The following is a 112,673-nucleotide window of genomic DNA, read 5'->3' on the forward strand; positions in this document are numbered from 1 at the left end:
GACGCCCGCAACATCTCCACCTCGATCGTGCGCGACGGCGACGACTACGTCATCAACGGCCGCAAGTGGTGGATCACCGGCTCGGCCGACGAGCGCTGCCAGGTCTTCATCGTCATGGGCAAGACCGACCCCGACGGCCCGCCGCACCGGCAGCAGTCGATGATCCTGGTCCCCCGCGACACCCCCGGCCTGGAGATCGTCCGGCACCTGCCGGTCTTCGGCTACCAGGACCAGCACGGGCACTCCGAGCTGCGGTTCACCGACGTCCGGGTGCCGGCGCGCAACATGCTGGCCGGCGAGGGCGACGGGTTCATGATCGCCCAGGCCCGGCTCGGCCCCGGCCGCATCCACCACTGCATGCGCGCGATCGGCATGGCCGAGCGCGCGCTGGCGCTCATGGTGCGGCGCACCCAGGACCGGGTCGCCTTCGGCCGGCCGCTGGCCGAGCAGGGCACCGTGCGCGAGCAGATCGCGCTGTCCCGCATCGAGATCGACCAGGCCCGGCTGCTGGTGCTCAAGACCGCCGACCTGATCGACAAGTACGGCGCCAAGGGCGCGCGCACCGAGATCGCCGCGATCAAGGTCGCCGCGCCGAAGGTGTGCCTCGACGTCATCGACCGGGCCATCCAGGCGCACGGCGGCGCCGGGGTCAGCGACGACACCCCGCTGGCCGAATTCTGGGCGCACGCCCGCACGCTGCGGATCGTCGACGGCCCCGACGCCGTGCACATCCGCTCGGTCGCCAAGGAGGAACTGGTGCGTGATCGACCGTGGTCGGCATGAACACCGGAATCCGCGACCTGCTGGCACCGGATCGTCTGGGGCCGGCGTTGGCCGACGCCCTCGGCGATCCGGCGTGGACGACGTTCAACGCCCAGCTCATCACCGGTGGCAAGTCCAACTTGACCTTTCGGCTCACCAGCTCGGCGGGATCCGTCGTCCTCCGCAGACCGCCAACTGGAGCGCTCGTCGCCACTGCTCATGACATGTCGAGGGAGACACGGGTGCAGGTGGCACTCGCCGAGACGGCTGTGCCGGTGCCGGACATCCTCATCGCCGACGACGGCGACCTGATCGGTGTGCCGTGCTACGTGATGGGTGATGTGCGCGGCCATGTCGTCCGTGACAGGCTCCCGGTGGTTCTGGACGGGCCGGACACGCGGCGTCGGGTCGGGACCACGCTGATCGACACCCTGGCGGCGATCCACCGGGTGCCATTCGCCAAGGTCGGTCTGGCCGGTCACGGCAGACCCGAAGGGTTCTTGACCAGGCAGCTCCGTCGTTGGTCGGGGCAGCTGGGCGACGGCAGTGCCCATCCGGTCACGCTGCACAGGCTGGCTCTCGAGCTCGGAAAGCGGGTGCCGGCCGGGGGAGAGGCGGCGCTACTCCACGGTGACTACCGGCTGGACAACGTCGTCCTCGCTGACGACGGCACCGGTGCGGCGGTCCTGGACTGGGAGATGTCCACGCTGGGGGACCCGCTGACCGACCTCGCCCTCCTCCTCCTCTACTGGCGGGAACCGGGCGACCGGCCGCTGGGCCTGACCCCGGATGTCACGCACCTACCTGGCTTCCACACCCGGGCCGAGCTCGTCAGCCGCTACGCGGCCATCACCGGCACGGACGTCGGCGAACTCCGCTGGTACGAGGCCTTCGCGCACTTCAAGTTCGCCATGATCGCCGCAGGGATCGCCAACCGCGTCGCGGCCGGGGCCATGGCCGGGCAGGACTTCGGCGACCTCACCGCCGACATCGCCTACTTGGCCGAGGCCGGTCTGGAGCGGGTGTCGCCATGACGGCGGCCGTCATCCCCCCTGCGTCGGCCACAGAACGACCCGTCCGGCAGCTCTCCTTGGTCCAGCCCACGCCACCCGTCCCCGATCTCGCCGAGGCCCTGCGCAGTTGGCGGGAGCACCTAGGTCTCACCGTCCTGGCGGGGTCACGACGGCTCGGTGTCGCACCCACCACGTTGCGCGGTTGGGAGTCGGGAGTGCGGCCGCAGCCGCTCTCGTTCCCCACGCTCCGTCGGGCGCTCGGGATGGGAGAGGACGAACTCCGTGCCTCTGTCGGGCCCGACAGGGTGCGTACCTCGCGAACGTCCGGTGGCCGCGGTGCGTCGGAGCTGTGCCGCGCCAGGCTTCGACTAGGGCTCAGCCACACCCAGGTGGCGCGCAAGGTCGGTGTCGTCCCGGCCACCGTCTCCCGCTGGGAGAACGGGGCGCGGCTCCCCTCACCGCGCATCCGACCAGCCCTGGCGGCGGCGCTCCGGATCACGCCGACCGAACTGAACCAACTATTGGTGCCGATTCCGGGTGGGCGCTGGGATGGTCATGTCCTCCCGGGGTTGCGCACTTTGCGCACTGGCGCCGGCTTGACCCAGCGAGGCTGCGCCGATGCGCTGGGGGTGAGCGGAGCGACGGTCAACCGCTGGGAGCAGGGTGCCTGCCGGGTACCCCGGCGTCGTGTTGAAGACCTCGCGGCGGTCCTGGGGGTGTCCGTGACGCACCTGTTGTGCGAGGCCGGCCGCCCGGCCACGACGCCGCTCCGCCCTGAGTCCGCCCTGGCGTCCATGCGGCGCAAGACGGGCATGACGCAGCGCGAGGCCGCCGCACTGCTGGGCGTCAGCGTGGGGTGCCTGTCCCGCTACGAGGGCGGGCACCGGCCTCTACCGGTGGCCGTGGCCGTGCTCGCCGCCCGCATCTACCGCCGGCCCGTCGCCCACGTGTTCACGGCCGCAGGGCTCCGCCTGCCCCGGTACCCGGCACGTCCGTGGACGAGGTCGACCATGCCGGCGGCCCTACGCGCAGCCAGGCTGCACCGCGGCCTGTCGACGGCCGCGGCCTCGCGCCTCATCGGCGTCTCGCCGCAGACCCTGAGCCGCTGGGAAGCAGGAACCAGCGAGCTCCCGGCCGCCGCGCGGACACGCCTCGAAGCCGTCTACGCACTCCCGCCGCGATCACTGCAGACCGAACCCGCAGGAGGATGCGCCCGATGACCCACCACGGTGAGCCTCGACTCACAGAACGGTTCCGAAGCGTCATGGCCGGCGTCGCGACACCCGTCTCCGTCGTCACCGCACTCGACGGGGACCTACCCCACGGGACGACGGTCAGTGCGTTCGCGTCGCTCTCGATGTCTCCACCCATGGTCCTGGTGTCCCTCGACAGCGGTTCGGACCTCCTAGACCTCATCCGCCGGACTCGACGCTTCGGTGTCAACGTGCTCGGATCAGCCCAGTCCGCGCTGGCCCTGTCCTTCGCCCGGAAGGGCACGGACAAGTTCGTGGACGTGGCGTGGATCGCTGACCAGGGCCTTCCCCGTCTGCCCGGAGCGCCCGGGTGGCTCGCCTGCGAGGTAGCGGAGCTGGTGGCGGGCGGCGATCACATCATCGCGCTGGGAACGGTGATCGATGCCGACACCGTCGACGGTGCTCCGTTGACCTACCACGGACGGCTGTTCGGGACCCATGCACCGCTGCAGCCGGAGCCTGCGGCAACTGTGCACATCGAGACCCGTTCGGAGGGGCGAGCGTCGTGATCATGCGATGGGCAGCTGACGGTGGCGCCCGGATCGAGGAGGCCGACGTCCTCACACAGCTGAAGGTGGTGCTGGCTCGGCCAGCATCGGAGGACGCCACCGCCGGCAGCTCCGACGAGTTGATCGCCGGGATGAACCACGCGCACGCTTGGGTAGTCGTCGCCGAGCTGCGACGGCGCAGTGGCGCCGGTCAAGCCCCGGGGTGGGGGGAGGCATTCGACGCCATGATCAGCTACGCCCGCTCAGCGGGGTGGACCAGCGACGGCGGGCGTCTGGTGCGCGCGCACGTCGAGAGAGCTCCGTCCTGATGGTCGTCAGCACGCCGGGCCATAGCCCCTTCGAGGTCGAACCATGTCTGCGGCGTCCCGCGCTGCTTCCCAGGAGGGTTGTGCACCGGTGCCGGCGGCGAGGCTGACGTGCGGGGTCGTCCTCGAGTACGAGGCCCGTTCCCTCGTCCCTGCGCCAGGCGATGTCGTGCCCTGCCGACGCCATGGCTACTGCCCGGTTCACGACGTCGGTGCCTCGGGGACGAAGCAGCCGAGGTCACCGACCAGCGGGCGACGGGACGGTCGGGAGGAGCGGGCAGAGCTTCGCGCGTTCCTGTCGGAACGGCCCGTCACCACGGTGCACGCGCTGCGACGCAGGAGGTTCACGCTGCGCGTCCTCGTCGCGGCCGAAGCCGACGGGCTCCTGGATCTCGACCTCGTCACCGGGCGGGTCTTCAGTCGCGCAGGGCGAGCCAGTGCAGCCGGAATTTGAGGCGCGAAGCGAGGTCCAGATGCCGGACGCCAGCTGACCGAGGTACAGCAACCAATACAGCAACGCGGGCTGGACGACGTCGGACGGTGACGAACGTCCAGGGTCGCCATTTGCTGCTGACCTCCGGAAACCGGTCAGGGGCGGATGCTGGCGTACACCCCGCGTCACGCTGGGGGGATAAGAGGTCTGCGGCTCAGGCGCTCCGCAATCCAGAGCGAACATGGGGTGCCGTAGTACTGGCTGTTGTGACCGGGTCGTCGATGGGGACGCCGAGCGTCGCCAGGAACGGCAGTCGCGGGATCAGCAACCTGCGTCCGACGCGGAGAGCGGGGAGGTCGCCGTTCTGCATCGCTCGAGACACGGTGCGCACGTCCACCCCGAGAAGCCGTGCAGCATCCGCGATCGACACCACCGCAGCGCCACTTGCTCGGAGCTCGTCGAAGTCCACTTTCTGCCTCCCTGCTCAGCGGTCTTGCCCGAGCAGGTGCTCCTGATGTTCGGGGTGTGACAAGGCCGGAGCGGCGCCGCGGGGAGGACCCCGCTGACCGGTCGTGTGTCAAACGCCTGTCCACATGGCCCTGATCCCTGCACAGATCTCTCCGCTGCAGCCGTCGGCCGCTGCGGGCGGTGGTCGCCTGGATGGACGAGCGCCACCGGGAGGGACCCGGTCCTCTCGCGCCGGGAATGCCGGCCCGAGAGTGCCGTGCGCAGGCGAAGGAGCAACACCATGGGCACCCCCAAGAAGCGTCAGCGGGGCGAAGGAGCGATCAGCGAGTACCGCACGAAGGCGGGCCCGAGGTTCCTGATCAAGTTCTATGTGGACGGCCCGGACGGATCATCGAAGGCCGTTCTGAAGCGAGGCTTCCGCACGCGACGCGAGGCCGGCGCGGCCCTGCGGTCGGAGATCAACAAGGTCGACAGGGGCGAGTGGGTGCAGCCGTCCAAGCAGACGCTGACCGACTACCTGTCGGAGTGGCTGGACGGACAACGTCTGGCGCCGTCGACGATCTCCAGCTACAGGAAGAACGTGCGGTTGCACATCGACCGGCACCTCGGCCGAACGCCGCTCGACCGTCTCACTGCGCTGTCCATCGACGTCTGGATGCGCAAGCTGGAGGCGACCGGGCGAGCTGACGGCAAGGGCGGTCTATCGGCCCGCACTGTGAAGTACGTGTTCACGATCCTGCGGTCAGCGCTGGGCGACGCTGTGAAGCACGGGCATCTGGCGGTCAACCCCACCGATCGGTGCTCCCCGCCGACCAACTCCCAAGCGCGACCCCCGGAGATGCAGGCGTGGACCGCGGGCGAGCTCTCGCGATTCCTCCGCTGGGCCGAAGGCCGCGACCCGGACATGGCCCTGGCCTGGCGCTTGCTGGCCTACACCGGGATGCGACGCGGGGAGGCACTGGCTCTCCGGTGGCGCGACGTCGACCTCGATGCCGGTCGGCTCGCGGTCCGTCGGAGCGTCGGTGTCGTCAAGCGCAAGGGGGAGGGCGAGAAGCTCGTGGAGGGGACCACGAAGACCGGGCAGTCACGAGTCGTGGACCTCGACGCAGGGACTGTCGCCGCGCTCCGCGCCTACCGAGCAGCCCGCGGTGCCTTGAGCGCGGACCTCGTTCGCTCCACAGCGCTCGTGCTCGGTTCCCTGGATGGCGACCACCGACACCCCGAGCGGTTCTCCCGACGCTTCCTCGGACAGGTGAGGCGCGCACAGAAGGCAGTGGGGGAGGAGCAGGTGCCGACCATTCGCCTGCACGACCTGCGGCACACCCACGCGACCCTGCTGCTGGCCGCCGGTGAACCGGTCAAGGTGGTCTCCGAGCGCCTCGGCCACGCCAACGCGACGATCACGTTGACGGTCTACCAGCACGTCCACCCGGGGATGGGCAAGCAGGCAGCAGATCGCTTCGCCTCGCTGCTCGACGAGTCTCCCGAGGACGAGCCAGGACCCCTTTAGTATCAGTTTAGTATCACGAGCCCGTCAGAGCTTGATCGACAAAGCGCCCCGGGCTCCTGACCTGCAGGAACTCCGGGGCGATGTGGTGTCCGAGGGGGGACTTGAACCCCCACGCCCGATAAAGGGCACTAGCACCTCAAGCTAGCGCGTCTGCCATTCCGCCACCCGGACAGGTGGGCCGGCGCACTGCGGCGCGGCCGTCGAGAAGCATACGGGACCCCTGTCGCCGTCCGGGCACCCCCTCGGGCCCGGCGAGCCGCAGCCGGGCGGGGAACCGGTGCGGGTCGGCCGGGATGCCCTGCCGGTGGGAGGATCGGGCGCATGGCCGAGACGACCGCACCCGCCCCGCTCGCCCACGCCCAGGCCGAGGTCGCGGACCTGCTCAGCGAGCTCATCCGCATCGACACGACCAACACCGGCGACACGACCACCAGCGCGGGGGAGCGCAAGGCCGCCGAGTGGGTGGCCGGCAAGCTCGACGAGGTCGGCATCGAGTCGGTCATCCACGAGTCGGAGAAGGGCCGGGCCTCCCTGGTCGCCCGCATCCCCGGTGAGGACCGCGACCGCCCGGGCCTGCTGATCCACGGCCACCTCGACGTCGTCCCCGCCGACAAGCGCGAGTGGACCGTCGACCCGTTCTCCGGCGAGCAGCGCGACGGCTACGTCTGGGGCCGCGGTGCGGTGGACATGAAGGACATGGACGCGATGACCCTCGCGCTGGTCCGCGACTGGGCGCGCACCGGCACCAAGCCGCCGCGCGACGTCGTCCTCGCCTTCGTCGCCGACGAGGAGGCCGGCGGCACCTACGGCGCCCACTACATGGTCGACCACCACGCCGACCTGTTCGAGAACGTCTCCGAGGCCATCAGCGAGGTCGGCGGCTTCAGCCTCACCGTCCGCGACGACCTGCGGCTCTACCTCATCCAGACCGCCGAGAAGGGTCTGGCCTGGATGCGGCTCACCGCCGCGGGCCGACCCGGGCACGGCTCCTTCGTGCACGACGACAACGCCGTCACCCGGCTCTCGGCCGCCGTCGCCCGGATCGGCTCCACCCGGCTGCCCACCGTGCTCACCCCGCCGATGAAGCAGTTCATCGAGGAGGTCTCGGACGCCTACGGCATCGAGATCGACGTCGACCACCCCGACGAGGCCCTGTCCCGGCTGGGCTCGATCAGCCGGATGATCGGCGCGGCCCTGCGCAACACGGTCAACCCCACGATGCTCGACGCCGGCTACAAGACCAACGTCATCCCCGGCACCGCGTCGGCGACCATCGACGGCCGCTTCCTCTACGGCCAGGAGGAGGCCTTCGAGGCCCAGATCGACGAGCTGCTCGGCGAGGGCGTGACGCGGGAGTACATCCACCACGACCAGGCCGTGGAGACCACCTTCGACGGCCCGCTGGTCGAGCAGATGGTCGCCGCGCTCAAGGCCGAGGACGACGGCGCCCGGCCGGTCCCGTTCACCATGAGCGGCGGCACCGACGCCAAGAGCTTCGAGACGCTCGGCATGCGCTGCTTCGGGTTCTCCCCGCTGCGGCTGCCCGCCGACCTGGACTTCGCCGGCCTGTTCCACGGCATCGACGAGCGCGTGCCGGTCGAGAGCCTGCAGTTCGGCATCCGCGTCCTGGACAGGTTCCTCAAGGCCAGCTGATGGACGCGCTGGTCGCCTTCCTGGTCGGGCAGCTCACCCAGGACGGGTTCGCCCCGGTCACCGTGCTGCGGGTGACCCAGGGCCGGGTTCCCGCGCCGGGCAGCGCGCAGGCCCTCGGCATCGCCGGCGGCCGGCTGTGGCTGGCGCACGCGCAGCTGATCGGGCAGCCCACCCTGGCCGGGGTCGACCTGACCCGGGTCCGGGGCGTCGACGTCCGGTCGGTGCGGCGGCTGACCGGGCAGCGGCGGGAGCTGTCGGCCTGGGTGGACGGCAGCACCCTGCGGTTCACCGTGCTGGACGACGAGGCGGCGACGGCGGCGTTCGTGGCCGCCGCGCGGGGCGGTCAGACCGGCAGCGGCTGACCGGCCAGCACCGCCCGTGCCCGGCCCGCGTGCTTGCCCTCGTACAGCGCGGCGTCGGCCCGGGCGAGGGTGTCGGCGACGGTCTCCCCGCGGACCCACTGCGCCACCCCCACCGTCGCGGTCTGCCCGCCGGGCACCGCGGCGATGATCCGCTCGGCGACCTCGCGGGCCTCCGCGTCGGAGCAGTCGGGCAGGGCCACGGCGAACTCCTCGCCGCCCCAGCGGGCGATCAGGTCCCCGTCGCGCAGGCACCCCGCCGCGGCGCGGGCGAACTCCTGCAGCAGCACGTCGCCGGCCTGGTGGCCGCGGGTGTCGTTGAAGACCTTGAAGTGGTCGAGGTCCAGCAGCAGGAAGGTCAGCGGCAGCCGGTTGCGCTGCGCGCGGGACACCTCCACGGTCGACAGCTCGTCCCACCGGCGGCGGTTGGCCAGGCCGGTGAGCTGGTCGCGGTCGGCGGCGCGGGCCAGCTGCTCGAGCAGGTTCCCCCGCTCGATCGCGCGGGCGGCCTCGCCCCCCAGCACGGTGAGCACGCTGCGGGTGGTGTCGCAGAACTCCTCGACGCGGGTCCGCCAGAGCACGCCGATGAGGGCGACCGCCCGGTCGTCGGCCAGCAGCGCCGGCTGCCAGGCCGCCGACACCAGGCCCAGGTGCTCGACCAGCGCGGTCGACACCCCGGGCTCCTCGCCGACGTCGGTGGCGTAGTGCGGCACGCCCTTGAGGAACACCCGGGCGGTCACGGTGGCGGGCTCGTCGAGCCGGAAGGACAGCGGGGGGACGTCGAGGCCGGCCACCGCGGTGGACACCAGCCGTCCCTCGCCGTCGGGCTCGAGCAGGTAGACGCCGTCCGCGCCGACGGCCTCCCGCACCGCGGCGCACACCACCTGGCGGGGGTCGTCGGCCAGCAGCACGGCGCGGGTGGCCTCGGCCAGCACCCGGACCTGCCGGTGCCGCTCCTCGGAGTGGGCGGCCGCCTCGCGCAGCCGCCGCACCAGGACCAGCCGCTCGTCCCGGTTGACCGCCAGCGCCAGACCCAGCGCGGCACCGATGGCCACGTAGGCCTGCACGATGCCGGCCCGGGCCAGCACGTCGTCGACGGCGGCGAACGGGCCGTGCCCGTGCAGGGTGAACAGGACGGCGACCAGGCTGACCACGGTGGTCCGCAGCGCGGTGAGGCCGGTGTCGAAGCGCAGCGCGACCCACGCGGTGAGCGCGAACAGCGGGAAGGCGATCGGGTACCCCGGCATCCACAGGAACACGGCCACGTTGCCCAGCACCGAGGCCGCGACGGCCAGGCCGAGCTCGAGCACCCGCCAGCCCCGGGGCGGGGAGAAGGGCAGCAGCTGCGGGTGGGTGACCCCGCGGCGCTGGAGCAGCAGCTGGCGGACGCGCAGCCCGAGGGCCACGACCACGAGCACGGCGGCGCCGTTGCGGGCCTGCCAGACCAGCAGGCCCAGCGGTGAGCCACCGCCGCCGGCCAGGTGCAGCACGGCGGTACCGGCGACCGCGCCGGCCGTGCTGGCGAACCCGGCGGCCAGCAGCAGCGCGGTCAGGTCGCGCATGTCCAGCAGCAGCGGGCCCGGCCGGCCGGGGGTGCCCAGCCGCCGGTACAGCCACCCCACCAGGAGGGCCTGGCCCAGGTTGACCCCGGCCAGGCCCACCGCCACCACCGGTCCGGTGCCGGTCGCGAGGTCCACGGCGACGACCACCCCGACCAGCAGCAGGCAGTCCAGCCACGCGGTGCGGCGCCCGTGCTGCAGCAGCAGCCACAGCGCGCCGACCCCGGCGGCGGGCCACACCAGGTTGACCGCCGTGCCGTCGACGACGGTCAGCCGTCCGACGACGGCGGCGACGGCGAACAGCGACGCGAACGCTGCACTGCGCAGCAGGGCACCCGGACTGGTCACGTGCTCCCATCGGCCCGCCCGGCGACCGCGCACAGGGCACCCACCCGATCGGGTGACCCGCACCACGCCCGTGCCACGATGCCGGGCATGGACGACCAGACTCCCCGGCCCGGATCCGTCGCGCTGATCACCGGCGGGGCCGGCGGCTTCGGCCGCGCGCTGGCGACCCGGCTGCGGGACGCCGACGTCAGCGTGGTGCTCGCCGACCTGGACGGCGAGCGCAACCGCGGCGTCGCCGAGGAGCTGGGCGTGGGCTTCGCCGTCCTCGACGTCGCCGACCACGCGGCCAACGTCGCCGTCGTCGCCGCGGTCGAGGCCGAGCACGGCCGGCTGGACGCCGCGTTCCTCAACGCCGGCATCGCCGGGTCGGGCACCACCGACGCCCTGGACGTCGAGGAGTACCTGCGCGTGGTGGGCATCGACCTGCACGGCGTGGTGTTCGGCACCGACGCCGTCCGGCCGGCGCTGCGGCGGGCCGGCGGCGGGTCGATCGTCGTCACCGCCTCGCTGGCCGGCCTGTCGCCCATGCCGACCGACCAGGCCTACTCGGTGGCCAAGGCCGGCGCCGTGGCCTTCGTCCGGTCGGTCGCGCCGGTGCTGCACCCCGAGGGCATCACCATCTCGGCGATCTGCCCGGGGTTCGCCGACACCGCGATCATCGACCCGCTGCGTGACCACTTCGCCGCCGCGGACTTCCCGGTGCTCACCGCCGACGAGGTCGCCGCCGCGATGCAGGCCGCCTGGGCCGGCGCCGACCCGGGAGCGGCCTACGTGGTCCAGCCGGGCGTGGGCGCGGTGCCCTACCGGTTCAAGGGCGTGCCCGCGGCGAGGACCGCGTCGGGGGAGTCCGCGCGCATCCCCGGGGCCCTGCAGGGCCCGCTCTGATCGGGTCTGGCAGGGTCGCGGCCATGCGCGCATGGCGAGTGCACTCCCTCGGTGACCCGGTCGACGTCATGACCCTGGACGAGGTGCCCGAGCCCGAACCGGGCCCCGGCCAGCTCAAGGTCAAGGTGCGGGCCGCCGCGCTGAACTTCCCCGACATCCTCATGGCGCAGGGCACCTACCAGGAGAAGCCCCCGCTGCCGTTCACCCCCGGCCTCGAGCTGTGCGGGGAGCTCCCCGACGGCCGCCGGGTCCTCGGCTCGCCGTCCGGCGGGCCCGGCGCGCTGGCCGAGTACGCGCTGGTGGACGAGGCGTTCGCCTGGCCGGTGCCCGACGGCATGTCCGACGAGCAGGCCGCGGCGCTCTACATCACCTACCAGACCGGCTACGTCGGCCTGCACCGTCGCGCCGCCCTGCAGCCCGGCGAGTGGCTGCTCGTGCACGCCGGTGCCGGCGGCGTCGGGACGGCGGCCATCCAGCTGGGCAAGGCCGCCGGCGCCCGGGTGATCGCCACCGCGGGGGGCGCGGCCAAGACCCAGGTGTGCCGCGACCTCGGTGCCGACCACGTGATCGACTACTCCAGCGAGGACTTCGTCGCCCGGGTCAAGGAGATCACCGGCGGCCACGGCGCCGACGTCGTCTACGACCCGGTCGGCGGCGACGTGTTCGACGGGTCCACCAAGTGCATCGCCTTCGAGGGCCGGATCGTCGTCGTCGGGTTCACCTCCGGCCGCATCCCCGCCGCCAAGGCCAACCACCTGCTGGTCAAGAACTACTCGGTGCTGGGCCTGCACTGGGGCCTGTACCGCGCCAAGGACCCGGGTCGCATCGCCGAGGTGCACGACGCGCTGTGCGCGCTGTTCGCGGAGGGGAAGATCGACCCCGTCATCGGGCAGACCCTGCCCCTGGACCAGGCGCAGACCGCGCTGGTCGCCCTCGGCGACCGCGGCACCGTCGGCAAGGTCGTGCTGGTCCCGTAGGTCAGACCGCCGGGCGCGGCAGGTAGCTCAGGCGTGCCCGGCGGCGCATCATCACCCGGCGGGTGCCGTCGGCGAACAGCTGCAGCCGGTCGAGCTCCCAGCCGCCGACGTCGCTCTGCAGCGCCATCATCTGCGCCGCGGCCGACCGTCCGGTGCCGGACGGGATGCGCAGCGGGGCGTACTCCCACTCACTCGTGATCGACACCCGTCCGATGGTGCCAGCCGTTGGCCGGCCGGTCACCTGCTGGACGTGTCGTCCGGGTCTCCCCGGGACAGGACAGCAGGGTCCGCACCGTCGACGGAGGAGGACCCCGTGAGCGAACCCGTACCCGAGGCCGACCGGTTGGAGCAGCAGGTCGCCGTCACCGACGAGGTCGGGCCCGAGCCCACCCCGGGCACCGAGGTGGACCTGGCCGACTTCACCGAGCAGACCCTCGCCGTCCCCCACGACGAGGACGACGACCGCCGCTAGCCCCGGGCGTCGACGAGCTGGAGCTCCCCGGTCTCCCGGCTGCCCACGAACACCCGGCCGGTCGCGGGGTCGACCGCGACCGTGTTGGGCTGGCGGACGGTCGGGAACCGGGCCACCTCGGTGAGCGCGTCGCCCGCGGTGGACAGGCCGACGACCTCGTTGGTGGCGGTCAGCGTCACCCAGACGACCTGGTCGGTGCTGTCGTAGGCCAGCCCGTAGGGGTTGCCCTCCAGCGGGTAGGTCGACTCGAGCTCCAGCGGGTCGGACCCGTAGACCAGCATCGCGTCGCCCCGGGTGTCGGCGACCAGGAAGCGGCCGCGGCCGTCGGCCACCACGTGGGTGGGGCCGTCGCCGGCGTCGAGCACCGTCTGCAGCTCGCCGGCGGCGACGTCGTAGGTGGTGATGGTGAAGGCGCCGACGTCGACCACGCCCGCGACGTCGCCGACCGTGGCGACGCCGCCGGGCTGGGTCTGGCTGTCGAAGGTCTGGGTGACCTCGCCGTCGGTGACCACCGACAGCGTCCCGCCCATCTCGTCGCCGACCAGGATCTGGCCGCTGGCGACCTGCGCGGCGTCGTGCGGGTAGTCCCCGACCACCGTCTCGGTGACCTCGCCGCCGGGGAGCGCGACCTGGACCAGGGTGTTCGAGTCCTCGGCGGGCACCAGCACCGGCCCGCCGGGGGCGGCCAGCTGCAGGTGCCGGGCGTGCCCGGGCAGCATGACCTCCTGTTGGGTCACCCCGTCGGCGTCGGTGAGCACCAGCCGGTTGGGGTCCCGGACGGCGACGGCGAGCAGCCCGGTCACCGGGTCGAAGACCATCCCCTCCGCGTCGGGGTCCAGGTCGACCACGGTGCCGGCCGGCTGGGTGGTGAGCTCGGGGGAGTCGGCGGGTTCAGCGGCCTTCCTCGGCTCGTCGGCGGGGGCGCCACCGCCGCCGGACGAGCAGGCGGCGAGGACCAGGGCGAGGGGGAGCAGGGCGGCAGCGGTTCGTCGCACCCGACCACCGTGCGGGTTCCACCCGCCGCCCGCAGCGTCAGGCCGCGGGGAGCAGGTCGAGCATCCGGTCGACCGCGGCCGACCACGGGAAGTCCGCCGCCCGAGCCCGCGCCACCTGCCGCCGCAGCTCGACCGGCAGGGCCAGCACCTGCTGCACCCCGTCGGCGAAGGACGCGGCGTCGTCGGCGACCGCGGCCCCGTGCCGGCCGCCGGCGACCAGCTCGCGCAGCGCCGAGCTCGCGGAGGCGACCACCGGGGTGCCGCAGGCCAGCGCCTCCAGCCCCGCCAGGCCGAACGTCTCGTGCGGGCCGGGGGCCAGCGCCACGTCGGCGCTGGCCAGCAGGGTGGCGAGCTCGCCGCGGTCGGCGACGTGACCGAGCCAGCGCACCGGCATGCCCGCCGCGGCGGCGCGCAGCCGCGGGGCCAGCGGGCCGTCGCCCACCACCACCAGCGTGGCGCGGACCCCCCGCCGCCGGAGCTCGGCCAGCGCGTCCACCGACCGATGAGGGTGCTTCTCCTGCGACAGCCGGCCGCAGTGCACCAGCAGGACGTCGGAGCGGTCGAGCAGCTCCGCGCGCAGCCGGGCGTCGAACCGGTCGGGGGCGAAGGTGCGCAGGTCGACACCCAGCGGCACCTGGGCCACCGCGGTGCCCAGCCGGGCGAACTCCTCGGCGGCGAAGTCGGTGCTGCACACCACCAGGTCGTGGCCGCGTGCCGTGCGCCGGTTGGCCAGGTCGGCGACCTTCCGCGCCGCGGCGGGGGGCAGCAGGAACTGGGTGAGCAGCCGGTCCAGCCGCTCGTGCGCCAGCACCAGGGTGGGCACCCCGCGCTCGGCGGCCCACCGCCCCAGCCCGCGCAGCGTCGTCCGGTCGGACACCTCGATGCGGTCGGGGGCGAGCTGGTCGAGCAGCCGGCGCACCCGCCAGGGGTCCATCAGCCGGTAGCCGCCGGTGCCCGGCACCCGCGGGGCGGCCAGCGTCAGCCGGGTGACGGCGCCGTCGGCCAGCGCACCGGGGTCGCCGTCCGTCCGGGGGCCGGGGACGACGACGGCGACGGCGTGCCCGCGCTGGGCGTAGCCCGCCGCCAGCCGGTCGACCGCCGTCCGCAGCCCGCCGGAGGTGGGGTGGTGCAGGTTCGCCACGAGCACGATGCGCATCCCGCCAGGCTCGCGGCGGAACCTGTCCGGGCGGTGTCAGCCAGGTGTCACCTGCACGCCGTCTCGATGTTGATCATGGAGTTGGCGCACGGGGACACGCCGGGGCTCGGCGTGTCCCGGTTGCCGAACTGCATGATCAACAGGAGCCGGACGGCCGGACGAGCGATCATCCCGCTCATGGGCTGGGCGATCGGGGCCGTCGTGGTGCTGCTCCTCGGCATGCCGCTGGCCGCTGTCTGGTGGAGCCGTCGCACCTTCTGGTCCCGGCTGCGGCCCGGCAAGGAGCGGGACCCATTCGGCGACACGATGCGTCGACACGAGCTCGGGGCGGCCGCGATGGCCCGGGTGGAGGACGCCGTCCTGTGGGGCAGGCGACTGGAGGACCCCGCCGAGCGCGCCGCCGTCGTCGACCTGGTCCAGGCCGGTCTGCCGCGACCGTTCCTGGAGGGCCGCAGCACCTGGGTGGTCGTGGCCGTCGTCATCTGGGGCACGGCCGTCGCGGCCATGGTCGTCTTCGCGGTCGTGGACGGCCGGTGGGGCGACGTCAACTGGTTCACCCTGGTGTGGCTGGCCCCGGCCGTGTGGATGGCGGGCAACACGAGGCGTGCGATCCGCCGCAACTCCGACCCGCCGGCCACTGACGCACCGTGATCATCGGGTCGGTGCCGCCGACATGCCGGTGCGCGGCGTGTCCGCGGGCGACGACCCCATGATCGCGAACGGGAAGGCTTGCGGGGCTCAGCGGGAGTAGTGCTCCACGACCAGCTGCTCCTCGCACTGCACCGGGATCTCGGTGCGCTGGGGGCGGCGGGCGACGAAGCAGGTCAGCTCGGCCAGCCGGACGTCGAGGTACCCCGGCGCCTGCGCGTGGGCGCCCGAGGCCGCGACCTGGAAGGGCTGCTTGCTGCGGCTGCGCTCGGCGATGGCCACGACGTCGCCGGGCTCGACCCGGTAGCTGGGCCGGTCGACGCGGCGGCCGTTGACGGTGACGTGCTGGTGGGTGACCACCTGGCGGGCCTGGTAGATCGTGCGGGCGAACCCGGCACGCAGCACGGTGGCGTCCAGCCGCGACTCCAGGTCCAGCAGCAGCGCCTCGCCGGTCTTGGCGCCGGTGGTGCGCCCGATCTTCTTGGCCCGGTCGAAGGCCAGCCGCAGCTGCGTCTCGCTGACGTCGTACTGGGCGCGCAGCCGCTGCTTCTCCAGCAGCCGCGTCTTGTAGTCGCTGGTGTTCTTCCGCTTGCGGCCGTGCTCGCCCGGCGGGTAGGGCCGGCGCTCGAAGTACGCCACGCACTTCGGCGTGAGCGGGATGCCCAGCGCGCGGGAGAGACGGACCTTCGGACGAGGGGTGTTCACGGTGCCTCCTGGTTCGGTTAGGCTCACCTTACCCACACCGAGAGGCAGAGCCGCGATGACGTCCACCACGCCCGCCGTCCGTCCCACCGCCGCCGAGCGCGCCCGCACCGTGGCCTGCCGCCCGTCCGCCGCGGTGTGCGCCGCCGGCGTCTCGGGCACCCGGGTGCTCGCGCACGCCACCACCGGCGCCGGCCAGGTGTTCCTCGTCGTCCCCGCCGACGGCGAGCTCGCCGCGGCGGTCGGCGCCGCGCCCGAGGGCGACCTCCCCGCGCTGCTGATGGTCACCGACCACGCCCCGGTGCCGCTGCGCGACCCGGTGCGCGCGCAGCTGTGGCTGTCGGGCTGGCTCACCCCCGTCCGTGCCGAGGACGAGCGGGCGGTCACGCTCGCCTTCGCCGACGCGGTGCCGGCCGGCGCGCTGCTGGACGTGGGGACGACGGCGACGCTGCTGCGGCTGGACCTCGCCGAGGTGGTGCTCGGCGAGAACGGCGACACCGTCGAGGTCGACCCGGACGCCTACGCCGCCGCCGGCCCCGACCCGCTGGTGGCCGTGGAGGCGAACGCGCTGCAGCACCTGGACGCCGACCACCCCGCCGAGCTGGACCTGCTGCGCTCCCGCATCCCGGGGGACTGGCTGGCCGAGGGCGACGTCGTCCGGCCGCTGGGCCTGGACCGGGCCGGCTTCCGGCTGCGCATCGAGTCCACCCGCGGCCACCGCGACGTCCGGGTGCCCTTCGACGTCCCCGTGACCACCGAGGCCGACCTCGGCCCGGCGGTGCACCGGCTCATGTGCGCGGCGCGCCGCTGCTGCCGGCAGGGCTGAGCGCCACCCGGCGGTCCAGCCGCAGCTCGGCGAGGAACCGCTCGTCGTGGCTGACCACCACCAGCGCGCCCTCGTAGGCCCCGAGCGCGTCGACGAGGTGGCCGGTGCCGGCCAGGTCCAGGTTGTTCGTCGGCTCGTCGAGCAACAGGAGCTGCGGCGCGGGCTCGGCGAACAGCACGCAGGCCAGCACCGCGCGCAGCCGCTCGCCACCGGACAACGCCCCGACCGGCAGGTGTGCCCGTGCGCCGCGGAACAGGAACCGGGCCAGCAGGGTCAGCCGCTCCGCCTCCGGCCGGTCCGGCGCAGCGGCCGCCAGCGCGTCGGCCACCGTCGTCCCCGGGTCGAGCAGGTCCAGCCGCTGGGACAGGTAGGCCACCCGCCCCCCGGCCCGGGTCACCGTGCCGCGGTCGGGGGCGAGGGCGCCGGCCAGCACCCGCAGCACGCTGGTCTTGCCCGAGCCGTTCCCGCCGGTCAGGGCCACCCGCTCCGGGCCGCGCAGCGCCAGGTCGAACCCACCGGGGAACAGGCCGCGGACGTCGACCCCGACCGCGTCCACCACCGTCCGCCCGGCCGGGACCCGGGTGCCGGGCAGCTCCAGGGCGATCGAGGCGTCGTCGCGCAGCGCGGCCTCGGCGCTCCGCAGCCGGGCGTGCGCCTCGTCCACCCGGGCGCCGTGCGTGCCGTCCGCCCGGCCCGCCGACTCCTCGGCCCGCCGCTCCCGCGCACCCAGCAGGATCGTCGGGATGCCGGCGTCCGGTGCCCGGCGGGCCGCGGACGCGCCGCGCCGCTCGGCCCGCTCCCGGGCCTCCTGGCGCTCCCGCCTCTCCCGGCGCAGCGCCTGCTCGGCCCCGCGGACGTCGCGCTCGGCCGCGGCCTGCTCGGCGGTGACGACGGTCTCCCACGCGGTGAACCCGCCGGCGACGGTGCGCAGCGAGCCCCGGGTCAGCTCGGCCGTGCGGTCCATCCGGTCCAGCAGCTCCCGGTCGTGGCTGACCACCAGCAGCGTGCCGGCGAAGGAGTCGACGACGCCGACCAGCCGGTCGCGCTCGGTCCGGTCCAGGTTGTTGGTCGGCTCGTCGAGCAGCAGGACGTCGGGACGGCGCAGCAGCTGGCCGGCCAGCCCGACGGCGACCACCTGGCCGCCGCTGAGCGTGCCGAGCTCCCGGTCCAGGCCCACCCCGCCCAGGCCCAGCCGGTCCAGCTGCGCGGCGGCGCGCTCCTCGACGTCCCAGTCCTCGCCGATGACCTCGAAGTGCGCCGGGTCGGCGTCGCCGGACTCGACCGCCCGGACCGCGGCCAGCACCGGGGCCACGCCGAGCGCGTCGGCCACCGTGCCCGAGGCGGTCAGCGGCAGGTCCTGCCGCAGCCAGCCGAGGACGCCGTCGACGGCCACCGAGCCGCCGGTGGGGGACAGCTCGCCGGCGACCAGCCGCAGCAGGGTCGTCTTGCCGCCGCCGTTCGGCGCGACCAGGCCGGTGCGGCCGGGGCCGACGGTCGCGGTGACGCCGTCGAGCACCGGGGTGCCGTCGGGCCAGGAGAAGGACAGCGCGTGCAGCGTGATGGGCACGGGTGGACCTCGCGGGGGTGTCGCCGGGGGAGGGGACGGGGCGAGGTCGTCAGCGCACGGACCCGATGCTGCCGCAGCCTCGGCGGCCCCGCACCCCCTTTTCCGCGTCGCCCGCCGCTCCCACGCCCGCCCAGGACCGTCGATCGACGGTCACCGACCACTTCGCCGCTGGAATGAGCAGCCAGCGTCGATCGACGGTCGCCGGAGCGCGGCGTCCGGGGCGGACTAGGCCTCGAGGTGCTCCCGAAGCAGCGACGCCAACCTCGTCCGCCTCGGCTTGACGTCGACCTCCCGCACGGCCCGTGCCAGGGCGGCGCCGCTGGCGTGCACGATCGACAGGTGCCGCTGCGCGCGGGTGAGCGCGGTGTAGACCAGCGGCCGCGACAGCATCCCGCCCGCCTCAGGGGGCAGCACCACCACGACGCCGGGCCACTCCGAGCCCTGCGCGCGGTGCACGGTGATCGCCCAGCCGTGCTTGAGGTCCGACAGCGCCGAGGTGGGCACGGTGCACGGCCCGGAGCTGAAGTCGACCGACAGCGTGCCGTCGCCGGTGCCGGTGACCACGCCGACCTCGCCGTTGGCGAACCCGATGGGCTCGAGGTCCAGGTGGTTGGCGGTGGCCACCACGCGGTCGCCGACGTCGAAGCCCCACACCGTGCCGTCGCCCGGGTTCAGCTCGGCCTTGAGCGCCTTGTTCAGCTCGATCGTCCCCGCCGGGCCGCGGTGCACCGGGGTGACCACCTGGACGGCGGCCGGGTCGATGCCCAGCACCCGCGGGATCGAGTCGGTGACCAGCTGCACCACGCGGCGGGCGGCCTCGCCGCTGCCCTGCGCCGGCACGATGACCACCTCGCGGTCCCTGGACTCCACCTGCACCAGCTCGCCGCCCCGCACGCCGGTGGCCAGCGTGGCGATCGCGCCGCCGGCGGCCTGCCGGTGCAGCGTGGTCAGCTCGGTCACCGGGACCACACCGGAGTCGATGAGGTCGCCCAGCACGTGGCCCGGCCCGATCGAGGGCAGCTGCGCGGGGTCGCCGACCAGCAGCAGGTGGGTGCCCTCGGGGCAGGCCTCCAGCAGCGCCGCGGTGAGCTCGACGTCCAGCATCGACGCCTCGTCGACCACCACCACCTCGGCGTCCAGCGGCCACTCCTCGTTGCGGGAGAAGCCGCCGGTCATGCCCTGCGCGCCCAGCAGCCGGTGCACGGTGGTCGCCGGGTGGTCGGTCAGCTCCTCCAGCCGCTTGGCCGCGCGGCCGGTCGGGGCGGCGAGCGCGACCTCGACGTCCTTGCTCTGCAGCAGCTTGACCACGCTGGCGACCGTGCGGCTCTTGCCGGTGCCCGGGCCGCCGGTGAGCAGCGAGACCCCGGCCGAGAGCACCTGGACGACGGCCTGCTTCTGCGCCGGGTCCAGGCCCTGGGCGACGCTCTTCGCCGCGCCGGCCGGCGCCAGCGGCTCCGCGGTGGCGGCCAGGCGGGCGATGCCCTCGGCGACGGCGTCCTCGGCCATGCCGTAGCGGGCCAGGCTGAGCGTGCGCAGCGCCGGGTCCGGCTCCTCCTCGGACTCCGGGTCGAACGGCGGTTCGTGCTCCAGCACGTCCCCGGAGTCGACGGCGGCCAGCACCGCGGCGGCGACGTCCTCCACGCCCTCGGCGCGCAGCGCGGTGACCACCTGGTCCACCGGCAGCACGGTGTGGCCGTCGCGGCTGGCGGTGCGCAGGGTGAGCGCGACCAGCGCCCGGCCGCGGCGGCTGTCCTGCCGGTCGGCGCCGTTGAGCACCGCGATGGCCAGCCGGTCGGCGTCGGCGAGGGTCACCTGGTTCATCAGCAGCAGCCGCCAGGGGTCGTCCCGCAGCCGGCGGCCGGCGTCGGGCCCGAGGACGTCGCCCACGCCGGCGGCGAGCTTGGCCTGCAGGCCGGCGGCCACCAGCATCTCGACGACCTCGTAGGCCGGTGCCGCCGACAGGAAGGAGGAGAACAGCCGCTCGGCGCGCTGGCGGCCGACCCGGGGCAGCTTGACCAGGTTGTCGGCGGTCACCTGCTCCGGGCGCACGATGCCGGCGCCGGGCAGCTCGGCGGCGGCGCGCTTGCCCAGGCCGGGCCAGAGGCCGGCGGCGGTGAAGGCGGCGAAGACGGGGTCGGGTGCGGTCATCCGGGGCGGCGGTCGGGGTACGAGGTGTGCGGCGCGGACACCTCGTCCAGCGCGAAGCGGATCGCCGCGGGCAGGGTCACGTCCTCGGCGTCGAGGCTGACCTGCAGCTGGGCCGCCGTCCGGGCACCGACGACGGGGGCGACGACGCCGGGCCGGTCGCGCAGCCAGGCCAGCGCCACGGCCAGCGGCACGGTGTGCAGGCCCTGCGCGGCCGTGCAGACCGCCTCGACCACCCGGTCGGTGTCCTTCGAGCGCAGGCCGTCGACGAACGGCGACCACTGGGCCGACGCGCCGCGGCTGTCGCTGGGCGTGCTGTGCCGGTACTTGCCGGTCAGCAGCCCCCGGCCGAGGGGGGACCAGGGCAGCAGGCCGATCTCCAGCGCCTCGGCGGCCGGGACGACCTCGCGCTCGACGCCGCGCTGCAGCAGGGAGTACTCGACCTGGCTGCTCACGATCGGGGCCCGGCCGGGCCACGCGCGCTGCCAGGTGGCGGCCTGCGCGGTCTGCCAGCCGGTGAAGTTGCTCACCCCGACGTAGCGGGTGCGGCCGCTGCTGACCGCGGTGTCCAGCGCCGCCAGGGTCTCCTCGACCGGGGTGTGCTCGTCCCAGGAGTGCAGCTGCCACAGGTCGACGTGGTCCAGGCCGAGCCGTTCCAGGGAGGCGTCCAGCGCCGAGAGGAGGTGGCCCCGCGACGCGCCGCGGCCCATGGCGCCGGTGCGCGTCCGGCCGACGGCCTTGGTCGCCACCAGCACGTCGTCCCGGGGGACGACGTCGGCCAGCAGCCGGCCCAGCGTCCGCTCCGACTCGCCGTCGGCGTAGACGTCGGCGGTGTCGACCAGCGTGCCGCCGGCGTCGACGAAGGCGGTCAGCTGCATCGCGGCCTCGTCCTCGTCGGTGTCGCGGCCCCAGGTCATCGTGCCCAGCGCCAACCGGGAGACCACCAGGCCGCTGCGCCCCAACGCCCGCTGTTCCACGAGGGGTCAACCTACCGGGACCCCGGAGGTCCGGACCGTAGGCTGCCGCCCCGTGGGTTGGGTTGAAGCCGTCGTCCTCGGGCTCGTGCAGGGCCTCACCGAGTTCCTGCCGATCTCCTCCAGTGCGCACCTACGGGTGGTCGGCTCGGTGTTCGGCTGGGACGACCCGGGTGCGGCGTTCACCGCGATCACCCAGATCGGCACCGAGCTGGCCGTGCTCCTGTACTTCCGGCACGACATCTGGTCGATCATCCGCACCTGGGTGCTGTCGCTGCGGGACAAGGAGCTGCGCAGCGAGCCCGACGCCCGCATGGGCTGGCTGATCATCATCGGGTCGGTGCCGATCGTCGTCCTCGGCCTGCTGTTCCAGGACGCCATCGAGACCACCTTCCGCGACCTGCGGATCATCGCCATCGCGCTGGTCGTGTTCTCCCTGGTGCTCTACTTCGCCGACCGGATCGGCTCGAAGCAGCGCCAGCTCACCGACCTGACCGTGAAGCACGGCATCCTCTACGGCCTCGCGCAGGCCGCCGCGCTCGTCCCCGGGGTGTCCCGGTCGGGCGGCACGATCACGATGGGCCTGTTCCTCGGCTACTCCCGCGCCGCGGCCGCCCGCTACTCGTTCCTGCTGGCCATCCCCGCCGTCCTGGGCTCGGGGTTCTTCCAGGCCTACGAGTCCCTGGGGTCGGGCATCGAGTGGGGCCCGACCATCGTGGCCACCGTCATCGCCTTCGGCGTGGGGCTGGCGGTCATCGCCTGGCTGCTGCGCTACCTGGAGCGCGGCACCTTCACCCCGTTCGTGGTCTACCGGGTGGTGCTGGGCCTGGCGCTGCTCGCCGCCGTCGGCGCCGGGCTGCTCACGCCCTAACCTCCAGGGGTGACCACAGTCATCCTGCTCCGCCACGGCCGGACGACGGCGAACGCCGCCGGGGTGCTGGCCGGGTGGAGCCCCGGCGTCCGCCTGGACGAGAAGGGGCAGGAGCAGGTGGCCGCGGTCGGCGCCCGGCTGGCCGGCGTCCCGCTGGCCGCGGTGGTGTCCAGCCCGCTGGAGCGCTGCCAGCAGACCGCCGGGGCGGTCGTCGCCGGCCGGGAGCTGGAGCTGCAGACCGACGACCGGCTGGGGGAGTGCCGCTACGGCGACTGGACCGGCCGGCCGATCAAGGAGCTGCTCAAGGAGCCGATGTGGAAGGTGGTGCAGCAGCACCCCTCCGCCGCGGTCTTCCCCGGCCCCGAGGGCGAGCCGCTGGCGCACACGCAGGCCCGCGCCGTGGCCGCCGTCCGGGAGTGGAACGCGACGCTCGGGCCGGACGCCGTGTGGCTGGCCTGCACGCACGGCGACGTCATCAAGGCGGTCCTGGCCGACGCGTACGGCATGCACCTGGACTCCTTCCAGCGCATCGTCGCCGACCCCGCTTCCATCTCGGTGGTGAACTACACCGACACCCGGCCGTTCGTGCTGCGGGTCAACGACACCGGCGGTGACGTGAGCGGGCTGATCCCGCCGAAGAAGCGCGGCCGCCGCACCCGCAAGGCCTCCTCCGACGCCGTCGTGGGCGGGGGCGCGGGCCCGTCCGGCGCGTAACCTCGTCGCCGTGCCACGCCAGGTCTACCTCTTCGAACGCCCCGTCCGCTTCGTCGCGGGCACCGTCGGCCAGCCCGGGGACCGCACCTTCTACCTGCAGGCCTCCGACGAGGCCGGGCGGGTGATCAGCGTCGCGCTGGAGAAGTCGCAGGTCGAGGTGCTCGCCGAGCGGATGAGCGAGCTGCTCGACGAGATCGCCACCCGCGCCTCCACCGTCGTCCCCCCGGACGCCGACGTCGACGACCTCGACCCCCTCACCGCCCCCGTGGACGAGGAGTTCCGCGTGGCGGCCATGGGCCTGGCCTGGGACGGCGAGGCCCAGGCCGTCGTCGTGGAGGCCGTGGCCGCGGGCGAGGAGCCCATCGACGAGGACGCCATCCTGTCCGACTCCGACGAGGGCCCCGACGCGCTGCGGGTGGTCATCACCCCGGCCGCGGCCCGCGGGTTCGTCGCCCGCGCCCGCCGGGTGGTCTCGGCCGGCCGGCCCTCGTGCCCGCTGTGCTCGATGCCGCTGGACCCCACGGGGCACGTCTGCCCGCGGCAGAACGGGTACCGGCGCTGACCGGACCCGAGCCGCGGACGGGGGACGAGCTGGTGGACGCCTACCTCGACGGCGAGCTGGACGACCTGGCCGAGGACGACGACGAGCACGAGGACGAGGACGGCGAGGAGACCCGCGAGGTGGAGGGGCTGGCCTTCGACCACGGCGACCGGCGTTCCCCGGCGGGCGACGCCGAGGCCCGCACCCTGCTGCTGGACGGCGAGCTCGACCTGGAGGGCCGGCTGCTCGACGCCTCCAACGTCACCCTGATCGGGGCGATCCGCACCCCGGAGCTGGCGGGGGAGTGCGTCTACAAGCCCGTCCGCGGCGAGCGGCCGCTGTGGGACTTCCCGGACGGCACCCTCGCCGGCCGCGAGATCAGCGCCTACCTCGTCTCGGAGGCCACCGGCTGGCGGGTCGTGCCGCCCACCGTGCTGCGCGACGGTCCCTTCGGCCCCGGCATGGTGCAGCTCTGGCAGCACGCCGACCCCACGGTCGAGATGACCACCTTCGTCCGGCGCGACCACCCGGCGCTGCGCCGGATGGCGGTGTTCGACGCGGTGGTCAACAACGCCGACCGCAAGGGCGGCCACATGATCCCGATGGCCGACGGCCACGTGTACGGCGTCGACCACGGCATCTGCTTCTCGCCCGACCCCAAGCTGCGCACCCTGCTGTGGCGCTGGGCCGGCACGCCGCTGACCACCGAGGCGGTGGAGGTGCTGGAGCGGCTGCAGGACCAGCTGCGCGACGACCTGGGGGAGCAGCTGCACGAGCACCTGACCCGCACCGAGGTCCGGCGCACCCAGCAGCGGGTCGCGGACCTGCTGCGCACCGGCCGGCACCCCGAGCCCAGCGGCGACTGGCCCGCCCTGCCCTGGCCGCCGTTCTAGGCCTGCCCTTCCGGTCCCCGCCGTCGGACCCCCGCCGTAGGCTCGGGGCGTGCTGAGCTGGCCCGCCCCCCTCCTGCCCTCCCTGCCCGGGAACGGCCCCGCCCTGCGGTTGCACGACACCGCGCGCCGCGAGGTCGTGCAGACCGAGCCGGGTCCCACGGCGAGGATGTACGTCTGCGGCATCACGCCCTACGACGCCACCCACCTCGGCCACGCCGCCACCTACCTGGCCTTCGACCTGGTCAACCGGCTCTGGCGCGACCTGGGCCACGCGGTGCACTACGTGCAGAACGTCACCGACGTCGACGACCCGCTGTTCGAGCGGGCGAACCGCGACGGCGAGGACTGGATCGTGCTCGGCATGCGCGAGACCGCGCTGTTCCGGGAGGACATGACGGCGCTGCGGGTGCTCCCGCCCGAGGACTACGTGGGCGCCGTCGAGGCCATCCCGCAGATCGTCGCCCACGTCGAGGAGCTGCAGTCTGCGGGCCTGGCCTACACCCTCGACGACGGCACCGGCGACGTCTACCACGACATCGCGCAGGCACCCGGCTTCGGCGGGGAGAGCGGCTACGACGAGCCCACCATGCTGCGGTTCTCCGCCGAGCGGGGCGGCGACCCCGACCGGCCCGGCAAGCGCAACCGGCTGGACCCGCTGCTGTGGCGCGGCGCCCGTGAGGGCGAGCCGTCCTGGCCCGGCCCGCAGGGCGTCGCCGGCCGGCCCGGCTGGCACGTCGAGTGCGCCTCCATCGCGCTGGGCACCATCGGCATGGGCTTCGACGTGCAGGGTGGCGGCAGCGACCTGGTCTTCCCGCACCACGAGTTCTCCGCGGTGCACGCCGAGGCGCTCACCGGCACCAAGCCGTTCGCCCGGGCCTACGTGCACGCCGCGATGATCGGCCTGGACGGCGAGAAGATGAGCAAGAGCCGGGGCAACCTGGTGTTCGTCTCCCGGCTGCGCGGCGACGGCGTCGACCCGATGGCCATCCGGCTGGCGCTGCTGAGCGGCCACTACCGCACCGACCGGGCGTGGACCCCCGACCTGCTGGCCGACGCCGAGCGGCGGCTGGCCACGTGGCGCGAGGCGGTCACCCGCCGCTCGGGTGCCTGCGCCGCCGAGGTGCTGGTCGCCGTCCGGGAGCGGCTGGCCGACGACCTGGACTCGCCGGGGGCCATCGCCGTGCTGGACGCCTGGGCGACCGCGACGCTGTCCGGCGGCGACGCCGCGGAGCAGGACGAGGGCGCCCCCGACGTGGTGCGCGACGCCGTGGACGCCCTGCTCGGCATCGCCCTGTAGCCGGTGGCCACGTTCCGGCTCACCGACCGGGCCGCCCGCGAGCGGGCCGAGCAGCAGCTCGCGCCCGGGGCCGCCCGGTCCACCGCCGGGCGGGGCCGGGTCCGGCCGGAACCGGAGGACCCGCTGCGGACGGCGTACGAGCGCGATCGCGACCGCATCCTGCACGCCAAGGCCTTCCGCCGGCTCAAGCACAAGACGCAGGTCTTCCTGCACCCCGACGGCGACCACTTCGTCACCCGGCTGACCCACACCCTGCAGGTCACCCAGGTGGCCCGGTCGCTGGCTGCGGCGCTCGGGCTCAACGAGACGCTCGCCGAGGCCATCGCGCTGGGCCACGACGTCGGGCACTCGCCGTTCGGGCACATCGGCGAGGAGGCGCTGGACCCCTATGTCCCCGGCGGCTGGCACCACGCCGCGCAGGGCGTGCGGATCGTGGAGCGCCTGGAGGACCTCAACCTGACGTGGGAGGTCCGGGACGGGGTGCGGGCGCACAGCTGGAAGATCGACCCGCCGCCGACCACCCGCGAGGCCGAGTGCGTGCGCTACGCCGACCGGATCGGCTACCTGTCCCACGACGCGCTCGACGCCGTCCGGGCGGGGGTGCTGGCTCCCGGTGACCTGCCGGCGCGGGCGCGGGAGGTGTTCGGCGAGCCGGGCAGCCAGATGGTCGGCGCCATGATCGACGCCGTGGTGGCCGGCAGCCTGGCCGACGGCGGCCGCGTCGTGATGGCCCCGGAGCCGCTGGAGGCCATGCACGAGCTGCGGGCGTTCATGTTCGAGCGGGTGTACGGCTCGGAGGTCGCCGCCGGGCAGAAGCACGTGGCGGTCGACGTGATCCGGCGGCTGGTGGAGCACTACCTGGCCCACCCCGAGCAGATCCCCGACAGCTACCGGGACACCGAGGCCGACACGATGACCCAGGTCGTCGACCACGTCACCGGCATGACCGACCGCTACGCCCTCACCACCCACGACCGCCTCTTCGGCCAGGACGCCACCGCCCTCATGCGCCCGCTGTTGCCCTAGCGGTCCTCCGCGGCCGTGATCATGGGGTCGTGGCCACCGGGCACGTCGGCGCCGGCGCGTCGCACGGCGACGACCCCATGATCAACGGGCCGGAGCGCACTATCCGCGGTCGCGGCGCTTGAGGTAGCGCTCGAACTCGCGGGCGATCTGGTCGCCGTCGGCGTCGGCCAGGTCGGTCTCGGTGGCCTTCTCCTCGAGCGCGCGCACGTACTCCACGACCTCGTCGTCGTCGGCGGCCATCTCGTCGACGGTCTTGACCCACTGCGCGGCCTGCTCGGTCAGCCCGTCCATCGGGACGGTGACCTCAAGGACCTCCTCCACCCGGTGCAGCAGCGCGACGGTCGCCTGCGGCGAGGGCGGCTGGGAGACGTAGTGCGGGACGGCGGCCCAGAAGCTCACCGCCGGCAGCCCCGCCTGCACGCACGCGTCCTGGAACACGCCCAGGATCCCGGTCGGCCCGGAGTACTTCGAGGTCTCCAGGCCCCAGGTGCGGGCGGACTCGGCGTCGTAGGCGGACCCGGTGACCGGGGTCGGCCGGGTGTGCGGGGTGTCGGCCAGCAGCGCGCCCAGCGCGACCACGGTGGTGGCGTCGAGCTCGGTGAGGATGCCGATCAGCTCGGCGCAGAACCCGCGCCAGCGCATGTTGGGCTCGATGCCGCGGACCAGGACGACGTCGCGGTCGCTGCCGGCGGGCCGGCGGGCCACCGAGATGCGGGTGGTGGGCCACTCGATGCGGCGGCTGACGCCGTCGACGAGGCTGACGGTGGGGCGGTTGACCTGGAAGTCGTAGTAGTCCTCGGGGTCCAGCGCGGCCAGCGGCTCGGCGTCCCAGATGAGCTCCAGGTGCTCCAGCGCGCCGGTGGCGGCGTCCCCGGCGTCGTTCCAGCCCTCGAAGGCCACCACGACGACGGGATCGATGAGGCGGGGCAGGTCGGAGCCGGACATGGGGTCGATCACCCCTCCGAGCCTACGTCGCCCGCGCTGCTCCGCCGCCCGACCGGCCGGACGTGCGACCATGGTCGGCGACCGGTCGCACCGCGGAGCCCCGCAACGCTGCTGGCTCGCCCCCGCGCGAGCAGCTCCCGTTGACACCGCCCGTGAGGATCCCGTGCCCGACATCCCCGCTGCCGTCCGTCCCGACGCCACCGACCAGCTGCGTGCCCTGCTGGCGCAGCGGATCCTGGTCCTCGACGGCGCGATGGGCACCGCCATCCAGCGCGACCGGCCCGATGAGGCCGGCTACCGGGGCGAGCGGTTCGCCGACTGGCCCACCGAGGTGCAGGGCAACAACGACCTGCTCTCGATCACCCAGCCGCAGATCATCCGGGCCATCCACGACGAGTACCTGGCCGCCGGCGCGGACCTGCTGGAGACCAACACCTTCAACGCCACGGCCATCTCGCTGGCCGACTACGGCATGTCCGCCCTGGCCTACGAGCTCAACGTCGCCAGTGCCCGCCTCGCCCGCGAGGCCGCCGACGCCGTCGCCACCCCGGACCGGCCCCGGTTCGTCGTGGGCGCCATCGGGCCCACCAGCCGGACGGCGTCCATCAGCCCCGACGTCAACGACCCCGGCGCCCGCAACGTCACCTTCGACGAGCTGGTCGAGGCCTACCGGGAGCAGGCCGAGGGCCTGGTGGACGGCGGGTCCGACGTCCTGCTGGTGGAGACGATCTTCGACACGCTCAACGCGAAGGCGGCGATCTTCGCGCTGGAGTCGCTGTTCGAGGACCGGGGCCGCCGGTGGCCGGTGATGATCTCCGGGACCATCACGGACGCGTCCGGGCGCACCCTCTCGGGCCAGGTCACCGAGGCGTTCTGGAACTCGGTGCGGCACGTCCGGCCGCTGCTGGTCGGGCTCAACTGCGCGCTGGGTGCCGCCGAGATGCGGCCCTACATCGCCGAGCTCTCCCGCGTCGCCGACACCTTCGTGTCCTGCTACCCCAACGCCGGGCTGCCCAACGCGTTCGGCGAGTACGACGAGGCCCCGGACGAGACCGCCGCGGTGCTGCAGGAGTTCGCCGAGGCCGGGTTCGTGAACCTCGTCGGCGGCTGCTGCGGCACGACCCCCGCGCACATCGCGGCCATCGCGGGCGCGGTCGAGGGCTTGGCGCCGCGCACCCCGCCGGAGGTGGTGCCGGCGCTGCGGCTGTCGGGCCTGGAGCCGCTGGTCGTCGTCCCGGAGTCGCTGTTCGTCAACGTCGGCGAGCGGACCAACATCACCGGCTCGGCCCGCTTCCGGAACCTGATCAAGGCCGGCGACTACCCGGCCGCCCTGGCGGTGGCCCGCCAGCAGGTCGAGGCCGGCGCGCAGGTCATCGACGTCAACATGGACGAGGGCATGATCGACGGCGTCGCGGCGATGGACCGCTTCGTCAAGCTGATCGCCGCCGAGCCCGACATCAGCCGGGTGCCCACGATGGTCGACTCCTCCAAGTGGGAGGTCATCGAGGCCGGCCTGAAGTGCATCCAGGGCAAGGCCGTCGTCAACTCCATCTCGCTGAAGAACGGCGAGGAGGAGTTCGTCCGGCAGGCCCGGCTGTGCCGCAAGCACGGCGCGGCGGTCGTGGTCATGGCCTTCGACGAGCAGGGCCAGGCCGACACCCTTGAGCGGCGGCAGCGGATCTGCCGGCGCGCCTTTGACGTGCTGGTCGACCAGGTCGGCTTCCCGGCCGAGGACATCATCTTCGACCCGAACGTGTTCGCCGTGGCCACCGGCATCGAGGAGCACGCCCGCTACGGCCTGGACTTCATCGAGGCCACCGCCTGGATCAAGCAGAACCTGCCCGGTGCCCTGGTGTCCGGCGGGGTGTCCAACGTGTCGTTCAGCTTCCGCGGCAACAACACCGTCCGCGAGGCCATCCACGCGGTCTTCCTCTTCCACGCCATCCGCGCCGGCATGGACATGGGCATCGTCAACGCCGGGGCCCTCGAGGTCTACGACGAGGTGCCCGCGGAGCTGCGCGACCGCATCGAGGACGTCGTCCTGGCCCGCCGGCCGGACGCCACCGAGCGCCTGCTGGAGATCGCCGGTGACCACGCCGGCGACGGCAAGGCGCGGGAGGTGGCGACCGAGGAGTGGCGGTCGCTGCCGGTGGGGGAGCGGATCACCCACGCGCTGGTCAAGGGCATCGACGAGTTCGCCGAGAGCGACACCGAGGAGCTGCGGCTGGAGATCGCCGCCCGCGGCGGCCGGCCGATCGAGGTCATCGAGGGCCCGCTGATGGACGGCATGAACGTCGTCGGCGACCTGTTCGGCGCCGGCAAGATGTTCCTGCCGCAGGTGGTGAAGAGCGCCCGGGTGATGAAGAAGGCCGTGGCGCACCTCGTGCCGCACATCGAGGCGGAGAAGCAGCCGGGGGACGCCGGCCGCAGCAACGGCACCGTGGTCATGGCGACGGTGAAGGGCGACGTCCACGACATCGGCAAGAACATCGTCGGCGTCGTCCTGCAGTGCAACAACTACGACGTCGTCGACCTCGGCGTGATGGTCCCGGCGCAGAAGATCCTGGACGCCGCCAAGGAGCACGGCGCCGACGTCATCGGCCTGTCCGGGTTGATCACCCCGTCACTGGACGAGATGGTCGGGTTCGCTGCCGAGATGGAGCGGCAGGGCTTCGACATCCCGCTGATGCTCGGGGGCGCCACCACCTCCCGCGCGCACACCGCGGTCAAGGTGGACCAGCGCTACCACGGCCCGGTGATCTGGGTGAAGGACGCCTCGCGGTCGGTCCCGGTGGTGGCCGCGCTGCTGTCGGACGAGCAGCGGCCCAAGCTGCTGGAGAGCACCGAGGCCGACTACGACGCGCTGCGCGAGCGGCACGCCGCGCGGGAGGACACCCGGGCGCTGCTGCCGCTGGCCGCCGCGCGGGCAGCCGCCCCGGAGATCGACTGGTCCGATTACCGCCCGCCGCGGCCGCACCTGCTGGCCCGCCAGTCGCCCGAGGCGTGCACCGGGCCGGTGTGCGACCACCGCGGCGGCCACGTCACGCAGACCACGAAGGTGTTCACCGACTACCCGCTGGCCGAGCTGCGCGACTACATCGACTGGCAGCCGTTCTTCAACGCGTGGGAGATGCGCGGCCGCTTCCCCGACATCCTCAACAACCCCGCCACCGGCGAGGCCGCGCGGCGGCTCTACGAGGACGCCAACGCGATGCTCGACCGCGTCGTCGAGGAGAAGTGGCTGCGCGCCGCGGGCGTGGTCGGGCTGTTCCCGGCCGCCCGGGTCGACGGCGTCGAGGACATCACCGTCTACGCCGACGACGCCCGCACCGAGGTTGCCGCCACCTTCCACCACCTGCGCCAGCAGGGCGAGGGCCGGGACGGGTCGCCGCGCAAGTCGCTGGCCGACTTCGTCGCCCCCGCCTCCACCGGCCTGCGCGACCACGTCGGCGCGTTCGCCGTCACCGCGGGCCTGGGGTCGCAGGAGAAGGTCGCCGAGTTCAAGGCCGCCCTGGACGACTACTCGGCGATCATGCTGGAGGCACTGGCCGACCGGCTCGCCGAGGCCTTCGCCGAGCGGCTGCACGAGCGGGTGCGCACCGACCTGTGGGGCTACGCCCCCGACGAGGACCTGGACGGCGAGGCGTTGCTCGCGGAGAAGTACCGTGGCATCCGGCCAGCCCCCGGCTACCCGGCGTGCCCCGAGCACACCGAGAAGCAGACCATCTGGCGCCTCCTCGACGTCGAGGACGCCATCGGGGTGAAGCTGACCGAGTCGATGGCGATGTGGCCCGGCGCGTCGGTCAGCGGGCTGTACTTCTCCCACCCGCAGTCGCAGTACTTCGTGCTCGGCCGGCTGGGCCGCGACCAGGTCGCCGACTACGCCGCCCGCAAGGGCTGGACGGTGGCCGAGGCGGAGAAGTGGCTGGCGCCCAACCTGGGCTACCGGACCGAGGACGAGTGACCGGAAGGACCCCCGTGGCCCCGACGACCCTGCAGGCCGTGCTCTTCGACATGGACGGCACCCTGCTGGCGACCGAGCAGTACTGGGACGAGGCGCTGGCCGAGCTGGCCGCCGGCTGGGGCGGCGCGGTGTCGGCCGCCGCGCTCGCCTCGACGGCCGGGGTCGACCTGGACGGCGCGATGGCGATCGTGCGCCGGGACGTCGGGGTGACGCGCACGCCGGCCCAGGCGCAGGAGGACGCGGCGTGGGTGATCGCCCGCGTCACCGCCCTGATGGCCAGGTCGGTGACCTGGCAGCCCGGCGCCCGGGAGCTGCTCACCGCCTGCCTCGCGTCCGGGGTGCGGACCGCCCTGGTCACCACCACCTACCGGCCGCTGGTCGAGCTGGTCCTGGGGCACCTGCGCGCCGATCTCGGCACCGAGCCGTTCGAGATCACGGTCTGCGGCGACGAGGTGCCCGCGCTCAAGCCCGACCCGGCGCCCTACCTGCAGGCGCTCGACGCCCTGGGGCTCGGGGCCGGTGTCTGCGTGGTCGTGGAGGATTCGCACACCGGCAGCCAGGCCGGGCTGGCCGCGGGCTGCCGCGTCCTGGTCGTGCCGCACGGCCAGGTGCTGCCGAGCACGCCCGGGCTCACCGTCGGCGACACCCTGGTGGGCGTCGGCGTCGAGCACCTCGAGGCGTTGCCGCACCCCGCCGTCGTCTGAACCCTGCGCGTCCGACCCCGCCGCCGCTCGACCCCGCCGCCGCTCGACCCCGCCGCTGCCCGGTCCCGCCCGCCCCGTCAGCCGACCACCTCGACCGGCAGGGTGGTGCGCCAGCCGGCGGCCGCCGCGGCCTCGGCCGGGAACGGCGGGGGAGTGCCGCCGAAGGACGGGCAGAAGGCCTGGTGGTCGCACCAGCTGCACAGCCGGCTGCGGTTGGGCCGGAAGTCACCGGTCTCCACCGCCTTGCCGATCGCGGCCCAGATGGCCTGCAGCGTGCGCTCGAAGCGCAGCAGCTCGGCCTCGTCGGGGGCGTAGGTCAGGACGTCGCCGTCCTTGAGGTAGATCAGCTTCAGCTGGGCCGCCACCACGCCGCGGGTGCGCCACAGCACCAGCGCGTAGAACTTCATCTGGAACAGCGCCTTGGCCTCGAAGGCCTCGCGCGGCATGCCGCCGGTCTTGTAGTCGACCACCCGCAGCGCGCCGTTGCGCGCGACGTCGAGGCGGTCGACGTAGCCGCGCAGCAGCAGGCCGTCGGGCAGGGTGACCTCGACCAGCTCCTCGCGGCCGTGCGGCTGGATGCGGGTGGGGTCCTCGAGCCGGAAGTAGGTCTCGACGAGGGTGCCGGCCGAGGCCAGCCAGCTCTCCAGGCTCTCCGCCACCGGCTCGCCCTCGGCCGGCTCGAACAGCTCGGCGACGCCGGCCTCCTCGCGCAGCTCCGCCCAGGCCGGCTCCACCAGCTCGCGGGCCGCGGCGACCGTGCGCTCGGCCGGGGGCAGGTCGTACAGGCGCTCCAGGACCGCGTGCACCAGGGTGCCGCGGACAGCCGCGCGGGACTTGCGCTCGGGCAGCCGGTCGATGGTGCGGAACCGGTAGAGCAGCGGGCAGGTCTTGAAGTCGGCTGCGCGCGACGGGGACAGGGACGGGCGGCGCGGGGTGGTGTCGGCCGCCGTCGTCCGCTGGTCGGCCGGGTCGGCCGCGAGGTCGGTGACGTCCATCGCCAGCTCCGTCGTCGTCATGGCGGCCACGGTAGGTGCCGGGTACGACAGAACGGGCGCACCGACCCGCTCCGTAGTCTCGTCGGACGTGGAACCCCAGCCCGACCAGCCCGCCGTCCTCCCCGCCGCCGCCGACACCCCCGTGCGGGAGCCCGTCGACGGTGCCTTCGAGGTCGGCGACCGGGTGCAGCTGACCGACCCCAAGGGCAACATGCACACCGTCGTCCTGACGCCGGGCAAGCAGTTCCACACGCACAAGGGCGCCATCGAGCACGACCACCTCATCGGGGCACCCGAGGGCTCGGTGGTGCACTCGACCAACAACACCGGCTACCTTGCGTTCCGGCCGCTGCTGGCCGACTTCGTGCTGTCCATGCCTCGCGGGGCGCAGGTGATCTACCCCAAGGACGCCGCCCAGATCGTCGGCTTCGGCGACATCGGTCCCGGCATGCGGGTGCTCGAGGCCGGGGCCGGGTCGGGGGCGCTGTCGTGCTCCCTGCTGCGCGCGGTGGGCAGCAGTGGCCACCTGACCAGCTACGAGCGCCGGGAGGACTTCCTCGACGTCGCCCGCGGCAACGTGGAGACGTTCCTCAAGGAGGTCCCGGCGAACTGGTCGCTGCGGCTGGGCGACCTGGACCAGCACCCGGCGACGGAGACCGTCGACCGCGTGGTGCTGGACATGCTCGAGCCGTGGGCGGTGCTGCCCACGGTCGCGGCCGCGCTGCGCCCGGGCGGGGTGCTGATCGGCTACGTGGCCACCACCACCCAGCTGTCCAGCTACGTCGAGGCGCTGCGGGCACAGGCGTGCTGGACCGAGCCCTACGCCTGGGAGTCGATGAACCGGCCCTGGCACGCCGAGGGCCTGGCCGTCCGCCCGGAGCACCGGATGGTGGCGCACACGGCCTTCCTGGTCACCTGCCGGCGGCTGGCCGAGGGGGCCGTCGCCCCGCTGCGCGCGCGCAAGGTACGCCGCTTCTGAGACCCGCCGGGCGGGTGGGACGAGCCGTTGCGCGCCCGTCACGGAGCAGACCTGCGGCGCGGGCGTTCTGTCGTACGGCGTGGATACAGTGACGGCTCGGCAGCCCCTGACGTGTGCGGAGGTGCGTGATGGGTTCTCTCGGGCCTGATGAGTTCCGGGCGCGACGTGATCGAGACGTCGCCTCGCTGGTGAGCCAGATCAGCTACCTCGAGGAGGAGATCGGTCTCCTGCGCCGCAAGGTGTCCGACAGCCCCCGGCAGGTGCGTGCGCTCGAGGAGCGCGTGGCCGAGGCCGAGGGCCGGGCGGCGTTCCTTGCCGAGCGCAACGACAAGCTCAGCGAGACCCTGCGCGGCGCCCGCGACCAGCTGGTGCAGCTCAAGGAGGAGATCGAGCGGCTCGGGCAGCCGCCGTCGGGCTACGGCGTCTTCCTGGGCCGCTTCGACGACGGCACGGTCGACGTGTTCACCGGGGGCCGCAAGCTGCGGGTGTCGGTGTCCCCGGCGGTCGACGTCGAGGGCCTGCAGTACGGCCAGGAGCTGATGCTCAACGAGGCCATGAACGTGGTCGAGGCGCGCGGCTTCGAGCGCTCCGGCGACGTGGTCATGCTCAAGGAGCTGCTGGAGCCGGTCGAGGGCCAGTCCCGCCGCGCCCTGGTGGTCGGGCACACCGACGAGGAGCGGGTGGTCCAGCTCGCCGACTCCCTCACCGGGCAGAAGCTGCGGGCCGGCGACTCGCTGCTGCTGGAGTCCCGCTCGGGGTTCGTCTACGAGCGGATCCCCAAGAGCGAGGTCGAGGAGCTGATCCTCGAGGAGGTCCCCGACATCGACTACGGCGACATCGGTGGGCTGTCCCGGCAGATCGAGCAGATCCGCGACGCCGTCGAGATGCCGTTCCTGCACAAGGACCTGTTCAAGACCTACGAGCTGCGCCCGCCGAAGGGCATCCTGCTGTACGGCCCGCCCGGGTGCGGCAAGACGCTCATCGCCAAGGCGGTGGCCAACTCCCTCGCCAAGCAGATCGCGGTGGCCCACGGCGCCGAGGAGGCGACCCGCGCGCGGTCGTACTTCCTCAACATCAAGGGCCCCGAGTTGCTGAACAAGTACGTCGGCGAGACCGAGCGGCACATCCGGCTGGTCTTCCAGCGGGCGCGGGAGAAGGCCAGCGAGGGCGCGCCGGTCATCGTGTTCTTCGACGAGATGGACTCGATCTTCCGCACCCGCGGCACCGGGGTGAGCTCGGACGTGGAGTCCACGATCGTGCCCCAGCTGCTCAGCGAGATCGACGGCGTCGAGGGCCTGGAGAACGTCATCGTCATCGGCGCCTCCAACCGCGAGGACATGATCGACCCGGCGATCCTGCGGCCCGGCCGGCTCGACGTGAAGATCAAGATCGAGCGGCCGGACGCCGAGGCCGCGCGGGACATCTTCACCAAGTACCTGACGACGACGCTGCCCATCCACTCCGACGACCTGGCCGAGCACGGCGGCAGCCGCGAGGCCACCATCGCCGGGATGATCCAGTCGACCGTCGAGCGCATGTACACCGAGAGCGAGGAGAACCGCTTCCTCGAGGTGACCTACGCCAACGGCGACAAGGAGGTCCTGTACTTCAAGGACTTCAACTCCGGCGCCATGCTGCAGAACATCGTCGACCGGGCGAAGAAGATGGCCATCAAGGACCGCCTGGAGACCGGCGTCGACGGGCTGCGGGTGGGCCACCTGATGGCGGCGTGCGTGGACGAGTTCAAGGAGAACGAGGACCTCCCGAACACGACCAACCCCGACGACTGGGCGCGCATCTCGGGCAAGAAGGGCGAGCGGATCGTCTACATCCGCACGCTCATCAGCGGCAAGGGCAACGAGTCCGGGCGCGCGATCGACACGGCCACGAACACCGGCCAGTACCTGTAGTCCGTGCGGAGGGCGGTGCTGGCGGTCGGCGCCGCCCTCCTGCTGGCCGGGTGCACGTCGACCGTCGACGGCGTGGCCAGCCCGGCCCCGGTGACCGCCCCGACACCGGGCGACGACCCGATGCTCGAGGCCCCGGCGGTCGGCACGTGCCACGACGTCGAGTCGGCCTACGAGCCGCTGGACGTGCCCGACGTCGTCGACTGCGGCGACCGGCACACCGCCGAGACGGCCGCGGTGGTCGACACGGGGCTGGCGGTCGACGCCGCCTACCCCACGCAGGACGACCTGGACGAGGGGTACCTGGGCGACGCCTACGACGAGGTCTGCAGCTACGACACCGTGGACGACTACCTGCGGGCCGGCCCCGGCGACCTGCTCTACGCCGATTACACGCAGGTCCTCCCGACCCCGGAGCAGTGGGCCCGCGGTGCCCGGTGGGTGGCCTGCGACGTCACCTACGGGTACAGCAGCCCCGAGCCGGCACCGGGGCGGATGGCCGGCGTGATGGAGTCCGGCGACACCGCGGCCTACCGCGCTTGCCTGGTCGGCGACCCGGTCGACAACGACGTCGTCCCCTGCTCCGAGCCGCACTGGGCCGAGCGCATCAGTGGCTACCCCGACGTCCCCGAGGGCACCCCGTTCCCGGCCGACCAGGCCGCCCGGGCGGTGATCGCCGAGCAGTGCCGGCCCGACGCCGTCGACCACCTCGACGGGCCGCTGCCCCCCGAGGTCGCCCTCGACATCACCACCGACGACCCCGCCGACTGGGCGTCCTTCCCGTACCCCACCTGCGTGCTCGTCGCCGCGGGCGGCGGCAGCACGACGGGCTCGTTCACGGACTCATAGGGTGGCTCCATGAGCGTGCGGCGGGTCATGGGCACCGAGGTCGAGTACGGCATCTCGGTGCCGGGGCAGCCGGGGGCCAACCCGACGACGCTGTCCAGCCAGGTGGTCAACGCCTGGGCCCCGGCCGACGCGGCGCCGCGTCGTCGGCCCCGCTGGGACTTCGAGGAGGAGAACCCGCTGCGGGACGCGCGCGGGTTCGACCTGTCGCCGGCCCGCGCACTGGACCACGACGACCCCGACGAGGACCCGGGCATGGCCAACGTCGTGCTCACCAACGGCGCCCGGCTCTACGTCGACCACGCGCACCCGGAGTACTCGACGCCCGAGGTGACCAGCCCGCGGGACATCGTGCTGTGGGACAAGGCGGGGGAGCGGGTGATGGCCGAGGCGTCGCTGCGGGCCGCCCGGGTGCCCGGCACCGTGCCGATCCAGCTGTACAAGAACAACACCGACGGCAAGGGCCAGTCCTACGGCGCGCACGAGAACTACCTGATGGACCGGCGCACCCCGTTCCTGGACATCATCAAGGGCCTCATCCCGTTCTTCGTGACCCGGCAGGTGTTCGCCGGGGCCGGCCGGGTCGGCATCGGCACCGACGGCCGCACCCAGGGCTTCCAGCTGTCCCAGCGGGCCGACTTCTTCGAGGTCGAGGTGGGCCTGGAGACCACGCTGAAGCGGCCGATCATCAACACCCGCGACGAGCCGCACGCCAACCCCGACGAGTACCGCCGGCTGCACGTGATCATCGGCGACGCGAACCTGGCCGAGCTCTCCACCTACCTGAAGGTGGGGACGACGGCGCTGGTGCTCGCGATGATCGAGGCGCGGGCGCTGGGCCCGGACCTGTCGATCGAGGAACCGGTCACCGAGCTGCAGTCGGTCAGCCACGACCCGACGCTCACGCACGCCGTCCGGCTCAAGGACGGCCGCCGGATGACCGCGCTGCAGATCCAGCAGGAGTACCTCGCCCGGGCGCGGGCCTTCGTCGAGCGCACCGGCGACACCGACCCGCAGACCCTCGACGTGCTGGCCCGGTGGGGCGAGGTGCTCGAGGACCTGGCGATCGACCCGATGCGGTGCGCCGACCGGCTCGACTGGCCGGCCAAGCTGCGCCTGCTCAACGGGTACCGGCAGCGCGACGGGCTCAGCTGGGGCGATGCCAGGCTGGCCCTGGTCGACCTGCAGTACTCCGACATCCGCCCGGACAAGGGGCTCTACCAGCGGCTCGTCGCCCGCGGCGCCATGCAGCGGCTGGTCACCGAGGACGAGGTCACCGCGGCGATGGCGGCCCCGCCCGAGGACACCCGGGCCTACTTCCGCGGCGAGTGCCTCCGGCGCTACCCCGCCCAGGTGGCGGCGGCGTCCTGGGACTCGGTGGTGTTCGACCTGGGCCGGGAGACCCTGGTGCGGATCCCCACGATGGAGCCGCTGCGGGGTACCCGCGACCACGTCGGCGAGCTGTTCGGCCGGGTGGGCAGCGCCCAGGAGCTGGTCGACACCATCACCGGGGCGTGACCGTGCCTGCAGAGCCTGCCGCGCCCGAGCCCGCCGCGCCCGAGCCCGCCGCGCCCCGGCGTCCGCGCCGTCCCGCGGCCCGGTCGGTGCGGCCCGCGGACATCGCGGCCGTGGTGCGGGTGCTCTCCGCGCTGCAGGTGCACCTGCTGTCCGGCGACCTGCCGCCGCAGCTGACGTCCTCGCTGGGCCGCCACCTGGTCACCGCGGGCCTGCTGGAGGCCGGGGCCACGCCGGCGGACGTCCTGCTCGCCCTCGACGACCTCGCGGCCCGCCTGCGCAGCGGGGGCACCCCGCCGGAGGCCTCAGGGGAGACCCGCCACCTCGTCGGCTTCGCCAGCCGGGAGCAGGCCGACGCGTTCGCCGCCGGGGCCGCCCGCCGCGCCGGTGACGAGGTCGTCGGGCCGGTGCCGGCCGAGGAGGGCCGCTGGGTGGGGGAGGTGGCCTGGCAGGTCACCGTGCGGGTGACCGAGCCGCCCATGTCGCCCGCGTTCGACGCCCGCATCGACGGCCTGCACGCCCTCGCCGACTCCCTGCACGGCCACCTCGGCGGCTGGGAAGCCTGACCGCGGCTGTCGTACCCCCGGGGTAGCTTGCGCAGCAGGGCACCACACACTCGAGTGCGGAGGACACGATGGCCACCAGGGACACCGGCGGGCAGCAGAAGGCCACGCGATCGCGCGAGGAGACCGAGGAGGTCGAGGCCTCGGTCGACGCGGAGGGCACCGAGCGCCGCGAGAAGCTCGGTGAGGACGTCGACGACATCCTCGACGAGATCGACGGCGTGCTCGAGGCCAACGCCGAGGAGTTCGTGAAATCGTACGTACAGAAGGGCGGTCAGTGATCAACTGATCACTGAGCGCGCTGGCCGTGAAGGACTGCCCGGACTGCGGGCGCGGATTGCCTCCGGAGTCGTTCGGCCGGAACAAGACGCAGGCCGATGGCCTGTCGTTCTACTGCCGGGACTGCAACCGTGCCCGCAGCCGCCGCTGGTACCGGGAGTCGCGCCGGAAGCTGGGGCACGAGGTGCGCGACCTCTCCTGGGTGCCCGAGGGCAAGCGCTGGTGCCCCACGTGCCGGTCAGCGGTCGACGAAGCCGACTACAGCCGCAACTCGTCGGCGCCGTCGGGGTTCGGGGCCGAGTGCCGGCCGTGCCGGAGGACGTCGCAGAACGAGGCCTACTTCGTCCGTCGGTACGGGCTCACCCGGGCCGAGGTCCACGCCATGCGGGTCGCGCAGGCCGACCGCTGCGCGATCTGTGGAGATCAGGGCGCCGCGCACCTGGACCACGCGCACAGCACCGGGGCCGTGCGTGCACTGCTGTGCAGTCGCTGCAACATGGGCCTCGGGCTCTTCCTCGACGATCCCGATCGTCTGCGGGCGGCGGTGGCCTACCTGGAGAAGCACGGCGGGGGAGCGGTGCCCCCGGCGACGGGCTGCACCACGCCGCCACGACTAGGGTCGGATCGACGAGACCGACGGGGCACCCGCCCCGGTCGGCGCAGCACCGACCGGCCCGCCCACGGGTCGGCGGCACCACATCGGCCCACCACGAGCGGGCCGGCGGAGGAGGCGCACGGGTGAGCGAGCAGATCGCCGGACGGAGCGGGTTCACCCCCGCCTACCTGGACCGGGTGGGGTCCTCGTTCACCGACTTCCTCGGCGCCACCGCGCCCGACCTGCTCCCCGGGCGGCGCCCGGTGCCTGCGGTGTCCGCGGCCGACCTCGCCCCGCACGGCACCACGATCGTGGCGGCGACGTTCGACGGCGGCGTCCTCATGGGCGGCGACCGCCGGGCCACGATGGGCAACCTGATCTCCAGCCGCGACATCGAGAAGGTCTACGCGGCCGACTCCTGGTCGGTCATCGGCATCGCCGGCGCTGCGGGCATCGCCATCGAGATGGTCCGGCTCTACCAGGTCGAGCTCGAGCACTACGAGAAGATCGAGGGGATGACCCTCTCCCTCGACGGGAAGGCCAACCGGCTCGCCGCGATGATCCGCGGCAACCTCGGCGCCGCCCTGCAGGGCCTGGCCGTCGTCCCGCTGTTCGCCGGGTACGACCTCGACGCCGCCGAGGGCGCCCGCGCGGGGCGCATCTTCAGCTACGACGTCACTGGCGGGAACTACGAGGAGCGCGGCTACGCCAGCGTGGGCTCCGGGTCGCTGTTCGCCCGTGGCTCCCTCAAGAAGACCTGGCGGCCCGGTCTGTCCGCCGAGGCGGCCACCCGCAGCCTTGTCGAGGCCCTCTACGACGCCGCCGACGACGACTCCGCCACCGGTGGCCCGGACGCCGTCCGCCGGCTCTACCCGATCGTCTACCGGGTCGACGCCGAGGGCGCCGTCCGGCTGCCCGACACCGAGGTGGCCGAGGTCGCCGCGGCCATCACCGCCGACCGCTCCGCCGGCGCCGAGAGCCGGGAGGCCTGAGCCATGACCATGCCGTACTACGCCTCCGCCGAGCAGGTCATGCGCGACCGCTCGGAGTACGCCCGCAAGGGCATCTCCCGCGGCCGCTCCGTCGTCGTCCTCACCTACGACGGCGGGGTGCTGCTCATCGCGGAGAACCCCAGCTCCACGCTGCACAAGGTCGGCGAGATCTACGACCGCATCGGGTTCGCCGCCGTCGGCCGGTACTCCGAGTTCGAGAGCCTGCGGGTGGCCGGCGTCCGGCTGGCCGACGTCCGCGGCTACTCCTACAACCGTCGCGACGTCACCGGCCGCGTCGTGGCCAACGCCTACGCCCAGACCCTGGGCTCGATCTTCACCGAGCAGATGAAGCCCTTCGAGGTCGAGCTCTGCGTGGCCGAGGTCGGCGCCACCCCCGAGGCCGACCAGCTGTACCGGCTCACCTTCGACGGCTCCGTCGTCGACGAGCCCGACTTCGTGGTCATGGGCGGGCAGGCCGAGGCGGTCAGCGCGCACCTGCGCGAGCACTTCCGCGCCGGCCTGCCGCTGCGCGAGGCCCTCGAGGTCGGCGTCGCGGGGCTGTCGGCCGCCAGCGCCTCCACCCAGGCCAACGGCGGCGAGCACTCCACCCTGCCGGCCGAGCAGCTCGAGGTCGCCGTGCTGGACCGGGCCCGGCCCAAGCGCACCTTCCGCCGGATCACCGGCGCCGCGCTGCGCACCCTGCTCGGCGCCGACGCCCCCGCCGCCCCCGCGGCGGAGGAGACCCCGGCCCCGACCGTCCCGACGGAGCCCGCACCCGGCACCCCGCCGGGCCTCGGCGACCCGGGCGCGCCGGACACCGCCGGCGGAGTCGACCCCGATCCCGGTACACCGGCCTAGGCTCGGTCCCGTGGACCGCAGGATCTTCGGCATCGAGACCGAGTACGGCGTCACGTGCACCTTCGAGGGCCAGCGCCGGCTCTCACCCGACGAGGTCGCCCGCTACCTGTTCCGCCGGGTGGTGTCGTGGGGCCGCAGCTCGAACGTGTTCCTGCGCAACGGCGCCCGGCTCTACCTGGACGTCGGCAGCCACCCCGAGTACGCCACCGCCGAGTGCGACGACCTGACCGAGCTGGTCGTCCACGACAAGGCGGGGGAGCGGATCCTCGAGGGCCTGCTCGTCGACGCCGAGCAGCGGCTGGCCGACGAGGGCGTCACCGGCGACATCTACCTGTTCAAGAACAACACCGACTCCGCCGGCAACAGCTACGGCTGCCACGAGAACTACCTGGTGGGCCGGCACGGCGAGTTCTCCCGGCTCGCCGACGTGCTCATCCCCTTCCTGGTCACCCGGCAGATCGTGGTGGGCGCCGGCAAGGTGCTGCAGACCCCCCGCGGCGCGGTCTACTGCGTCAGCCAGCGGGCCGAGCACATCTGGGAGGGCGTCTCGTCGGCGACCACCCGCTCGCGGCCGATCATCAACACCCGCGACGAGCCGCACGCCGACGCCGAGCGCTACCGCCGGCTGCACGTCATCGTCGGCGACTCGAACATGAGCGAGACCACCACGCTGCTCAAGGTGGCCGCCACCGACCTGGTCCTGCGCATGATCGAGGACGGCGTCCCGGTGCGGGACATGACGCTGGAGAACCCGATCCGGGCGATCCGCGAGATCAGCCACGACCTCACCGGCCGGCGCAAGGTCCGGTTGTCCAACGGCCGCGAGATGTCGGCGCTGGAGATCCAGACCGAGTACCACGACCGCGCCGCCGAGTACGTCGACCGCGAGGGCCTGGGCCCGGTGCACCGCCAGATGCTCGAGCTGTGGGGCCGCACCCTCAAGGCCGTCGACACCGGCGACCACTCGCTCATCGACCGCGAGGTCGACTGGGCCATCAAGCAGTCGATCATCGAGCGGTACCGCGCCAAGCACGACCTGTCGCTGTCCTCGGCCCGGGTCGCCCAGCTGGACCTCGCCTACCACGACATCCGCCGCGGCCGGGGTCTGTACTACCTGCTCGAGCGGGCCGGCCAGGTCGAGCGCGTCACCCACGACCCGCGGGTCTTCGAGGCCAAGAACGTGCCGCCGCAGACCACCCGGGCGAAGCTGCGCGGGGAGTTCATCCGCAAGGCGCAGGACAAGCGCCGCGACTTCACCGTCGACTGGGTGCACCTCAAGCTGAACGACCAGGCGCAGCGCACCGTGCTGTGCAAGGACCCGTTCAAGTCCGTCGACGAGCGCGTCGAGAAGCTGATCAACTCGATGTGACGAGGTCGGCCGCGTACCGGCCGGCGCAGGCGGCGGCCAGGAAATAGGCGTGGTCGGCGTCCAGCCCGCGGCCCATCGTGGACAGCCCGACGGGCAGTGCGCGCAGCGCGTCGTCCAGACCCTCGACCTCGACCTCCACCACAGGGTTGCGGTCCGGCTGCCCGGCGAGGTCCTCGGCGACCTGCACCTCCAGCTCGTCGGACAGGCCCGAGGCGGGCACCGGCAGCGCCACCCCACCCAGGGCCACCCGGCCGAAGGCGGTCAACGAGTGGTGCGACACCCCGCGGTGCCGCGGCCGGGGATCGGCGTCGGAGATCCGCAGCGCCCCGACCGTCCGCCCGCCCAGCACGTGCGCGGCGTTGCACGCCTCGCCCGCGGCCACGCCGGAGAAGCCCCACGGCGTCCCGGTGCCGAGGTTCCCGGGCCCCTGGGCGACCACCGCGACGTCGGCCCGCAGCACGTGCCGGGCAGCCAGCAGCCCGGTGTGCACGGTGACGGCCTCCAGGTCGCCGCCGAACGCCTGCCCCACGGTGACGACGCCGGCCAGCGACCCGGCCAGCCCGTCCAGCGTCCGGGAGAAGGCGGCCGGGAGCGCACCGCCGTCGGTCATCACGTAGACCACCCGCAGGTCCGCGTCGGTGGCGTGCACACCGGCCAGCACCGCCGGCAGCGCCGAGTGCAGGTCGGCCACCACCACCGGCATGCCCCCGACGTCCTCGGCCTCGGCGATCACCGCGTGGTGCGGCGTGTCCTGCTCGTCCACGCCCTGCACGGTCACCTGCAGCCCGGTGTAGCGGCCCTTCACCAGGTGCCCGGGCCCGGTCGGGTCCGGGGGCAGCCGGTCGGGGACGGCGACCACCAGCGCGTAGCCGCCGGTGCCCAGCCGCTGCGCCCACGCGGTGGTGTTCAGCAGGACGGCGTCGCCCACCTCGGGCGTCCCCACGACCGAGGGGTGCGCCAGGGCCCGCAGCTCGCCGTCCCCGGGCACGTCGACCTGCAGCTCCAGCGAGTCCCGCCAGGTCCGGCCCAGGGCGGTCACCGTCCCGCGCCGCCAGCGGATCCGGGACACGGGGACCTGGGGACTGCTCACCCGGCCCAACCTAGGTCACGCACTAGCCTGGGCACCGTGTCGGCCAAGCGTGCGGAGAGACTGGTCAACCTGGTCTTCGCCCTCCTCGGCACCCGCCAGTACGTGACCGCGGAGCGCATCCGCAGCATCGTCCCCGGCTACGAACCCGCCGACGGCACCGACCGCGCCGACGAGGCGTTCAAGCGCATGTTCGAGCGCGACAAGGCCGACCTGCGCGAGCTCGGCGTCCCCCTGGAGACCGGCCGCACCAGCGTCTTCGACACCGAGGACGGCTACCGGATCGCCCGCTCGGAGTACGAGCTGCCCGAGATCACCCTGACCGGCGACGAGGCCGCCGCCGTCGGGCTGGCCCTGCGGCTGTGGCAGTCCGCGCAGCTGGGCTGGGCCGCGCAGGGCGCCCTGGTCAAGCTGCGGGCCGCCGGCGTCGACGTCGACGGCGCGGGCACCCTGCCCCTGCAGCCGCGGCTGGACGGCGGCGAGCCCGCCTTCGACGCCTGCTACACCGCCGCCCGCGACCGCCGGCTGCTCACCTTCACCTACGCCCGCCCCGACGAGGACACCGGCGTCAAGCGCCGCGTGCAGCCCTGGGGCGTGGTGTCCTGGCACGGCCGCTGGTACCTGGTCGGCCACGACCTCGACCGCGACGCACCCCGGGTGTTCCGGCTGTCCCGGATCAGCGGCACACCGCGGGCCAGCGGCCCGCCCGACGCCTTCACCCCGCCCGCCGACCTCGACCTGGCCGCCGTGGTGGCCCGCCAGGTCGGCCGGCCCGAGCAGGTCGTGGTGCTCACCGCCCGGCCGGGGACGGCGGTCGGGCTGCGCCGCCGGGCCACCGACCTGGGCCCGGACGATGCCGGGGACGACCGGCTGGAGCTGCGCACCACCGAGCCGTGGGCCCTGGCCGACGAGATCGCCGCGCACGGCCCCGACGTCCTGGTGGAGTCCCCGCCCGAGCTCCGGGCCGCGGTGCTCGAGCGGCTGACCCGGCTGGCCGCGTCGTGAGCGCCCCCACCGACCGGATGACCCGGCTGCTGGCCCTGGTGCCCTACCTGGAGGCCCGGCCCGGCGGCGTCCTGATGGCCGACGCCGCGCGCGACTTCGGGGTCGGTGAGGCCCAGCTGCGCCGCGACCTGGAGCTGCTGTGGGTGTGCGGGCTGCCCGGCCACGGCCCCGGCGACCTGGTCGACCTCTCCTTCGAGGGCGACCGGGTGCGGGTCACCGACACCGCCGGGCTGGTGCGGCCGCTGCGGCTGGCCACGGACGAGGCGGTCGCCCTGGTCGTCGCGCTGCGCGCCCTGCTGGAGCTGCCGGGGCTGGCCGAGACCGACGCGGTCAGCCGGGCGCTGCTCAAGGTGTCCGCCGCGGCGGGGGAGCCGGCCGACCTCGCCGGTGCGGTGACCGTCAGCATCGACGCCCGCGAGCAGACCCTCGCCGTCGTCCGGCAGGCGCTGCAGGCCCACCGGGCGCTGCACCTGCACTACTACGTGCCCAGCCGGGACGAGCGCACCGAGCGCACCGTCGACCCCATGCGGCTGCTGCTGGTGGACGGCCACTGGTACCTGGAGGCCTGGTGCCGCCGGGTGGAGGGCACCCGGCTGTTCCGGCTGGACCGCATCGACGACCTCACCGTCCTCGACGAGCCCTCCGCGCCGCCGGAGCAGGCCACGCCGCGCGACCTGGACGACGGCCTCTACCAGCCCGCCGAGGACCAGCCGCGGGTCCGGCTGCGGCTGGACCGCAGCGCCCGGTGGGTGGCCGACTACTTCCCGGTGGAGGACGTCGTCCCCGTCGACGACCCGCCGGGCGGCCTGTCGGTCGCCGTCCGCACCGGCGACCCCGGCTGGGCCCGCCGCCTGGTGGCCTCGCTCGGCGGCGCCGCCCGGGTCGAGGACCCGCTGGGGCTGGCCGACGAGGTGCGCGCCGCGGCCCGTGCCGCGCTGGCCCGGTACAGCGACTGAACCCAGGGTGCACAGTCACCGGACAGCCGCTGAACAGCCGTTGCGTCGGTGGCCCCGGCTATGGTCGGTGGCGTGCTGCTGCTGATCGTGCTGCTCGTGGTCGTCGTGCTCGCCGTGGTCGTGCTGGGCGCGCTGGCGTACGGCCTGGTGGGCGCACTGGGCCGGCTGACCCGCGAGATGGCCGCCCTGCAGCGCGACGTGGCACCGGTCGCCGCGCAGCTGCAGCAGTCGCTCGTGGCCGCCGCGGCCTCCCGCGAGCGCACGCCCGACGCGTAACCTCGACAGCGCGCCGGACCCACCGACCACGGAGAAGACGATGAACCTCGGACCGCTCGAGATCGGCCTGATCATCCTGGCCGTGCTGCTGCTGTTCGGCTACAAGAAGCTGCCCGACGCCTCCCGCTCCCTGGGGCGCTCCATGCGCATCTTCAAGGGCGAGATGAAGGGCATGAAGGACGACGACGTGCGCGGCAAGGAGGAGGCCACCACCGTGCGCGGGCAGCTGGCCCCGCCCGCCGCGGCCAGCCCCACCGCCGGTGCCCCCGACTACGAGGCCGAGGCGCTCGCGGCGGAGGCCCGGGCCGCGGAGGCCCGCGCCGCCGAGGCCCGTGCCCGGGCCGACGCTGCCCGGTCGGGCGTGACCCCGGCCGACGGCACCCGCTGACCCGCACCCGCCCGTGAGCACCGCCGAGGCCGACCGGCCGCGCACCGGGCGGCGCCGCCGTCCGCCGCGCGACGAGGCGGCGACGATGACGCTGATCGCGCACCTCAAGGAGCTGCGCAACCGCATCGCCTTCGCCCTGCTGTTCATCCTCCTCGGCACGGCGGTCGCCTTCTGGTGGTACGACCACGGGCTGGGCCAGTTCATCCGGGCGCCCTACTGCTCGATCCCGGCCGACAACCGCCTGTCGACCGGCATCTCCGGCGACGACTGCACCCTGCTGGTCACCGACGTGTTCGGCGGCGCCCTGATCCGGCTCAAGATCGCCTTCATCGCCGGCGTCGTGCTGTCCGCGCCGTTCTGGCTGTGGCAGATCTGGGCGTTCCTGACCCCCGGTCTGAAGACCAACGAGAAGCGCTACGGCGTCTCCTTCGTCGCCGCGGCCAGCGCGTTGTTCGGTCTGGGCGCGGCGCTGGCCTACATCTCGCTCAAGGCCGGCCTGACGCTGCTGCTGGGCCTGGCCGGCGAGAACGTCACGATCGCCCTCACCGCGCAGGACTACATCGGGTTCGTCATCTCGATCCTGCTGGCCTTCGGGGTCTCCTTCGAGGTCCCCCTGGTCGCGGTCGCACTGAACCTGGTGGGCGTGCTGTCCTACGCGGCGCTGGCCAAGGCCCGCCGGTGGATCTTCTTCCTCACCATCGTGTTCGCCGCGTTCATCACCCCGACGCAGGACCCGTTCACGATGCTGCTGATGGCGCTGCCGATGTGCGTGCTGTTCGAGGTCGCCATCCAGATCGCCCGGGTGGTCGACAAGCGCCGCGCCCGCCGCGACGGCACCGCGTTCTACGCCGGCCTCGACGACGACGAGGCCTCCCCGCTGGACGCCCGGCCCTCCGCGCTGGACACCCGGCCCACCCGCCTGGACGGGGACAGCTGACCCGGGTCGCCCTGCTGGTCGGCCCCTCGGCCGGCCGCGGCCGGGCCCGGGCCGCGGCGACCGCGGTCACCGACCGGCTCACCGCCGCCGGTCTGCAGGTGCAGGTCCTGCCCACCACCGACCGCAGCACCGCCGAGCGGTCCGTCCGCGAGGTCGCCCCGGACGTCGACGCGGTGGTCGCCCTGGGAGGGGACGGCGTCGCGCACGTCGCCGTGCAGGGCCTGGCGGGCGGCGGCACCCCGCTGGCGGTGCTGCCGGCCGGCACCGGCAACGACCTGGCCCTGGCGCTCGGCGTCCCGGCCGACCCGCTGGCCGCCGCCGACGCCGCCGCGGCCGACCTGCTCGCCGGCCGGGGCCGCCGGACGGACCTGGTGCGCAGCAGCTCCGACGGCGGGGAGCGCTGGTGGGCCACGGTGCTGTGCTGCGGCTTCGACTCCGCGGTCAGCGACCGCGTCGACCGGCTGCGCTGGCCCCGGGGGCGGCGCCGCTACGACCTGGCCATCGCCGTCGAGCTGGCCCGGCTGCGGCCCCGGCGGGTGCGGCTGACGCTGGACGGGCGGACGGACGAGCACGACGTCACCCTCGTCGCCGTCGGCAACACCGGCTGGTACGGCGGGGGCCTGCGGATCTGCCCGGACGCCGACCCGGCCGACGGGTGGCTGGACGTCACCGTCGTCGGCCCGGTCAGCCGCCGGGAGCTGGTCCGCACCCGCCCCCGGCTGGCGGCCGGCACGCACACCTCCCACCCGGCCGTGCGGGTGCTGCGTGCCCGCGAGGTGGAGCTGGACGCCGTCGGCCTGAGCACCTGGGCCGATGGCGAGCCGGTCGGGCCGCTGCCGCAGCGGTGCACCGTCGTCCCGGCGGCCCTCACCGTGCTCGGCGCAGGGCGCCGCTGACCCTTCTACGGTGGGGGCATGTCCGCCGAACTGAGCCCGTCCGAGCGGTACGCGGCCTCCCGGCGGCGGGGGCGGTTCCCCCTGCTGTCGGACTTAGTCCTGGGCCTGGGGTTCACCCTCGACCCCTTCCAGCAGGAGGCCTGCGAGGCCCTGGAGGAGGGCTCGGGCGTGCTGGTCTGCGCGCCGACCGGCGCCGGCAAGACCGTGGTCGGCGAGTTCGCGGTGCACAAGGCGCTCGCCGAGGGCCGCAAGGCGTTCTACACGACCCCGATCAAGGCGCTGTCGAACCAGAAGTTCGCCGACCTCGTCGACCGCTACGGCCCCGAGCGGGTCGGCCTGCTCACCGGTGACAACGCGGTCAACGGGGATGCACCGGTGGTGGTGATGACCACCGAGGTGCTGCGCAACATGCTCTACGCCGACTCCCCGGCACTGCGCGGTCTCGGCTACGTGGTCATGGACGAGGTGCACTACCTCGCCGACCGCTTCCGCGGCGCGGTGTGGGAGGAGGTGATCATCCACCTGCCCGACGACGTCGCCCTGGTCTCGCTGTCGGCGACGGTCAGCAACGCCGAGGAGTTCGCCGACTGGCTGGTCACCGTGCGCGGCGACACCCGCGTGGTGGTCAGCGAGGTGCGGCCCATCCCGCTGTGGCAGCACATGCTCGTCGGCGGGCGGGTGTTCGACCTGTTCGCGCTACGGCCCACCGCCCACCTGGCCGGCGTCGCCCAGCTGTCCACCCGCGAGCGCGGCGCCGCCGTCGTCGACCCGGAGCTGGTGCGCTACGTCAAGGAGCAGGAGCGCCGGCTGGACTCCTGGCACGGCGGGGCGAGCCGGCGCAGCAAGGACCGCTACGAGCACCGGCCGCGCTACACCCCGCCCGGCCGGGCCGAGGTCCTGACCCGGCTGGACGCCGCCGGCCTGCTGCCGGCCATCACCTTCGTGTTCAGCCGCAAGGGCTGCGACGCGGCCGTCGAGCAGTGCCTGCGCGCCGGCCTGCGGCTCACCGACGAGGCCGAGCGGGCCGCGATCGCCGAGGTCGTCGACCGGCACACCGGTTCCCTGCACGAGGCCGACCTGCAGGTGCTGGGTTTCTGGGAGTGGCGCGAGGGCCTGCTCGCCGGTCTCGCCGCCCACCACGCAGGTCTGGTGCCGGCGTTCAAGGAGGCCGTCGAGGAGGCCTTCGTCCGCGGCCTGGTCAAGGCCGTGTTCGCCACCGAGACCCTCGCGCTGGGCATCAACATGCCCGCCCGCACGGTCGTGCTGGAGAAGCTGACCAAGTGGAACGGCGAGGCCCACGTCGACGTGACGCCGGGGGAGTACACCCAGCTCACCGGCCGTGCCGGACGCCGGGGCATCGACGTCGAGGGGCACGCCGCGGTGGTGTGGAGCCCCGGCGTCGACCCGGTCGCCGTCGCCGGGCTGGCCAGCACGCGCACCTACCCGCTGCGGTCGTCGTTCCGGCCCAGCTACAACATGGCAGTCAACCTGGTCGGCTCCTACGGCCGGGAGCGTGCCCGCGAGCTGCTCGGGTCCTCCTTCGCCCAGTTCCAGGCCGACCGGTCGGTGGTGAACCTGGCCCGGCAGGCCGCGCGCAGCGAGGAGGAGGCCGCCCGGCTCGAGGCCGCCGTCCCCGCCGACAAGGGGGACGTCGCGGGCTACGCCCGGCTGCGGCAGGAGATCTCCGAGCGGGAGAAGGAGCTCTCCCGCGACACCGCCGCCCGCCGGCGCCACGAGGCGGCCGAGACGCTGATGGCGCTGCGGCCCGGCGACGTGATCCGGGTGCCCTCGGGACGCCGGCAGGGGCTGGCCGTCGTCCTCGACCCCGGCATCACCGAGCTGGCCGACCCCCGGCCGCTGGTGCTCACCGAGGACCGCTGGTCCGGCCGGCTGGGTCCGCTGGACTTCCCGACCCCGGTCGAGGCGCTGGCGCGGATCCGGGTGCCGAAGAACTTCAACCACCGCAGCCCGCACGCCCGCCGCGACCTGGCCTCGACCCTGCGCAACGCCCGGGTGGAGAACGACCTGGGGGCACGGCGCACCCGGCGCGGGGCCCCGGTCGACGACGACCCGGTGCTGGTCGACCTGCGGCACGCGCTGCGCCGGCACCCCGTGCACACGCTGCCCGACCGGGAGGAGCTCGTGCGCAGCGCCTACAGCTGGCTGCGCGCCCGCCGGGACGCCGACCGGGTGCACCGCGAGGTGGCCGAGCGCACCGGCTCCCTGATCCGCCAGTTCGACCGGACCTGCGACGTGCTGGAGGAGCTGGGCTACCTGCTGCCCGACGCGCCGTCGGCGGCCGAGGAGCACAGCCCGGGGCCGCACCCGGCCGCGGAGGCGCCGGTCGTGACGGCGGCCGGGCGGCAGCTCTCGCGGCTGTGGTCCGAGGCCGACCTGCTCACCGCCGAGTGCCTGCGGGCCGGCGTGCTCGACGGCCTGGACGCGCCCGGGCTGGCCGCCTGCGCGTCCGCGCTGGTCTTCGAGGCCCGCCGCGACGGCCCGGGACAGCCCCCGGTGCCCTCCGGCGCGGTGTCGGCGGCGCTGGTCCGGATGCGGCAGGTGCACGCCGAGCTGCACGCGGTGGAGACCGACCACGGCGTGCGGCCCAGCCGCGACCTGGACCTCGGGTTCGCGTGGGCGGCCTACCGCTGGGCCGACGGGCAGTCGCTGGACCGGGTGCTGGCGGGGGCGGAGCAGGCGGGCACCGAGCTGTCCGGCGGTGACTTCGTGCGCTGGGCGCGGCAACTGGTCGACCTGCTGGACCAGATCGCCAAGGTCAGCGAGGGCGCGCTGGCCCGCACCGCGCGGCAGGCCGTCGAGCGGACCCGGCGGGGCGTGGTGGCCGTGGCGGTCAGCGGCTGACCCGACGCGCCGAGTGGGGCGGGGACCCCGCGTGGGGGAGAATCGGCGCGGCCCGTGGCCGGTGACCTGCGAGGGTCGCGGCCCGCGACGACGAGGGAGCGACGATGACCAACCCGCCGCAGGGTGGCGACCAGCAGGACGACCCCCGCCCGGCCGACCAGGGCCCGGGTGAGGAGACCCCCCGCGGCGACGAGGGCCGACCCGGCGACGGCGGCACCCGGATGATCCCGCTGCGCGGCGACGGGCCGGCCGCCCCGGGCACGCCGACCGGGGGCTCCGGCTGGGGTGAGCAGGGCGGGGCCCAGGGTTCCTCGGCGTCCGGTGGGTCGTCGTCCACCCCGTCGTGGGCGCAGGGCTCGTCGGCTGCGGGTGGCTCGTCGGGCCCGTCGTGGGGCTCGTCCGGGCAGCAGGAGCAGTCGGGCCAGGGCCAGCCCGCGTGGGGCCAGGGCGGCCAGGGCGCGCCCGGGTACGGCCAGCAGAACCCGGCGCCCTCGGGCTGGGGCCAGGGCGGCCAGGAGCAGCCCGGGTACGGCCAGCAGAACTACGGCCAGCAGGGCCAGGGCAGCTACGGCCAGCAGGGCCAGGGCAGCTACGGCCAGCAGGGGTACGGGCAGGGCGGCTATGGCCAGCAGGGCTACGGCCAGGCCGGCTACGGCCAGCAGGGCCAGGGCAGCTACGGCCAGCAGGGGTACGGGCAGGGCGGCTATGGCCAGCAGGCGTACGGCCAGCAGGGCCAGGGTGGCTACGGGCAGCAGGGGCAGCAGGGGCAGCAGGGGCAGTACGGGCAGCCCGGCTACGGCCAGGGGTCGCAGTACGGCCAGCAGGGCCAGTACGGGCAGCCCGGCTACGGCCAGCAGCAGCCTGCGAAGCCCAAGCGCACCGGGCTGATCATCGGCCTCGTCGTCCTCGGCCTGGTGGTGGTCGCCGCCGCGATCGTGCTGCCGATGGTGCTGGGCTCCAAGACCCTCGACCCGCAGGCCGTCCAGCGCGACGTCGCCGCCCAGTTCGAGGAGCGCGAGAACATCGGCGTGCAGCTGTCCTGCGACGAGGACATGAAGGTCGACGTCGGCGCGACCTACACCTGCTCGGGCACGACCGCCGAGGACGAGGACGTGACCATCACCATCCGGATCACCGACGGTGACGGCGCCTACGAGTGGTCGGAGTAGGTCACCAGCCCAGCACCGAGGCCAGGCGGGCCACCGACGTCTGCAGGCCCCAGCGCTGGGCGAGGGCGTCGAGGGCCTCCGGGTCCGCGGGCGACCGCGGCAGGTGGCCCTCGACGGGCGGCAGGTCGATGTCGGTGACCACGTGGACGACGGCGGGCGCCACGTCCAGGTAAGCCGACGCCTCGTGCAGCTTCTTCAGCACCGAGGCGGTCAGCGGGGCCTTCGGGACGGCGGTGCGGGCCGCGGCCTCCCGGATGCCCTGCAGGCTGCCGAAGGCGGTGATCAGCGCGGCGGCGGTCTTCTCCCCGACGCCCTTGACCCCGGGCAGGCCGTCGCTGGGGTCACCGCGCAGCACGGCGAAGTCGGCGTAGGACCGGCCGGGGACGCCGTACTTCGCCGCGACCGCACCCTCGTCGACCACGTCCAGGTCGCCGATCCCGCCCCGGGCGGTGTAGAGCACCCGCACGCCCCGGGCGTCGTTCACCAGCTGGAACAGGTCGCGGTCGCCGGTGACGACGTCCACCGGGCCCTCGGCGCGGGTGGCCAGGGTGCCGATGACGTCGTCCGCCTCGTAGCCGGGCGCGCCCACGCGGGCGATGCCGGCGGCGGCCAGCACGTCGACGAGCACCGGTACCTGCGGGCCCAGCTCGTCGGGCACCTCCTCGCCGCCGTCCTCGGCCTGCCGGTGGGCCTTGTAGGAGGGCACCGCGTCGGTGCGGAAGGCCGGCCGCCAGTCGTCGTCCCAGCAGGCGACGAACCGCTCGGGGCCGTGCGCGGCGATGAGCCGGGCCGACATGTCCAGGAACCCGCGGACCGCGTTGACCGGTGTGCCGTCGGGGGCGGTGACGCTGGTGGGCACCCCGTAGAAGGCCCGGAAGTACAGGCTGGCCGCGTCCAGGAGCATCGTGGTCACACTGCGGGACGGTAACGGCTCGGCAACAACTCGTCCGGGATCGTCCGACGGTCTGGTTAGGGTGCCCGACGTGTCCACCGACCGCGCCCAGCCGGCGCCCAGCAACGGGCTGGTGAGCCCGGTGCGGCTCGACCGCGCGCGCGAGGTCACCGCCGAGCTGGGCCTGGACGCCGTCGTGGTCACCCCGGGCGCCGACCTGCGGTACCTGTGCGGCTACGCCGCGCACGCGCTGGAGCGGCTCACCGCGCTGGTGGTGCCCGCCGCGGGCGCACCGCTGCTGGTCGTGCCCCGGCTCGAGGCCCCGATGGTCACCGCGTCGCCGGCCGGTGCGCTGGGTCTGGAGCTGGTGGCCTGGGACGAGACCGACGACCCGTTCGCGCTGGTCGCCGGTGAGCTGCGCACCCGGCTCGGCCGCGACCCGCAGCGGCTGGCCGTCGGCGCCCGCACCTGGGCCGAGCACGCGCTCGGTCTGCAGCGCGCCGTCCCCGGGTCGCGCCTGGAGCTGGCCACCCCGGTGCTCGACCGGCTGCGCGTGGTCAAGTCCGGGGCCGAGGTCGCCGAGCTCGCGACCGCCGCCGCGGCCATCGACCGGGTGCACGCGCGGATGGGGGAGTGGCTGCGGGTCGGGCGCACCGAGGCCGAGGTCGGCGCCGACGTCGCCGCGGCGATCCTGGCCGAGGGACACGTCGCCGTCGACTTCGTCATCGTCGGCTCCGGCCCCAACGGCGCGAGCCCGCACCACGAGCTGTCCGACCGCGTCGTGCAGGCCGGCGACCTGGTGGTCGTCGACATCGGTGGCGAGCTGGCCAGCGGCTACCGCTCCGACTGCACCCGCACCTACGTCGTCGGCGGCGCACCCGACGCGGGCACCGCTGAGTGGTACGGGGTGCTGCAGGCCGCGCAGGACGCCGCCCGCGCCGCCGTCGCGCCCGGGGTGACCGCCGAGGAGGTCGACGCGGTGGCCCGCGACGCGATCACCGCGGCCGGCTGGGGGGAGCAGTTCCTGCACCGCACCGGGCACGGCATCGGCCTGGACACCCACGAGGCGCCCTACGTCGTCGCCGGCAACACCACCCCGCTGGAGCCGGGCATGGCCTTCTCGGTCGAGCCCGGCATCTACCTGGCCGGCCGGCACGGTGCCCGCATCGAGGACATCGTCGTCTGCACCCCCGACGGCGCCCGCACGCTGAACGAAGGACCCCGTGACCTCGTCGAACTGGCCGGGTGACCCGGTGGCCGCCGACCCCCTGGACAAGCTGGAGCCCCGCGCCGACGTCGACCGGGCGCTGCTGGCCGCCCTGGCCCGCGACGGCCGGGCCAGCTACACCGAGCTGGCCGCCCAGGTCGGGCTGTCGGTCTCGGCGGTGCACCAGCGGGTGCGCCGCCTCGAGCAGCGCGGCGTCATCACCGGCTACTCGGCGCGGGTCGACCCCAAGGCGGTCGGCCTGCCGATGGTCGCCTTCGTCTCCATCACCCCGATCGACGTCGCCCAGCCCGACGACGCACCGTCCCGGCTGGCGCACCTGACCGCCATCGAGGCCTGCCACTCCGTCGCCGGGCCCGACAGCTACATGCTCAAGGTGCGGGTGGCCTCGCCGGACGCGCTGGAGGGCCTGCTCGCCGAGATCCGCGCCGCGGCGAACGTCACCACCCGGACGACGGTCGTGCTGAGCACGTTCTACGAGGACCGCCCGCCGGTGTGACCACCTTCGACGCGGAGGAGTTCTACGCCGCCTGGTCCGCCGGCGACCTGGCGACGGTGGTGGGGCGCCTGCACCCCGACGTCGACTGGCCCGAACCCTGGACCGGCGGGCGGGTGCTCGGCCGGGCAGCCGTGGCCGACCACCTCGCCCGGCAGGCCCGCGACGTCCGGTTCGCGGTGGTCCCCGAGCGGGTGGTCCCGGTCGACGACGGCGTCGCGGTGACCGTGCACCAGGTCGTGCGGGACGCCGACGGCGACCTGCTCTCCGACACCCGGGTGCTGCACGGGCTCACCCTGGACGAGGGCCTGCTGCGCCGGTTGGACGTCGGCGAACCGCCACCGTAGATGTCCACAGCCCGGCCCGGCGCGTCGACAACGCACCGAACGTGTGTTCGACTGGGTGCATGCGATGGGATGCCCAGCGGTTGGACCTCGAGGAGCCCGGCACGCTCCCCGGGCTGCCCACCGTCGCAGGTCTGCTGCGCAGCCTGCAGGTGCCCGAGTTCCCCGGCCTGACCCTGCACGAGGTCCGCGCCAAGTCCGCCCTCAACAAGGTGCCCGAGAACTCCTCGATGCCGTTCGCCTACACGGTGAACACGTTCCGGGGCTGCAGCCATTCGTGCGTCTACTGCGTCGGGCCGGACACGGCGATCCTGCTGGCCGACGGCCGCACCCGGCGCATCGCCGACCTGCGCACCGGCGACCGGATCATCGGTACCGAGGTGGTCGGCGCCTACCGCCGGTACGTCGAGACCGAGGTGCTCGCGCACTGGAGCACCACGAAGGCCGCCTACCGCATCACCCTCGCCGACGGCACCGAGGTGGTGGCCAGCGGCGACCACAGGTTCCTCACCGGCCGGGGCTGGAAGCACGTCACGGGGGCGACGGCAGGTGCAGACCGACGCCCGCACCTGACCACGAACGACTCGATGCTCGGTTTCGGCCGCACGGTCGAGACGCCCAAGCCGACGACCGCCTACCGCCGCGGTTACCTGACCGGCATGGTGCGTGGCGATGCCCATCTCGGTCGTCACCCGTACTCAGCCGCCAGCGGTCGCACCGGCTTCCTGGACCGCTTCCGTCTCGCCCTGGCCGATCCGGAGGCCCTGGACCGGTCGGAGCGGATGCTCGCCGACGAGGGCATCAGCACGACGAGGTTCGACGTCACCCCGGCCACGGACGTGCGCCGGGCCGTGTCTGCCATCCGCACCCAGCGGCAGGCGGACTGCGACCGGATCACCGCTCTCGTGGCGTGGCCCGACCAGCCCGACGATGAGTGGCGCCGCGGATTCCTGGCGGGGATCTTCGACGCCGAGGGCTCCCGCAGCACCGGCATCCTGCGCATCAGCAACGGCGACGCCGACATGCTGGGGCAGACCCTCTCCTGCCTCACGTGGTTCGGGTTCGACGCCGTGCTGGAGGACCGCGGCCTGGAGAACGGTGTCTGCACCGTCCGGGTCCGCGGCGGCCTGCGCGAGCACATGCGGTTCATCCACCTGGTCGACCCGGCCATCCGACGGAAGTGCTCAGTGGCCGGCACGGCCATCGAGAGCGACGCCGACCTCCGTGTGGTCTCGGTGCAGCCGCTCGGCCTCGACATGCCGATGTACGACATCACCACCGGCACCGGGGACTTCATCGCCGAGGGCGTGGTCAGCCACAACTGCTTCGCCAGGAAGACCCATGAATGGCTGGAGCTGGACACCGGGTCGGACTTCGACTCGCAGATCGTGGTGAAGACCAACGTGGCCGAGGTGCTGCGCCGTGAGGTGTCCCGGGCGTCCTGGAAGCGCGAGCACGTGGCGCTGGGCACCAACACCGACCCCTACCAGCGCGCCGAGGGCCGGTACCGGCTCATGCCCGGGGTCATCGACGCCCTCGCCCGGTCGGGCACCCCGTTCTCCGTGCTGACCAAGGGCACGCTGCTCACCCGCGACCTGCCGCTGCTCGCCGCGGCCTCCCGCGACGTGCCGATCGGGTTGGGTGTCTCGCTGGCCATCTGGGACGACGACCTGCACCGCAGCCTGGAGCCCGGCGTCCCCACCCCGCGGGCGCGCCTGGAGCTGGTCCGCCGCATCGCCGACGCCGGCCTGCCCTGCGGGGTGTTCCTGGCCCCGGTGCTGCCGGGCCTCACCGACCAGAAGGAGCACCTGGAGCGGGCGATCGCGGCCGTCGCCGAGGCCGGTGCGACCGGGGTGACCGTGCTGCCGCTGCACCTGCGGCCCGGGGCCCGGGAGTGGTTCACCGCCTGGCTGTCCCGCGAGCACCCCAAGCTGGTGGGCCGGTACCGCACGCTCTACAGCCGCGGTGCCTACGTGCCGGCCGAGTACCGCAGCTGGCTGACCGCCCGGGTCGCACCGATCCTGGCCGCCCACGGGCTGGACCGGCACAGCGGGGGCGAGGCACGCGGGTTGCCGGGCGACGAGTCGGCGGCCTTCCCGCACGGGTCGCTGCCCGGCCCGGCCGCCCCGGCGGCGGCCCGCCCGGAGCCCGAGCAGCTCGCCCTCTGCTGAACGCGCCGGTCTCCGTCGCCGGAGATTAGGGTCCGCCCCATGCAGACGCCCAGCTGGCGCGACGTCGTCCGGCGCGACCTGTTCGGCCCCTCGCCCGACCCCTGTGACCGGCCCTACCGGCTGGTCATCCGCGCGTTCCTGGTCGTCCTCAAGCTCTTCGGTTTCCGCTTCGACGTGCGCGGGTCGCAGCACCTGCCCCGGGAGGGCGGGGCGGTGATCGCCAGCAACCACGTCAGCTACTTCGACTTCACCTACCTGGAGCTGGCGGCGCTGCCGCAGCGCCGGCTGGTGCGGTTCATGGCCAAGGCGTCGGTCTTCGACAACCGGTTCGCCGGCCCGCCGATGCGCGCGATGCAGCACATCCCGGTCGACCGCACCGCCGGCGTGGCCGCCTTCGACGAGGCGGTGCGGGCACTGAAGGACGGCAAGGTGGTCGGCGTCTTCCCCGAGGCCACCATCTCCAGCTCCTTCACCGTCCAGGACCTCAAGGCCGGCGCCGCCCGGATGGCCGTGCAGGCCGGCGTGCCGGTCGTGCCGGCCGCGCTGTGGGGCGGGCACCGCGTGGCCACCAAGAACCGGCGGGTGGTGCTGCGCCGCGGCGTCCCGGTCACCGTGCTCCTCGGCGCACCGGTCGTGCCCGAGCCGGGGGAGAAGGCCCAGTCGGTGCTCCGCCGCACCCGTGCGGCCATGGAGGCGCTGCTGGAGGAGGCCCAGCGCAGCTACCCCGACAGCCCGGCCGGTGACGACGACCGCTGGTGGCTGCCGGCCCACCTGGGCGGCACCGCGCCCACGCCCGAGCAGGCGCGCGCGATCGACCTCGACGACGTCCGCGGCACCGCGGTGACGGTGCAGCGCTCACCGCTGCAGAAGGTCCGCCACGTGTTCGGGTCGCTGGTCACTCGACGACGTCGGGGGCGCTGAGCCGGAAGGCCTCGCAGTCCACCCCGTACCACCGGGTGGTGCGCCCCAGCGGCTCCATGCCCAGCCGTCGGCACACCGCCATCGACGGCTCGTTCCCGGGGCGCACCACCGCGTAGACCTCGGGCAGGCCGTCCTCGAACGCCCGTTGCACCACCGCGGCGGCCGCCTCGGTGGCGTACCCGTGCCCCCAGCTGTCGGGGTGCAGGTGCCAGCCCACCTCGAACTCGCCCACCCCGTTGGGCAGCGGCTTGAACAGCAGCGTGCCGGCAACCGGCCCGCCCGCGACCGGCTGCACCGCCCAGCACCCGGCCCGCGGGTCGGCCGCGTGCACCTCCCGCCAGCGCCCGACCAGGGCGGCGACCCCGCCCGACGGCGGCCCGGACAGCCAGCGCAGCACCTCGGGGCGGGAGTACAGGTCCGCCAGCCGCGCCAGGTCGTCGTCCGACGTCGTCCAGGCGCGGACGAGCAGGCGGTCGGTGCGCAGCAGCTCCACCGCCCCTGCCTACCTCAGCTCACCCCAGCTGCGCGACCGACGCCTCGCGGGACGCGGCCGCAGCGGCCTCGGCGGCCACCGGGTCGACCGCGCGGTCGGCCCACCACCGCTGCCCGGACTCCGGCAGCGAGTGGATCGGGTCGTAGTAGGTGTAGCGGCGGTCCAGGGCGGCCTCGTCGGTGCGCTCGATGCCGGTGCGGTAGTTCTTCGTCCAGTAGCTGATGCCGCGCTCGCGGTCGTACTCGGCGACCTGGTGCACCCAGCGCTTCCCGACGTAGGGCACGTCGCAGACGATCCGCGGGGTGGCGAAGCCGGGCAGGTAGCCCATCAGGTCGTGCTGCAGGGTCTGCGCCTGCGACAGCGGCACCCGCCAGTGCTCGGCCGACGGGATCATGTCGCACATGTAGAAGTAGTAGGGCGTCACGCCGGCGCCGTCCAGCAGCGCGAAGCACAGGTCCAGCAGCTGGTCGGCGGTGTCGTTGACCCCGTGCAGCAGCACGCCCTGGTTGCGCACGTCGCGCACCCCGGCCGCCAGCATCGCCTGCGCGGCCTCGGCGACCAGGGGGGTGACCGACTGGGCGGCGTTGACGTGGGTGTGCACGGCCAGGGAGACGCCGCGCTCGCGGGCGGTGCCGGCCAACCGGGTCATGCCGGCCACCACGTCGTCCTGCAGCCAGTGCTGGGGCAGGCCCATCAGGGCCTTGGAGGCCAGCCGGACGTCGCGCACCGACTCGATCTCCAGCAGACCCGAGACGAAGGCCTCCAGGTTCTTGAACGGCAGGTTGGCGACGTCGCCGCCGGAGACCACCACGTCGCGCACGCCGGGGGTGCGGCGCAGGTAGTCCAGCATCTCGGCGTGCCGGTCCACCGGCTTGAGGTCGAACTTGAGCTTGGTGACCGCGGGGGTGGAGTTGCCGACCAGGTCCATCCGCGTGCAGTGGCCGCAGTACTGCGGGCAGGTGGGCAGCAGCTCGGCCAGCACCTTGGTGGGGTAGCGGTGGGTCAGGCCCTCGACGGCCCACATCTCGTGCTCGTGCAGCGAGTCGCGCGCCGCGTAGGGGTGGCTGGCCGCGGCGCCGGCGAGCCGGTCGGAGGCCACGGGCAGCATGTAGCGGCGCACCGGGTCGGCCAGCATCGCCGCGGTCGTGGGCACCGCGTCCGGCACCATCGTGTTGAGCATCTGCGGCGGCAGCAGCAGCGACATCGTCGCGCGCCCGGCCTGGTCGGCCTCGACGTCGGCGTAGAAGGACTCGTCGAGCAGGTCGCCGTAGACCCCGCGCAGCTGGCGCAGGTTCTTCACGCAGTTGACCCGCTGCCACTGGGCGCTGCGCCACTGCTCCTCGGTGACCTCGGCGAAACCGGGCAGCCGGCGCCAGTCGGGCTCCACCAGGGCCTTGGCCCGGTACTCGTAGGGCTGCTCCAGCACGACGACCTCCAACGACTTCTCAGTGCGACACCCGCACCATACGGGAGATTGTTCGGCAAAACGTGAGTTCTACGATAGTTTCTCAATCCTTCCGACGACGAGGAGCAGGACGTGACGACGGCAGCGGAGCGGTCGCTCGGGGTGCACCGGGTGCTGGAGCCGGTCGGGGTGCTGCCACAGGCCGCCCACCGGCTGGACCCCGACGCCCCCACGGGGCGCGACGAGGTCCGCATCGACGTCGAGCGGCTCAACCTCGACGCGGCGTCCTTCCGCCAGCTCACCGAGACCCACGGCGGGGACGGCGACGCGGTGCGCGCCGCCGTCCTGGGCATCGTGGCCGAGCGCGGGAAGATGCAGAACCCGGTCACCGGCTCCGGCGGCATGCTCATCGGCCGGGTCGCCGAGGTGGGGGAGGACTCCCCGCTCGGCCTCGTGGTCGGCCAGCGGGTGGCCACCCTGGTCTCGCTCACCCTCACCCCGCTGCGGATCACCGACGGCCTCGAGCGCTGGGACGGCCGCAGCGAGCAGGTCCCCGCCCGGGGCACCGCCGTCCTGTTCGCCCGCTCCATCGCCGCCGTCCTGCCCGACGACCTGCCCGAGCAGGTCGCCCTGGCGCTGCTCGACGTGTGCGGTGCGCCCGCGCTGGTCGAGCGGGTGGTCCGCCGCGGGTCCTCGGTCGCGGTCATCGGCGCTGCGGGCAAGTCCGGCTCCCTGTCGGTGGCCGCGGCGCGCGAGGCGCACGCCCGCCGGGTGGTCGGCGTCGTCCGCGACGAGCGGGAGGCGGCCGCGCTGCGGGACGCCGGCCTCGCGCACGAGGTGGTCGTCGCCGACGCCACCGACCCCCTGGCGGTCTCGGCCGCCCTCGGCGAGCCGGTCGACACCACCGTGGTCTGCGTCGACGTCCCCGGCGCGGAGCACGGCGCGGTGCTGGCGACGGCCGACGGCGGCACTGTGGTCTTCTTCGGGATGGCCACCTCCTTCCCGGCGGCGGCCCTGGGCGCGGAGGGGATGGCAGCGGACGTGCGGATGCTGATCGGGAACGGCTACACGCCGGGGCACGCCGCCCTGGCCCTGGACCTCTACCGGCGCACCGCCGGCGTGCGGGCGCTCATCGACCCGCGCGTGCACGCATGAGCCTGCTGCTCACCGGGGTCACCGTCGGCGACGCGGCCGACCGGGCGGTGCACGTCGTCGACGGCGCGGTCGCCTGGGTCGGCCCGGCCGCCGACGCACCGCGCGCCGACCGGACCTGGGACGGCGGGGGAGCGCTGCTCACCCCGGCCTTCGTCGACGCCCACGTGCACGCCACCGCCACCGGCCTGGCGCTGACCGGGCTGGCGCTGCACGGTGCCGACAGCCTGCGCTCGGCGCTGGCCGCGGTCGCCGCGCACGTCGCCGCGCACCCCACCGGCACGGTGCTCGGCACCGGCTGGGACGAGACCGTCTGGCCCGAGGGCCGGGCCATCACCCGGCACGACCTGGACGCCGTGGTCGGCGACCGGCCCGCGTACCTGGCCCGCGTCGACGTGCACTCCGCGACCGTCTCCACCGCCCTGCTGGACCGCATCCCCGGGATCACCGACCTGCCCGGCTACGGCGCGGACGGCCAGCTGCGGCTGGACGCCCACCACGCCGCCCGCCAGGTGGCCTACGGCTCGGTGGACCCGGTGCAGCGGGCCACCGCCCAGCGCGCCACCTTCGACGCGGCCGCCGACCTCGGCATCGGCTGCGTGCACGAGATGGCCGGACCGGAGGTGTCCAGCGCCGAGGACCTCGCCGGGCTGCTCCGGATCGCCGGCGAGGCCCCCGGCCCCCAGGTGCTGGGCTGGTGGGGCGAGCTGGCCGAGCGCGGCGGGCTGGACGTCGTCGCCGAGCTCGGCCTGGCCGGCGCCGGCGGCGACCTGTTCTGCGACGGCGCGTTCGGCTCGCACACCGCGGCGCTGTCCACGCCCTACGCCGACCGGCCCGACACCTCCGGCGCGCTGCGCTTCGACACCGGCCAGCTCGTCGAGCACGTGCGGGCCTGCACCGCCGCCGGCGTCCAGGCCGGCTTCCACGTCATCGGCGACGCCGCCGTCGACCAGGTGCTCGCCGCCGTGGCCGCGGTCGCCGAGCAGCTGGGCCGCGACGCCGTCCGGGCCTGCCGGCACCGGCTCGAGCACGTCGAGATGGTCTCGCCCGACGCCGTGGAGACCCTGCGCTCGCTGGGCATGGTCGCCAGCGTCCAGCCGGCCTTCGACGCCGCCTGGGGCGGGGACGCCGGCATGTACGCCGAGCGGCTGGGCGTCGAGCGGGCGCTGGGCTGCAACCCGCTGGCCGACCTCTCCGACGCCGGGGTCGCGATCGCCCTGGGCAGCGACGCCCCGGTCACCCCGCTGGACCCCTGGGGCGGGGTGCACGCCGCGGTCGACCACCGCACGCCCGGCGCCGGCATGCGGCCCTTCGACGCCTACGACGCGGCCACCCACGGCGGCTGGTACGCCGCCCGGGCCGAGCACGCGCAGGGGCCGCTGGCCGTCGGCGCCCCGGCGCACCTGGCCCTGTGGGCCACCGACCTGACCCTGTCCGGGGTGCTCGCGCAGCGCGCCCGGCCCACCTGCACCGGCCTGCTCGTGGCTGGCGACGTCGTCCGAGGAGCCCCGTGAGCGCCCGCCTGACCCTGGACCCGGGGCTGGTCGCCCGGGCCCGCGAGCTCGCCGAGCTGGCCGCGCAGCCGGTCATCGACCTGGCCACCCGGCACACCACCGTCTCCGTCGAGCGGGCCGTGCTGCGGCTGGCGGGCCTGGAGGGCACCGACCCGGTCACCGGCGAGGGCGAGATCCCGTGGGTGAACCGGGTGGTGGACGTCGTCCGCGAGCAGGTGGGCCTCGAGCACGGGGTCGCGCTGCCGGTCTGGCACGCCATCGCCTCGGGCGCGGCGAGCAGCCTGCAGGACGTCGCCGAGCAGGTGGGCGCCGGCACCGCCCGCTTGGCCGTCCCCACCGGGGGCGACGAGGAGCGCGCCCGTGAGGCCGCGCTGGCCGCCGTCGGGGCGGGCCTGGGCCGGGTGGACGCCGCCCGCCGCCGGCGGGAGGAGCTGGTGGCCACCCACGGCGACCCGCCCCGCCGTCCCTGGATCTACCTGATCGTGGCCACCGGCGACATCTACGAGGACATCCCGCAGGCCCAGGCCGCCGCCCGGGCGGGCGCCGACGTCATCGCCGTCATCCGCTCCACCGGGCAGTCGCTGCTGGACTACGTGCCCGAGGGCGCCACCCGCACCGGGTACGCCGGCACCTACGCCACCCAGGAGAACTTCCGGCTCATGCGGGCCGCCCTGGACGACGTCTGCGCCGAGCTCGGCCGCTACGTGCGGCTGACGAACTACGCCTCGGGCCTGTGCATGCCCGAGATCGCGGCGCTGGCCGGCCTGGAGCGGCTGGACATGATGCTCAACGACGCGATGTACGGGATCCTCTTCCGCGACATCAACCCGATCCGCACCTTCGTCGACCAGCGGTTCAGCCGGATGGTGCACGCCCGCGCCGGGATCATCATCAACACCGGCGAGGACAACTACCTGACCACCGCCGACGCCGTCGACGAGGCGCACACCGTCACCGTCAGCCAGCTGCTCAACGAGCGGTTCGCGCGGGAGGCCGGGCTCGAGGACTGGCAGCTGGGCCTGGGCCACGCGTTCGAGATCAACCCGGCCATCCACGACTCCTTCCGCCTGGAGCTGGCGCACGCCATGCTCGCCCGGGCGCTGTTCCCCCACGCGCCGCTGAAGTGGATGCCGCCCACCAAGCACATGACCGGGGACGTGTTCGGCGGCTACCTGCTCGACGGGTTCTTCAACCTGGCCGGGGCGCTCACCGACCAGGGCATCCTGCTGGTCGGGATGATGACCGAGGCCGTGGTCACCCCGTGGCTGTCCGACCGCGACCTCGCGCTGCGCAACGTGCGCTACGTGCTGGACGCCGCCGGCGGCCTGTCGGAGGACTTCGCCCCGCCGCCGGGCGGGTTCATCGACCGCCGGGCGCACACCGTGCTGGGCGAGGCCGTGGAGCTGCTGGAGAAGATCACCGCCGACGGCCTGCTGCCCGCCATCGCGCAGGGCACCTTCGGCATCACCAAGCGCCCGGCCGACCGCGGCAAGGGCCTGGACGGCGTCGTCGTCAAGGCGCCGGGCCACCTGGACCCCGCGACGGAGCTGATGGAGGGGCGGGCATGACCGTCATCCGGCCCTACGGCGACACCACCGGCGACGGCATGGTGCAGACGTCGTTCACCCTGCCCGTCCCGCCCGGGCCCCGCGCCGAGGGCGCCGCCCTGCAGCTGGCCGGCAAGATGGGCATCCACCCGGCGATGGTGGTGCACAGCCACGGCATCGGGGAGGGCTTCACCTTCTTCGTGGTCTACGGCTCGGTGACCCACCTGGTCGACACCGACGAGGTCGAGGTCGAGGAGCGGGACTACCCGCTGCTCAGCCCGGCCGAGGTCAACGGCGCGATCAAGGCCCGGCTGCACCGCAAGCTGGTGGTGATGGGCGCCTGCATCGGCACCGACGCGCACACCGTGGGGATCGACGCGATCCTCAACCTCAAGGGCTTCGCGGGGGAGAAGGGCCTGGAGTACTACCGGGAGATGGACGTCGCGAACCTCGGCGCGCAGGTCACCGTCCCGGAGCTGGTCACCCGCGCCCGGGCGGCGCGGGCCGATGCCGTGCTGGTCAGCCAGGTCGTCACCCAGAAGGACGCGCACCTGCGCAACACCCGCGAGCTGGCCGGCGCGTTCCGCGAGGCGATGGGGGAGGACCGCCCCCTGCTCGTGGTCGGCGGCCCGCGCTTCGACCCGGCCATGGCCCGCGACCTCGGCGTCGACAAGGTCTTCGGCCGCGGCACCACCCCCGGCGAGGTGGCCTCCTACCTCGTCTCCGCCCTGCTCCCCGAGGAGATCGCCGCGTGACCGCCGAGATCGGCCTGACCGTCACCCACCGCCGGTACGTGCCCCATTCCCACGCCCACTACGGCGGTGCGCTGGTCGACGGCGCCTACACCCTGGGCCTGTTCGGGGACGTCGCCACCGAGGTCGCGATCGTGGGGGACGGCGACGAGGGCCTGCTCGCCGGGTACGCCGACGTCGCGTTCCTGGCGCCGGTGCAGGCCGGCGACGTGCTGGAGGCCTCCTGCGAGGTCGTCCGGGTGGGCACCCGCTCGCGCACGCTGCGCTGCTGGGCCGACGTCGTCGCCCGGGCGGTCCCCGAACGCGGCGCCTCGGCGGCGGCGGTGCTGCCGGAACCGCTGCGGGTGGTGGAGGCGACCGCGACGCTGGTCGTCCCCCTGCCTCCCGCGACTGAGCGTGAGTGACACGTAACGATCCGATAACGGCCTGCCGCAGGTGCCCCGATGCCCTGTGCGCGGGGGTCCCGGCTCCCTAGGGTTCCGTTGTCGCACCACGCGGTCCCGGGCCACCACCGGTGATCGCCGGGCGGCACCCCGCGCCACCAGACAACGACGGCCCGAGGACACCCAGTCCCCGGACCGGCGGCCCGAAGGCCGGGGTGCCGCCGCGGGCGACCGCGTGCACCGGTCGCCGGCGCGCAGGTGGGATGCTCGCGGGGTGACCGTGACCGACCCGGTGGTGCGCCCGGCCGACGACGCACCCGCCCCGCGACGGCGCGGAGCGGGCCTGCTGGCCCGCACGCTGCTGGCCGCGGCCGGCGGCGTCGCGATGTACTTCGCGTTCCCCGGCTGGGACCTCGCCGCCCTCGCCGTGCTCGGCCCGGCGTCCCTGTCGCTGGCCACCCGCGGCGTGCGGTTCCGCACCGGACTGTGGCTGGGCCTGGTCCAGGGCCTGTGCTTCTTCCTTCCCCTGCTGTCCTGGACCGGCATCTACGTCGGGTCCTTCCCCTGGTACGCCCTGTCGGTCGCGGAGTCCCTCTACGTCGCGGTGCTCGGCGGGGCGCTGGCCGTCACCGCCCGGCTGCGCGGCTGGTGGCTGTGGGCCGCGGCGCTGTGGGTCGGCCAGGAGGCCCTGCGCGGGCGCTGGCCCCTGGGCGGGTTCCCCTGGGGCCGGCTGGGGTTCAGCCAGGCCGAGGGCCCGTTCACCGCGCTGGCCGCCTACGGCGGGGTGCCCCTGGTCAGCTTCGGGGTGGCGCTCACCGGCACGCTGCTGGCCGCGGCCGTCCTGGCGTCGGCCCGGGCCTGGCGGGACAGCGACGACGCCGCCCGCCGCGCCGGGTCGCTGCGCGCGGCCGCCGTCCTCGTCGTGGGCACCCTCGCCGTCCCCGTGGTGGGCACCGTGGCCCGGTGGCCGCTGGCCGGCGGGTCGCTGACCGAGGGCGGGCCGACCCGCACCGTCGCGGTCGTCCAGGGCAACGTGCCGCGCGCCGGGCTGGACTTCAACGAGCAGCGCCGGGCCGTGCTGGACAACCACGTGCGCGAGACCCAGGACCTGGCCGCGCAGGTCGCCCGGGGCGAGGTCGCCCAGCCCGACCTGGTCATCTGGCCGGAGAACAGCTCCGACATCGACCCCTACCTCAACGACGACGCCGCCGCGGCCATCGACCGGGCCGCGCGGGCCATCGGCGCGCCGATCCTGGTGGGCGCCGTGGTCAGCGGGCCGGGCCGCTTCCTGTCCAACACCGCCATCGTGTGGGACCCCGAGACCGGCCCGGGGGAGACCTACGTCAAGCGGCACCCGGTCCCGCTGGCCGAGTACGTGCCGGCACGGTCGTTCTTCCGGTTCTTCAGCGACAAGGTCGACCTGGTGCGGGCGGACTTCCGCGCCGGCAGCGACGTCGGCACGCTGGACATGGCCGGGACGACGGTCGGCGACGTCATCTGCTTCGAGGTCGCCTACGACGGCCTGGTGCACGACACCGTCGTCGGCGGGGCGACCATGCTCGTCGTCCAGACCAACAACGCCACCTTCGGGTTCTCCGACGAGAGCCCCCAGCAGCTGGCCATGGGTCGGCTGCGCGCGGTCGAGGCCGGCCGCAGCGTCGTGATGGCCTCCACCAGCGGCATCAGCGCGATCATCGCACCCGACGGGTCGCTGGTGCGCAGCTCGGGGCTGTTCACCCCTGCCACGTTCGTCGAGGACATCGCCCAGCGCGACGGGACGACGCTGGCCACCCGGCTGGGCGCCTGGCCGGAGGCCGCGCTCACCGCCCTGGGACTGGGTGCGACCCTGCTCGTCGTCGGCTCCGGGCTGCGCCGTCGGCGGGCCGGGAGCGTCAGCGGCTCCTCGGACGTTGGGGGTGCAGGAGACACGAGGAGAGGACGAGCATGACGAGCCGACTGCGCACCGTGCTGGGCCTGGGCGCACTGGCCGAGCTGGTGGTGTTCATCGCCGTGGCGGCCTGGATCGGGCTGGGCTGGGCGATCCTGGCGTCGCTGGCCACCAGCGCGCTGGGCTGGGTGCTGCTGGCCAAGCAGGGCACCAAGACGCTGACCGAGCTACGGCTGCGGGCCCAGGAGCACCGCGCGCCGGGCACCGCGCTGGGCGACGCCGGGCTGGTGGCCGCGGGCGGGTTCCTGATGATCCTGCCCGGGTTCATCGGCGACGTGCTGGGCCTGCTGTGCCTGCTGCCGGGCACCCGGAAGCTGCCCCGCGCCCTCATCGCGCGGGCGGTGCTGAACCGGTTGCCCGACCGCGCCCGCGGCCCGGTGCGGGTGCAGAGCACCCGGCCGGCGCAGGTCGACCCCGAGCCCGGGGTGGCGCACGTGACCAGCACCCGGGTCATCGAGGGCACGGTCGTCGACAAGCCCTGACGAACGCGAGAAGGGCCCCTCCGGAGCGATCCGGAGGGGCCCTTCTGCGTCAGCGGGTCAGCTGACCTTGGTGCGGCGGCTCTTCAGCACGTCGAGGCGCTCGGCCAGGACCTCCTCGAGGTCGTCGACGGAGCGACGCTCGAGCAGCATGTCCCAGTGGGTCCGCGGCGGCTTGACCTTCTTGGGGGCCGGCTCGGCGCCGCCCACCAGCTTGGCGTTGGAGCCGTCGTACTTGCACTCCCAGGTGTCGGGGATCTCCGCGTCGTCGGCGAAGGGCACGGTCACCACGTGGCCCTGCTCGCAGCGGTACTCGGCGTACTGCCGCTCGATCGGCGCGGTGTTGCGCTCGGTCTCGTAGCTGACGCTGCCCAGTCGGCTGCCGCGAAGGGAACGCTCGCCCATGGCACACCGTCCTCTCGTGCTCGTGTGTCGGTCCGTGCGTCATGCCCCATCGGCACGTCGGTGACGCCTCCGCAGCCGGAGCAGCGGTGCGTCACCCGGAGGGGGCCGGTGGGTCCAACGAAGGAAGTCGCGCGGAGATTCCGTCGCGTCAGTCGGTCATCATCGCACGGCCACCTGCTCGTCGGCCAGGGGCTGCCCGGAGAGGGTCAGCTGGCCGGGTCCGGTGGGGGTGGGCCCGAGCTGTCCGCCGACGTGGTGCCGGCGGCAGAGCACCTGGTACCGCACCTCGTCCGGCGCGGTGCCGAGGTCGGTCTCCGGGGCGGTGTCGGCGACGACGACGGTCTCGCCATCGCGCACCATCGCGCCACCCACCACCCGGGCGTTGAGCAGGCCGGGCGCGCCGCACCAGCACAGCACCTCGACCTGGATCCGCTGCACCACGTCGGCCAGCTCGAACAGCCGCTGCGTGCCGGGGAACAGCTGGGCGCGGAAGTCGGTGGTCAGCCCGAAGGCGTAGACGTCCACGTGCGACTGGTCGACCAGCTCGGCGAGGTGCTCCACCTGGGCGCCGGTGAGGAACTGGGCCTCGTCGACGACCACGTAGTCCACCCGGTGCCCGGCCGCCCAGCGGTCCCGGACCAGCAGCCGGACGTCGGTGCCGGCGTCGACCTCCACGGCGTCCCGCGACAGCCCGACGCGGCTGCTGATCCGCGCCGAGCGGGACCGGTCGCCCTGGGTCAGCCGCAGGCCGTGCCGGCCCTGCCGGCTCTGGTTGTGGTCGACCTGCAGCGCCAGGGTGGACTTGCCGCAGTCCATCGGGCCGTGGAAGAAGGTCAGGTGGGCGGGTGCGGCGTGCCGGCGACGGTCACCGGCCGCGGGGACGGCGTTCACAGCTTCTCCGGCGGGGTGTTGCCCGCCTCGACGACGGCGCGGCGCATCGGCAGCCGGGCCAGCAGCGCGAAGCCGGCCACGAAGAACACCACCAGGCTGATGATGGCCAGCCGGTAGGAACCGGTGAGCTGGTACGTCAGGCCGAACGCCAGCGGGCCGAGCCAGCTGGTGCCGCGGTCGCTGATCTCGTAGAAGCCGTAGTACTCGGCCTCCTTGCCGGCGGGGATGAGGTGGCTGAACAGCGAGCGGGACAGCGCCTGGGTGCCGCCCTGCACCAGGCCGATGACCGCGGCCAGGGCGTAGAACTGCGCGACGGCGCCCTCCTGCAGGAAGAACGCGGCGACCAGCACCGCCGTCCAGGCCACCAGGCAGCCGAGCACGGTGCGGGTGGCGCCGTAGCGGGCGGCCACCCGGCCCAGGCCCAGCGCCCCGGCGATGGCGACCACCTGCACCATGAGGATCGCGCCGGTGAGCACGGACTGGTCCAGGCCGAGCTCCTCCGTGGCGTAGACCGCCGACAGCGAGATGACGGTCTGCACACCGTCGTTGAACAGCAGGTAGGCGCCCAGGAACCACAGGGTCAGCGGGAAGGCCCGCATCTCCCTCAGCGTCCGGGCCAGCTGCCCGAACCCGCTGCCGGTGCGGCCCCCGGTGACCGCGACGGGGCGGTTGCGCAGCCGGGACACGGTGAAGACGGTGAACGCGCCCCACCACAGGCCCGCCGTGGCCAGGCAGATGCGCACCGCCTCGCCGCTGGTCAGCCCCAGGGACTCCGCGGACAGGAACAGACCCAGGTGGACGGCGAGCAGCAGGGCGCCGCCGACGTACCCGACCGCCCAGCCGCGGCTGGAGACCTTGTCCCGCTCGTCGGGGGCCGCCAGGTCGGGCAGCCAGGAGTAGTAGACGACGGTGGCCGCGCCGAAGCTGATGTTGGCGACGACGAACAGCAGCGCGCCCAGCAGGTACCGCCCGTCGGCCACGAAGAACAAGCCGGTGCAGGCCGCGGCGCCCAGCAGGGCGAACCCGGCCAGCAGCTCGCGGCGGCGTCCGGTGCGGTCGGCGACGGCGCCGGTGATCGGCAGCACCAGCACCTGGGCCAGCACGGAGAACGACAGCACGAAGGAGAACCAGCTGCCCGGGTCGATGCCCAGGAACCCCAGCCTGCCGTCCGGCCCGGCCGCCTCCCGGGCCACCGACGTCAGGTACGGGCCGAGGAAGACCGTGGTGACGCTGGTGTTGAACACCGACATCGCCCAGTCGTAGGAGTACCAGCCGACGCGCTCGCGGCGCAGGGCGCGGTCGGGCGTGCGGGTGGTGTCGGCGGCGCTCACCGGCGCAGCGTGTCAGCCGCGGGCCGGGGTGGTCCAGCACCGGGCACGTCGTCGGGGACGCGTCCTCCCGGGAACATGGCCGCGGCCCTCACCGGCCGGGTGGGGTCGGAGAAGGCGATGCGGTCGGTGGGTTCCCCGGCGCGCAGCGGCACCAGGCCGCGGGTGATGGCGGCCATGATCCGGGTGCGGGCGCGGTGGGCGTCACCGACCCGGCCGGCGTCCAGGTCGTCGAGGGGGACCGGCGGGCCGACGTGCACCCGCAGGGCGGGCTGGCGCCAGGCCGCGGACAGCGCGGTGCGCAGCTTGCCCCAGTCGTTGGCGTACTGGAGCACCTCGTGCGCGCCCCACTGGCTGACCGGCAGCACCGGCACCCGGGTCTGCAGGGCCAGGCGGGCCAGGCCGGTGCGGCCGCGCTCGGGCCAGCCGTCGGCGGTCAGCCCGACCCGGCCCTCGGGGTAGACCAGCACCTGGCCGCCGTGCTCGAGGGCGACCAGCACCACCCGCATGGCGTGCGCGGCGACGTCGGTGCCGCGGTCGACCCGGATGCCGCCGGCCCGTTCCAGCATCGGCCCGGCGACCGGGGCCCGCATGATGCCGCCGGTGGCCAGGAACCGGGGGACGACGCCGAGCCGGTGCAGCGCGGCGGCCACGGTGAAGGTGTCGTAGTCGCCGATGTGGTTGGCGGCCAGGATGAGCGGCCCGTCGCGCAGCTCCGCGGGCACCCCGCCGGTGACCTGCACCCGCCCGAACAGCGACACCGCCGGGGACACCGTGGTCAGCAGGAAGCGCCACACCCACCACGGCGGGTGCGCGGCGATGGCCAGCTCGCGGGCGAACCAGTCGGGGTCCTCGTCGCTGACCGAGCCCTCGAGCTCCTCGGGCAGCGGCGGGGGGACCGGCCGCCAGTACCGCAGGCTCACGCCGGGCTCCAGACCCCGCGCTCGGCGTAGACGTCGCGCAGCATGGCCGGGCGGTCGGTGAGGATGCCGTCGACGCCGAGGTCGAGCAGCCGGTGCACCTCGGCGGGGTCGTCGACGGTCCACACGTGCACCTGCAGGCTGCGCTCGTGGGCGGCGGCCAGGAACCGCTCGTCGACCACCGGCCGCCCGCCGAGCTCCAGCGGCACCTGGGCGCAGCCCGCCTGGATCCGGACCAGCCCCGCGGCGCGGGGGGAGTAGGAGGACAGCCGCAGGGCCGCGACGCCCTTGGGCCCCAGCGAGGTGCACAGGTCCGGCCCCAGCAGCCGCCGCGCCGCGGCGACCCGGGCGTCGGAGAACGACGCGAGGCAGACCCGGTCCAGCGTGCCGGTGCGCCGGATCAGGGCGGCCAGGGGCGCGAGGACACCGGCGGTCTTGACGTCGATGTTGACCCGGACGTCGGGCCAGGCGGTGAGCAGGTCCTCCAGCGCCAGCACCGGCTCCCGGCCACCGATGAGGGCGTGCTTGACCTCGCTCCAGGGCAGCGCGTCGATGCGGCCGGTGCGGTCGGTGACCCGGTCCAGGACGGCGTCGTGGAAGGCGACCAGCACCCCGTCGGCGGTGGCCCGGACATCGGTCTCCAGGTACCGGTAGCCCATCGCGACGCAGGCCTCGAAGGCCGGGGCGGTGTTCTCCACGTGCTCGATCGCGCCGCCGCGGTGCGCCATCGCCAACGGCGTCGGCCCCTCGAGGAACGGGAAACGCGCGGGCGGCACGGGCCCACGCTAGGGGCGCGCGGGACGGACGGCGCGGGCGGGGTCACGGCTGGGTCGACGGCGGGCGTGTCCGGCTCCCTGGCAGCCCGCTGAGCAGTACCTTCTCGGGCGTGGTGGCAGAGCAGGTCCCGGTGCACGACATCCCTGCGGTCGACGTCCCCGCGCCGGGTGCACCGACCCGGCGGTCCCGCCGGCGTGCCCCCGACGCCGAGGAGCGCCGCTGCGGCTGGTGCCGCAACGTGCTCCCGGCGCAGGAGTCGGTGGGCCGGCCGCGGCTGTACTGCGGGCAGGCGTGCCGGCAGCGGGCCTACGAGCAGCGGTCGGCGACGGCGAAGGCCGGGTTGTCCCCGGACGTCGTGCTGGTCACCCGCACCGAGCTCGACGGGCTGCAGGACCGGCTGTTCCAGCTGCGCTGCGCCCTCGAGGACGTGCAGACCCTGCTGGCGGAGAAGCCCACCAAGGTGGAGATGGAGCGCGCCCTGGCCGAGCTGGTGCGCTCGACTGGGCGGCTGGACAAGCTCTGGCTGTCCGGGCGCAACGCCGGCTGAGCCGGCGCCGCGCCCTCCCGTCGGGTCAGCCGACCGGGCCGCCCTCGGCGTTCTCGGCGCCGCTGCCGGGCCGCTCGTTCCCGTGGTTGTAGACGCTGCCCTGCTCGACGCTCGTCGGGTCGTCCCCGGAGAAGTTCTCCGTGGAGTCCTTCGACGTGCCGGTGCGCTGCTCCAGGCCGTTCACGTCGCTGCAGCCGGTCAGGGCCGCGGTGCCCCCGAACAGGGCGAGGGCGGCGAGGACGGACACGACCGGACGACGGATCTGCATGTGCGGAGCCTAAGGGACCGAGCCCCCCGGTGAGCACTCGACACCGGGGGCCGCGACACGGCTCGGGAGCGTCCGGATCTGGCACGATCCGCGCGTGCCCGACACCTACGCCGTCACCCGCCAGGTCACGATCGCCGCACCGGCCGCCGCGGTGCACGCCCTGCTGGCCGACTTCCGCCGCTGGCGGGCCTGGTCGCCGTTCGAGGACCTGGACCCGGACATGTCCCGCGAGTACGACGGCACCGGCGCCGGCAGCGCCTACCGGTGGGCCGGTTCCTTCAAGGCCGGCAGCGGCTCGATGCGCATGACCGACGTCGCGTCCGCCCGGGTGGTCGTCGAGCAGCAGAACACCAAGCCGATCCGGTCGTCGAGCACGTCGACGTTCACCCTCGCCGAGGCCGACGGCGCGACCACGGTGACCTGGTCCGGCTCCGGCCGGCAGGGCCGGCTGATGCGGCTGCTGCCGATGGAGAAGTTCCTGGGCCCGACGTTCGACAAGGGCCTGGCGCAGCTGAAGGCCGCCGCCGAGCAGGGCTGACCATCCGTCGTTCCGTCAGCGTGACGCAATGACGGATGGGTGGCCGCACCGTCCAGGGGAGGCGGCACAGGCCGGTGGGGCGGCCGAGTTGCGTCAGGCTGACGGAATGCGGCAGATCCGGGGTCGGGCGAGGGAGTGGCCGCCGAGCGGTGGCCAGGCAGGACGCCGGGACGGGCGGGTCGGCACGGCGTGGTCCCGCGGGGCGGCGCGGCGCGGGCGGACCGACCCGTCGCGCACCGACGACGGGCTCGGACGGATGGACCGCGGATGACCCCGGACGACGCGGACCGGGTTCGACGAACCTGCGCGGCGACCGTCCCGAGCACCTGCATCCCGTGCGCCGATAATCGACATTATGTCAACTCGTCAGGCCAGGGCCTCGGTCCCCGTGCGCCCGTAGGCCTCGACCGCCTTCTCCGCGCCGGCCACCAGCTCACCTAGGGGGTCAGGACCCGGCGAAGTCGTGCTGGCGCCATGCTTCGTACGCCGCCACGGCCGCGGTGTTCGACAGGTTCAGCGAGCGCCGGCCGGCCAGCATCGGCAGCCGCACCCGGTCGGTGACCCGCGGGTGGGTCAGCACCTCCGGGTCCAGCCCGGTCGGCTCGGGTCCGAACAGCAGCAGATCCCCCGGCACGTAGGCGACGTCGGTGTACCGGGTCGTCCCGCTGGCGGTGAAGGCGAACACGCGTGCACCGGGCAGCGCAGCCAGGAGCTCCTCGAGCCCCGGGTGGACCGTCACCGACGCCAGGTCGTGGTAGTCCAGGCCCGCCCGCCGGAGCTTGGCGTCGGACAGGTCGAAGCCCAGCGGCTCGACCAGGTGCAGGTGGGCCCCGGTCGCTGCCACCATCCGGATCGCGTTGCCGGTGTTGGGCGGGATCCGCGGCTCGTGGAACGCGATGTGGAACACCGCGTCAGTCTGCCCCGGACGGGTCGGCCGGCACCCGGTGCCGGTCGGTCACATGTCGGCGGCGAGGCCGCGGTAGGTGCCCCACCAGGGGTCGAGGTCCCGGCTGCTGTCCACGCCGTCGGACCGCTCCCCCGCCTCCGGCAGCAGCCCGGCCGCGACCAGCCCGGCGCGCAGGGCGTCGACCTCGGCGTCGTCGAGCTCGGCCAGCGGCTGGCGCACGCGCCGGTTGTCCAGCACACCCAGCAGCTGCAGCGCGGCCTTCGCCGTCGTCGCGCCGTAGTTGGGGACGCCCATGATCGCGTCGAAGGCGGGCAGGAGCCGGGTGTGCGCGGCCAGCGCGGCGGCGTGCTCCCCCGCCAGGAACGCCTCGATCATCGTCCGCAGCGGCCGGCCGGCGGCGTGCGCGACCACGCTGACCAGACCGACGGCACCGTAGGCCAGGTAGCCCAGGGTCAGCGCGTCGTCGCCGCAGTAGACCTCGTAGCCCAGGTCGACCAGCCGTGCGGCGTGCGCCGGGTTGCCGGTGGCGTCCTTGACCGCGACCACGGTCTCGATCTCGCGGGCCGCCCGGTAGGTGTCCAGGCCGATCGAGGAGCCGGTGCGGCCGGGCACGTCGTAGAGCATCACCGGGATGTCGCTGATCGAGGCGACGGTGCGGAAGTGCGCGAGGATGCCGTTCTGGCTGGGCTTGTTGTAGTACGGGGTGACCAGCAGCAGGCCGTCGGCGCCGACCCGGGCCGCCTGCTCGGCGATCTCCACCGAGTGCGCGGTGCTGTTGGTGCCGACCCCCGCCACCACCACCGCGCGGTCGCCGATGGCCTCGCGGACGGCGGCCAGCACCTCGCCGTCCTCGGGCACCGTGGTGGTCGGGGCCTCCCCCGTCGTCCCGGACACCACGACGCCGTCGCTGCCGGTGTCGACCACGTGCCGGGCGATCGCCACGGTGGCGTCGAGGTCGACCCGCTCCTGCGCGTCGAAGGCGGTGGCGACGGCGGTGAGGAGGCGGCCGAACCGCGGCGTGGAGCTCACCGCGGCACTGTAGGCCAGCCCCCTCGGCCGCCGTGACGGACGACCGTGCTCAGCCGGCGAACTCGACCTCGGCGGCCGGGACCACCGCGGCGGTGCGGCCGGGGGCGCCCTGGAAACCCCAGTAGAGGTTCGTGTGGGAGATGACGTCGGCCGGCGACGGCGCCCCGTAGGCCGACAGGTCCTCGGTGGTGTGCGCGTCGCCGACCAGGGTGACGTCGTACCCGCGGGTGAAGCCGCCGTGGATGGTCGACCGGATGCAGGCGTCGGTCTGCGCGCCGGTGACCACCAGCCGACCCACCCCGGCGTCGGCCAGCACCTGCTCCAGGTCGGTGCCCTCGAAGAAGTCGCCGTACTGCTTGTGCACCAGCGCCTCGCCCTCGGCGCGCTGCAGCTGCGGGACGTACTGCCACTGCTCGCTGCCCTGCGGCAACTCCTCGGAGCTGTGCTGCACCCACACCACGGGGACGTCGGCCGCCCGCGCCCGCTCGACCAGGTCGCCGATGCGGCCGACCACGGCGTCGGCGTCGTGCGAGGCGGCCATCACCCCGTTCTGCACGTCGATCACCAGCAGTGCGGTGGCCGTCCGGTCGGTCAGGGTGCTCATGGCGTCCTCCTCGTCGAGTGCGGTTGGTGGCTGCACCCTAGGACCGGGGTCGGACAGAACGGCCCCCGCCGGTGCTACCCGCGGTCGCCCTCGGCCTTCTTCTCCGCGGCGTGCTCCGCGGCCAGCCGGCGGAGCTTCGCCGCGGTCTTGGCCCGACCCGGGATGACCGGCGGCGCGCTGGCCCGCACCTCGGTCATCACCCGGTTGGTCAGGGCGACCGCGGACTCGCCCTCGCGCGGGGTGACCGGCGGCAGGAACTCGACCAGCACCCGGGGCCGCACCGGGAAGCGCACGATGTCGTCCTGCCCCGTGATCCGCAGGCCCAGCACGGTGGTGCCGGGGACGGCGAGCGCCAGCCGCCCCGCGCCGGACAGGAACCGCATCGTGCGCCCGCGGGAGACGGTGCCCTCGGGGAAGACACCGATGCAGCCGCCCTCGCGCAGCACGTCGATGGCGGCCTGCAGCGCGTTCGCGTCACCCCGCCCGCGGGCGATGGGGATCTGGCCCATGCCGTCGAGCCACGTGCCGACCACGGGGTTCTTCCAGAGCGAGTCCTTGGCCAGCGCGCGCAGGTGGCGCCGGCGCAGGGCCGCGATGCCGGCCACCACCGGGTCCCACTGGCTGTCGTGGTTGGCCATCACCACGGTGGGCCCCGACGCCGGCAGGTTCTCCAGGCCGCGCACCTCCATGCGGCCCCACCACTTCGCGGCGGGGGTTCCCACGGCCATGACGACGCGGTAGACGAACGGCGGGGCGGTCACGCAGGCCTCCTCGGGGTCCGCCCGGACGCCGGGCAGCCGGATCAGTCTGCCCGACGCCCGCCCCCCGTGCCGGACGGGGTCACTCCCCCTCCACGTGCACGTCCGCCCCCCGCCGGACGGCGCGGCGGACCCGCAGCGGCAGCACCCGGCCGAGCAGCCGGACCAACCCCGAGCAGCCCGGTACGGGCCCGTGGAGGGCGAGGGAGCCGCGCGGGCCGTCCACCATCTCCCCGCTGCGCACGTCGTGGCGGGACCGGTGCCACGGGCAGACCAGGCAGCCGTCGGCGTCGACGGAACCGGCCGACAGGTCGGCCAGCTGGTGGCGGCAGCGCACGGACACCGCGACGGGTCCCCCGGCGCGTTCGGCCCGGTCGGCGGCCCGGGTGTGGTCGGGTGGACGGCGATGAGCGAGATCTGGGACCGCGTGGCCGCCGCCTCTCCCCCGCTGCCGCTGCCCTGGCTGGTGGGCACGGCCCTGGTGGCCCTGGTGCTGGTCGGCCAGCGCGACCTCTGGCGGGTCACCCGCAACGCGGTGACGATCGCCCACGAGGGCGCGCACGGGGTGGCCGCGCTGGTCACCGGGCGGCGGCTGGCCGGCATCCGGCTGCACTCGGACACCTCCGGCGTCACGGTGTCCGCGGGGCGGCCCACCGGCCCCGGCATGGTGGCCACCGCGTTCGCCGGCTACCCGGGGCCGGCGCTGCTCGGCCTCGGCGCCGCGGCCCTGCTGGCCGCCGGGCACGCGGTCGGGGTGCTCTGGGCGCTGCTGGCGCTGCTGGCGCTCCTGCTGCTGCAGATCCGCAACTTCTACGGCCTGTGGTCGGTGCTGGTCACCGGGACGTTGGTGTTCGCCGCGACCTGGTGGCTGCCGGGCTTGTGGCAGGCCGCGTTCGCCCACGTCGTCGTCTGGTTCCTGCTGCTGGCCGCACCGCGGGCGGTGTGGGAGCTGCAGGCGCAGCGGCGTCGCCGTCCCACCCCCGACAGCGACGCCGACCAGCTGGCCCGGCTGACCGGCGTCCCCGGGCTGCTCTGGGTCGGGGTGTTCCTCGCCCTGTGCCTGGGGTCGCTGGCCCTCGCCGTCCGCTGGCTGGTCTGACCGCTAGCGCCCCCGCCGGCGCGGCGCGCAGTGGGTGGGCTGGCGGACCGGCTCGACCTGCGGTGCGGGCGGCACGTCGCGCACGACCTCGGCCGTGCCGACGGTGAGCGGCTCGCCGTGGTGGGTGATCTCCAGGTCCTCGCCCGACACCAGCTGGTAGGTCGCCTGCTCCTGGGTGATCCGCACCCGCAGGCACCGACCGCGGTAGACCACCCGGAACGCCAGCCCGGTCAGCCGGGGCGGCAGCCGCGGGGCGAAGGACAGCCGGCCGTCGTGGTCGCGCATGCCGCCGAACCCGGCGACGGCGACGGTCCAGCCCCCGGCCAGCGAGGCGATGTGCAGGCCGTGGCCGGAGTTGCCGTGCAGGTTCTGCAGGTCGGTGAGCGCGGCCTCGCCCCAGTAGTCGTAGGCCAGGTCCAGGTGCCCGACCTCGGCGGCGACCACGGCCTGCTGCGCGGCCGACAGCGACGAGTCCCGCACCGTGCGGGCCTCGTAGTAGGCGAAGTCGGCCACCTTCTGCTCGGGCGTGAACGCGTCGCCCCGCAGGTGCAGCGCCATGACCAGGTCGGCCTGCTTGACGACCTGCTTGCGGTAGATCTCGAAGTAGGGGAAGTGCAGCAGCAGCGGGTACTTGTCCGGCGGGGTGCCGTCGAAGTCCCACTCCTGGTGGCGGGTGAAGCCCTCGCTGGTCATGTGCACGCCGAGCTCGTCGTCGTAGGGGATGCGCATGCGGTCGGCGGCCTCGCGCCAGGCCGCGACCTCGTCGTCGCCCACCTGCAGCCGGGCCGCGACCTCGGGACGGCGGCCGACCGCGGCGGCGGCCTCGCGCAGGTTCCGCTGCGCCATGAGGTTGGTGTAGACGTTGTTGTCGACCACCGCGGTGTACTCGTCGGGGCCGGTGACGCCGTCGATGCGGAAGCCGCGGCCGTCGTCCATGTGACCGAGCGAGGCCCACAGGCGCGCGGTCTCGACCAGCATCTCGGTGCCGTGGTCGACGTCGAAGGACTCGTCGTGGGTGGCGTGCCAGTACCGGGCGACGGCGTCGGCGATGTCGGCGTTGACGTGGAAGGCGGCGGTGCCGGCCGGCCAGTAGCCGCTGGTCTCCTCGCCGCGGATGGTCCGCCACGGGAAGGCCGCGCCGTGCTGGCCGAGCACCCGGGCCCGCTCGCGGGCCAGGTCCAGGGTCGACCACCGCCAGATCAGCGCGTCGCGGACGGCCTCGGGTGCGGTGTAGGTCAGCACCGGCAGCACGTAGGTCTCGGTGTCCCAGAAGGCGTGCCCGTCGTAGCCCGGGCCGGTGAGGCCCTTGGCCGGGATCGGCTGCCGCTCGGCGCGCAGCCCGGCCTGCAGGACGTGGAACATGCCGACCCGCACGGCCTGCTGCAGCTCGTCGTCGCCCTCGATGGTGACGTCGGCCTGCGCCCAGTGCCCGTCCAGCAGCTCCCGCTGCTCGCTGACCAGCCGCTCCCAGCCGGCCAGCTTGGCGATGCCCAGGACGCCCTCCACCTGGTCGCGGACGGCGGCCGCGGACCGGCGGGAGGACCAGCCGTAGGCCAGGTACTTGGTCAGCCGGAGCTTCTCCCCCGCCGGCAGCCGCGCGGCCAGGGTGTAACGGGCCAGGTCCGCCGACACCTCCAGCTCCTCGTTGGCGCTGTCGGGGGTGAGCACGTCGTGGTCCATGCCGGCGGCCATCCGCAGCCCGCTGGTCTTCGTGCGGTGCACCAGGACGGCGTGCCGGCCCTTGCCGGTGTGGTGCTCGGAGACCAGCGGCTTGCGCAGCGCCGCGGCGGCGCGCGGGTCGTCGGAGCCGGAGTTCTCGACCACCTCGTTGGCCAGCAGGTCCGACTGCAGCGCCACGTAGAGGTCACCGCCGTCGTCGGTGCAGCGCACCTCGTAGCGGATCGCGGCGATGGAGCGGCGGGTCAGCGAGACCAGCCGGGTGCTCTTCACCTCGACGGTGCGCCCGTTGGGCGAACGCCACTCGGTGCACCGCTCCAGCACACCCGCGCGCAGGTCCAGGGTGCGGCGGTGGGCCACGACGTGGCCGTAGTCCAGGTCCAGCGGGGAGTCACCGACCAGCAGCCGGATCAGCTTGCCGTCGGTGACGTTGACGACGGTCTGGCCCATCTCGGGGAACCCGTAGCCGGCCTCGGCGTAGGGCAGCGGCCGCTCCTCGAAGTAGCCGTTGAGGTAGGTGCCGGGGACGACGGAGGGCTCCCCCTCCTCCAGCGTGCCGCGCATGCCGATGTGCCCGTTGGCCAGGGCGAACACCGACTCGTTGACCGCCAGGCTGGCGTGGTCGATGGAGGTCTCGGTCAGCGCCCAGGGCTCGATCGGGAAGTGCGCGCGCCCCTCGGTCACGACGGGTCCCCCAGCAGCTCGGCGAGGTCGGTGACGACGACGTCGGCGCCGTGGGCGCGCAGCTGGTCGGCCTGGCCCACCCGGTCCACGCCGACGACGAAGCCGAACTCCCCGGCCCGGCCGGCCTGCACCCCGGACTGGGCGTCCTCGAACACGGCGGCCTCGGCGGCCTCCAGGCCCAGCGCGCGGGCGCCGGCGAGGAAGGTGTCCGGGGCGGGCTTGCCGCGGTAGCCCTCGCGGGCCCGGACGACGCCGTCGATGCGGGCGTCGACCAGGTCGGCGAACCCGCCGGCGGCCACGACCTTCTCGCCGTTGGCCGAGGCGGTCACGACCGCGACCGGCAGGCCGGCGTCCTTCACCGCGCGCAGGTAGCGCATCGAGCCCTCGTAGACGTCCACGCCGTGCTCGTCGAGCTCGGCCTGCACGAGGTCGTTCTTGCGGGTGGCCACCCCGCGGACGGTCTGCGCGTCCGGGCCGTCGTCGTCGCCGCCCTCGGGCAGCTCGATGTCCCGGGAGGCCAGGAAGTCGCGGACGCCGTCCTCCCGGGGCTTGCCGTCGACGTAGCGCTGGTAGTCGGAGTCGGTGAACTCCGGGACGTGCGGGTCGCGGGCACGCAGGAACTCGTCGAACGTGCGCTTCCAGGCGGCCTGGTGCACCGCCGCCGTCTGCGTCAGAACGCCGTCGAGGTCGAACAGGCAGCCGCGGATGGTCTCCGGTAGTCCCAGCACGAGGGGGACGGTACGGGCGGATGACCACGCTTTCCCGTCGAGCGGGCCCGGCGTCCCCCTCCTAGGTTGGGTGCGACCGATCCGTCGACGTCCGAGGAGGACCAGCGATGTCCCGACCCACCCCGCCGAACCCCTACGACTTCCTGCCGGAGGTCCCCGAGTTCACCGTGACCAGCGGCGACGTCCGCGACGGCGAGGTGCTGGGCCGCGAGCAGGTCAGCGGGAAGATGGGCCTGGACGGCGAGGACCGCTCCCCGCACCTGTCGTGGTCGGAGTTCCCGGAGGCCACGAAGGGCTTCGCCGTCACCGTCTACGACCCCGACGCGCCCACCACCAGCGGGTTCTGGCACTGGGCCGTCACCGGCATCCCGGCCTCGGTGACCGAGCTCCCCTCGGGTGCCGCCGACGGCGGGCTGCCCGAGGGCGCGGTCCAGCTGCGCAACGACGCCGGGTTCGCCGGGTTCGTCGGCGCCGCTCCCCCGGCCGGCCACGGCCCGCACCGCTACTACGTCGTCGTGCACGCCCTCGACACCGACGACCTCGGCGTCCCGGCCGAGGCCACCCCGGCGTTCCTCGGGTTCAACCTGTTCAGCCACACCCTGGCCCGGGCGACCATCGTGCCGACCTACGAGGTGTCCTGACCCGTAACCTCCGCTCCACGCAGGCCGCAGGTTGATGCGGGGCACCCGCGGGTAGTTCAGGGTTCATGCGACGGTGGGGCGGGCGGACGGCGGCGGTGACCGCCGTCCTGGTGGCGGGTCTGCTGGTCGAGGCGGGCCCGGCCACCGCCGCACCCGCCGCCCCCCTCCCCCGCCCGGCCGCGGTCGCCCCGGCCGACCGGTTCGCCGCCGACCTGACCGCCGCCGGGCCGTCCGCGGCCGAGGCGGCCCGGGCCTCGTTCGGTCCGGTCGGGTCGCTGGTGGTCGTGGTGGCCCCCGACCAGCCCCCGCGGCCACCGGGCACCAGCGCGGACGCGGCCGCCCGGACGACGGAGGGCACGTCGGTGGCCGGGGACGCCGACCTACCCGTGCCGACCGCGTCGCTGGTGAAGCTGTACCTGGCCGAGGGCATCCTGACCGGGGCCCGCACCGCCGGGCAGACGGTGCCCCCCGAGGACCTGGCCCGGGTCGAGGCCATGCTCACCAGCTCCGACGACCCGTCGGCGTCCGAGCTCTGGGTGGCCTACGACGGCCCGGCGGTGCTCGCCGACGTCGTGGCCCGGTACGGGCTCACGGCCACCACCCCGCCCACCCCCGACCCCGGCGCCTGGGGGTCCGCCCAGTCCTCCGCGTCGGACCTGGTGCGGTTCCTGACCGCGCTGCCGGAGGTGGCGCACCCCGACGACGCCGCGCTCGTGCTCGGCGCGCTGGGCCGCAGCACGCCGGCGGGCGCGGACGGGTTCGACCAGACCTTCGGCCTGCTGTCCCCCGCCGTCGGCGGTGTGCAGGCCGCCAAGCAGGGCTGGATGTGCTGCGTGGACGGCGTGCGCCACCTGCACTCGGTCGGCCTGGTCGGTGACCGGGTCGTGGTGCTGCTGGCCGCCTTCCCGCCCGAGGTGGGGTGGGGGACGGCCCGGGCCGCGCTGGACGCGGCCGCGGTCGCGGCGGTCAGCCGCTGACCCGCTCCCCCACCAGCGTCGTGCCAATGCGGGCGAAGCCGACCCGCTCGTAGACCCGCGCGACGTCGTCGTCCCCGGCGGCCAGGAACACCGTCTCGACGCTCTCGCGGGCGTGCTCGACCAGCACCGACGCGAGCCCGGCACCCAGCCCGCGGCCGCGGTACCGGGGCAGCGTCGCGACGCCGACGATCTCGCTCATGCCGTGGCCGTCGACGTCCTGGGGCTGGTGGGAGCCCACCGCGACCGGTGCGCCGTCCTCGACGGCGATCATCATCACCGTGCGGCCCGCGGCGATGCGCTCGCGCAGCACGCTGGTGGGCTGCGGCGGGTCGACCAGCCGGTCGGGGGCCGCCCCGGGGGCCGAGGACACCGGGCCGTCGACCGCCCCGACCGGCACCGCGAAGGCCAGCTGCGCCAGCCGCTGGTAGGTGGCCAGCTGGGGGTCGTCGGCACCGACCAGGTAGAACCGCACGCCCTCCGGCAGGGTCACCTCGACGTCGTCCACCGACACCAGCAGCGGCAGCTCGTCCACGCCGAGGCCCGCGGCGCGCACCGCGTGGCCCAGGCCGGGGTTGCGCTGGGCGAACCACTCGACCGCCTCGGGCAGGTCGGCGGCGCGCTGGATGGCCAGCGCCGCCTCGACGTCCTCCTGGTCGACCGGGCCGCCGCCGGGGACCGGCCGGGCCGGGTAGGGCCACTCGGGGGTGCCGACCGGCACGGCCAGGCCACCCACCGTGCGCACGGGGGTGTCGGGCAGGGGCGACTGCGCGAAGTACCGCTCGATGCGGTCCAGCAGGCCCGGTCGGGTCGGCACACCCGAACCCTAGACGCGCGGCGCCCGCCCCACCCCGTGGCGGGGCCGGAGCCCACCCGGGGGAGGTGGACGGCCCGGCGATGGGCACCATGGTCGCCGTGACGGACGCCGCACGCAGCCACCCCTCGCCCTACGCGGCGTTCGACCGGGCGCAGTGGCGGGCGTTGGCCGACGGCCAGGAGCTGCCGCTGGACGCCGACCAGCTGGCGCGGCTGGCCTCCCTCGGGGACCGGATCGACCTGGACGAGGTGCGCACCGTCTACCTGCCCCTGGCCCGGCTGCTGGCGCTGCACGTGGCGGCCAGCCGGCGGCTGTGGACCGCGCAGTCGGCCTTCCTCGGCGCCCGCACGGCCAAGGTGCCCTACGTCATCGCGGTGGCCGGGAGCGTGGCCGTGGGCAAGAGCACCACGGCACGCCTGCTGCAGGTGCTGCTGGCTGCCCAGCCGGACACCCCCCGCGTCGACCTGGTCACCACCGACGGGTTCCTGCACCCCAACGCGGTGCTCGAGGCCCGCGGGCAGCTGGGCCGCAAGGGCTTCCCGGAGACCTACGACCGGCGCGCGCTGCTGCGCTTCCTGGCCGACGTGAAGAGCGGCCGGGGCACGGTGAGCGCACCGCTGTACTCCCACCAGAGCTACGACGTGCTGCCCGACGAGCGCCAGGTCGTGGACGCCCCGGACGTGCTGGTCCTCGAGGGGCTGAACGTCCTGCAGGCCGGCAACCGGGCCGACGGCCGGGTGCCCGAGGTGTTCCTGTCGGACTTCTTCGACTTCTCCGTCTACGTCGACGCCCCGGAGGCCGACGTGGAGCGCTGGTACGTCGAGCGGTTCCTGGCCCTGCGCCGGACGGCGTTCCAGGACGAGCAGGCCTACTTCCACCGGTTCGCCGACCTCACCGACGCCGAGGCCACCGAGACCGCGCGGGGCATCTGGGCGGCGGTGAACGGCCCGAACCTGCGCACCAACATCGCGCCGACCCGGTCGCGGGCGCGGCTGGTGCTGCAGAAGACCACCGACCACACGGTGCGCAAGGTGCTGCTGCGCAAGCTCTGAGGGTCAGTCGGGCAGCTGCGCCCGGCCGGCGTCGTCCAGCGGCCAGGCCGGGTTGTGCGCGATCTCCCAGCGGTGACCGTCGGGGTCGGCGAACACCCCGTTGTAGCCGCCCCAGGAGGTGGGCGCGCCCGCCCGCAGCACCGTGCCGCCGGCGGCCGCGGCCTCGGCCAGCACGCCGTCGACCTCGGCGGGTGACCCCACGTTGTGCGCCAGGGTGGTGCCGCCCCAGCCGCCGTGGTCGTCGGTGACCTCGGAGTCGGCGGCGAGCTCGGTGCGCGACCACAGGCCGAGGTGGGTGCCGGCGCCCTGCAGGAAGGCGACCTCGTCGGTCGACTGGCTGGACTCCCGCCACCCGAGCGCCTCGTAGAAGGCACGGGCGCGCGGCAGGTCGGTGGTCCCGAGGGTGACGAGGCTGATGACCGGTCTCATGCACCGACCGTGGCACGTCCCACCGACAGAACCGGTCGGGCATGCTCGCCGCCGTGGACTGGGATCAGCAGGTGGCGCAGCTGTGGGCCGGGGACGTCGAGGGCCCGGGGTTCGTGGAGCGGGCCGAGGCGGTGGCGTCGGCGTGCCCGTACGGGGACGGGTCGGGCCTGTTCGAGCTCGCCGGGGCGCACGACTCCACCGGCGCGCCCGCCGAGGCCGTGCCGCGCTACCGGGAGGCACTGGCCCGAGGGCTGACCGGCGTGCGCCGGCGGCGGGCGACCATCCAGCTGGCGAGCTCGCTGCGCAACCTGGGCGACCCGGCGGCCGGGGTGGCCCTGCTGGAGCCCGAGCTGGCCGTCGACGACGAGCTGTCGGCCGCCGTCCGCGGATTCCTGGCGCTGTGCCTGGCCGACACCGGTCGCGAGCGCGAGGCGCTGGGGCTGGCCCTCGGCGCGCTGGCCTCGACGCTGCCGCGGTACCAGCGGTCAATGGCCGCCTACGCCGGCGAGCTGACCCGGCCGTCGCCCCGCCCGCACTGACGCCGGAACCGTCGGACCCCGGGTGCAGGGTGGCGCCATGGTGACCCCCGTGATCCGGCAGGTGGTGCTCGACGGCACCGACATCCGCACCCTGGCCGAGTTCCACCGGCAGCTGTTCGGCTACGCCTACCGCCCCGGCGACGAGCCGCCGGTCGACGGGCCCGACGACCTGCAGTGGCTCGTGCTGCGCGGGCCCGAGGGCACGGTCCAGCTGGCGTTCCAGCAGGTCGACGAGCTCACCCCGACCACCTGGCCCGACGACGCGGTGCCCATGCAGCTGCACCTGGACTGCACGGTCCCCGACGTGGAGAGCCTGCAGGCGGTGCTGCAGCGGGCACTGGACCTCGGGGGCACCCTGCGCCTGGACCGCAGCGACGACCCGGACGAGCCGCTGTACGTCGTCGCCGACCCGGCCGGGCACCCCGTCTGCCTGTTCGTCGGGTGACCGCGGGCCACCGGGACGGCACGGGGAGACTGCACGCCATGAGCGCAGCCGACCCCACCCGCCGGGCCCCGCACGACCAGGCCTTCGGTCCCTGGGTGCAGACCACGCTGGCCGACGGGTGGGACCCCGAGCCCGAGGCGCCGCACCCCGCCGTCCCCGGCGCCGCGCAGGCCGCCGCCGCGCACCGCGCGCGGCTGCTGGCCGCCCTGCCCGGCCGCGCCGTCGTCGTCCCGTCCGGTTCCGCGCCGGTGCGGTCCAACGACACCGTCTTCGGCTTCCGGCCGGCCAGCGCCTACACCTGGCTGACCGGCGACCAGGCCGAGGGAGCGGTGCTGCTGCTGCGGCCCGACGGCGCCGCCACGGTCTACCTCCCGCCGTCGGCCGGCCCGGGCACGCTGACCTACGTCACCGACCGCCGCGAGGGGGCGCTGTGGGTCGGCGGCGTCCCCTCGGCCGCCACCACGGCGGCGCAGCTGCAGGTCGAGGTGCGGCCGCGCACCGAGCTCGCCGCCGACCTCGCCGCGGTCGAGCAGCCCCGGGTGCTGGGCGGCGTGGACCCCGACCTGGGCCCGGGTGACCCCGAGCTGGCCCGCACCGTCGACCGGCTGCGCGCGGTCAAGGACGACTGGGAGCTCGACCGCCTGGCCGAGGCGTGCGCGGCCACCGCCCGCGGGTTCGCCGACGTCGCCCGCGAACTGCCCGGCCTGCTGGCCACCGGCGGGCGGCGCGGCGAGCGCTGGCTGGAGGGCACCTTCTGGCGCCGCGCCCGGCTGGAGGGCAACGACGTCGGCTACTCCTCCATCGTCGCGGCCGGCGCGCACGGCACCTCGCTGCACTGGGCACCGGTGGACGGCGACATCCGCACCGGGGAGCTGCTGCTGGCCGACATGGGAGTGGAGACCACTTCGCTCTACACCGCCGACGTCACCCGCACCTTCCCCGTCGACGGCACCTGGACGCCACCGCAGCGGCAGGTGCACGGCGCCGTCCACGAGGCCCACCACGCCGGCATCGCCGAGGTCCGGGCCGGCAACGCCTTCCTCGCCGCGCACCGGGCCGCGCAGTGGGTGCTCGCCGACCACCTGCACCGCTGGGGCCTGATCCAGCACACCGCCGACGACGCCCTGCACCCCGACCTCGACCGGCCCGGCGCCGGCGCGCACCGCAGGTACACGCTGCACTCGACCAGCCACCTGCTGGGCCTGGACGTGCACGACTGCGCGAAGCTCGACGGTGCGGAGTACCTGGACACCGTGCTGGAGCCCGGCCACTGCCTCACCGTCGAGCCCGGCCTGTACTTCCAGGTCAACGACCGCACGGTGCCCGCCGAGCTGCGCGGGCTCGCCGTCCGGCTCGAGGACGACCTGGTGGTCACCGACGGCGCGGCCCGGGTGCTGTCCGACGCGCTGCCCACCGACGCCGACGGGCTGTCGGCCTGGCTGGCCGACGCGCAGGCTCAGCCCTTCGGCGCATAGCGCTGCTCGGGCCGGCCGGTGGTGCCGTAGCGCAGCTGCAGGTCCAGCCGGCCGTCGGCGTCCAGCGCGGCCAGGTGCCGTTGCGCGGTCGCCCGGGACACCCCGGTGGCGGCGGCCAGCTCGGCGGCGGACCGGGGCTCGCCAGCCTCCCGCAGCGCCTGCAGCAGCAGGTCCCGGGTGGCCGAGGACGCCGTCCGGGCGGCGGGGCCGCCCTCGCCGCGCAGCGCGTGCAGGGCGGCGTCGGCGAGCTCCTGGTCGACCTCGAGGGCGTCGTCGAGCACCCGGCGGAACCGGGCGTAGGCCCGCAGCCGGGCCTGCAGCACCCGCTCCGGGAACGGCTTGACCAGGTAGCCCAGGGCGCCGGCCCGCAGCGCGGCCCGGAAGGTGGGCAGCTCGGTGGCCGCGGACAGCACGAACGCGTCGCAGTCCAGCTCGGGCAGCAACCCGATGCCCGACCCGTCGGGCAGGTAGACGTCGACCAGCGCCAGGTCGAACGGTGGCGCGCCCGAGCTGCGGCGGGCCGCGACCGCCGTGCGCGCCGCGGCCCGCGTGCCCGCCCGCGCCGCCACCGTGAACCCGGGGACGGCGGCCACCGCCCGGGCGTGCAGCTCGGCCACCCGGAAGTCGTCGTCCACCACCAGCACCGCGAAGTCCGTCATCACGCCCCGCCCTCCTCCAGCACCCCGGGCAGCTCCACCACGAAGACCGCCCCACCCAGCTCGCCGTCCCCGCCGGCCGAGGCCAGCCGGGCCTCCCCGCCGCGGGCGCGGGCGACCTGCCGCACCAGCCCCAGCCCGATGCCGCCCTCGCCCGATGCCCGGGTGGTCACGCCCGGCTCGAACACCCGGTCGCCGAGGTCCGCGGGGACACCGGGCCCGTTGTCGGCCACCGCGACCACCAGCGTGCCGCCGTCGGCGACCAGGTCCAGCTCGACCACGCCGTCCGGGCGACCGGCCAGCGCGGTCACCGCGTTGTCGACCAGGTTGCCCAGCACGGTGGTCACGTCGACCGGGTCGGCCAACCGGCTGCGCACCGACACCCCGCCCAGCCGCAGCTGCACCCCGCCCTCGCGGGCGTGCGCGGCCTTGGCCGCGACGAAGGCCTGCAGGTAGGGGTCGGCGACGGCGTCCAGGCCCTCGACGGCGGTGCCCAGCGGTCCGGTGCCGAGCAGGGTGTGCACGTACTCCCCCGCCTCGTCGGCCGCACCGGAGTCCAGCAGCCCGGACACCAGGTGCAGCCGATTGGCGAACTCGTGCCGTTGGGCGCGCAGCACGGTGCCGGCCTCGGCCACCGCGTCCAGCTGCCGGGTCAGCAGCTCGACGTCCGTGCGGTCGCGCAGGGTCAGCACCACGCCCAGGGCGCGGCCCTCCCGCTCGACGCGGCGGGAGGAGCACAGCAGCGCGCGGTCGCCCAGCACGGTCAACCGCGGCACCGGGTCGGGCTCGGCAGCCAGCGCCCGCAGCGCGAACGGCCAGTCCGCGGTGGCGTCCCCGGGCTGCACCGGCCGGCCCAGCAGCCGCGCCGCCTCCTCGTTGGCCAGCACCACCCGGCCGTCGGGGCCGACCGCCACCACGCCGTCGCCGATGCCGTGCAGCACCGCCTCGTGGCCCTGCAGCAGGCCGCCCAGCTCCTCGGGCTCGACGCCGTGGGTCAGCCGGCGCAGCCGCCGGGTCAGCAGCACGGCACCGGCCACCCCGCCCAGCAGCGCGAGCGCCGCGGTGCCGCCGGCCAGCAGGGTCGCCTCCCGGGCCAGCCGGTCGACCTCGGAGACCGCCACCCCGACCGACACCTCGCCCACCACCCGGTCGGAGCCCGGGGCCCGCACCGGCACCTTCGCGCGGGCGGCGGGGCCGAGGGTGCCGGTGTCCTCCTCGACCACCTCTCCCCCGGCCAGCGGCACCGACGGGTCGCTGCTGACCTCCTCGCCCAGCCGGTCGGGGACAGGGTGCGCGATGCGCAGCCCGCGGTCGTCGGTCACCACGACGAACAGCGCGCCGGTGCGCAACCGGGCGTCCTCTGCGGCGAGCTGCACCGGGCCGTCGGCCAGCTGCGACCCGGGCACGGGGTCGGCGTCGCTGGCGGCCTCCGCGCCGGCCCGGACGACGTCGTCCTCGGCGACGCTACGGGCGATGGCCAGCGCGAGCCGTCCGGCGTCCTGCTCGACCTGGCGCTGCAGCACCCACGCGGAGCCGCCGAAGGCGACCACCAGCACCACGGCGACCAGCAGCACGAGCACGGCCAGCGTCTGGGTGGTGAACGACCAGCGCCGGGGGTGCACGGGCGCAGGCTACGCCGGGTCGCTGCGCAGAACGCGCAGAACCGGTTCATCGCGGAGAACGGATCACTTCGCGCGCAAGCGCTGTGGCGCACGCCACCGCTCCTAGCGTCGGCGGCACCCCGGCCCGTGGGGGCCGTCACACATCCAAGGAGCACCGATGCTCGTCCTGCTCGGATTCGGCATGGTCGCCGTGTTCATGGCGCTGATCCTGACCAAGCGGCTCTCGCCGGTGGTGGCGCTCGTGCTGGTGCCGGTCACCTTCGCGATCATCGCCGGGGCCGGCCTCGACCTCGGCGACGCGGTCAAGGAGCAGATCAGCGGCTTCGCCACCACGGCGGCGCTGCTGTTCTTCGCGATCATCTTCTTCGGCCTGATGATCGACGTGGGCCTGTTCGACCCGCTGATCAAGGGCATCCTCAAGCTCTGCGGCGACGACCCGGTCCGGGTGGTCATCGGCACCGCCCTGCTGGCCGGGGTCGTCTCCCTGGACGGCGACGGCTCGACCACCTTCATCATCACCGTCTCGGCCATGCTGCCGATCTACCTGCGGCTGGGCATGTCGCCGGTGACGCTGACGGTCGCGGCGAACCTGGCCAACGGCGTGTTCAACATCCTGCCGTGGGGCGGGCCCACGATCCGGGCCGCGACGGCGCTGGACGTCTCCCCCACCGAGCTGTTCAACCCGATGGTGCCGAGCATGGTCGCCGGGTTCGCCATGGTGCTGGTCCTGTCGGTCCTCATGGGCCTGGGTGAGCGGCGCCGGCTGGCGAAGAAGGGCATCTCGCTGACCGAGGTGCGCGAGCAGGAGCTGGCCGGCGTGGGCGCCTTCGTCTCCGGCGGCACCGGCGGCGGTCGCCGTCCGGCCGCCCGGCCCACCGGCGGCGCCGGCGACGGCACGGACGCCGAGACCCCCGACGAGCAGCCCGCGATCACCGGCCTGGACCCGAACCGGTCCACGCTGCGGCCCAAGCTGCTCTGGTTCAACGCCGCGCTCACCGTCGCCCTGCTGGTGCTGCTGGGCATGGACGTCGTCCCGCTGTTCTTCGTCTTCATGGTCTTCGCCGCGATTGCCCTGGTGGTGAACTTCCCCAGCCCCGCCGAGCAGAGCGAGCGGATCAAGGAGCACGCCTCGAGCATCGTCGCGGTCGTGTCCATGGTGTTCGCCGCGGCCGTGCTGGTCGCCGTCCTGTCGGCCACCGGCATGGACACCGCGATGGCCAGCTGGATCGTCGACGTCGTCCCCGACAGCTGGGGCCCGTACTTCGCCACCATCACCGCGGTGCTGTCGATGCCGCTGACGTTCTTCCTGACCAACGACGCCTTCTACTTCGGCGTGCTGCCGATCCTGTCCGAGGCCGCGGCGAACTACGGCATCACGCCGGTGGAGATGGCCCGGGCCTCGATCATCGGCCAGCCGGTGCACATGACCAGCCCGCTGGTGCCGGCCATGCTGCTGCTGGTCTCCCTGGCCAAGGTCGACCTGGCCGACCACCACAAGCGGGTCATCTGGCGCGCCGCGCTGTGCTCGCTGGCCATGCTCGCCGTCGCGCTGCTGCTCGGCGTCGTCCCCTTCCACGCCTGAGGAGCCCGACCGTGACCGCACCCGTCGTCATCGCCGTCAACGACCGCCCCGAGGGCGTCGCCGCCCTGCACTGGGGCCTCAAGCGGGCCCGCCGCCTGCAGACCTCCGCCGTGCTCGTCGCCACCACCGGCGACACCCCGAGCGCGCCGGTGCACCTGTCCACCGCCACCCGCGAGCTGATCGCGACCGCCGCCGAGGGGGTCGACCACGTGCTGCACGAGCAGCCCGAGGACGTCGCCCAGACGCTGATCACCCTGTCCGAGGACGCCGACATGGTGGTGCTGCCCGTGCGGCGGCGGTCGGTGACCATGAAGTTCCTGCTCGGCAGCAACGCGATGCGGGTGATCGCGGAGGCGCACTGCCCCGTGGTGACGGTGAAGTCCCCCGCCTGACCCGCGCCGCCGCACCAGGCAGGGGAAGCCCTGCACCCGCCCCCGGGCCCCGGAGGTGGGTGCAGGGCTTCCCCTGCCTCGGGCGGGTGGGGCCGCGCGGGGATCAGGCCTGGGCGACGGGCTCGCGGTCGACGCCGGCGGTCTCGGTCTCGCCCACGCCCTCGGGGTCGGCGTCGCCGCTCACCGGCGCCGGGTCGACCTCGGCGAACGCCTCCGGCGAGGGGCAGGAGCAGATCAGGTTGCGGTCGCCGTAGGCGCCGTCGATCCGCCGCACCGGCGCCAGGTAGGCCCGGCCGACCAGCGACGGCAGCGGGTGGACGGCGACCTCCCGGCTGTAGGGCCGGTCCCAGTCGCGGGCGAGCATCGAGAGGGTGTGCGGGGCGTTGCGCAGCGGGTTGTCCGCGACGTCCCACTCCCCCGACTCCACCCGGGCGATCTCGCCGCGGATGGCCACCATGGCGTCGACGAACCGGTCGAGCTCGCCGAGGTCCTCGCTCTCGGTCGGCTCCACCATCAGCGTGCCGTTCACCGGGAAGCTCATGGTCGGGGCGTGGAAGCCGTAGTCGACCAGCCGCTTGGCGATGTCGTCGTTGGTGACGCCGGTGGCCTTGGTGATCGGCCGGATGTCGAGGATGCACTCGTGGGCGACCAGGCCCTCGGCACCGGTGTAGAGCACCGGGTAGTGCTCGCGCAGCCGGGCGGCGACGTAGTTGGCCGCGAGGATGGCGTGCTCGGTGGCCGAGCGCAGACCGTCGGGGCCCATCAGCCGCAGGTAGGCCCAGGAGATGGGCAGGATGCCCGCCGACCCGAACGGTGCACCGGCCACCGCGGGGCCCTCGCCGCCGGTCGGGACCAGCGGGTGGCCGGGCAGGAAGGGCACCAGGTGCTCGGCCACGCCGATCGGGCCCACCCCGGGACCGCCGCCGCCGTGCGGGATGCAGAAGGTCTTGTGCAGGTTGAGGTGGCTGACGTCGGAGCCGAAGCGGCCCGGGCGGGCCAGGCCGACCAGCGCGTTGAGGTTGGCGCCGTCGACGTAGACCTGGCCGCCGGCGTCGTGCACCGCGGCGCAGATGTCGGAGACGGCGGTCTCGAAGACCCCGTGGGTGGACGGGTAGGTGATCATCAGCGCGGCCAGCCGGTCGGCGTGCTGGTCGACCTTGGCGCGCAGGTCCGCGACGTCGACGTTGCCCTGGTCGTCGCAGGCCACCACGACCACCCGCATGCCGGCCATCACGGCGGAGGCGGCGTTGGTGCCGTGCGCCGAGGACGGGATGAGGCAGACGTCGCGCTGGTCGTCCCCGCGCGAGCGGTGGTAGCCGCGGATGGCCATCAGCCCCGCGAACTCGCCCTGCGAGCCGGCGTTGGGCTGCACGCTCACCGCGGCGTAGCCGGTGATCTCGGCCAGCCCGGTGCACAGCTCGTCGATCATCCGGGCGTAGCCGCGGGCCTGCTCGACGGGGGCGAACGGGTGCAGCCCGGCGAACTCCGGCCAGGTGATGGCGGCCATCTCGGTCGCCGCGTTCAGCTTCATCGTGCACGAGCCCAGCGGGATCATGGTGCGGTCCAGCGCCAGGTCCTTGTCGCTCAGCGAGCGCAGGTAGCGCAGCAGCGCGGTCTCGCTGCGGTGCGCGGAGAAGACCGGGTGGGTCAGGTAGGCCGAGCGGCGGCGCAGGTCGGCGGGCAGCGCGTCGGCGGTGTCATCCACCCCGCCGGCCTCCACGCCGAACGCGGCGGCGACGTCGCGCAGGGTGTCCACCGTCGTCGTCTCGTCGCAGGCCACCGCGACGGTGTCGCCGTCGACCAGCCGCAGGTTGATCCGGCGGGCCGCCGCGGCGGCCAGCACCTCGGCGGCCCGGCCGGGCACCCGGGCCAGCACGGTGTCGAAGAAGTGCTCGTGCACGACCTCGACGCCGCCGGCGCGCAGCCAGCCGGCCAGCGTGGTGGCGCAGCGGTGGGTGCGCGCGGCGATCGCGGCCAGTCCCTCGGGGCCGTGGTGCACGGCGTAGGCGCCGGCGATGACGGCGAGCAGCACCTGCGCCGTGCAGATGTTGCTGGTGGCCTTCTCGCGGCGGATGTGCTGCTCGCGGGTCTGCAGGGCCAGCCGGTAGGCGACGTCGCCGTCGGCGTCCACGGAGACCCCGACCAGCCGGCCGGGCAGCTGCCGGGCCAGGCCCTCGCGCACCGACAGGTAGCCGGCGTGCGGGCCGCCGTAGGCCATGGGGACGCCGAAGCGCTGGGTGGTGCCGCAGGCGACGTCGGCGCCCCACTCCCCCGGTGCCTCGACCAGGGTCAGCGCGAGCAGGTCCGCGGCCACGACGACGGCGGCGCCGGCCTCGTGCGCGGCAGCGGCCAGCGCACGGTGGTCGCGCACCGCACCGGAGGCGCCCGGGTAGGCCAGCAGCACCCCGAAGGCACCGGCGGCGGGCAGGTCGGCGGGCCAGCCCGCCGAGAGGTCGGCCACGTGCAGCGTGATGCCCAGCGGCTCGGCCCGGGTGCGCAGCACCGCCAGGGTCTGCGGCAGCGTGTCCTCGTCCACGACGAACACGGCATCGGGCTTGGCCCGGCCGGCGCGGCGGACCAGCGTCATGGCCTCGGCGGCCGCGGTCGCCTCGTCGAGCATGGAGGCGCCGGCCACCGGCAGGCCGGTCAGGTCGGCCACGGTCGTCTGGAAGTTGATCAGCGCCTCGAGCCGGCCCTGGCTGATCTCGGGCTGGTAGGGCGTGTAGGCGGTGTACCAGGCCGGGTTCTCCAGGATGCAGCGCTGGATGACCGCCGGGGTGGTCGTGCCGCTGTAGCCCAGCCCGATCATCGACGTGAAGACCTCGTTGTCGGCGGCGCGCTCGCGCAGCGCGGCGAGCACCTCGGCCTCGCCCGAGGCCGCGGGCAGGTCCAGCGCGGTGCGGTCGCGCACCACCTCGGGCACGGCGGTGTCGACCAGCGCGTCCAGCGAGGGCTGGCCGACGGCGGCGAGCATGCGTGCGACGTCGTCGGGGCGCGGCCCGATGTGCCGGGCGGCGAAGGCCCCGGTCGGCTGCAGTGCGTCCAGTGCGGGGAGCGGGAAGTCGACCACGCCCCGAACGTACCCGGCGGCGTTACGCCGAGGCGCGGCGCCGGCGACGGGCGGACAGCTCGTCGTCGGCCTGCACGGGAGCACCGTCGACGCGCTCGGCGGGCAGCTCGGCCAGCTCGCCGGAGAGCTCGCGCAGCGCGCCGGAGACGGCGATGCCGAAGACGCCCTGACCGCCGGCCAGCAGGTCGACGACCTCCTCGGCGGAGGTGCACTCGTACACGGTGGCGCCGTCGGACAGGAGCGTGATGTTGGACAGCTCCTTCACCCCGCGGGTGCGCAGGTGGTCCACGGCCTTGCGGATGTTCTGCAGCGAGACCCCGGTGTCCAGCAGCCGCTTGACGACCTTGAGCACCAGGATGTCGCGGAAGCTGTAGAGGCGCTGCGTGCCCGAGCCGGTGGCGGTGCGGACCGACGGGGCGACCAGACCTGTTCTCGCCCAGTAGTCCAACTGCCGATAGGTGATACCAGCGGCGGCGCAGGCCGTCGGTCCGCGGTAGCCGAAGGCGTCGCTGTCGGCGTCGTCGTAGGAGGGAGCACCCACGGCTGCGTCGGGGAAGAGCTGGCCCTGGTTGCCGTCGCCCACGTCCGCGTCCTCCTGATCGAGCGGCCGAACCGGACACCCGGGTCGGGACCCCGCGCAGCTCCGAGGAGTTGCACCGGGGTGATTCGTCGAACGTAGGCGTGCCCGCTGGGGTGGTCAACCGAGGCGGGCGGCGTGTCGACGACCTCACCCCCCAGGGTGACCGGACCGTGACCTGCGACGACCCGGCTGTCACCGGGCCCTCACCGAGCGTCAGGTGTTGGGGCCGGATCCCGAGGGGCCGAAGAAGTCGTCCGGGGTGACCTGGTCGAGGAACTCGCGGAACTTCTCGACCTCGTCCTCCTGCTCGTCCGGGATCTCGATCCCGACCTCGTCCAGCAGGGCCTCCGCGCCGTAGATCGGGGCACCCGTGCGCACCGCGAGGGCGACGGCGTCGGAGGGACGGGCGCTGACCGTGCGCTGCTCGCCGAAGACGAGCTCGGCGAGGTAGATGCCGTCCTTCATCTCGGTGATGTGCACCGCCTGCAGCGTGGCGCCCAGGGCGGTGACGACCTCGCGCAGGAGGTCGTGGGTCATCGGGCGGGCCGGCCGCACACCCTGCTGCTCGAACGCGATCGCGGCGGCCTCGACGGCGCCGATCCAGATCGGCAGGTACCGCTCGCCCTGCGTCTCCTTGAGCAGCAGGATCGGCTGGTTGCCGGGCAGCTCGACCCGGACACCGACCACTCTGAGCTCCTGCACGGTCGTCCTCCTCCGGTCGGTGCTGGTGGACCCAACGTACCCCGGGCCTCAGGCCCCGGCGTCGGGCCCGAGGACCTCGCGCAGGCGCAGCTCCAGCAGCGCGGTGTGCAGCTGCGCGGACAGCGCACCCAGCTCGTGCAGCTGCTCGGCCGCGCGCGTCCGGGCGTCCTCGGCCCGGGAGGCCAGCGCCGGGGCGACGACCTGCTCGAGCAGTGCCGCCTCGCGCTCGGCGCCGGTGCGGTGCACCCGCAGGTGCCGGGGCTCGATGCCGTGCCGGGCCAGCCCGGCCACGGCCTGGGCCACCGGCAGCGCACCGGCCGGGAAGGAGCCGTCGGCGCCGGGGACGAGCAGGCCGTGCTGCACGCAGTCGGCCAGCTGGGCGTCGTCCAGCCCGACGGCGGCCGCGAAGGCCGCGGCCGGCAGCGGCGCGCCCTCCTCCGGCCGGGGGGCCGGGACGGCGGGTGCGGCCGGCGCCGCGGGGGCGGCCGCCGGCGGCTCGGGCCGGGTCGGCTGCTCCCCGCGGTCCAGGGCGTCCAGCTGCTCCTTGATCACCCGCAGCGGCAGGTAGTGGTCGCGCTGCGCGGAGAGCACGAAGCGCAGCCGCTCGACGTCGGCGGTGGAGAACTTCCGGTAGCCCGACGGCGTCCGCTGCGGGTGGACGAGGTCCTCGCCCTCCAGGTAGCGGATCTTGGAGATGGTCACGTCGGGGAACTCCTCGCGCAGCGCGGCGAGCACCTCCCCGATGGTGAACCGCGGGCGGGCGTCGGGCCCGCCGGCGTCCACCGGGTCGTCCGAGCGCACCGCCGAGGTCACGACGTGGCGGGCTCGCCGGTGCGCGGACCGGTCAGGTAGACCAACCGGAACTTGCCGATCTGCACCTCGTCGCCGCCGGCCAGGGAGGCCACGTCGACCGGCTCGCGGTTGACGTAGGTGCCGTTCAGGCTGCCGACGTCGTGCACGGTGAAGCCGCCGCCCTCGCGGTGGAACTCCACGTGCCGGCGGCTGACGGTCACGTCGTCGAGGAAGATGTCGCTGTCGGGGTGCCGACCGGCGGTGGTGACCTCCTGGTCCAGGAGGAACCGGCTGCCGGCGTTGGGGCCGCGCTTGACCACCAGCAGGGCCGACCCGGCGGGCAGGGACTCCACGGCGCCGGCGTGGGCGTCCAGCGGGGTCTCACCGGTCTGCGGGGCCTCGCCGGAGTCCTCGCCGCCGACCTTGGGGATGACGCTGGTGGACTCCCCGGCACGCTCCGGGGACAGGGCCGAGCCGCACTGCGCGCAGAAGCGACTGCCCTCGGGGTTCTGGTGTCCACATCGAGTGCAGTGCACGGTGTCTCCTCCGGTGTGCAGGCGGCAACGTCGCGGACCCAGGGCTCGGGTCGCGGTGGTGCCAGGGGGTCGTTCGATCGTCCGGGCGAGCATAGTGATCGCCGGGCCCGGGGCACCCGGGGGTGCCCCGGTCGGCGCGTCAGCCCTGGTCGACCAGGGCCTGGTAGGCGGCGGCGTCCAGCAGGCCGTCGGTGGGGTCCTCGGTGTCGCCGGTGACCTCGATCTCCAGCAGCCAGCCCTCGCCGTAGGGGTCGGAGTTGACCGTCTCCGGCGTCTCGGCCAGCGCGGTGTTCACCGCCGAGACGGTGCCGGCCAGCGGGGCGTACACGTCGGAGACGCTCTTGGTGGACTCCACCTCGCCCACCGGGTTGCCGGTGGTGAGCTCCTCGCCGACCTCGGGCAGCTGGACGTAGACGATGTCGCCCAGGGCGTCCTGGGCGTGGTCGGTGATGCCGATGCGGACCACCGTCGCCGCACCCGAGGTGCCCTGGACCTGGGCCCACTCGTGCTGGTCGGTGTAGCGGCGGTCGTCGGGGGTGGCCATGCGGGAGGGTCTCCTCTAGTCGGTGGGCTGAGCGTATTGAGGCTGGTCGAGGGGTCGCAACGCGTCCACCACGACCTGGTCGGACTGCACGATCGTGACGTCGCCGCCCTCGCGGCGCACGGCCGCGCTCACCCCGCCGGGGATGTCCATGGCGGTGGCGAGCACCTGCGGGTCGCCGATGACGAGCACGACGTAGGGCGCGTCGACGTCCTGGCCGTCGATCTGCAGCGCGCCGCCCGAGCCGGTGATCGCGCTGCTCACCCCGATCCGCACGTCGTCGACCTGCATGGTCTCCGCACCGGCGCCGCGCAGCTCCTGGACGGCGTTGAGCAGGACCGCGGGGGTGATGTCGTCACCGGGGTCGCTGATGGTCATCCGCAGACCCGGGCCCTGGGCGGCCAGGCTGCCGTTGAGGATGCCGAGCTCGGTGGCCCGCTGCTGGGCCTCCGCCAGCGCCGCGGCCGCCTGGCTGTCGGTGTCGGTGAGCTGCTCGAGGGCGGCCCGCTGCTCGCTGATCTGCTGCCGGAGCCGGTCCTCGCGCGCGTTGACCTGGTCGAGGATGCTCACCAGGTCCTCCTCGCGCGCACCGGTGTAGGCGGTGTCGGTGTCGGTGCTGCGCACCTGCACGGCGAAGGCGAAGCCCAGCAGCAGGGTGAGCACGCCGATCAGCGCGGCGGCGAGCCGGTCGCGGCGGCGGTGCCGCAACCGGTGCCACAGCGAGGGCCGGGCGGCGTCGTCCTGCGGGGTCGCCCCCGGCCCGTCGTCCGGGGTGCTCTCCCGGGAGGTGTCCTCGTCGGCCACGGCGGTGCTCCCCTCAGGCCCGGAACAGGTGGCGTCGGATGGCGGCGGCGTTGCCGAAGATGCGGATGCCCAGGACGACGACCACCGCGGTCGACAGCTGCGCCCCCACGCCGAGCTGGTCGCCGAGGAAGACGATGAGCGCGGCCACGACGACGTTGGACACGAAGGACACCACGAACACCTTGGCGTCGAAGATCCCGTCGAAGCGGGCCCGGATGCCGCCGAAGACCGCGTCCAGGGCGGCGACGACGGCGATCGGCAGGTAGGGCTGCAGCCAGACCGGGACGCTGGGGTCCAGGAGCAGGCCGAGCACCACGCCCACCGCGAGGCCGAGGATGGGGATCACCGGGTCAGTCTCCGTCGTCCCCGGCCGGTGCCGTGCCCGGGGGGCCGGACGGCGCGCCGGTGTCGGGGGTCAGCGGCCGGGCCGACCGCAGCTCGGGGCTGCTGGCACCGGGCAGCTCCAGGTCGTCGGACCGGTTGAACTCGAAGACCCAGTCGTAGGTCCGGGACAGCTGGGCGAGGTAGGTGGCCTCGGGAGCGGCCAGGAACCCGTTCTGCAGGGCGGTGGGGTCGCCGACGGCCAGCACCTCGTAGGGGCTGCTGACCGGCCGCAGGTCGACCAGGATCGCCCCGCCGGCCTGGCGGATGGTGGTGGTGGGGCCCAGCCGCTGGCCGTCGACGCTGATCGCCTCGGCCCCGGCGGACCACAGGGCGTTGACCAGCAGCTGCAGGTCGCGGTCGAGCACCTGCGCGACCTCGCCGTCGGAGGGGGCGGCGGTGGCGACCGGGTCGTCGTCGGCCGAGGGCAGCGCGTTGCCCAGCGTCACGGTCAGCCCGGGCCCGTGCACCGGCTCGGTGGCCGCGCCGGCCTCCTGCCGGGCCAGCTGGTCCAGCGCGAGCTGGCCGCCGGTGGACGCCGACAGCGCCTGGTCGCGGGCGGCGCCGACCTCCCCCTGCACCTGTGCGAGGGAGGCGACGAGGTCGTCGGTGACGCCGGACTCCCGGTCGATGTCGGCGATGAGGGCGGCCCGGATCTCCTGCCGGCCCTCGGTGCCGGCGGAGGCCTGGCCGTAGGTCAGGGCGGCGAGCAGGCCGGCCAGCACCATGGTCACCGCGACCAGCGCCTGCCCCCGCGAGCGCGCGCCGCGGGTGGGCGCCGGCCGGGCGGCGCGGGCCGCGGCGGCCTGCGCGTAGGCCGGGTCGACGGTCTCGGCGAGGACCTGGTCGAGCAGGGACGCCCCCAGTGACCGGGTGCGGGAGGGCTGCTGGGTCGTCGTCACGCCGGGACCCGCTCGGCCCGGGCCTGCCGGACCAGGCCGACGGCCTGCACCACGTACAGGACGGCGGACAGCAGGTACAGCGCACCACCCCAGATGGTCAGCGCGTAGGCGACCGGGGCGACCACCGCGGCGAGCGTGCCGGTGCCGGCGGCCAGCAGCAGCAACGGGAACGCGTACAGGAACAGGAACGTCGCGGCCTTGCCGAGGTAGTGCACCTGCAGCGGCGGCCAGCCGTACCGCCGCAGCACCAGCAGCACGACGGCCAGCACCAGCTCGCGGGCGACGATGGCGGCGACGAACCACAGCGGGACGACGTCGCGGATCACGAAGGCGACCAGCGTGGCCACGATGTAGAGGCGGTCGGCGGCCGGGTCGAGCATCGCCCCCAGCCGGCTGGACTGGCCCAGCGCCCGGGCGAGCTTGCCGTCGGCCCAGTCGGTGACCCCGGAGACCATGAGGACGGCGACCGCCCAGCCGTCGGCCTGCGGGCCCAGCAGCAGCCAGAGGAACAGCGGGACGCCGAGCAGCCGCAGCACCGACAGCGCGTTGGGCACCGTCCAGACCGCGTCGCCCAGCTCGTCGCGCGACGGCGCCGGGGCCGCGCTGCCGGTCCTGCCCTGGGCGCGCGTCACGCGGACAGGTTAGTGCCCGGGTCGGTCACGGAGGGGTGAACCGGCGCCGGACGGGGCAGGTGAGGTGCACGACCCGGGGAGGGCGGCATGGGCACGGTGCACACGGCGGGGACCACGCCCGAGGGCGGTGGGCTGGCGCGGCGGCTGCCGCTGCTGCCGGTGACCGAGCAGACGGTGCAGTCCGTGGCGCTGCTGGTTGCCCGGCACGTCGAGGCGGTGCTGCCGGCGGCGGCGTCGGCCTCCCTCACCCTGCTGCGCGGCCGGCGGGCCCGCACCGTGGCCGCCACCGGGCTGCTGGCCCACGAGCTCGACGAGGCGCAGTACACCGAGGGCACCGGTCCGTGCCTGGACACCGCGCGCAGCGGGGAGCCGCACCTGCTGGCCGACGCCCGGGTCGACGAGCGCTGGCCCGCCCACGCGGCGGAGGCCCGCCGCCGGGGCACGCTGAGCTGCCTGTCGGTGCCGGTGCCCCGCGAGCACGGCATCCGGGCGGCGGTCAACGTCTACGCCGAGCCCGCGGGCGCCTTCGTCCCCGACGACGTGCCCGCGGTCGCCGCCGAGCTGGTCGGCGTCGCGGTGGTGCTGGCCAACGTGCTGGACCACCAGGACCTGGTCGCGGCGGCCGACGGGGTGCGGCAGGCCGAGGAGAGCCGCGCGGTGATCGAGCAGGCCAAGGGGCTGCTCATGCAGGAGCACGGCTGGGACGCCGACCAGGCCTTCGCCGAGCTGCTGCGGCGCTCCAACGACACCAACACCCGCGTGCGGGACCTCGCCGCGGGGTTGGTGTCCGCGGCGGGTCGGCCCACGGTCAGCTGACCGGCAGCCCCGCGAGACCGGCGACCAGCCCCAGCGCGGCGCACACGCCGAGGACGGCGAGGACCGACAGCTTCGCGCGGAACAGCAGCACCGCGGCGAGGACGGCGAGCACCACGGCCAGCGGCCGCAGCGTGCCCGGGTCGGGCACCAGCAGCGACACCGGCCCCCACCGCACCTCGCCGGTCCCGCGGAACAGGGTGTGCACGGCGAAGTAGAGGCCCAGGTTCGCGATCACGCCCACCACGGCGGCGGTGATGCCGGTCAGCGCGGCGGACAGGCTCCGGTTGCCGCGCAGCCGCTCCATCCAGGGCGCCCCGAGCAGCACGAACAGGAAGCTCGGCACGAAGGTCACCCAGGTGACCAGCAGGGAGGCCAGCACCGCGGCGACCCACGGGTCCAGGTCACCCGGAGCCCGGTAGGCGCCGAGGAAGGCCACGAACTGCACGACCATGACCAGCGGTCCGGGCGTGGACTCGGCCAGCGCGAGGCCGCGGACCATCTCCCCCGGCGCCAGCCAGCCGTACCCGCCGACGGCCTGCTGGGCGACGTAGGCCAGCACGGCGTAGGCGCCGCCGAAGGTCACCACCGCGGTGCCGGAGAAGAACAGCCCCTGCTCGGTGAGCGTGCTGCCGGCCCCGGTGAGCAGGGCGACCGCCACCAGGGGCACGCCCCAGGCGACGAGGCCCACGAGCAGCACCCGCACCGACCGGCGCCAGGAGGGGGCCGCGGTGTGCAGCACGTCGTCGGGCACGACCGGGGGCGGGCCGTCGTCGGGCACGGCGGCGGCCGCCCGCTCCCGCAGCAGGGCCGGCCGCCAGCGGCCCAGCGCGAACCCGGCCGCACCGGCCAGGACCACGACCACCGGGAACGGCACCCCGAACAGCGTCAGCGCGAGGAAGGCCGCGACGGCGATGCCCACGAGCGCCGGGCTGGTCAGCGCGCGCCGTCCCACCCGGGTCACGGCCTGCACCACGACGGCGAGCACCGCCGGGGCGAGGCCGGCGAAGAGGGCGAGGACCGCCGTCGTCGTCCCGAAGGCGACGTAGACCGCCGAGAGCACGAGCAGCGCGACCACGCCCGGCAGCACGAACAGCCCGCCGGCCACCAGGCCACCGCGGGTGCCGTGCAGCAGCCAGCCGACGTAGGTGGCCAGCTGCTGGGCCTCCGGTCCGGGCAGCAGCATGCAGTAGTTCAGCGCGTGCAGGAACCGGCGCTGGCCGATCCAGCGCTTCTCCTCGACCAGCGAGCGCTGCATGACCGCGATCTGGCCGGCCGGGCCGCCGAAGGTCTGCAGGGAGATGGCGAACCACGCGCGGACCGCGGCGCGGAACGGGACGACGGTCGGGCCGGTGTCCTCGACGGCGGGCACGCGCGCATGCAACCACAGCCGGTGGGCCGCGCAGTACCCAGGCAGGGCAGTGCCCAGGCGGTGCGGAGGTCAGGCGGGGCGGACGTCGAACAGCCGGTCGAGCCCGGTCAGCCGCAGCGGCCGCAGCGCTGCGCGGCTGCCCCACAGGGGCACCCCGGCCCCGCGGTCGTGGGCCACCTGGGCGAGCAAGCCCACCCCGGGGCTGCCGAGGAAGGTGACCTGCCGGGCATCCAGGCACTGCACGCCGTCCAGCGTCGGCGCGGTGGCCCGGAACGCCAGGCACAGGTCGGTGCCGACGTCGCCGGCCAGGACCAGGGTGCCGGCGACCAGCGTGATCGACCCGTGGACGGTCGACGTGCCGACGACCGGGACGCCGTCGGGTCGCGCCAGCGACTCGTGGTCGGTGAGCGAGTCCAGCTCGGGTCGGTGGTCCGCCGGGTGCTCGACGGCTTCGTGCATGGGGTGCTCCTCGTCGGGGCCGGGACCGGCCCTCGACCCAGTGGACGCCGCATTGCGGAACGGATCCAGACCCCTCACCCGGACGGGTGCCGCCCGGCCCGGCGCGGGCCGGGCCGGGCGACGCCGGTCAGGGCAGCTCGACCTTCTCGTTCTCCCCGACGTCGGCGCGCTCGCCCTTCGCCTTCGCCTTCACGAAGCTCAGCGCGGTGGCCACCGCGCCCGGGGTGTCCCAGTACTCCGCGCTGTCGCCGTCGACCTTGATGAGCACGACCGAGGGGTCCTCGGGGCCCTGCGGCAGCCACGCCTCGGCGCCGGAGTTCCACAGCTCCTTCTTCTTGGCCACGTCGGTGACGACGCTGCCGCGACCGGAGATCGAGACCCACGCCGACCTCGACCCCGTGGTCACGTTGACCGTCGGGTTGGCCTGGATGCTCTGGGCCGGCCCGCCACCGGCCTCGGCGAAGAACCACAGGTCGCCGTCGAACTCGACCTCCTGGAGCGACATCGGCCGGCTCTGCAGCGAGCCGTCGGCGCCGACCGTCGTCAGCATCGCCATCTTCTCGTCCGCCACCAGCTCGCGGACCTTCTCCACACCGTGCTCGGCCACGGGTCCTCCCCCTCTGTTGGATGCCCGCACCCTCTTCCCCGCCGCTCCCGGGTCGAACCCCCGTGGTGGGTGCGCAGGACGCTAGGGTCGGTGCGCCATGGACGACGACCTCCCCGACCTGGACGCCATCACCTCCGGTTCCATCACCGTCGACGGCAGCACCCTCGTGCTCGCCGGCGACGTGGACTTCGCCCTCGTCAACGCCTGGGAACGCTCCGAGCAGGCGACCGACGACGTCGCGCGCATCGACGCCCAGCGCGTCACCTTCATGGGCAGCGCCGGCATCACGCTGGTCATCAAGATCGCGCGTGCCGCCGAGCCGCGCACCGTCGAGCTGCTGCACCCCAGCCGGCCGGCCCTGCGGCCGCTGCAGGCGATGGGCGTGGACAAGCTGCTGCGCATCACGACCTGACGCGGGCTGCGCCGGCCTGCGGCGTCGCCCGGCTTACGCCGTAGAGAACGTGTTTCTCCAGAAGATCGTGGGGCACTGATCGGCTGCACCCGGGGCGTCCCGGGGCCCATCCCGGACCCCGGCATGGTCGAGCCAGACCTTGGAGACCCCGCATGAACGACGTCGGCCAGTCCACGCGCAACGCGCTGGACACCGTCCTGCAGTTCCTCCCCCGCCTCGTGCTGTTCCTCGTCATCCTCGCCGTCGGCTACTTCATCGCGAAGGCCCTCGAGAAGGTGCTGGTCCGGGTCCTCGACCGGGTCGGCTTCGAGCGGGCCGTCGAGCGCGGCGGCATCAAGCGCGTGCTGGCGAACTCGCAGTACGACGCGGGCCAGATCCTGGGCCGCATCGTCTTCTACGCCGTGATGCTCTTCGTGCTCTCCACCGCCTTCGGCGTCTTCGGCCAGAACCCGATCAGCGACTACCTGTCCGCGGTGATCGGCTACCTGCCGCGGGTGTTCGTGGCGATCCTCATCCTGGTCATCGCCGCCGCGGTCGCCGCCGGCGCGAAGCTGCTGGTGCAGAACGCGCTGGGCTCGCTGTCCTACGCCCGGGTGCTGGCCAACGCCACCTCGACGCTGATCCTGGCGCTGGGCGTCATCGCCGCGCTGGACCAGCTGCAGATCGCCCAGAACGTGGTCAACGCCGTCCTGTACGCCTCCCTCGCCGCCCTGGTGGGCGTCGTCGTGGTGGCCGTCGGTGGTGGCGGCATCGTCCCGATGCGCCAGCGCTGGGAGAAGGTGCTGGACAAGGTGGAGTCCGAGGCGCCCTCGGCCCGCCGCGAGGTGCAGTCGACCGGCAACCCGGTGGACGCCGTCCGCGACGAGGCGCAGCGCTACACGAACTGAGGTAGGTCGTCGACCGGCCCGGACCCCGTCGGGGGTCCGGGCCGGTCCGCTGTCCGGGGCCCGAGGAGCGCGGCGGCGAACCGGACGACGGCCTCGGCGCAGCCCCACGACAGGGTCAGCCCGGCGCCGCCGTGGCCGTAGCAGGCCACGACCGGGACGGCGCCGCCCGGGACCGGACCCAGCCGCAGGGTGGCCCGCGCGGGGCGCAGGCCGTAGGCGGCCCCCAGCACATCCTGCCCGGCCAGCGCGGGCACCGCCGCGACCACCCGCCGAAGGATCTGCTCCTGCACGCCGGGGTCGACCGCCGTCGTGGCGGGCCACGGGTCGGCGGTGCCGCCGCACACCACGTCCTCGCCCCGCGGGATGACGTAGGTCAGGCCCGCCGGGTCCTCCTCGTCGAGCAGCCACTCGACCAGGCCCGGGTTGCGCAGCCGCACCACCTGGCCGCCCACGGGGTGGCCGGGGTCGGGGTCGGCCACCAGCTCCCCCGACCGGCCGCCGGCGGCCAGCACGACCAGGTCGGCCGCGGTGGCCGCGGCGGTGGCGTCCAGGTCGTGCACCTGCGCGCGCTGCTCCACGACGCCGAGGTGGCCGCAGCGGTCGCGCAGCCAGCGCAGGTAGTGCGGGGTGTCGGCCACCGGGAGCGACGCCCGCACCCCGGAGGCGGCGCCGGCGGGCAGCTCGTCGGCACGCGCCTCGCGTGGGCCGATCGCCGCGGCCGTCCACGACCGGTCCGGTGCCGCGGTCCGCTCGACCACCGTGCCCGCGCGGACGGTGACCGCCGTCCCCGGCCGGTCGGCGAGCTCCTCGAAGCGGGCCCGGGACCGCAGCAGGACGTCGTCGGCCCCGGGCGGGGTCGTCACCCGGTAGGGGAACCACAGGCCCCCGGCGACCCCGGACACGCCCTCGTGGGCGGCGCGGTCGCCCACGACCAGCACGGTCGCGCCCGCGGCGGCCAGGTCGTGCGCGGCCGACAGCCCCACCACCCCGGCGCCGACCACCGTGACCCGCGCACCCTCGAGACCCACCGACGCGTCCTCCTCACCGACGGGGCCAGTCTGCACCCGCCCGCTCGACGCACCAGGACGGCCGACCGCACGTGCAGGTGGACCAGCGGGGGCCGCTCGTCCCCCTCCCCCGGCTGACCGGCGAAGATGCTGCCGTGGCCGCCCCTCACCCCGCGCCGTCCGGGGAACCGCTGCGCATCGGCGCCAAGCTGCGCGCGACCCGCCGGGCGCAGGGGCTGACGATCGACCAGCTGGCGGAGGCGACGGCGCTGACCAAGGGCTTCATCAGCCGGGTGGAGCGGGACGAGACCTCCCCGAGCGTCGCCAGCCTGGTGACCCTGTGCCAGGTGCTCTCCCTGCCGGTCGGCGCCCTGTTCGACGACCCCGTGCAGCGGGTGGTCCCGCTCGCCGACGCCCCGTTGATCAACATGGGCGGCTCCGGCGCGGTCGAGCGGCTGCTCACGCCCCGCGCGGAGTCCCGGGTGCAGCTGCTGCGCTCGACCCTGCAGCCCGGTGCGAGCGGCGGCTCGCAGCTCTACACGATCAACTGCGAGGTGGAGTCGGTGCACGTGCTGCGGGGGCGGGTCACCCTGCGGTTCGCCAGCGAGTCCGTGGAGCTGGCCGAGGGCGACACCCTCACCTTCTCCGGCCGGGACCCGCACACCTGGTCCAACCCCGCCGACGTCGAGTCCGAGATCATGTGGACCATCGTCCCGGCGGCCTGGAGCGGCTCGGCCTGACCGGAGCGCTCACGCACCGTGAGGGCGGGGGTGGGAGCGGTGCCGACGTCCCCTGTCGGCGCACCTGGACGGGTGACGCCGACCGGCGGGACGGTCCGGGACGGGAGACCCTGTGCCGGTGCCCGAGCTCCCCGTCCTCGCCGACCGGTACGAGCTGCGGTCGCTGATCGCCACCGGCGGCATGGGCCAGGTGTGGCGGGCGCACGACCGCCGGCTGTCTCGGCCGGTCGCGGTGAAGGTGCTGCGCGACGAGTACGCGGGTGACCCGGAGTTCCTGGCCCGGTTCCGCGCCGAGGCCCGGCACGCCGCGCTGCTGGGCCACCGCAACGTCACCGCGGTGTACGACTACGGCGAGACCGGGGTCGACGGGGGCGAGCACCTGGCCTGGCTGGTCATGGAGCTGGTGCCCGGGGAGTCCCTGGCCGCCGTCCGCCGGCGGGTGGGGGCGCTGCCGGCCGAGCAGGTGCTCGACGTGGTCGCGCAGGCCGGTGCCGGGCTGGCGGCGGCGCACGAGGCCGGGATCGTGCACCGGGATGTCAAGCCCGGGAACCTGCTGCTGCGGCCCGACGGGTCGGTCGCCGTCACCGACTTCGGCATCGCCTGGTCGGCCGGGAGCACGGCGCTGACCAGTGCCGGGCAGGTGGTCGGCACGGCGCACTACCTGTCCCCGGAGCAGGCGCGGGGGCAGGTGGCCACCCCCGCCGGCGACGTGTACGCCCTGGGCATGGTGGCCTACGAGCTGCTGGCCGGCCGGCGCGCCTTCGACGGCGACAACTCGGTGGCCGTGGCGATGCGGCAGCTGCACGACGAGCCCGACCCGCTGCCCGACACCGTCCCCGCCCCCGTGCGGGAGCTCGTCGCGGCGATGCTGGTCAAGGACGCCGCGGGCCGGCTGGCCGACGGCGACGCGGTGGTGGCCGCCGCCGAGGGCGCCCGCCGTCGGCTGGGCGCCACGGACGAACCCACCCGCCCGCTCGCCGTGGTCCCCCCCACCGCCCGGGCCCTGCTGCGCACCCCCGGTCCGGACCGGGGGCCGGCGCGCCCCCGCTGGACCCGCCGGCGGGTGCTGGCCTCGGCCGCGCTGACCGGGTTCCTCGTCGTGGGCGGCGGCGCGGTCGCGGTGGTCGGTCTCGGCGGCACCACGGCGCCGGCGGTGGCCGAGCCCGCGACGACCTCGAGCACCCCGGCCGCCGTGACCCTGGACGCCGCCGACTGGACCGGGCGTCCCGTGCAGGAGGTGGTCGCCGCGCTCACCGCTCTGGGCTTGTCGGTCACCAGCACCGAGGTGGCCGGCGACGGGTCCACCGCGGGCCTGGTCACCGGGGTCGACCCGACCGGCACGCCGCTGCCGCCCGGCGCCGCGGTCACCGTCTCCTACGGGTCGGCCGCCCCGGCGGCGGATCCGACCACCGACCCCTCCCCCGCGACCGTCGACGTCCCGGCCGCACCCACGCTGACCGTCGTCTCCGACACCGGCGCCGCGGACACCGGCGCCGCCCCCGCGGCGGAGCAGGTCCCCGCGACCCAGGCCGCGGCGACCCGGGCGGCCGCGGAGGAGCCGGCCGGCACGGCTCCGGGGGCCGGGAGCACCCCGGGCCCCGATCGCGCACCCGGGAACGGACCGGGGACCGGCACCGGCTCGGGCGCGGGGAACGGCCCGGGGAACGCCGCCCAACCGGGCAACGGCAACGGCAACGGCAACGGCCGGGGGAACGGCAACGGCCCGGGCGGCGGCCACCGGGACGACGACCAGGGACCCGGACGCGGGCACGGCGCCCCCTGACCGTCCGGGGACCCGCGGCCGGGGGTGCGACGATCGGCGGCACCACCGGCGAGGAGGACCACCCCGTGACGATCTCCACCCTGGCGTGGGTCACCACCCACCCGGCCCGCGGCCGCGACGACGACGAGCCCCTCGCGCTGGCGGCCCTCCTGCGCACCGGGGTCGCCGTCGAGGTCGTCGACCGGGACGACGCCGGGGTCGACTGGGCCGCCTTCGACCGGGCGGTGCTGCGCTCGACCTGGGACTACGCCGACCGGCTCCCCGCCTTCCTGGACTGGCTCGCCCGGGTGGACGGGGTCACCGACCTGGTCAACCCGCTCCCCGCCGTCCGGTGGAGCCTGGACAAGCACTACCTGCGCGAGCTGGCCGACGCGGGCGTGCCGGTCACCCCGACGGAGTTCGTGCCGCCCGGCACCGCGCCGGCCTTCCCGGCCGGCCGCTTCGTCGTCAAGTCGGCCGTGGGTGCCGGCAGCCGGGGGACGTCGACGTACCGCCCGGGCCAGGAGGACGCCGCCGCCGACCACGTCGGCGGCCTGCACCGCAGCGGCCAGGTGCCGCTGGTGCAGCCCTTCGTCCCGTCCGTGGCGACCGACGGCGAGTGGCCGCTGGTCTTCCTCGGCGGTGCGTTCAGCCACGCGGCGAGCAAGCGCGTCGCGGTCCCCGAGGCCGCGCTGGTGCAGGACCTGTTCGCGCAGGAGGAGAACGCCGCGCACACCGCCACCGCCGAGCAGGTGCAGGTGGCCGGGACGGCGCTGGACGTGGTCACCCGCAGGTTCGGCCCCCTGCGCTACGCGCGGGTGGACCTGGTGCGCGCCGAGGACGGCACCTCCCAGGTGCTGGAGGTCGAGCTGGTCGAGCCCTCGCTGTTCCTCACCTGCGCCGACCCCGCGGCCCCGGACCGGCTGGCCGCCGCGCTCACCGGCTGAGGCGTCAGCCGGCGTGCACCGCCGCCTCGGCGGGCAGGTCCTCCCGGCTGGCCTTGATCAGCACCGCGGAGACGACCGCGGCGACCAGCAGGAAGCCCGCCCCCCACGCGAAGGCGGTCGTGTAGCCCTCGACCTGGGCGACGAGCGGGGCGGTGGGGTCGGCAGGCGTCGGCGGCCGCTCGGCCAGCGCCTCGGTGATCGCGGTGACCGAGAAGGTGGCCAGCAGCGCCGTGCCCACGGAGGCGCCGACCTGCTGCACGGCCTGCAGCACCGCGCTGGCCGCGCCGGCGTCGTGCTCCCCGACCCCGACGAGGGCCAGATTCGACAGCGGCACGAAGGTGAAGCCGAGACCCAGGCCCAGCAGCACCTGCCCGGGTAGGGCGACCTGCCAGAACGGGGTGGACAGGCCCAGGAAGGACAGCAGGAACAGCCCGGCTGCGGCGAACAGACCGCCGGCGACCATCAGCGGCTTGGGCCCGACCCGCGGGACGAGCTGGCTGGCGCTGCCGGCCGCGACCAGCACGCCGGCGGTCACCGGCAACGAGGCGAAGCCGGCGGCGACCGGGGTGTAGCCGAGCACCTGCTGGAAGTAGAGGCTGAGGAAGAAGAAGGACCCGATGAGCCCGGCCCCGACGAGCGTGGCGGTCAGGTACGCCCCGCCGCGGTTGCGGTCGAGCACCAGCCGCATCGGCAGCAGCGGGTTGCGCACCCGCAGCTCCACGACGACGAACGCGGCGACCAGGACCAGGCCGACACCGATGAAGGCCAGGGCCGGGCCGTTGGCCCACGGGCTGCCGCCGTCCCCGGACTGCGCCGCCTCGGCCACCTTGGTGAAGCCGTAGACCAGGGAGGCCAGCCCGACGGTCACCAGCACGGCACCGGGGACGTCGTAGGTGGTCTCCCCCGGCGCCCGCGACTCCGGCACGATCCGCCAGGCGGCGACGACGGCGAGGACCGCGATCGGCACGTTCACCCAGAAGCACCAGCGCCAGTCGGCGTACTCGGTGAGCACACCGCCCAGCAGCAGGCCGACCGCCGAGCCGCCGCCGGCGATGGCGCCGTAGACGGCGAAGGCCTTGGCCCGCTCGGCCGCGTCGGTGAACAGCACGGTGATCAGCGCCAGGGAGGCCGGGCCGAGCAGCGCACCGAAGGTGCCCTGCAGGGCGCGGGCGGCGAACAGCATCGCCTCGTTGGTCGCCAGCCCACCCAGCGCCGAGGCGAGGGCGAAGCCGACCGCGCCGACCAGGTAGGTCCGCTTGCGGCCCCAGAAGTCCGCGACCCGCCCGCCCAGCAGCAGGAACCCGCCGAAGGTCAGCGTGTAGGCGGTGACGATCCACTGCTGGTTCGCCTCGGTGATGTCCAGGTCGGCCGAGACGGCCGGCAGCGCGATGTTCACGATGGTCGCGTCGAGCACGATCATCAGGACCGTCACGGCGATGACGGCCAGGGCCAGCCAGCGCTGCGGGTAGGGGTGGGCGTCGGGCTCGGTCACAGCTGTCCCTCGGTGCGGGTGGGTGGGTTCGGGTGCGGACGCCGTCGGCCGACACCTGGACGGTAGCTGTGTGCAACCAGTTCGGCGCGTCAGTGCTCGTCGGTGGCCCGGGAGTCGGTGAGCGACAGGGCGCCGTAGGTGGCGACCAGGCCGACGACGCCGGCCAGCACCAGGTAGGTGATCCGCTCCCCGCCGAAGAAGGACGTCACCAGGTCCGACGTCCAGACCCCGGCGGGCAGCGTCGCGGTCACCAGCGCGGCGATCATGGTGCCGACGACGGCGGTGCCGAGGCTGGTGCCGATCTCCTGGGCGGTGTCGTTGAGCGCGGCCCCCATGGTGGTGCGGTTGGCCGGCATCGCCTCCACCAGCGCGACCGCGCAGATGGTCATGATGGTGCGCAGCCCGACGGTCAGCACGACCATCGCGACCGCGATCGCCGGGTAGCCGTGCTCGACCCCCCAGGCCATGCCGAGCATCGCCACCACGAGCAGGACCGCGCCGACCAGGCAGGCCGTGCGGTGGCCGAACCGGGCCGCCAGCCACTCCGACAGCGGGGTGGCGGCGATCATCGTGACGATCAGCGGCAGGTTGGCCAGGCCCGCCCGGACCGGGCTCCAGCCGTACGCGTACTGGAAGTGCAGGACCAGCCCGAACATGACGCTGGCCATGGTGATCGAGGCGGCCATCTGAGTGATGGCCGCGCCGCGGGCCGGCCCGGCCGCGAACAGCCGGAGGTCGACCATCGGGTGCTCGGCGGCCAGCTCGTGCCGGACGAAGAGGG

115 protein-coding genes and 1 tRNA gene (1 of these 116 running past the window's edge) are annotated in these 112,673 nt (G+C 74.5%); 67 read left to right on the plus strand and 49 right to left on the minus strand.

Features of this window, described 5'->3' with window-relative positions:
* The 4 genes from BLT39_RS19760 to BLT39_RS19775 all read left to right on the plus strand — a co-directional run.
* On the plus strand, nucleotides 1-783 hold a 783-nt coding region (locus BLT39_RS19760; RefSeq protein ID WP_207508209.1), incomplete at its 5' end, for an acyl-CoA dehydrogenase family protein.
* The gene (locus BLT39_RS19765) at nucleotides 780-1,796 is read left to right on the plus strand and encodes a phosphotransferase family protein (protein WP_091068524.1); all 1,017 of its coding nucleotides are present in this window, start codon (nucleotides 780-782) and stop codon (nucleotides 1,794-1,796) included. The genes BLT39_RS19760 and BLT39_RS19765, both read left to right, overlap by 4 nt.
* Nucleotides 1,793-2,995, plus strand: a complete 1,203-nt coding sequence (locus BLT39_RS19770; RefSeq protein ID WP_091068189.1) for a helix-turn-helix domain-containing protein — start codon at nucleotides 1,793-1,795, stop codon at nucleotides 2,993-2,995. Before BLT39_RS19765 ends, BLT39_RS19770 begins: the two co-directional genes overlap by 4 nt.
* Complete coding sequence (locus BLT39_RS19775) at nucleotides 2,992-3,537, plus strand: flavin reductase family protein (protein ID WP_091068191.1); 546 nt, start codon at nucleotides 2,992-2,994, stop codon at nucleotides 3,535-3,537. The genes BLT39_RS19770 and BLT39_RS19775 overlap by 4 nt, the downstream gene beginning before the upstream one ends.
* Before the next feature lie 952 nt (nucleotides 3,538-4,489).
* Here BLT39_RS19775 and BLT39_RS19790 read toward each other — a convergent pair.
* On the minus strand, nucleotides 4,490-4,744 hold the full coding sequence (locus tag BLT39_RS19790) for a helix-turn-helix domain-containing protein (protein ID WP_091068201.1): 255 nt from the start codon (nucleotides 4,742-4,744) through the stop codon (nucleotides 4,490-4,492).
* Between the two features lie 279 nt (nucleotides 4,745-5,023).
* On the opposite strand from BLT39_RS19790, the gene BLT39_RS19795 reads away from it, so the two are divergent.
* Nucleotides 5,024-6,253 carry a tyrosine-type recombinase/integrase gene (locus BLT39_RS19795; protein WP_109502198.1) on the plus strand — a complete coding sequence of 410 codons (1,230 nt, stop codon included), beginning with the start codon at nucleotides 5,024-5,026 and terminating at the stop codon, nucleotides 6,251-6,253.
* An 83-nt stretch (nucleotides 6,254-6,336) separates the two neighbouring features.
* On the opposite strand, the gene BLT39_RS19800 is transcribed toward BLT39_RS19795, so the two are convergent.
* Nucleotides 6,337-6,424 (minus strand) — tRNA-Leu (locus BLT39_RS19800).
* Nucleotides 6,425-6,574: 150 nt separating this feature from the next.
* Here BLT39_RS19800 and BLT39_RS19805 point away from each other — a divergent pair.
* Nucleotides 6,575-7,906 carry a M20/M25/M40 family metallo-hydrolase gene (locus BLT39_RS19805; protein WP_091068204.1) on the plus strand — a complete coding sequence of 444 codons (1,332 nt, stop codon included), beginning with the start codon at nucleotides 6,575-6,577 and terminating at the stop codon, nucleotides 7,904-7,906.
* Nucleotides 7,906-8,268: a hypothetical protein gene (locus BLT39_RS19810; RefSeq protein WP_091068206.1), complete on the plus strand. Its 363-nt coding sequence runs from the start codon at nucleotides 7,906-7,908 to the stop codon at nucleotides 8,266-8,268. The genes BLT39_RS19805 and BLT39_RS19810 overlap by 1 nt, the downstream gene beginning before the upstream one ends.
* On the opposite strand, the gene BLT39_RS19815 is transcribed toward BLT39_RS19810, so the two are convergent.
* The gene (locus BLT39_RS19815) at nucleotides 8,250-10,172 is read right to left on the minus strand and encodes a bifunctional diguanylate cyclase/phosphodiesterase (protein ID WP_091068209.1); all 1,923 of its coding nucleotides are present in this window, start codon (nucleotides 10,170-10,172) and stop codon (nucleotides 8,250-8,252) included. The two genes, BLT39_RS19810 and BLT39_RS19815, sit on opposite strands and share 19 nt — an antisense overlap.
* A gap of 87 nt (nucleotides 10,173-10,259) precedes the next feature.
* Between BLT39_RS19815 and BLT39_RS19820 the strand changes: the two genes are divergently transcribed.
* Together BLT39_RS19820 and BLT39_RS19825 are read left to right on the plus strand one after the other, a co-directional pair.
* A complete protein-coding gene (locus tag BLT39_RS19820) occupies nucleotides 10,260-11,057 on the plus strand; it encodes an SDR family oxidoreductase (protein WP_091068211.1) in 798 nt (265 codons plus the stop codon).
* A gap of 23 nt (nucleotides 11,058-11,080) precedes the next feature.
* Nucleotides 11,081-12,034, plus strand: a complete 954-nt coding sequence (locus BLT39_RS19825; protein ID WP_091068214.1) for an NADPH:quinone oxidoreductase family protein — start codon at nucleotides 11,081-11,083, stop codon at nucleotides 12,032-12,034.
* 1 nt (nucleotide 12,035) lies between these two features.
* Here BLT39_RS19825 and BLT39_RS19830 read toward each other — a convergent pair whose 3' ends face one another.
* Nucleotides 12,036-12,239 carry a DUF5703 family protein gene (locus BLT39_RS19830; RefSeq protein ID WP_091068217.1) on the minus strand — a complete coding sequence of 68 codons (204 nt, stop codon included), beginning with the start codon at nucleotides 12,237-12,239 and terminating at the stop codon, nucleotides 12,036-12,038.
* Nucleotides 12,240-12,347: 108 nt separating this feature from the next.
* On the opposite strand from BLT39_RS19830, the gene BLT39_RS22610 reads away from it, so the two are divergent.
* Nucleotides 12,348-12,506 carry a hypothetical protein gene (locus BLT39_RS22610; RefSeq protein ID WP_165640345.1) on the plus strand — a complete coding sequence of 53 codons (159 nt, stop codon included), beginning with the start codon at nucleotides 12,348-12,350 and terminating at the stop codon, nucleotides 12,504-12,506.
* On the opposite strand, the gene BLT39_RS19835 is transcribed toward BLT39_RS22610, so the two are convergent.
* Nucleotides 12,503-13,501, minus strand: coding sequence for a YncE family protein (locus tag BLT39_RS19835; RefSeq protein WP_207508210.1), 999 nt, complete (start codon nucleotides 13,499-13,501; stop codon nucleotides 12,503-12,505). The genes BLT39_RS22610 and BLT39_RS19835 overlap by 4 nt on opposite strands.
* A 37-nt stretch (nucleotides 13,502-13,538) precedes the next feature.
* Entirely contained in the window at nucleotides 13,539-14,657 is a 1,119-nt protein-coding gene (locus tag BLT39_RS19840) for a glycosyltransferase (protein WP_091068220.1), read from the minus strand.
* Nucleotides 14,658-14,732: 75 nt separating this feature from the next.
* On the opposite strand from BLT39_RS19840, the gene BLT39_RS19845 reads away from it, so the two are divergent.
* Complete coding sequence (locus tag BLT39_RS19845) at nucleotides 14,733-15,308, plus strand: hypothetical protein (RefSeq protein WP_131801525.1); 576 nt, start codon at nucleotides 14,733-14,735, stop codon at nucleotides 15,306-15,308.
* 87 nt (nucleotides 15,309-15,395) lie between these two features.
* Here the strand turns inward: BLT39_RS19845 and rpsD are convergent, their stop codons facing one another.
* Nucleotides 15,396-16,010, minus strand: coding sequence for a 30S ribosomal protein S4 (gene rpsD, locus BLT39_RS19850; protein WP_091068225.1), 615 nt, complete (start codon nucleotides 16,008-16,010; stop codon nucleotides 15,396-15,398).
* 55 nt (nucleotides 16,011-16,065) lie between these two features.
* Between rpsD and BLT39_RS19855 the strand changes: the two genes are divergently transcribed.
* Entirely contained in the window at nucleotides 16,066-16,833 is a 768-nt protein-coding gene (locus BLT39_RS19855; RefSeq protein WP_091068228.1) for a DUF2470 domain-containing protein, read from the plus strand.
* On the opposite strand, the gene BLT39_RS19860 is transcribed toward BLT39_RS19855, so the two are convergent.
* From BLT39_RS19860 to BLT39_RS19870, 3 genes are all read right to left on the minus strand, one after another.
* Nucleotides 16,796-18,400, minus strand: a complete 1,605-nt coding sequence (locus BLT39_RS19860) for an ABC-F family ATP-binding cassette domain-containing protein (RefSeq protein ID WP_091068230.1) — start codon at nucleotides 18,398-18,400, stop codon at nucleotides 16,796-16,798. The genes BLT39_RS19855 and BLT39_RS19860 overlap by 38 nt on opposite strands.
* 225 nt (nucleotides 18,401-18,625) lie before the next feature.
* Nucleotides 18,626-20,548 carry an AAA family ATPase gene (locus tag BLT39_RS19865; RefSeq protein ID WP_091068233.1) on the minus strand — a complete coding sequence of 641 codons (1,923 nt, stop codon included), beginning with the start codon at nucleotides 20,546-20,548 and terminating at the stop codon, nucleotides 18,626-18,628.
* Complete coding sequence (locus BLT39_RS19870; protein ID WP_091068237.1) at nucleotides 20,545-21,522, minus strand: aldo/keto reductase; 978 nt, start codon at nucleotides 21,520-21,522, stop codon at nucleotides 20,545-20,547. The genes BLT39_RS19865 and BLT39_RS19870 overlap by 4 nt, the downstream gene beginning before the upstream one ends.
* A 52-nt stretch (nucleotides 21,523-21,574) precedes the next feature.
* Between BLT39_RS19870 and BLT39_RS19875 the strand changes: the two genes are divergently transcribed.
* From BLT39_RS19875 to BLT39_RS19900, 6 genes are read left to right on the plus strand one after another with little or no spacing between them, the layout of a single operon-like run.
* Nucleotides 21,575-22,390 (plus strand): undecaprenyl-diphosphate phosphatase, encoded by an 816-nt coding sequence (locus BLT39_RS19875; protein WP_091068241.1) that lies wholly within the window; start codon nucleotides 21,575-21,577, stop codon nucleotides 22,388-22,390.
* A gap of 9 nt (nucleotides 22,391-22,399) precedes the next feature.
* Nucleotides 22,400-23,104 carry a histidine phosphatase family protein gene (locus BLT39_RS19880; protein WP_091068245.1) on the plus strand — a complete coding sequence of 235 codons (705 nt, stop codon included), beginning with the start codon at nucleotides 22,400-22,402 and terminating at the stop codon, nucleotides 23,102-23,104.
* A gap of 10 nt (nucleotides 23,105-23,114) precedes the next feature.
* Nucleotides 23,115-23,666, plus strand: a complete 552-nt coding sequence (locus BLT39_RS19885; protein WP_091068249.1) for a DUF3090 family protein — start codon at nucleotides 23,115-23,117, stop codon at nucleotides 23,664-23,666.
* A 32-nt stretch (nucleotides 23,667-23,698) separates the two neighbouring features.
* Nucleotides 23,699-24,538, plus strand: a complete 840-nt coding sequence (locus BLT39_RS19890) for an SCO1664 family protein (RefSeq protein WP_242658568.1) — start codon at nucleotides 23,699-23,701, stop codon at nucleotides 24,536-24,538.
* A 49-nt stretch (nucleotides 24,539-24,587) separates the two neighbouring features.
* Nucleotides 24,588-25,835 carry a cysteine--1-D-myo-inosityl 2-amino-2-deoxy-alpha-D-glucopyranoside ligase gene (gene mshC, locus BLT39_RS19895; protein WP_091068253.1) on the plus strand — a complete coding sequence of 416 codons (1,248 nt, stop codon included), beginning with the start codon at nucleotides 24,588-24,590 and terminating at the stop codon, nucleotides 25,833-25,835.
* A 3-nt stretch (nucleotides 25,836-25,838) separates the two neighbouring features.
* Entirely contained in the window at nucleotides 25,839-26,861 is a 1,023-nt protein-coding gene (locus BLT39_RS19900) for an HD domain-containing protein (RefSeq protein ID WP_091068257.1), read from the plus strand.
* 99 nt (nucleotides 26,862-26,960) lie between these two features.
* Here BLT39_RS19900 and BLT39_RS19905 read toward each other — a convergent pair whose 3' ends face one another.
* Nucleotides 26,961-27,818 carry a PAC2 family protein gene (locus BLT39_RS19905; protein WP_278247020.1) on the minus strand — a complete coding sequence of 286 codons (858 nt, stop codon included), beginning with the start codon at nucleotides 27,816-27,818 and terminating at the stop codon, nucleotides 26,961-26,963.
* Nucleotides 27,819-27,969: 151 nt separating this feature from the next.
* Between BLT39_RS19905 and metH the strand changes: the two genes are divergently transcribed.
* Both metH and BLT39_RS19915 read left to right on the plus strand, forming a co-directional pair.
* Nucleotides 27,970-31,770, plus strand: a complete 3,801-nt coding sequence (metH, locus tag BLT39_RS19910; RefSeq protein WP_242658569.1) for a methionine synthase — start codon at nucleotides 27,970-27,972, stop codon at nucleotides 31,768-31,770.
* Between the two features lie 14 nt (nucleotides 31,771-31,784).
* A complete protein-coding gene (locus BLT39_RS19915; protein WP_242658570.1) occupies nucleotides 31,785-32,474 on the plus strand; it encodes an HAD family hydrolase in 690 nt (229 codons plus the stop codon).
* Between the two features lie 77 nt (nucleotides 32,475-32,551).
* Here the strand turns inward: BLT39_RS19915 and BLT39_RS19920 are convergent, their stop codons facing one another.
* Nucleotides 32,552-33,490 carry a RecB family exonuclease gene (locus BLT39_RS19920; protein ID WP_165640346.1) on the minus strand — a complete coding sequence of 313 codons (939 nt, stop codon included), beginning with the start codon at nucleotides 33,488-33,490 and terminating at the stop codon, nucleotides 32,552-32,554.
* A gap of 67 nt (nucleotides 33,491-33,557) precedes the next feature.
* Between BLT39_RS19920 and BLT39_RS19925 the strand changes: the two genes are divergently transcribed.
* The 10 genes from BLT39_RS19925 (at nucleotide 33,558) to pafA (ending at nucleotide 43,372) form a co-directional block, all read left to right on the plus strand.
* Nucleotides 33,558-34,448: a tRNA (adenine-N1)-methyltransferase gene (locus tag BLT39_RS19925; RefSeq protein ID WP_278247021.1), complete on the plus strand. Its 891-nt coding sequence runs from the start codon at nucleotides 33,558-33,560 to the stop codon at nucleotides 34,446-34,448.
* A gap of 188 nt (nucleotides 34,449-34,636) precedes the next feature.
* Nucleotides 34,637-36,358, plus strand: coding sequence for a proteasome ATPase (arc, locus tag BLT39_RS19930; protein WP_242658571.1), 1,722 nt, complete (start codon nucleotides 34,637-34,639; stop codon nucleotides 36,356-36,358).
* Nucleotides 36,359-36,361: 3 nt separating this feature from the next.
* A complete protein-coding gene (locus BLT39_RS19935) occupies nucleotides 36,362-37,204 on the plus strand; it encodes a septum formation family protein (RefSeq protein WP_131801526.1) in 843 nt (280 codons plus the stop codon).
* Between the two features lie 9 nt (nucleotides 37,205-37,213).
* Nucleotides 37,214-38,719 (plus strand): depupylase/deamidase Dop, encoded by a 1,506-nt coding sequence (dop, locus tag BLT39_RS19940; RefSeq protein WP_091068275.1) that lies wholly within the window; start codon nucleotides 37,214-37,216, stop codon nucleotides 38,717-38,719.
* Nucleotides 38,716-39,282 carry a ribonuclease E inhibitor RraB gene (locus BLT39_RS19945; protein ID WP_091068280.1) on the plus strand — a complete coding sequence of 189 codons (567 nt, stop codon included), beginning with the start codon at nucleotides 38,716-38,718 and terminating at the stop codon, nucleotides 39,280-39,282. The genes dop and BLT39_RS19945 overlap by 4 nt, the downstream gene beginning before the upstream one ends.
* A gap of 68 nt (nucleotides 39,283-39,350) precedes the next feature.
* Entirely contained in the window at nucleotides 39,351-39,560 is a 210-nt protein-coding gene (locus BLT39_RS19950; RefSeq protein ID WP_091068284.1) for a ubiquitin-like protein Pup, read from the plus strand.
* 182 nt (nucleotides 39,561-39,742) lie between these two features.
* Complete coding sequence (locus BLT39_RS19955; RefSeq protein ID WP_207508211.1) at nucleotides 39,743-40,300, plus strand: endonuclease VII domain-containing protein; 558 nt, start codon at nucleotides 39,743-39,745, stop codon at nucleotides 40,298-40,300.
* Nucleotides 40,297-41,145 carry a proteasome subunit beta gene (gene prcB / locus BLT39_RS19960; RefSeq protein ID WP_207508217.1) on the plus strand — a complete coding sequence of 283 codons (849 nt, stop codon included), beginning with the start codon at nucleotides 40,297-40,299 and terminating at the stop codon, nucleotides 41,143-41,145. The genes BLT39_RS19955 and prcB overlap by 4 nt, the downstream gene beginning before the upstream one ends.
* A 3-nt stretch (nucleotides 41,146-41,148) precedes the next feature.
* Complete coding sequence (gene prcA, locus BLT39_RS19965) at nucleotides 41,149-42,003, plus strand: proteasome subunit alpha (RefSeq protein ID WP_091068291.1); 855 nt, start codon at nucleotides 41,149-41,151, stop codon at nucleotides 42,001-42,003.
* Nucleotides 42,004-42,013: 10 nt separating this feature from the next.
* Entirely contained in the window at nucleotides 42,014-43,372 is a 1,359-nt protein-coding gene (pafA, locus tag BLT39_RS19970; RefSeq protein ID WP_091068294.1) for a Pup--protein ligase, read from the plus strand.
* Here the strand turns inward: pafA and BLT39_RS19975 are convergent.
* Nucleotides 43,359-44,462 carry a DUF3866 family protein gene (locus tag BLT39_RS19975; RefSeq protein ID WP_242658572.1) on the minus strand — a complete coding sequence of 368 codons (1,104 nt, stop codon included), beginning with the start codon at nucleotides 44,460-44,462 and terminating at the stop codon, nucleotides 43,359-43,361. The two genes, pafA and BLT39_RS19975, sit on opposite strands and share 14 nt — an antisense overlap.
* Nucleotides 44,463-44,498: 36 nt before the next feature.
* Between BLT39_RS19975 and BLT39_RS19980 the strand changes: the two genes are divergently transcribed.
* From BLT39_RS19980 to BLT39_RS20015, 8 genes are all read left to right on the plus strand, one after another.
* A complete protein-coding gene (locus BLT39_RS19980) occupies nucleotides 44,499-45,464 on the plus strand; it encodes a helix-turn-helix transcriptional regulator (protein WP_091068299.1) in 966 nt (321 codons plus the stop codon).
* On the plus strand, nucleotides 45,461-46,420 hold the full coding sequence (locus BLT39_RS19985) for a helix-turn-helix transcriptional regulator (RefSeq protein ID WP_091068303.1): 960 nt from the start codon (nucleotides 45,461-45,463) through the stop codon (nucleotides 46,418-46,420). Before BLT39_RS19980 ends, BLT39_RS19985 begins: the two co-directional genes overlap by 4 nt.
* Nucleotides 46,421-46,492: 72 nt before the next feature.
* The gene (locus BLT39_RS19990) at nucleotides 46,493-46,696 is read left to right on the plus strand and encodes a hypothetical protein (protein WP_091068306.1); all 204 of its coding nucleotides are present in this window, start codon (nucleotides 46,493-46,495) and stop codon (nucleotides 46,694-46,696) included.
* A gap of 40 nt (nucleotides 46,697-46,736) precedes the next feature.
* Nucleotides 46,737-47,084, plus strand: coding sequence for a Sec-independent protein translocase subunit TatA (gene tatA, locus BLT39_RS19995; RefSeq protein ID WP_091068308.1), 348 nt, complete (start codon nucleotides 46,737-46,739; stop codon nucleotides 47,082-47,084).
* Nucleotides 47,085-47,097: 13 nt separating this feature from the next.
* Nucleotides 47,098-48,021, plus strand: a complete 924-nt coding sequence (tatC, locus tag BLT39_RS20000; protein ID WP_242658573.1) for a twin-arginine translocase subunit TatC — start codon at nucleotides 47,098-47,100, stop codon at nucleotides 48,019-48,021.
* 14 nt (nucleotides 48,022-48,035) lie between these two features.
* Nucleotides 48,036-48,917, plus strand: a complete 882-nt coding sequence (locus tag BLT39_RS20005; protein WP_242658584.1) for a diacylglycerol/lipid kinase family protein — start codon at nucleotides 48,036-48,038, stop codon at nucleotides 48,915-48,917.
* A gap of 18 nt (nucleotides 48,918-48,935) precedes the next feature.
* Nucleotides 48,936-51,779, plus strand: coding sequence for a DEAD/DEAH box helicase (locus BLT39_RS20010; RefSeq protein ID WP_091068311.1), 2,844 nt, complete (start codon nucleotides 48,936-48,938; stop codon nucleotides 51,777-51,779).
* A 104-nt stretch (nucleotides 51,780-51,883) separates the two neighbouring features.
* A complete protein-coding gene (locus BLT39_RS20015) occupies nucleotides 51,884-52,948 on the plus strand; it encodes a DUF4333 domain-containing protein (RefSeq protein WP_207508219.1) in 1,065 nt (354 codons plus the stop codon).
* 1 nt (nucleotide 52,949) lies between these two features.
* On the opposite strand, the gene BLT39_RS20020 is transcribed toward BLT39_RS20015, so the two are convergent.
* Complete coding sequence (locus BLT39_RS20020) at nucleotides 52,950-53,852, minus strand: 5'-3' exonuclease (RefSeq protein WP_091068562.1); 903 nt, start codon at nucleotides 53,850-53,852, stop codon at nucleotides 52,950-52,952.
* Between the two features lie 79 nt (nucleotides 53,853-53,931).
* On the opposite strand from BLT39_RS20020, the gene BLT39_RS20025 reads away from it, so the two are divergent.
* Genes BLT39_RS20025 through BLT39_RS20045 form a run of 5 tightly spaced genes read left to right on the plus strand, consistent with a single transcriptional unit; the run spans nucleotide 53,932 to nucleotide 58,997 of the window.
* The gene (locus BLT39_RS20025) at nucleotides 53,932-55,089 is read left to right on the plus strand and encodes a M24 family metallopeptidase (protein ID WP_242658574.1); all 1,158 of its coding nucleotides are present in this window, start codon (nucleotides 53,932-53,934) and stop codon (nucleotides 55,087-55,089) included.
* Nucleotides 55,064-55,564, plus strand: coding sequence for an Lrp/AsnC family transcriptional regulator (locus BLT39_RS20030; protein WP_278247024.1), 501 nt, complete (start codon nucleotides 55,064-55,066; stop codon nucleotides 55,562-55,564). Before BLT39_RS20025 ends, BLT39_RS20030 begins: the two co-directional genes overlap by 26 nt.
* Nucleotides 55,561-55,908: a nuclear transport factor 2 family protein gene (locus tag BLT39_RS20035; protein WP_091068312.1), complete on the plus strand. Its 348-nt coding sequence runs from the start codon at nucleotides 55,561-55,563 to the stop codon at nucleotides 55,906-55,908. The genes BLT39_RS20030 and BLT39_RS20035 overlap by 4 nt, the downstream gene beginning before the upstream one ends.
* 59 nt (nucleotides 55,909-55,967) lie before the next feature.
* Nucleotides 55,968-58,076: an intein-containing Rv2578c family radical SAM protein gene (locus tag BLT39_RS20040; protein ID WP_091068314.1), complete on the plus strand. Its 2,109-nt coding sequence runs from the start codon at nucleotides 55,968-55,970 to the stop codon at nucleotides 58,074-58,076.
* Nucleotides 58,077-58,115: 39 nt separating this feature from the next.
* Entirely contained in the window at nucleotides 58,116-58,997 is an 882-nt protein-coding gene (locus BLT39_RS20045) for a lysophospholipid acyltransferase family protein (RefSeq protein ID WP_091068316.1), read from the plus strand.
* Here BLT39_RS20045 and BLT39_RS20050 read toward each other — a convergent pair.
* A complete protein-coding gene (locus BLT39_RS20050; RefSeq protein WP_091068317.1) occupies nucleotides 58,972-59,490 on the minus strand; it encodes a GNAT family N-acetyltransferase in 519 nt (172 codons plus the stop codon). The two genes, BLT39_RS20045 and BLT39_RS20050, sit on opposite strands and share 26 nt — an antisense overlap.
* Nucleotides 59,491-59,509: 19 nt before the next feature.
* Complete coding sequence (locus BLT39_RS20055) at nucleotides 59,510-60,928, minus strand: KamA family radical SAM protein (protein ID WP_242658575.1); 1,419 nt, start codon at nucleotides 60,926-60,928, stop codon at nucleotides 59,510-59,512.
* A gap of 99 nt (nucleotides 60,929-61,027) precedes the next feature.
* Here BLT39_RS20055 and kdd point away from each other — a divergent pair, with 99 nt between their 5' ends.
* From kdd to BLT39_RS20090, 7 genes are all read left to right on the plus strand, one after another.
* Nucleotides 61,028-62,050, plus strand: a complete 1,023-nt coding sequence (gene kdd, locus BLT39_RS20060; RefSeq protein ID WP_091068320.1) for an L-erythro-3,5-diaminohexanoate dehydrogenase — start codon at nucleotides 61,028-61,030, stop codon at nucleotides 62,048-62,050.
* Nucleotides 62,047-63,561, plus strand: coding sequence for an amidohydrolase (locus BLT39_RS20065; protein WP_091068322.1), 1,515 nt, complete (start codon nucleotides 62,047-62,049; stop codon nucleotides 63,559-63,561). Before kdd ends, BLT39_RS20065 begins: the two co-directional genes overlap by 4 nt.
* On the plus strand, nucleotides 63,558-65,129 hold the full coding sequence (kamD, locus tag BLT39_RS20070) for a lysine 5,6-aminomutase subunit alpha (protein WP_091068324.1): 1,572 nt from the start codon (nucleotides 63,558-63,560) through the stop codon (nucleotides 65,127-65,129). The genes BLT39_RS20065 and kamD overlap by 4 nt, the downstream gene beginning before the upstream one ends.
* Nucleotides 65,126-65,863 carry a lysine 5,6-aminomutase subunit beta gene (gene kamE / locus BLT39_RS20075; protein WP_091068327.1) on the plus strand — a complete coding sequence of 246 codons (738 nt, stop codon included), beginning with the start codon at nucleotides 65,126-65,128 and terminating at the stop codon, nucleotides 65,861-65,863. The genes kamD and kamE overlap by 4 nt, the downstream gene beginning before the upstream one ends.
* On the plus strand, nucleotides 65,860-66,264 hold the full coding sequence (gene kal, locus BLT39_RS20080) for a 3-aminobutyryl-CoA ammonia lyase (RefSeq protein WP_091068330.1): 405 nt from the start codon (nucleotides 65,860-65,862) through the stop codon (nucleotides 66,262-66,264). Before kamE ends, kal begins: the two co-directional genes overlap by 4 nt.
* Nucleotides 66,265-66,517: 253 nt before the next feature.
* A complete protein-coding gene (gene lnt, locus BLT39_RS20085; RefSeq protein WP_242658576.1) occupies nucleotides 66,518-68,191 on the plus strand; it encodes an apolipoprotein N-acyltransferase in 1,674 nt (557 codons plus the stop codon).
* Entirely contained in the window at nucleotides 68,188-68,673 is a 486-nt protein-coding gene (locus tag BLT39_RS20090) for an FxsA family protein (protein ID WP_091068333.1), read from the plus strand. The genes lnt and BLT39_RS20090 overlap by 4 nt, the downstream gene beginning before the upstream one ends.
* Before the next feature lie 57 nt (nucleotides 68,674-68,730).
* Here the strand turns inward: BLT39_RS20090 and BLT39_RS20095 are convergent, their stop codons facing one another.
* From BLT39_RS20095 to BLT39_RS20115, 5 genes are all read right to left on the minus strand, one after another.
* A complete protein-coding gene (locus BLT39_RS20095) occupies nucleotides 68,731-69,075 on the minus strand; it encodes an RNA polymerase-binding protein RbpA (protein WP_091068337.1) in 345 nt (114 codons plus the stop codon).
* Between the two features lie 159 nt (nucleotides 69,076-69,234).
* Entirely contained in the window at nucleotides 69,235-69,966 is a 732-nt protein-coding gene (locus tag BLT39_RS20100) for a thymidine kinase (RefSeq protein ID WP_091068341.1), read from the minus strand.
* A complete protein-coding gene (locus tag BLT39_RS20105; protein ID WP_091068344.1) occupies nucleotides 69,963-71,297 on the minus strand; it encodes an MFS transporter in 1,335 nt (444 codons plus the stop codon). Before BLT39_RS20105 ends, BLT39_RS20100 begins: the two co-directional genes overlap by 4 nt.
* Nucleotides 71,294-72,217, minus strand: a complete 924-nt coding sequence (locus tag BLT39_RS20110; RefSeq protein WP_091068348.1) for a lysophospholipid acyltransferase family protein — start codon at nucleotides 72,215-72,217, stop codon at nucleotides 71,294-71,296. Before BLT39_RS20110 ends, BLT39_RS20105 begins: the two co-directional genes overlap by 4 nt.
* Nucleotides 72,214-72,990 (minus strand): glycerophosphodiester phosphodiesterase family protein, encoded by a 777-nt coding sequence (locus BLT39_RS20115; protein WP_091068352.1) that lies wholly within the window; start codon nucleotides 72,988-72,990, stop codon nucleotides 72,214-72,216. The genes BLT39_RS20110 and BLT39_RS20115 overlap by 4 nt, the downstream gene beginning before the upstream one ends.
* A 110-nt stretch (nucleotides 72,991-73,100) precedes the next feature.
* On the opposite strand from BLT39_RS20115, the gene BLT39_RS20120 reads away from it, so the two are divergent.
* Nucleotides 73,101-73,538 (plus strand): hypothetical protein, encoded by a 438-nt coding sequence (locus BLT39_RS20120; RefSeq protein WP_242658577.1) that lies wholly within the window; start codon nucleotides 73,101-73,103, stop codon nucleotides 73,536-73,538.
* Nucleotides 73,539-73,563: 25 nt separating this feature from the next.
* Here BLT39_RS20120 and BLT39_RS20125 read toward each other — a convergent pair whose 3' ends face one another.
* Nucleotides 73,564-73,806, minus strand: a complete 243-nt coding sequence (locus BLT39_RS20125) for a hypothetical protein (RefSeq protein ID WP_131801528.1) — start codon at nucleotides 73,804-73,806, stop codon at nucleotides 73,564-73,566.
* A 94-nt stretch (nucleotides 73,807-73,900) separates the two neighbouring features.
* On the opposite strand from BLT39_RS20125, the gene BLT39_RS20130 reads away from it, so the two are divergent.
* Nucleotides 73,901-74,344 (plus strand): SRPBCC family protein, encoded by a 444-nt coding sequence (locus BLT39_RS20130; RefSeq protein ID WP_091068358.1) that lies wholly within the window; start codon nucleotides 73,901-73,903, stop codon nucleotides 74,342-74,344.
* A 445-nt stretch (nucleotides 74,345-74,789) separates the two neighbouring features.
* Here the strand turns inward: BLT39_RS20130 and BLT39_RS20135 are convergent, their stop codons facing one another.
* From BLT39_RS20135 to BLT39_RS23420, 5 genes are all read right to left on the minus strand, one after another.
* Complete coding sequence (locus BLT39_RS20135; protein ID WP_091068360.1) at nucleotides 74,790-75,251, minus strand: tRNA (cytidine(34)-2'-O)-methyltransferase; 462 nt, start codon at nucleotides 75,249-75,251, stop codon at nucleotides 74,790-74,792.
* Between the two features lie 48 nt (nucleotides 75,252-75,299).
* Nucleotides 75,300-76,280, minus strand: coding sequence for a 4-hydroxy-tetrahydrodipicolinate synthase (gene dapA, locus BLT39_RS20140; protein ID WP_091068365.1), 981 nt, complete (start codon nucleotides 76,278-76,280; stop codon nucleotides 75,300-75,302).
* Between the two features lie 49 nt (nucleotides 76,281-76,329).
* Nucleotides 76,330-76,884, minus strand: a complete 555-nt coding sequence (locus BLT39_RS20145) for a cysteine hydrolase family protein (RefSeq protein ID WP_091068369.1) — start codon at nucleotides 76,882-76,884, stop codon at nucleotides 76,330-76,332.
* Nucleotides 76,885-76,958: 74 nt separating this feature from the next.
* Nucleotides 76,959-77,645, minus strand: a complete 687-nt coding sequence (locus tag BLT39_RS20150; RefSeq protein ID WP_207508221.1) for a lysophospholipid acyltransferase family protein — start codon at nucleotides 77,643-77,645, stop codon at nucleotides 76,959-76,961.
* Nucleotides 77,646-77,724: 79 nt separating this feature from the next.
* A complete protein-coding gene (locus BLT39_RS23420; RefSeq protein ID WP_131801529.1) occupies nucleotides 77,725-78,147 on the minus strand; it encodes a Rieske (2Fe-2S) protein in 423 nt (140 codons plus the stop codon).
* Between BLT39_RS23420 and BLT39_RS20160 the strand changes: the two genes are divergently transcribed.
* The gene (locus BLT39_RS20160; protein ID WP_091068579.1) at nucleotides 78,049-78,741 is read left to right on the plus strand and encodes a M50 family metallopeptidase; all 693 of its coding nucleotides are present in this window, start codon (nucleotides 78,049-78,051) and stop codon (nucleotides 78,739-78,741) included. The genes BLT39_RS23420 and BLT39_RS20160 overlap by 99 nt on opposite strands.
* Before the next feature lie 3 nt (nucleotides 78,742-78,744).
* On the opposite strand, the gene BLT39_RS20165 is transcribed toward BLT39_RS20160, so the two are convergent.
* Both BLT39_RS20165 and BLT39_RS20170 read right to left on the minus strand, forming a co-directional pair.
* The gene (locus BLT39_RS20165; protein WP_091068378.1) at nucleotides 78,745-81,102 is read right to left on the minus strand and encodes a glycoside hydrolase family 65 protein; all 2,358 of its coding nucleotides are present in this window, start codon (nucleotides 81,100-81,102) and stop codon (nucleotides 78,745-78,747) included.
* Nucleotides 81,099-81,830: a beta-phosphoglucomutase family hydrolase gene (locus BLT39_RS20170; protein ID WP_091068381.1), complete on the minus strand. Its 732-nt coding sequence runs from the start codon at nucleotides 81,828-81,830 to the stop codon at nucleotides 81,099-81,101. Before BLT39_RS20170 ends, BLT39_RS20165 begins: the two co-directional genes overlap by 4 nt.
* Nucleotides 81,831-81,937: 107 nt before the next feature.
* Between BLT39_RS20170 and BLT39_RS20175 the strand changes: the two genes are divergently transcribed.
* Both BLT39_RS20175 and BLT39_RS20180 read left to right on the plus strand, forming a co-directional pair.
* A complete protein-coding gene (locus BLT39_RS20175) occupies nucleotides 81,938-82,471 on the plus strand; it encodes a YbhB/YbcL family Raf kinase inhibitor-like protein (RefSeq protein WP_091068383.1) in 534 nt (177 codons plus the stop codon).
* Between the two features lie 95 nt (nucleotides 82,472-82,566).
* A complete protein-coding gene (locus BLT39_RS20180; RefSeq protein WP_091068386.1) occupies nucleotides 82,567-83,448 on the plus strand; it encodes a serine hydrolase in 882 nt (293 codons plus the stop codon).
* Here BLT39_RS20180 and BLT39_RS20185 read toward each other — a convergent pair.
* Nucleotides 83,438-84,262 (minus strand): GNAT family N-acetyltransferase, encoded by an 825-nt coding sequence (locus BLT39_RS20185; protein WP_091068388.1) that lies wholly within the window; start codon nucleotides 84,260-84,262, stop codon nucleotides 83,438-83,440. The genes BLT39_RS20180 and BLT39_RS20185 overlap by 11 nt on opposite strands.
* Nucleotides 84,263-84,351: 89 nt before the next feature.
* Between BLT39_RS20185 and coaA the strand changes: the two genes are divergently transcribed.
* Nucleotides 84,352-85,314: a type I pantothenate kinase gene (coaA, locus tag BLT39_RS20190; protein ID WP_091068582.1), complete on the plus strand. Its 963-nt coding sequence runs from the start codon at nucleotides 84,352-84,354 to the stop codon at nucleotides 85,312-85,314.
* A 3-nt stretch (nucleotides 85,315-85,317) separates the two neighbouring features.
* On the opposite strand, the gene BLT39_RS20195 is transcribed toward coaA, so the two are convergent.
* On the minus strand, nucleotides 85,318-85,743 hold the full coding sequence (locus BLT39_RS20195) for a VOC family protein (RefSeq protein WP_091068392.1): 426 nt from the start codon (nucleotides 85,741-85,743) through the stop codon (nucleotides 85,318-85,320).
* Nucleotides 85,744-85,796: 53 nt separating this feature from the next.
* On the opposite strand from BLT39_RS20195, the gene BLT39_RS20200 reads away from it, so the two are divergent.
* From BLT39_RS20200 to BLT39_RS20210, 3 genes are read left to right on the plus strand one after another with little or no spacing between them, the layout of a single operon-like run.
* On the plus strand, nucleotides 85,797-86,282 hold the full coding sequence (locus BLT39_RS20200; protein ID WP_207508222.1) for a tetratricopeptide repeat protein: 486 nt from the start codon (nucleotides 85,797-85,799) through the stop codon (nucleotides 86,280-86,282).
* A 37-nt stretch (nucleotides 86,283-86,319) separates the two neighbouring features.
* Nucleotides 86,320-86,727, plus strand: a complete 408-nt coding sequence (locus BLT39_RS20205; protein ID WP_091068398.1) for a VOC family protein — start codon at nucleotides 86,320-86,322, stop codon at nucleotides 86,725-86,727.
* Nucleotides 86,728-86,765: 38 nt separating this feature from the next.
* Complete coding sequence (locus BLT39_RS20210) at nucleotides 86,766-88,202, plus strand: aminopeptidase P N-terminal domain-containing protein (RefSeq protein ID WP_091068400.1); 1,437 nt, start codon at nucleotides 86,766-86,768, stop codon at nucleotides 88,200-88,202.
* Here the strand turns inward: BLT39_RS20210 and BLT39_RS20215 are convergent.
* Together BLT39_RS20215 and BLT39_RS20220 are read right to left on the minus strand one after the other, a co-directional pair.
* The gene (locus BLT39_RS20215) at nucleotides 88,184-88,861 is read right to left on the minus strand and encodes a response regulator (RefSeq protein ID WP_091068584.1); all 678 of its coding nucleotides are present in this window, start codon (nucleotides 88,859-88,861) and stop codon (nucleotides 88,184-88,186) included. The genes BLT39_RS20210 and BLT39_RS20215 overlap by 19 nt on opposite strands.
* A complete protein-coding gene (locus BLT39_RS20220; protein ID WP_207508225.1) occupies nucleotides 88,861-90,480 on the minus strand; it encodes a sensor histidine kinase in 1,620 nt (539 codons plus the stop codon). Before BLT39_RS20220 ends, BLT39_RS20215 begins: the two co-directional genes overlap by 1 nt.
* A gap of 157 nt (nucleotides 90,481-90,637) precedes the next feature.
* Between BLT39_RS20220 and BLT39_RS20225 the strand changes: the two genes are divergently transcribed.
* Nucleotides 90,638-92,062 (plus strand): CitMHS family transporter, encoded by a 1,425-nt coding sequence (locus BLT39_RS20225; protein WP_091068403.1) that lies wholly within the window; start codon nucleotides 90,638-90,640, stop codon nucleotides 92,060-92,062.
* Between the two features lie 11 nt (nucleotides 92,063-92,073).
* Nucleotides 92,074-92,454, plus strand: coding sequence for a universal stress protein (locus tag BLT39_RS20230; RefSeq protein ID WP_165640347.1), 381 nt, complete (start codon nucleotides 92,074-92,076; stop codon nucleotides 92,452-92,454).
* Between the two features lie 103 nt (nucleotides 92,455-92,557).
* Here the strand turns inward: BLT39_RS20230 and gcvP are convergent, their stop codons facing one another.
* From gcvP to clsA, 10 genes are all read right to left on the minus strand, one after another.
* Complete coding sequence (gcvP, locus tag BLT39_RS20235) at nucleotides 92,558-95,524, minus strand: aminomethyl-transferring glycine dehydrogenase (protein WP_091068412.1); 2,967 nt, start codon at nucleotides 95,522-95,524, stop codon at nucleotides 92,558-92,560.
* 22 nt (nucleotides 95,525-95,546) lie between these two features.
* Complete coding sequence (locus BLT39_RS20240; RefSeq protein WP_091068418.1) at nucleotides 95,547-96,107, minus strand: MerR family transcriptional regulator; 561 nt, start codon at nucleotides 96,105-96,107, stop codon at nucleotides 95,547-95,549.
* Nucleotides 96,108-96,317: 210 nt separating this feature from the next.
* Nucleotides 96,318-96,806 (minus strand): bifunctional nuclease family protein, encoded by a 489-nt coding sequence (locus tag BLT39_RS20245; RefSeq protein WP_091068421.1) that lies wholly within the window; start codon nucleotides 96,804-96,806, stop codon nucleotides 96,318-96,320.
* 48 nt (nucleotides 96,807-96,854) lie between these two features.
* The gene (gene ftsR, locus BLT39_RS20250) at nucleotides 96,855-97,619 is read right to left on the minus strand and encodes a transcriptional regulator FtsR (protein ID WP_207508227.1); all 765 of its coding nucleotides are present in this window, start codon (nucleotides 97,617-97,619) and stop codon (nucleotides 96,855-96,857) included.
* Nucleotides 97,616-98,134, minus strand: coding sequence for an oxoglutarate dehydrogenase inhibitor Odhl (odhI, locus tag BLT39_RS20255; RefSeq protein ID WP_091068425.1), 519 nt, complete (start codon nucleotides 98,132-98,134; stop codon nucleotides 97,616-97,618). The genes ftsR and odhI overlap by 4 nt, the downstream gene beginning before the upstream one ends.
* A gap of 139 nt (nucleotides 98,135-98,273) precedes the next feature.
* The gene (gene gcvH / locus BLT39_RS20260) at nucleotides 98,274-98,678 is read right to left on the minus strand and encodes a glycine cleavage system protein GcvH (RefSeq protein ID WP_091068428.1); all 405 of its coding nucleotides are present in this window, start codon (nucleotides 98,676-98,678) and stop codon (nucleotides 98,274-98,276) included.
* Between the two features lie 15 nt (nucleotides 98,679-98,693).
* Nucleotides 98,694-99,479, minus strand: a complete 786-nt coding sequence (locus BLT39_RS20265; protein WP_091068431.1) for a DUF881 domain-containing protein — start codon at nucleotides 99,477-99,479, stop codon at nucleotides 98,694-98,696.
* A 13-nt stretch (nucleotides 99,480-99,492) separates the two neighbouring features.
* Nucleotides 99,493-99,825, minus strand: coding sequence for a small basic family protein (locus BLT39_RS20270; RefSeq protein WP_055768226.1), 333 nt, complete (start codon nucleotides 99,823-99,825; stop codon nucleotides 99,493-99,495).
* A 4-nt stretch (nucleotides 99,826-99,829) separates the two neighbouring features.
* Nucleotides 99,830-100,762, minus strand: coding sequence for a DUF881 domain-containing protein (locus BLT39_RS20275; protein WP_091068435.1), 933 nt, complete (start codon nucleotides 100,760-100,762; stop codon nucleotides 99,830-99,832).
* Nucleotides 100,759-101,394 (minus strand): cardiolipin synthase ClsA, encoded by a 636-nt coding sequence (clsA, locus tag BLT39_RS20280; RefSeq protein ID WP_242658578.1) that lies wholly within the window; start codon nucleotides 101,392-101,394, stop codon nucleotides 100,759-100,761. The genes BLT39_RS20275 and clsA overlap by 4 nt, the downstream gene beginning before the upstream one ends.
* Before the next feature lie 87 nt (nucleotides 101,395-101,481).
* Between clsA and BLT39_RS20285 the strand changes: the two genes are divergently transcribed.
* Complete coding sequence (locus BLT39_RS20285; protein WP_091068439.1) at nucleotides 101,482-102,210, plus strand: GAF and ANTAR domain-containing protein; 729 nt, start codon at nucleotides 101,482-101,484, stop codon at nucleotides 102,208-102,210.
* Here BLT39_RS20285 and chrA read toward each other — a convergent pair.
* The 3 genes from chrA to BLT39_RS20300 all read right to left on the minus strand — a co-directional run bounded on the left by chrA (nucleotide 102,203) and on the right by BLT39_RS20300 (nucleotide 104,645).
* Nucleotides 102,203-103,579 (minus strand): chromate efflux transporter, encoded by a 1,377-nt coding sequence (gene chrA, locus BLT39_RS20290; RefSeq protein WP_207508235.1) that lies wholly within the window; start codon nucleotides 103,577-103,579, stop codon nucleotides 102,203-102,205. The genes BLT39_RS20285 and chrA overlap by 8 nt on opposite strands.
* Before the next feature lie 69 nt (nucleotides 103,580-103,648).
* Entirely contained in the window at nucleotides 103,649-104,038 is a 390-nt protein-coding gene (locus BLT39_RS20295; protein WP_091068447.1) for an STAS domain-containing protein, read from the minus strand.
* Nucleotides 104,039-104,165: 127 nt separating this feature from the next.
* On the minus strand, nucleotides 104,166-104,645 hold the full coding sequence (locus BLT39_RS20300; RefSeq protein WP_091068450.1) for a pyridoxamine 5'-phosphate oxidase family protein: 480 nt from the start codon (nucleotides 104,643-104,645) through the stop codon (nucleotides 104,166-104,168).
* A gap of 97 nt (nucleotides 104,646-104,742) precedes the next feature.
* Here BLT39_RS20300 and BLT39_RS20305 point away from each other — a divergent pair, with 97 nt between their 5' ends.
* Both BLT39_RS20305 and BLT39_RS20310 read left to right on the plus strand, forming a co-directional pair.
* Nucleotides 104,743-105,057: an STAS domain-containing protein gene (locus BLT39_RS20305; RefSeq protein ID WP_091068454.1), complete on the plus strand. Its 315-nt coding sequence runs from the start codon at nucleotides 104,743-104,745 to the stop codon at nucleotides 105,055-105,057.
* 152 nt (nucleotides 105,058-105,209) lie between these two features.
* A complete protein-coding gene (locus BLT39_RS20310; RefSeq protein WP_091068457.1) occupies nucleotides 105,210-105,944 on the plus strand; it encodes a mechanosensitive ion channel family protein in 735 nt (244 codons plus the stop codon).
* Here the strand turns inward: BLT39_RS20310 and BLT39_RS20315 are convergent.
* Nucleotides 105,932-106,972 (minus strand): FAD-dependent oxidoreductase, encoded by a 1,041-nt coding sequence (locus BLT39_RS20315; RefSeq protein ID WP_091068460.1) that lies wholly within the window; start codon nucleotides 106,970-106,972, stop codon nucleotides 105,932-105,934. The two genes, BLT39_RS20310 and BLT39_RS20315, sit on opposite strands and share 13 nt — an antisense overlap.
* Nucleotides 106,973-107,106: 134 nt before the next feature.
* On the opposite strand from BLT39_RS20315, the gene BLT39_RS20320 reads away from it, so the two are divergent.
* The 3 genes from BLT39_RS20320 (at nucleotide 107,107) to BLT39_RS20330 (ending at nucleotide 110,400) form a co-directional block, all read left to right on the plus strand.
* A complete protein-coding gene (locus tag BLT39_RS20320; protein WP_091068596.1) occupies nucleotides 107,107-107,691 on the plus strand; it encodes a helix-turn-helix domain-containing protein in 585 nt (194 codons plus the stop codon).
* Nucleotides 107,692-107,809: 118 nt separating this feature from the next.
* Complete coding sequence (locus BLT39_RS20325) at nucleotides 107,810-109,474, plus strand: protein kinase domain-containing protein (RefSeq protein ID WP_242658579.1); 1,665 nt, start codon at nucleotides 107,810-107,812, stop codon at nucleotides 109,472-109,474.
* 65 nt (nucleotides 109,475-109,539) lie between these two features.
* Nucleotides 109,540-110,400: an ATP-grasp domain-containing protein gene (locus tag BLT39_RS20330; RefSeq protein ID WP_091068463.1), complete on the plus strand. Its 861-nt coding sequence runs from the start codon at nucleotides 109,540-109,542 to the stop codon at nucleotides 110,398-110,400.
* Nucleotides 110,401-110,404: 4 nt separating this feature from the next.
* On the opposite strand, the gene BLT39_RS20335 is transcribed toward BLT39_RS20330, so the two are convergent.
* Both BLT39_RS20335 and BLT39_RS20340 read right to left on the minus strand, forming a co-directional pair.
* Nucleotides 110,405-111,892 carry an MFS transporter gene (locus tag BLT39_RS20335; RefSeq protein WP_242658580.1) on the minus strand — a complete coding sequence of 496 codons (1,488 nt, stop codon included), beginning with the start codon at nucleotides 111,890-111,892 and terminating at the stop codon, nucleotides 110,405-110,407.
* Between the two features lie 89 nt (nucleotides 111,893-111,981).
* Nucleotides 111,982-112,673 carry the 3' portion of an MFS transporter gene (locus BLT39_RS20340; RefSeq protein WP_091068466.1) on the minus strand. 760 nt of this gene lie beyond the right edge of the window, so the window shows 692 of its 1,452 coding nt (coding positions 761-1,452); its start codon lies beyond the right edge, outside the window; the stop codon is at nucleotides 111,982-111,984.

The sequence above is a fragment of the Klenkia brasiliensis genome, from assembly GCF_900100695.1.
Classification (GTDB): Bacteria; Actinomycetota; Actinomycetes; order Mycobacteriales; family Geodermatophilaceae; genus Klenkia; species Klenkia brasiliensis.

Excerpts from the sequence above, each read along its gene's own strand:
- BLT39_RS19765 (WP_091068524.1), top strand. The coding sequence starts at position 780 with ATGAACACCGGAATCCGCGACCTGCTGGCACCGGATCGTCTGGGGCCG.
- BLT39_RS19770 (WP_091068189.1), top strand. The coding sequence starts at position 1,793 with ATGACGGCGGCCGTCATCCCCCCTGCGTCGGCCACAGAACGACCCGTC.
- BLT39_RS19775 (WP_091068191.1), top strand. The coding sequence starts at position 2,992 with ATGACCCACCACGGTGAGCCTCGACTCACAGAACGGTTCCGAAGCGTC.
- BLT39_RS19795 (WP_109502198.1), top strand. The coding sequence starts at position 5,024 with ATGGGCACCCCCAAGAAGCGTCAGCGGGGCGAAGGAGCGATCAGCGAG.
- BLT39_RS19805 (WP_091068204.1), top strand. The coding sequence starts at position 6,575 with ATGGCCGAGACGACCGCACCCGCCCCGCTCGCCCACGCCCAGGCCGAG.
- BLT39_RS19810 (WP_091068206.1), top strand. The coding sequence starts at position 7,906 with ATGGACGCGCTGGTCGCCTTCCTGGTCGGGCAGCTCACCCAGGACGGG.
- BLT39_RS19820 (WP_091068211.1), top strand. The coding sequence starts at position 10,260 with ATGGACGACCAGACTCCCCGGCCCGGATCCGTCGCGCTGATCACCGGC.
- BLT39_RS19825 (WP_091068214.1), top strand. The coding sequence starts at position 11,081 with ATGCGCGCATGGCGAGTGCACTCCCTCGGTGACCCGGTCGACGTCATG.
- BLT39_RS19840 (WP_091068220.1), bottom strand. The coding sequence starts at position 14,657 with ATGCGCATCGTGCTCGTGGCGAACCTGCACCACCCCACCTCCGGCGGG.
- BLT39_RS19845 (WP_131801525.1), top strand. The coding sequence starts at position 14,733 with ATGGAGTTGGCGCACGGGGACACGCCGGGGCTCGGCGTGTCCCGGTTG.
- BLT39_RS19855 (WP_091068228.1), top strand. The coding sequence starts at position 16,066 with ATGACGTCCACCACGCCCGCCGTCCGTCCCACCGCCGCCGAGCGCGCC.
- BLT39_RS19865 (WP_091068233.1), bottom strand. The coding sequence starts at position 20,548 with ATGACCGCACCCGACCCCGTCTTCGCCGCCTTCACCGCCGCCGGCCTC.
- BLT39_RS19920 (WP_165640346.1), bottom strand. The coding sequence starts at position 33,490 with ATGACGACGACGGAGCTGGCGATGGACGTCACCGACCTCGCGGCCGAC.
- dop (WP_091068275.1), top strand. The coding sequence starts at position 37,214 with ATGAGCGTGCGGCGGGTCATGGGCACCGAGGTCGAGTACGGCATCTCG.
- BLT39_RS19950 (WP_091068284.1), top strand. The coding sequence starts at position 39,351 with ATGGCCACCAGGGACACCGGCGGGCAGCAGAAGGCCACGCGATCGCGC.
- prcA (WP_091068291.1), top strand. The coding sequence starts at position 41,149 with ATGACCATGCCGTACTACGCCTCCGCCGAGCAGGTCATGCGCGACCGC.
- tatA (WP_091068308.1), top strand. The coding sequence starts at position 46,737 with ATGAACCTCGGACCGCTCGAGATCGGCCTGATCATCCTGGCCGTGCTG.
- BLT39_RS20010 (WP_091068311.1), top strand. The coding sequence starts at position 48,936 with ATGTCCGCCGAACTGAGCCCGTCCGAGCGGTACGCGGCCTCCCGGCGG.
- BLT39_RS20015 (WP_207508219.1), top strand. The coding sequence starts at position 51,884 with ATGACCAACCCGCCGCAGGGTGGCGACCAGCAGGACGACCCCCGCCCG.
- BLT39_RS20020 (WP_091068562.1), bottom strand. The coding sequence starts at position 53,852 with ATGCTCCTGGACGCGGCCAGCCTGTACTTCCGGGCCTTCTACGGGGTG.
- BLT39_RS20040 (WP_091068314.1), top strand. The coding sequence starts at position 55,968 with ATGCGATGGGATGCCCAGCGGTTGGACCTCGAGGAGCCCGGCACGCTC.
- BLT39_RS20045 (WP_091068316.1), top strand. The coding sequence starts at position 58,116 with ATGCAGACGCCCAGCTGGCGCGACGTCGTCCGGCGCGACCTGTTCGGC.
- BLT39_RS20065 (WP_091068322.1), top strand. The coding sequence starts at position 62,047 with ATGAGCCTGCTGCTCACCGGGGTCACCGTCGGCGACGCGGCCGACCGG.
- kamE (WP_091068327.1), top strand. The coding sequence starts at position 65,126 with ATGACCGTCATCCGGCCCTACGGCGACACCACCGGCGACGGCATGGTG.
- BLT39_RS20090 (WP_091068333.1), top strand. The coding sequence starts at position 68,188 with ATGACGAGCCGACTGCGCACCGTGCTGGGCCTGGGCGCACTGGCCGAG.
- BLT39_RS20095 (WP_091068337.1), bottom strand. The coding sequence starts at position 69,075 with ATGGGCGAGCGTTCCCTTCGCGGCAGCCGACTGGGCAGCGTCAGCTAC.
- BLT39_RS20125 (WP_131801528.1), bottom strand. The coding sequence starts at position 73,806 with ATGCAGATCCGTCGTCCGGTCGTGTCCGTCCTCGCCGCCCTCGCCCTG.
- BLT39_RS20145 (WP_091068369.1), bottom strand. The coding sequence starts at position 76,884 with ATGAGCACCCTGACCGACCGGACGGCCACCGCACTGCTGGTGATCGAC.
- BLT39_RS20160 (WP_091068579.1), top strand. The coding sequence starts at position 78,049 with ATGAGCGAGATCTGGGACCGCGTGGCCGCCGCCTCTCCCCCGCTGCCG.
- BLT39_RS20175 (WP_091068383.1), top strand. The coding sequence starts at position 81,938 with ATGTCCCGACCCACCCCGCCGAACCCCTACGACTTCCTGCCGGAGGTC.
- coaA (WP_091068582.1), top strand. The coding sequence starts at position 84,352 with ATGGTCGCCGTGACGGACGCCGCACGCAGCCACCCCTCGCCCTACGCG.
- BLT39_RS20195 (WP_091068392.1), bottom strand. The coding sequence starts at position 85,743 with ATGAGACCGGTCATCAGCCTCGTCACCCTCGGGACCACCGACCTGCCG.
- BLT39_RS20205 (WP_091068398.1), top strand. The coding sequence starts at position 86,320 with ATGGTGACCCCCGTGATCCGGCAGGTGGTGCTCGACGGCACCGACATC.
- BLT39_RS20210 (WP_091068400.1), top strand. The coding sequence starts at position 86,766 with ATGAGCGCAGCCGACCCCACCCGCCGGGCCCCGCACGACCAGGCCTTC.
- BLT39_RS20215 (WP_091068584.1), bottom strand. The coding sequence starts at position 88,861 with ATGACGGACTTCGCGGTGCTGGTGGTGGACGACGACTTCCGGGTGGCC.
- BLT39_RS20225 (WP_091068403.1), top strand. The coding sequence starts at position 90,638 with ATGCTCGTCCTGCTCGGATTCGGCATGGTCGCCGTGTTCATGGCGCTG.
- gcvH (WP_091068428.1), bottom strand. The coding sequence starts at position 98,678 with ATGGCCACCCCCGACGACCGCCGCTACACCGACCAGCACGAGTGGGCC.
- BLT39_RS20285 (WP_091068439.1), top strand. The coding sequence starts at position 101,482 with ATGGGCACGGTGCACACGGCGGGGACCACGCCCGAGGGCGGTGGGCTG.
- BLT39_RS20295 (WP_091068447.1), bottom strand. The coding sequence starts at position 104,038 with ATGCACGAAGCCGTCGAGCACCCGGCGGACCACCGACCCGAGCTGGAC.
- BLT39_RS20305 (WP_091068454.1), top strand. The coding sequence starts at position 104,743 with ATGGACGACGACCTCCCCGACCTGGACGCCATCACCTCCGGTTCCATC.
- BLT39_RS20310 (WP_091068457.1), top strand. The coding sequence starts at position 105,210 with ATGAACGACGTCGGCCAGTCCACGCGCAACGCGCTGGACACCGTCCTG.